Annotated in this window: 90 protein-coding genes, 1 tRNA gene, 1 pseudogene and 1 riboswitch (2 of these 93 cut by a window edge); of the genes and pseudogenes, 41 read left to right on the top strand and 51 right to left on the bottom strand. The window is 55.6% G+C overall.

The window, feature by feature from the left end; all coding sequences use genetic code 11:
• The 3 genes in view from QN370_RS04095 to QN370_RS04085 are tightly spaced (at most 3 nt apart) and all read right to left on the bottom strand, a layout consistent with a single transcriptional unit that may run on beyond the window.
• On the bottom strand, positions 1-242 hold the start of the coding sequence (locus QN370_RS04095) for an EAL domain-containing protein (protein WP_322127295.1). 3,157 nt of this gene lie to the left of the window's left edge; only the first 242 of its 3,399 coding nucleotides appear in the window; it begins with the start codon at positions 240-242; its stop codon lies beyond the left edge, outside the window.
• A complete protein-coding gene (locus QN370_RS04090; protein WP_322127294.1) occupies positions 220-645 on the bottom strand; it encodes a response regulator in 426 nt (141 codons plus the stop codon). Before QN370_RS04090 ends, QN370_RS04095 begins: the two co-directional genes overlap by 23 nt.
• 3 nt (positions 646-648) lie before the next feature.
• Entirely contained in the window at positions 649-2,130 is a 1,482-nt protein-coding gene (locus QN370_RS04085) for a PAS domain S-box protein (protein WP_322127293.1), read from the bottom strand.
• Positions 2,131-2,340: 210 nt separating this feature from the next.
• A riboswitch (TPP riboswitch) is annotated at positions 2,341-2,448 on the top strand.
• Between the two features lie 55 nt (positions 2,449-2,503).
• Between QN370_RS04085 and QN370_RS04080 the strand changes: the two genes are divergently transcribed.
• Together QN370_RS04080 and QN370_RS04075 are read left to right on the top strand one after the other, a co-directional pair.
• Positions 2,504-4,612, top strand: coding sequence for a TonB-dependent siderophore receptor (locus QN370_RS04080; protein ID WP_322127292.1), 2,109 nt, complete (start codon positions 2,504-2,506; stop codon positions 4,610-4,612).
• A 263-nt stretch (positions 4,613-4,875) separates the two neighbouring features.
• Positions 4,876-6,246 (top strand): Fic family protein, encoded by a 1,371-nt coding sequence (locus tag QN370_RS04075; RefSeq protein WP_322127291.1) that lies wholly within the window; start codon positions 4,876-4,878, stop codon positions 6,244-6,246.
• Positions 6,247-6,312: 66 nt separating this feature from the next.
• Here the strand turns inward: QN370_RS04075 and QN370_RS04070 are convergent, their stop codons facing one another.
• The 3 genes from QN370_RS04070 to pnuC all read right to left on the bottom strand — a co-directional run bounded on the left by QN370_RS04070 (position 6,313) and on the right by pnuC (position 9,482).
• The gene (locus QN370_RS04070) at positions 6,313-8,148 is read right to left on the bottom strand and encodes a putative bifunctional diguanylate cyclase/phosphodiesterase (protein WP_322127290.1); all 1,836 of its coding nucleotides are present in this window, start codon (positions 8,146-8,148) and stop codon (positions 6,313-6,315) included.
• Between the two features lie 231 nt (positions 8,149-8,379).
• Positions 8,380-8,898 carry an ATP-binding protein gene (locus QN370_RS04065; protein ID WP_322129127.1) on the bottom strand — a complete coding sequence of 173 codons (519 nt, stop codon included), beginning with the start codon at positions 8,896-8,898 and terminating at the stop codon, positions 8,380-8,382.
• Positions 8,898-9,482: a nicotinamide riboside transporter PnuC gene (gene pnuC, locus QN370_RS04060; protein WP_322127289.1), complete on the bottom strand. Its 585-nt coding sequence runs from the start codon at positions 9,480-9,482 to the stop codon at positions 8,898-8,900. Before pnuC ends, QN370_RS04065 begins: the two co-directional genes overlap by 1 nt.
• A 179-nt stretch (positions 9,483-9,661) precedes the next feature.
• Between pnuC and QN370_RS04055 the strand changes: the two genes are divergently transcribed.
• Complete coding sequence (locus tag QN370_RS04055; protein WP_322127288.1) at positions 9,662-11,764, top strand: DUF1631 family protein; 2,103 nt, start codon at positions 9,662-9,664, stop codon at positions 11,762-11,764.
• On the opposite strand, the gene QN370_RS04050 is transcribed toward QN370_RS04055, so the two are convergent.
• A complete protein-coding gene (locus tag QN370_RS04050; protein WP_322127287.1) occupies positions 11,737-12,603 on the bottom strand; it encodes a transglutaminase family protein in 867 nt (288 codons plus the stop codon). The two genes, QN370_RS04055 and QN370_RS04050, sit on opposite strands and share 28 nt — an antisense overlap.
• 220 nt (positions 12,604-12,823) lie before the next feature.
• Here QN370_RS04050 and QN370_RS04045 point away from each other — a divergent pair, with 220 nt between their 5' ends.
• From QN370_RS04045 to QN370_RS04035, 3 genes are all read left to right on the top strand, one after another.
• Entirely contained in the window at positions 12,824-15,340 is a 2,517-nt protein-coding gene (locus tag QN370_RS04045; RefSeq protein WP_322127286.1) for a circularly permuted type 2 ATP-grasp protein, read from the top strand.
• Positions 15,337-16,224: a transglutaminase family protein gene (locus QN370_RS04040; RefSeq protein WP_322127285.1), complete on the top strand. Its 888-nt coding sequence runs from the start codon at positions 15,337-15,339 to the stop codon at positions 16,222-16,224. Before QN370_RS04045 ends, QN370_RS04040 begins: the two co-directional genes overlap by 4 nt.
• A 237-nt stretch (positions 16,225-16,461) precedes the next feature.
• Complete coding sequence (locus tag QN370_RS04035; protein WP_322127284.1) at positions 16,462-17,772, top strand: serine hydrolase domain-containing protein; 1,311 nt, start codon at positions 16,462-16,464, stop codon at positions 17,770-17,772.
• A 119-nt stretch (positions 17,773-17,891) separates the two neighbouring features.
• Here QN370_RS04035 and QN370_RS04030 read toward each other — a convergent pair whose 3' ends face one another.
• The gene (locus tag QN370_RS04030; protein ID WP_322129126.1) at positions 17,892-18,215 is read right to left on the bottom strand and encodes a PsiF family protein; all 324 of its coding nucleotides are present in this window, start codon (positions 18,213-18,215) and stop codon (positions 17,892-17,894) included.
• A gap of 103 nt (positions 18,216-18,318) precedes the next feature.
• Positions 18,319-21,849, bottom strand: a complete 3,531-nt coding sequence (gene smc / locus QN370_RS04025; protein ID WP_322127283.1) for a chromosome segregation protein SMC — start codon at positions 21,847-21,849, stop codon at positions 18,319-18,321.
• A gap of 201 nt (positions 21,850-22,050) precedes the next feature.
• Here smc and dapC point away from each other — a divergent pair, with 201 nt between their 5' ends.
• The 7 genes from dapC to QN370_RS03990 all read left to right on the top strand — a co-directional run bounded on the left by dapC (position 22,051) and on the right by QN370_RS03990 (position 29,802).
• Positions 22,051-23,250: a succinyldiaminopimelate transaminase gene (dapC, locus tag QN370_RS04020; RefSeq protein ID WP_322127282.1), complete on the top strand. Its 1,200-nt coding sequence runs from the start codon at positions 22,051-22,053 to the stop codon at positions 23,248-23,250.
• A gap of 28 nt (positions 23,251-23,278) precedes the next feature.
• Positions 23,279-24,103: a 2,3,4,5-tetrahydropyridine-2,6-dicarboxylate N-succinyltransferase gene (gene dapD / locus QN370_RS04015; protein ID WP_322127281.1), complete on the top strand. Its 825-nt coding sequence runs from the start codon at positions 23,279-23,281 to the stop codon at positions 24,101-24,103.
• Between the two features lie 30 nt (positions 24,104-24,133).
• Positions 24,134-25,267: a PilT/PilU family type 4a pilus ATPase gene (locus QN370_RS04010; RefSeq protein WP_322127280.1), complete on the top strand. Its 1,134-nt coding sequence runs from the start codon at positions 24,134-24,136 to the stop codon at positions 25,265-25,267.
• Positions 25,264-25,617 carry an ArsC family reductase gene (locus tag QN370_RS04005; RefSeq protein WP_322127279.1) on the top strand — a complete coding sequence of 118 codons (354 nt, stop codon included), beginning with the start codon at positions 25,264-25,266 and terminating at the stop codon, positions 25,615-25,617. The genes QN370_RS04010 and QN370_RS04005 overlap by 4 nt, the downstream gene beginning before the upstream one ends.
• A 4-nt stretch (positions 25,618-25,621) precedes the next feature.
• A complete protein-coding gene (gene dapE, locus QN370_RS04000) occupies positions 25,622-26,749 on the top strand; it encodes a succinyl-diaminopimelate desuccinylase (RefSeq protein WP_322127278.1) in 1,128 nt (375 codons plus the stop codon).
• Between the two features lie 80 nt (positions 26,750-26,829).
• Positions 26,830-27,708 (top strand): 50S ribosomal protein L3 N(5)-glutamine methyltransferase, encoded by an 879-nt coding sequence (gene prmB / locus QN370_RS03995; protein ID WP_322127277.1) that lies wholly within the window; start codon positions 26,830-26,832, stop codon positions 27,706-27,708.
• Between the two features lie 108 nt (positions 27,709-27,816).
• Entirely contained in the window at positions 27,817-29,802 is a 1,986-nt protein-coding gene (locus QN370_RS03990; RefSeq protein ID WP_322127276.1) for an ATP-binding cassette domain-containing protein, read from the top strand.
• 690 nt (positions 29,803-30,492) lie between these two features.
• Here the strand turns inward: QN370_RS03990 and QN370_RS03985 are convergent.
• Positions 30,493-30,741: a hypothetical protein gene (locus QN370_RS03985; RefSeq protein WP_322127275.1), complete on the bottom strand. Its 249-nt coding sequence runs from the start codon at positions 30,739-30,741 to the stop codon at positions 30,493-30,495.
• A gap of 109 nt (positions 30,742-30,850) precedes the next feature.
• Here QN370_RS03985 and QN370_RS03980 point away from each other — a divergent pair, with 109 nt between their 5' ends.
• Complete coding sequence (locus QN370_RS03980; RefSeq protein WP_322127274.1) at positions 30,851-31,054, top strand: hypothetical protein; 204 nt, start codon at positions 30,851-30,853, stop codon at positions 31,052-31,054.
• A gap of 136 nt (positions 31,055-31,190) precedes the next feature.
• Positions 31,191-31,421: a hypothetical protein gene (locus QN370_RS03975; RefSeq protein ID WP_322127273.1), complete on the top strand. Its 231-nt coding sequence runs from the start codon at positions 31,191-31,193 to the stop codon at positions 31,419-31,421.
• A 193-nt stretch (positions 31,422-31,614) separates the two neighbouring features.
• Here the strand turns inward: QN370_RS03975 and QN370_RS03970 are convergent, their stop codons facing one another.
• The gene (locus QN370_RS03970) at positions 31,615-31,929 is read right to left on the bottom strand and encodes a hypothetical protein (protein WP_322127272.1); all 315 of its coding nucleotides are present in this window, start codon (positions 31,927-31,929) and stop codon (positions 31,615-31,617) included.
• A 431-nt stretch (positions 31,930-32,360) separates the two neighbouring features.
• Between QN370_RS03970 and QN370_RS03965 the strand changes: the two genes are divergently transcribed.
• Together QN370_RS03965 and arfB are read left to right on the top strand one after the other, a co-directional pair.
• A complete protein-coding gene (locus QN370_RS03965) occupies positions 32,361-33,194 on the top strand; it encodes a Rossmann-like and DUF2520 domain-containing protein (RefSeq protein WP_322127271.1) in 834 nt (277 codons plus the stop codon).
• Positions 33,195-33,216: 22 nt separating this feature from the next.
• On the top strand, positions 33,217-33,633 hold the full coding sequence (arfB, locus tag QN370_RS03960) for an alternative ribosome rescue aminoacyl-tRNA hydrolase ArfB (RefSeq protein ID WP_322127270.1): 417 nt from the start codon (positions 33,217-33,219) through the stop codon (positions 33,631-33,633).
• A gap of 10 nt (positions 33,634-33,643) precedes the next feature.
• Here the strand turns inward: arfB and QN370_RS03955 are convergent, their stop codons facing one another.
• The 3 genes from QN370_RS03955 to QN370_RS03945 are packed head-to-tail and all read right to left on the bottom strand — an operon-like array spanning position 33,644 to position 36,647.
• Entirely contained in the window at positions 33,644-34,813 is a 1,170-nt protein-coding gene (locus QN370_RS03955; protein WP_322127269.1) for a DUF1501 domain-containing protein, read from the bottom strand.
• A gap of 20 nt (positions 34,814-34,833) precedes the next feature.
• Positions 34,834-36,345: a DUF1800 domain-containing protein gene (locus tag QN370_RS03950; RefSeq protein WP_323581675.1), complete on the bottom strand. Its 1,512-nt coding sequence runs from the start codon at positions 36,343-36,345 to the stop codon at positions 34,834-34,836.
• Positions 36,346-36,359: 14 nt separating this feature from the next.
• Positions 36,360-36,647 (bottom strand): hypothetical protein, encoded by a 288-nt coding sequence (locus QN370_RS03945; RefSeq protein WP_322127266.1) that lies wholly within the window; start codon positions 36,645-36,647, stop codon positions 36,360-36,362.
• Between the two features lie 167 nt (positions 36,648-36,814).
• On the opposite strand from QN370_RS03945, the gene ompR reads away from it, so the two are divergent.
• Genes ompR through QN370_RS03925 form a run of 4 tightly spaced genes read left to right on the top strand, consistent with a single transcriptional unit; the run spans position 36,815 to position 40,761 of the window.
• Entirely contained in the window at positions 36,815-37,570 is a 756-nt protein-coding gene (gene ompR, locus QN370_RS03940; RefSeq protein ID WP_322127265.1) for a two-component system response regulator OmpR, read from the top strand.
• A gap of 7 nt (positions 37,571-37,577) precedes the next feature.
• Complete coding sequence (locus QN370_RS03935) at positions 37,578-38,939, top strand: sensor histidine kinase (RefSeq protein ID WP_322127264.1); 1,362 nt, start codon at positions 37,578-37,580, stop codon at positions 38,937-38,939.
• A gap of 37 nt (positions 38,940-38,976) precedes the next feature.
• On the top strand, positions 38,977-39,546 hold the full coding sequence (locus QN370_RS03930) for an MSMEG_1061 family FMN-dependent PPOX-type flavoprotein (RefSeq protein ID WP_322127263.1): 570 nt from the start codon (positions 38,977-38,979) through the stop codon (positions 39,544-39,546).
• A gap of 57 nt (positions 39,547-39,603) precedes the next feature.
• Positions 39,604-40,761, top strand: coding sequence for an iron-containing alcohol dehydrogenase (locus tag QN370_RS03925; RefSeq protein ID WP_322127262.1), 1,158 nt, complete (start codon positions 39,604-39,606; stop codon positions 40,759-40,761).
• Positions 40,762-40,881: 120 nt separating this feature from the next.
• Here QN370_RS03925 and QN370_RS03920 read toward each other — a convergent pair whose 3' ends face one another.
• Positions 40,882-41,946, bottom strand: coding sequence for an aldo/keto reductase (locus QN370_RS03920; protein ID WP_322127261.1), 1,065 nt, complete (start codon positions 41,944-41,946; stop codon positions 40,882-40,884).
• Positions 41,947-42,118: 172 nt separating this feature from the next.
• Here QN370_RS03920 and QN370_RS03915 point away from each other — a divergent pair, with 172 nt between their 5' ends.
• The 9 genes from QN370_RS03915 (at position 42,119) to QN370_RS03875 (ending at position 55,666) form a co-directional block, all read left to right on the top strand.
• On the top strand, positions 42,119-43,159 hold the full coding sequence (locus tag QN370_RS03915) for a hypothetical protein (protein WP_323581674.1): 1,041 nt from the start codon (positions 42,119-42,121) through the stop codon (positions 43,157-43,159).
• Complete coding sequence (gene recJ / locus QN370_RS03910) at positions 43,156-44,850, top strand: single-stranded-DNA-specific exonuclease RecJ (protein ID WP_322127259.1); 1,695 nt, start codon at positions 43,156-43,158, stop codon at positions 44,848-44,850. The genes QN370_RS03915 and recJ overlap by 4 nt, the downstream gene beginning before the upstream one ends.
• A 121-nt stretch (positions 44,851-44,971) precedes the next feature.
• Positions 44,972-45,226: a hypothetical protein gene (locus tag QN370_RS20685; protein ID WP_416172136.1), complete on the top strand. Its 255-nt coding sequence runs from the start codon at positions 44,972-44,974 to the stop codon at positions 45,224-45,226.
• Between the two features lie 61 nt (positions 45,227-45,287).
• Positions 45,288-46,607: a TAXI family TRAP transporter solute-binding subunit gene (locus QN370_RS03900; protein WP_322127257.1), complete on the top strand. Its 1,320-nt coding sequence runs from the start codon at positions 45,288-45,290 to the stop codon at positions 46,605-46,607.
• Between the two features lie 58 nt (positions 46,608-46,665).
• A protein-coding gene (gene prfB, locus QN370_RS03895) for a peptide chain release factor 2 (RefSeq protein WP_322127256.1) occupies positions 46,666-47,770 on the top strand; the annotation gives its coding sequence in 2 pieces (ribosomal slippage) (positions 46,666-46,746 and positions 46,748-47,770; 1,104 coding nt in all).
• Positions 47,771-47,795: 25 nt separating this feature from the next.
• The gene (lysS, locus tag QN370_RS03890) at positions 47,796-49,328 is read left to right on the top strand and encodes a lysine--tRNA ligase (RefSeq protein WP_322127255.1); all 1,533 of its coding nucleotides are present in this window, start codon (positions 47,796-47,798) and stop codon (positions 49,326-49,328) included.
• Between the two features lie 156 nt (positions 49,329-49,484).
• The gene (locus tag QN370_RS03885; RefSeq protein ID WP_322127254.1) at positions 49,485-50,105 is read left to right on the top strand and encodes a glycine zipper 2TM domain-containing protein; all 621 of its coding nucleotides are present in this window, start codon (positions 49,485-49,487) and stop codon (positions 50,103-50,105) included.
• Positions 50,106-50,366: 261 nt separating this feature from the next.
• Positions 50,367-52,379, top strand: a complete 2,013-nt coding sequence (locus QN370_RS03880; protein WP_323581673.1) for an SGNH/GDSL hydrolase family protein — start codon at positions 50,367-50,369, stop codon at positions 52,377-52,379.
• Positions 52,380-52,873: 494 nt separating this feature from the next.
• A complete protein-coding gene (locus QN370_RS03875) occupies positions 52,874-55,666 on the top strand; it encodes a carboxylesterase family protein (protein ID WP_323581672.1) in 2,793 nt (930 codons plus the stop codon).
• Positions 55,667-56,405: 739 nt separating this feature from the next.
• Here QN370_RS03875 and QN370_RS03870 read toward each other — a convergent pair.
• Positions 56,406-56,534, bottom strand: a complete 129-nt coding sequence (locus QN370_RS03870) for a hypothetical protein (protein WP_323581671.1) — start codon at positions 56,532-56,534, stop codon at positions 56,406-56,408.
• A gap of 76 nt (positions 56,535-56,610) precedes the next feature.
• On the opposite strand from QN370_RS03870, the gene QN370_RS03865 reads away from it, so the two are divergent.
• The 3 genes from QN370_RS03865 to fabI all read left to right on the top strand — a co-directional run bounded on the left by QN370_RS03865 (position 56,611) and on the right by fabI (position 60,955).
• Positions 56,611-59,127, top strand: a complete 2,517-nt coding sequence (locus QN370_RS03865; protein ID WP_323581670.1) for a carboxylesterase family protein — start codon at positions 56,611-56,613, stop codon at positions 59,125-59,127.
• A gap of 535 nt (positions 59,128-59,662) precedes the next feature.
• Positions 59,663-60,100: a universal stress protein gene (locus QN370_RS03860; RefSeq protein WP_322125851.1), complete on the top strand. Its 438-nt coding sequence runs from the start codon at positions 59,663-59,665 to the stop codon at positions 60,098-60,100.
• 69 nt (positions 60,101-60,169) lie between these two features.
• On the top strand, positions 60,170-60,955 hold the full coding sequence (fabI, locus tag QN370_RS03855) for an enoyl-ACP reductase FabI (RefSeq protein WP_322125850.1): 786 nt from the start codon (positions 60,170-60,172) through the stop codon (positions 60,953-60,955).
• Positions 60,956-61,002: 47 nt separating this feature from the next.
• Here fabI and QN370_RS03850 read toward each other — a convergent pair whose 3' ends face one another.
• Complete coding sequence (locus QN370_RS03850; RefSeq protein WP_322125874.1) at positions 61,003-62,184, bottom strand: nitronate monooxygenase family protein; 1,182 nt, start codon at positions 62,182-62,184, stop codon at positions 61,003-61,005.
• Between the two features lie 331 nt (positions 62,185-62,515).
• On the opposite strand from QN370_RS03850, the gene QN370_RS03845 reads away from it, so the two are divergent.
• Entirely contained in the window at positions 62,516-63,841 is a 1,326-nt protein-coding gene (locus QN370_RS03845) for a hypothetical protein (RefSeq protein ID WP_322125849.1), read from the top strand.
• A gap of 320 nt (positions 63,842-64,161) precedes the next feature.
• Positions 64,162-64,410, top strand: a complete 249-nt coding sequence (locus QN370_RS03840) for a hypothetical protein (RefSeq protein ID WP_322125848.1) — start codon at positions 64,162-64,164, stop codon at positions 64,408-64,410.
• Positions 64,411-64,594: 184 nt separating this feature from the next.
• On the opposite strand, the gene iscX is transcribed toward QN370_RS03840, so the two are convergent.
• From iscX to uvrB, 10 genes are all read right to left on the bottom strand, one after another.
• Complete coding sequence (gene iscX / locus QN370_RS03835) at positions 64,595-64,789, bottom strand: Fe-S cluster assembly protein IscX (RefSeq protein ID WP_322125847.1); 195 nt, start codon at positions 64,787-64,789, stop codon at positions 64,595-64,597.
• A 45-nt stretch (positions 64,790-64,834) separates the two neighbouring features.
• A complete protein-coding gene (gene fdx, locus QN370_RS03830) occupies positions 64,835-65,173 on the bottom strand; it encodes an ISC system 2Fe-2S type ferredoxin (RefSeq protein ID WP_322125846.1) in 339 nt (112 codons plus the stop codon).
• A 30-nt stretch (positions 65,174-65,203) separates the two neighbouring features.
• Positions 65,204-67,069, bottom strand: a complete 1,866-nt coding sequence (hscA, locus tag QN370_RS03825) for a Fe-S protein assembly chaperone HscA (RefSeq protein WP_322125845.1) — start codon at positions 67,067-67,069, stop codon at positions 65,204-65,206.
• Between the two features lie 66 nt (positions 67,070-67,135).
• Positions 67,136-67,651 (bottom strand): Fe-S protein assembly co-chaperone HscB, encoded by a 516-nt coding sequence (gene hscB / locus QN370_RS03820; protein ID WP_322125844.1) that lies wholly within the window; start codon positions 67,649-67,651, stop codon positions 67,136-67,138.
• Between the two features lie 85 nt (positions 67,652-67,736).
• Positions 67,737-68,060 (bottom strand): iron-sulfur cluster assembly protein IscA, encoded by a 324-nt coding sequence (gene iscA, locus QN370_RS03815; protein ID WP_322125843.1) that lies wholly within the window; start codon positions 68,058-68,060, stop codon positions 67,737-67,739.
• 25 nt (positions 68,061-68,085) lie between these two features.
• Entirely contained in the window at positions 68,086-68,493 is a 408-nt protein-coding gene (gene iscU, locus QN370_RS03810; RefSeq protein ID WP_322125842.1) for a Fe-S cluster assembly scaffold IscU, read from the bottom strand.
• Positions 68,494-68,548: 55 nt separating this feature from the next.
• Positions 68,549-69,802, bottom strand: coding sequence for an IscS subfamily cysteine desulfurase (locus QN370_RS03805; protein WP_322125841.1), 1,254 nt, complete (start codon positions 69,800-69,802; stop codon positions 68,549-68,551).
• Positions 69,803-69,817: 15 nt separating this feature from the next.
• On the bottom strand, positions 69,818-70,291 hold the full coding sequence (gene iscR, locus QN370_RS03800; RefSeq protein ID WP_322125840.1) for a Fe-S cluster assembly transcriptional regulator IscR: 474 nt from the start codon (positions 70,289-70,291) through the stop codon (positions 69,818-69,820).
• A 99-nt stretch (positions 70,292-70,390) separates the two neighbouring features.
• Complete coding sequence (locus QN370_RS03795) at positions 70,391-71,176, bottom strand: uracil-DNA glycosylase (protein ID WP_322125839.1); 786 nt, start codon at positions 71,174-71,176, stop codon at positions 70,391-70,393.
• A 1-nt stretch (position 71,177) separates the two neighbouring features.
• The gene (gene uvrB, locus QN370_RS03790; protein ID WP_322125838.1) at positions 71,178-73,271 is read right to left on the bottom strand and encodes an excinuclease ABC subunit UvrB; all 2,094 of its coding nucleotides are present in this window, start codon (positions 73,269-73,271) and stop codon (positions 71,178-71,180) included.
• A 117-nt stretch (positions 73,272-73,388) separates the two neighbouring features.
• Between uvrB and QN370_RS03785 the strand changes: the two genes are divergently transcribed.
• Positions 73,389-74,603 carry an amino acid aminotransferase gene (locus tag QN370_RS03785; RefSeq protein ID WP_322125837.1) on the top strand — a complete coding sequence of 405 codons (1,215 nt, stop codon included), beginning with the start codon at positions 73,389-73,391 and terminating at the stop codon, positions 74,601-74,603.
• Positions 74,604-74,724: 121 nt separating this feature from the next.
• Positions 74,725-74,800, top strand: a tRNA-Asn gene (locus QN370_RS03780).
• A 70-nt stretch (positions 74,801-74,870) separates the two neighbouring features.
• On the opposite strand, the gene QN370_RS03775 is transcribed toward QN370_RS03780, so the two are convergent.
• The 3 genes from QN370_RS03775 to QN370_RS03765 all read right to left on the bottom strand — a co-directional run bounded on the left by QN370_RS03775 (position 74,871) and on the right by QN370_RS03765 (position 76,147).
• On the bottom strand, positions 74,871-75,176 hold the full coding sequence (locus tag QN370_RS03775; protein ID WP_416347703.1) for a tyrosine-type recombinase/integrase: 306 nt from the start codon (positions 75,174-75,176) through the stop codon (positions 74,871-74,873).
• A 108-nt stretch (positions 75,177-75,284) separates the two neighbouring features.
• Positions 75,285-75,539, bottom strand: a complete 255-nt coding sequence (locus tag QN370_RS03770; RefSeq protein ID WP_322125836.1) for a hypothetical protein — start codon at positions 75,537-75,539, stop codon at positions 75,285-75,287.
• 122 nt (positions 75,540-75,661) lie between these two features.
• Positions 75,662-76,147 (bottom strand): hypothetical protein, encoded by a 486-nt coding sequence (locus QN370_RS03765; protein WP_322125835.1) that lies wholly within the window; start codon positions 76,145-76,147, stop codon positions 75,662-75,664.
• Positions 76,148-76,386: 239 nt separating this feature from the next.
• Between QN370_RS03765 and QN370_RS03760 the strand changes: the two genes are divergently transcribed.
• Entirely contained in the window at positions 76,387-76,674 is a 288-nt protein-coding gene (locus QN370_RS03760; protein WP_322125834.1) for a type II toxin-antitoxin system ParD family antitoxin, read from the top strand.
• Positions 76,661-76,966, top strand: coding sequence for a type II toxin-antitoxin system RelE/ParE family toxin (locus QN370_RS03755; RefSeq protein WP_322125833.1), 306 nt, complete (start codon positions 76,661-76,663; stop codon positions 76,964-76,966). The genes QN370_RS03760 and QN370_RS03755 overlap by 14 nt, the downstream gene beginning before the upstream one ends.
• 296 nt (positions 76,967-77,262) lie before the next feature.
• On the opposite strand, the gene brxL is transcribed toward QN370_RS03755, so the two are convergent.
• From brxL to QN370_RS20680, 11 genes and pseudogenes are all read right to left on the bottom strand, one after another.
• The gene (brxL, locus tag QN370_RS03750; RefSeq protein ID WP_416172099.1) at positions 77,263-79,323 is read right to left on the bottom strand and encodes a protease Lon-related BREX system protein BrxL; all 2,061 of its coding nucleotides are present in this window, start codon (positions 79,321-79,323) and stop codon (positions 77,263-77,265) included.
• Positions 79,324-79,331: 8 nt separating this feature from the next.
• Positions 79,332-81,947 (bottom strand): BREX-1 system phosphatase PglZ type A, encoded by a 2,616-nt coding sequence (gene pglZ / locus QN370_RS03745; RefSeq protein WP_322125832.1) that lies wholly within the window; start codon positions 81,945-81,947, stop codon positions 79,332-79,334.
• A gap of 188 nt (positions 81,948-82,135) precedes the next feature.
• Positions 82,136-85,756, bottom strand: coding sequence for an AAA family ATPase (locus tag QN370_RS03740; protein ID WP_322125831.1), 3,621 nt, complete (start codon positions 85,754-85,756; stop codon positions 82,136-82,138).
• On the bottom strand, positions 85,740-87,527 hold the full coding sequence (locus QN370_RS03735) for a hypothetical protein (protein ID WP_322125830.1): 1,788 nt from the start codon (positions 87,525-87,527) through the stop codon (positions 85,740-85,742). Before QN370_RS03735 ends, QN370_RS03740 begins: the two co-directional genes overlap by 17 nt.
• A gap of 138 nt (positions 87,528-87,665) precedes the next feature.
• Entirely contained in the window at positions 87,666-90,533 is a 2,868-nt protein-coding gene (locus QN370_RS03730) for a UvrD-helicase domain-containing protein (protein ID WP_322125829.1), read from the bottom strand.
• On the bottom strand, positions 90,530-93,541 hold the full coding sequence (locus QN370_RS03725; protein ID WP_322125828.1) for an RNA-directed DNA polymerase: 3,012 nt from the start codon (positions 93,539-93,541) through the stop codon (positions 90,530-90,532). Before QN370_RS03725 ends, QN370_RS03730 begins: the two co-directional genes overlap by 4 nt.
• A complete protein-coding gene (gene pglX, locus QN370_RS03720) occupies positions 93,534-97,109 on the bottom strand; it encodes a BREX-1 system adenine-specific DNA-methyltransferase PglX (protein ID WP_322125827.1) in 3,576 nt (1,191 codons plus the stop codon). The genes QN370_RS03725 and pglX overlap by 8 nt, the downstream gene beginning before the upstream one ends.
• A 46-nt stretch (positions 97,110-97,155) precedes the next feature.
• On the bottom strand, positions 97,156-100,773 hold the full coding sequence (gene brxC, locus QN370_RS03715; RefSeq protein WP_322125826.1) for a BREX system P-loop protein BrxC: 3,618 nt from the start codon (positions 100,771-100,773) through the stop codon (positions 97,156-97,158).
• A gap of 62 nt (positions 100,774-100,835) precedes the next feature.
• On the bottom strand, positions 100,836-101,423 hold the full coding sequence (locus QN370_RS03710; RefSeq protein WP_322125825.1) for a DUF1788 domain-containing protein: 588 nt from the start codon (positions 101,421-101,423) through the stop codon (positions 100,836-100,838).
• Positions 101,420-102,013 (bottom strand): DUF1819 family protein, encoded by a 594-nt coding sequence (locus QN370_RS03705; protein ID WP_322125824.1) that lies wholly within the window; start codon positions 102,011-102,013, stop codon positions 101,420-101,422. The genes QN370_RS03710 and QN370_RS03705 overlap by 4 nt, the downstream gene beginning before the upstream one ends.
• Positions 102,014-102,665: 652 nt before the next feature.
• Positions 102,666-103,307 (bottom strand): annotated as a pseudogene (locus QN370_RS20680) (transposase).
• Between the two features lie 105 nt (positions 103,308-103,412).
• Here QN370_RS20680 and QN370_RS03695 point away from each other — a divergent pair.
• Positions 103,413-104,813, top strand: coding sequence for a hypothetical protein (locus QN370_RS03695; protein ID WP_322125823.1), 1,401 nt, complete (start codon positions 103,413-103,415; stop codon positions 104,811-104,813).
• Positions 104,814-104,972: 159 nt separating this feature from the next.
• On the opposite strand, the gene QN370_RS03690 is transcribed toward QN370_RS03695, so the two are convergent.
• The 10 genes from QN370_RS03690 to QN370_RS03645 form a co-directional block, all read right to left on the bottom strand.
• The gene (locus tag QN370_RS03690; protein WP_322125872.1) at positions 104,973-105,170 is read right to left on the bottom strand and encodes a DUF3443 family protein; all 198 of its coding nucleotides are present in this window, start codon (positions 105,168-105,170) and stop codon (positions 104,973-104,975) included.
• Positions 105,171-105,539: 369 nt separating this feature from the next.
• Positions 105,540-106,067, bottom strand: a complete 528-nt coding sequence (locus tag QN370_RS03685; RefSeq protein WP_322125822.1) for a glycine zipper 2TM domain-containing protein — start codon at positions 106,065-106,067, stop codon at positions 105,540-105,542.
• A gap of 326 nt (positions 106,068-106,393) precedes the next feature.
• The gene (locus QN370_RS03680) at positions 106,394-107,185 is read right to left on the bottom strand and encodes an SDR family oxidoreductase (protein WP_322125821.1); all 792 of its coding nucleotides are present in this window, start codon (positions 107,183-107,185) and stop codon (positions 106,394-106,396) included.
• A 76-nt stretch (positions 107,186-107,261) separates the two neighbouring features.
• Positions 107,262-107,975 (bottom strand): ABC transporter ATP-binding protein, encoded by a 714-nt coding sequence (locus QN370_RS03675; protein WP_322125820.1) that lies wholly within the window; start codon positions 107,973-107,975, stop codon positions 107,262-107,264.
• On the bottom strand, positions 107,972-108,742 hold the full coding sequence (locus QN370_RS03670) for an ABC transporter ATP-binding protein (RefSeq protein WP_322125819.1): 771 nt from the start codon (positions 108,740-108,742) through the stop codon (positions 107,972-107,974). Before QN370_RS03670 ends, QN370_RS03675 begins: the two co-directional genes overlap by 4 nt.
• The gene (locus QN370_RS03665; RefSeq protein WP_322125818.1) at positions 108,742-109,761 is read right to left on the bottom strand and encodes a branched-chain amino acid ABC transporter permease; all 1,020 of its coding nucleotides are present in this window, start codon (positions 109,759-109,761) and stop codon (positions 108,742-108,744) included. The genes QN370_RS03670 and QN370_RS03665 overlap by 1 nt, the downstream gene beginning before the upstream one ends.
• Positions 109,761-110,666, bottom strand: coding sequence for a branched-chain amino acid ABC transporter permease (locus QN370_RS03660; RefSeq protein WP_323581669.1), 906 nt, complete (start codon positions 110,664-110,666; stop codon positions 109,761-109,763). The genes QN370_RS03665 and QN370_RS03660 overlap by 1 nt, the downstream gene beginning before the upstream one ends.
• Before the next feature lie 101 nt (positions 110,667-110,767).
• The gene (locus tag QN370_RS03655) at positions 110,768-112,018 is read right to left on the bottom strand and encodes an ABC transporter substrate-binding protein (protein WP_322125816.1); all 1,251 of its coding nucleotides are present in this window, start codon (positions 112,016-112,018) and stop codon (positions 110,768-110,770) included.
• A 63-nt stretch (positions 112,019-112,081) separates the two neighbouring features.
• Entirely contained in the window at positions 112,082-113,065 is a 984-nt protein-coding gene (locus QN370_RS03650; protein ID WP_322125815.1) for an alpha/beta hydrolase, read from the bottom strand.
• 84 nt (positions 113,066-113,149) lie between these two features.
• On the bottom strand, positions 113,150-114,787 hold the full coding sequence (locus tag QN370_RS03645; RefSeq protein WP_322125814.1) for an NAD(P)/FAD-dependent oxidoreductase: 1,638 nt from the start codon (positions 114,785-114,787) through the stop codon (positions 113,150-113,152).
• A gap of 209 nt (positions 114,788-114,996) precedes the next feature.
• Between QN370_RS03645 and QN370_RS03640 the strand changes: the two genes are divergently transcribed.
• Positions 114,997-115,343 carry the beginning of a LysR family transcriptional regulator gene (locus QN370_RS03640; RefSeq protein WP_322125813.1) on the top strand. Its footprint extends 595 nt past the window's final position, so 347 of the gene's 942 nt are visible here — the first part of the coding sequence; it begins with the start codon at positions 114,997-114,999; the stop codon falls past the right edge of the window.

The following is a 115,343-nucleotide window of genomic DNA, read 5'->3' as shown; positions in this document are numbered from 1 at the left end:
TAAAAAATGACCGGCGTGAGTGCAATCCCGTACTCGCTTTGCATCTGGATGACGAACTCGTAGCCATTCATGTTGGGCATCAGGACATCGACAATCACGAGGTCGGGATGTTCTGCGCGCATCAACGCCAGACCTTCGATGCCGTCGCGCGCTTCGAGCAGGCGATGGCCGCCGTAACCGAGCAGCGTGGTCAGGAATTCACGGCTCAAAATATGATCGTCAATGATCAGAATGGTCGCCATGCGTCCTCACGGTGGGGTCAATGATGGCATGCAAAACGGCAGGCAGAAAACACTCGAGCTGCGTGACGAACAAGGTCGGTTCAATCGGCTTGGCGAGGTAGCCGTTGAAGCCGGCCCGCAGCAGGTTTTCGCGATCGCCCACCATCGCCAGCGCAGTGACGGCGACAATCGGGATCGGCACCAGAGCAGGTTGCATCATGAGATGACGCAAGACGCCAAAGCCATCCATGCCGGGCAGATGCACATCGCATACGATCAGGTCTGGCCGTTCGCTGGCGGCCAGGGCGATCCCGGCATGGCCGTCCGTGGCCGCCAGCACGGTGTGGCCGTACGCCTGCAGCAGATATCCCATCAATGCCATGTTGGCGGGATTGTCTTCGATGATCAGGATGCGCGCGGGCATCGCTCAGGCCGCCTGCAAGGACAACGTGAACGTACTGCCGATGCCGAACCGACTGGCGACACGCAATTCGCCACCAAGGAGTCCGGTCAGTTTCTGGCTCAGGTACAGGCCCAGGCCGGTGCCTTCAAAACGCCGGGTAGAACCGGCATCAATCTGCGAAAACGCCTGAAACAGTTTGGCTTGCTCGGCCGGACGGATGCCAACCCCGCTATCGACAACGCAAAAATCGATCCAGTGTTGCTGCCCGGTCGTGCGTGCAGACAGGCTGATCACGACCTCGCCGGTCTCGGTAAATTTGATCGCGTTGTTGATCAGGTTGATCAGAATCTGGCACAGCGCACGGCCGTCGGTTTGCACGGTCAGTTCTGCGGTGGGTACCTCGCACCGGAATGCGAGTCCCTTGCAGGTCGCCAGCGGACCCAGCGTTTCGGCCAGTTCGCTGAGGATGTGCTGGCAATGAATTGTTTCCGATGCCAGCTCGACCTTGCCCGACTCGATCTGCGCCAGGTCAAGCAAGCCATTGATGAGCGAGAGCAAATGGCGCGCGCTGATCTGGATCGTGTTGAGCTGCTTGTCCTGGTCAACTGTCAGCGGACCCGGCAAGCGCATGAGCAAGGTGCCGGTAAAACCGATGATGGCATTGAGCGGCGTACGCAATTCATGTGACATGCCAGCGAGGAAGTTATCCTTGGCCAGATTGGCATTTTCCAGCTCGGCGTTTTTTTCTTGCAGTGCCAGTTCGATCTTCTTGCGCGCACTGCCGTCACGAATGGCGCTCATGACCATCATCCCTTCACTGGTTTCCAGCCGGCTCAGACTGATCTCGACCGGGAATTCCGTACCGTCCTTGCGCAAGCCGAACAGCTCCAACTCCGCTCCCATTGCCCGCGAACGCGGCAGGTGCATGTAATGCGAACTATGGCGGGTATGAACATCGGGGAAGCGCGGTGGCAGCAGGCATTCGATCAATTCGCCACAGAGTTCTTTGGCGCGATAACCGAACAGGCGCTCGGCCTCGGTATTGGCCAGCACGATGCGGCCGATGGCATTGACCAGGACAATCCCGTCAGGGGTCGATTCCAGCAGACTGCCAAAGCGGGCATCCAGCGATTTGGCGTCGCGGTGCACTTTGAGGAGCGTGATGTCTTTCTTGCAGAAGAGGATGAATTCGCAAAAGCCCTGCGCATTGCGCACCGCCTTGCCGGTCACGTCGACATACATCAACGACCGGTCTTTTTTATGGCGCAGCGATTCATGGCTGCTGCTGCCGCTGGTGGCGATGAGCTGGCGTATCTGGGATTGTTCCTCGACCTGGTCAGCGGGCACAATCAGGTCTTGCAAGGAGTGCCCGATCGCCTCAACACTGGTGAAGCCAAACATGACCTGCGCACCGGGCGACCAGTGCTGCACCACGCCCTGCAGCGAAGTGATGATGACCGCGTCCGGTGCTTCTTCGCGGGCCATCCTGTCGAAATCTGTAGCCATGCGCTTGTTCGCTCCCAAGACACCCGATCGGAACTGCCCTGTTACCGAGCCACCCTGCCATCAAGGCAAGGAACCGACCCAGTCCTCATCAACGCCCAGAGTATAGAGCGAGTTGCGGTATCGAAAAGGTGATCTTCGGTCACTCTTGAAATGCGCTCATTTTGCTTAATGAACAGGCAGTCACGAACGCCGTTGACACTGTGCTACCATCCGCTGCGCTAGGGGTCCCGTGCGACGAGCTACAACGTCAACGGGTGAGATTGACCCTTCGAACCTGATCTGGATCATGCCAGCGTAGGGAAGCGCAAAGTACCTGACCTCTTTGATTGCTCCTGCATTGGCTCCAGTGTTTTCACACCTGACAGAGCACACTATGCCGGCACCGACTTTTCCCCTGACACGTATTTCCTTCCTGATGGCACAGGCCATCGCCAGCATCACCATGGCGCATGCGCAAACCAGCGAGCAAGTGCTGCCGCAAGTGGTCGTCACCGATACGACACCGAAACGCGATAACGCGTCAGCCATTGGCGGCTTCGGCAATGCGCCGCTGATGCAGACACCCGCCGCCATTAGCGTGATTGGTCAGGAGCAGTTGCAGGACTGGCGCATTCGTCGCATCGCCGATGTCATCAAGCTCGATGCCAGCCTCAATGAAGCCTATAACGCGGTCGGTTATGCCGAACAGTTTTCGTTGCGCGGCTTCCCGCTAGACAATGCATCGAGCTATCGCAAGGATGGCTTGCCGATCGCCTCGGACGCCTCGATCCCGCTTGAAAACAAGGAGCGCATCGATATCCTGAAAGGCTTGAGCGGTTTGCAGGGCGGCGTCTCGACACCGGGTGGCCTGATCGATTTTGTGACCAAGCGCCCTACTGCCACGCCGTTACGTTCCATCCTGTTTGAAGTCAGCGAACGCGGCACTGTGCTCGGCTCGGTCGACCTCGGTGGACGTTTCGAGGACCGCCGTTTCGGCTACCGGATCAATGCCGCAGCCGAGCAATTGCGCTCGTATGTCAAGGGTGCCGATGGTCAGCGTCAGTTCATCTCCGGCGCGTTTGACTGGCAGATTTCGCCGAAGGCATTGCTGCAGATTGATCTCGATAACCAGCACAAATCGCAGATCACCGCGCCCGGTTACCAGCTCATCGGTGGCACCAGCTTGCCGGTCGGCGTGTCGGCCCGCACGCTGCTCAATGACCAGCCGTGGAGCAAGCCGGTGGTGACCGACAGCAGTAATATCGGCCTGCGTTTTGCCTATCAATGGAATGCCGACTGGAGCACGACGGTCGCCGCCAACAGGTACCGCCTCAAGCGCGACGACTTCGCGGCGTTCCCGTTCGGTTGCGGTTTTGCTGCTGGATTCTGTGCCAATGGCGACTATGACGTCTACGATTATCAGAGCACTGGCGAAGTCAAAACCCTGCTATCAACTCAGGCGATGGTGCAAGGAAAATTCGCCACCGGCAACCTGCGCCACCAGCTGACGATGGGCGTCGACACATTGCGCCGGCGGGATGAATACGGCGACTTCGTGTATGACTATCGCGGCACCAGCAACATCTATCAATCAATGGTCGTGTCACCCTCACCGCTGACTACCGGACCGGTGTCCGTGCAACGCAAAGGTAACGAGCAGGCGGTCTTCGTGCAGGACATCATCAGCCTGACCGAACAAGTCCAGCTGCATGCCGGCTTGCGCCGCGCCGAACTGGAACGGGTCCAGCTTGGCAGCACCTTCAATCGCAGCTATGTGCTGCCTTCAATCGCACTGGTCTACAGCCCGTTGGCGAGCCTGAGTGTGTATGGCAGCTATTCGCAGGGGCTGGAGCACGGCGGCATCGCCCCGTTCGGCACCACCAATGTGAATCAGTTGCTTGATCCGGGCACCTCGCGTCAGCAGGAAATCGGCATCAAGACGTCGCTGGTACCGAACTGGCAAATGACGGCTGCGTTGTTCCAGATCAGCAAACCGCTGGAATACACCAATGCCAACTATGACTATGTCCGCAACGGCGATGCAGTCCATCGCGGCCTGGAACTGGCGGCGCAGGGCAAGCTGTCGCGCGACCTGACACTAGGTCTCACCACCATGGCGTTGCAGGCACGTCAGCGCAATACGGGAGACGCGGTGCAAGACAACCAGCGTGTCACGAATGTGCCTGCCTTCAAGTCCGGCGTGACGCTCGATTACGCGGTGCCGCAACTGGCGGGCCTGAAATTGAATGGCGCATGGGTCTATTCCAGCGACAAGATATTCAGCCCTGACAGCGTGGTGCGCGCGACGATTCCGTCTTACCACGTAGTCGATCTCGGGGCACGCTATGTGACCACGGTCAATGGGATCGCCACCACGCTGCGGGCCAATGTCGATAATGTGCTCGACAAGTTCTACTGGCGCGATGCCTCGACGGCGCTGGGCGGCTATTTGCTGGCGGGTGCACCTCGCACGTTCAAACTATCGGCGCAGCTCGATTTCTGACCGATACACTGCGTAAAAAAAGCGTGCCGATGCGGTTCAGGCGTTCAGTTGGTGTGTTGAAATTTTCAAGCGGCAGTTGTTATGGCTGTCCGGTCTCTTGTTTGGAAAACGAACCAAGTTTCTCGCAACATCAGCGCCTGATCGCCTCGAAAATCTCGTCATGAATTCGCTCTTCGTGACGAGATTAGCCTGTAATCTCGTCACCATGACGAGATTCTCGCTATAATCTCGTCAAATGACACGATTGAGAGGCTTTCCGTTCGATGACTATCTCCCCCTTTTCAGCACGCGATGAAGCACTGCTCCGCCATGTCCTTGCGGTCGGGGGACCCACAAGTCCTAATGCATTAGAACAAGTTCTCCACGTCTCCCGGACCACCATCAATCGGGCAGTGCGAGACCTTGTAGCCGCCGGCTTTTTGGACAAGCAGGGAGATGGACGGTCAACGCGCTACGTGGCGTCCGAAGCAGCCCAGATTGCGCTGGCAGCTTCTATTCCGTACGGCTCTATCCCGACAGAGGCAAGTCTGTTCCAGTGGTCGCGGGCTTCCCTGCCGCTGGTTGAATCACTGCGTGCGCCGCTGGGAACGCGTACTCCAGTAGGCTATGACCGAACCTTCGTATCCGATTACATCCCGAACCAATCCAGCTTACTTCCTCTGCAGTTGGCTACTGAACTGTACAGCGCCGGTCGTAGCCTGGACCAGCATCCTGCGGGAACCTATGCCCGCGAGGTTCTGGAGCAGTTACTCATTGATTTGTCCTGGTCGTCGTCACGCCTGGAGGGCAACAATAAGAGCTTGCTCGACACCAAGGAGTTGTTTGAACTCGGGGAAGGCACCGGCCCCATGGACGAAGACACCTTGATGCTGCTCAACCACAAGAACGCCATCGAATTCATGGTCGAGGCCGTCCCGACAGAGGGCATCACCCTGCCCGTCCTCGTCGACCTGCAGGCCAAACTGATGCAGGATCTGTTGAAAGACGCACGAGACATTGGAAGTATCCGCCGGCGTATTGTGAATATTGATGGTTCGGTCTATTCCCCGAGCAACATCCCTACGCTGCTGGAAGTTACGCTGAAGGACATCATCGAGAAGGCCCATCAAATTCGGAACCCTGTGGAGGCCGCCTTCTTTTTATGGGTCAACGTCGCGTACCTTCAGCCATTTGCCGATGGCAACAAGCGCACAAGCCGCCTGAGCGCCAACATGCCACTGCTGCTTTACAACTGCGCCCCGTTGTCCTTTCTGGACGTTGAGCGCACGGACTATGCGACAGCGATGATGGGTGTCTACGAGCAGCGCAACGTTACTGCAGCGGTAGAACTGTTTGAATTTATCTATCGGCGCTCGATTCAAAAGTACAGCGTACTGCGAGCCTCTTTGTCCGTACCTGACCCGCTTCGAGCGCGGTACCGGAAAACCTTGAATGAGCTCATGCAGTTTGTCGTCTTCTACGGCAAAACGTTAAACGACGCGGTCTCGGAGGTGCCCGTCGACGCGGCAGACCTGACGGCATTGCGCGCTATTGCCAATACTGAACTGGACCAGCTTGAACAATACAATTGTGCACGATATAACCTTGCGCGAGGCATGACGCAGCGATGGATTGATGCGGGACGGCCCAGGTAAACGGGCCTGCCGGTTAAGCCTTGGCTAGCGATGCGGACCGTTTTTTTACGATCTCGTCATCACTTTCTACTGAAAAATAAACGGTGCTGACCTGCCATAATCACCGGGTCCGGCGATGGTTCCCGTCGCCGCCGTGCTGCCGGAATTACCCTCCAGCGCGAGCACGAATTCGTTTGGTGCGAGTGGCTCGTAAAACAGGAATCCCTGCGCGCCGTCACAGCCGTCATCGCGGAGTAATTCCAGCTGTTCGGCCGTCTCCACGCCAACCGCTACGACATGCACACCAAGCGCGTGTCCCATCTCGATGGCGGCGCGCGTCACCGAGCGCAAGTTCGACTCATTGGCAATGCCGCCAATAAAACTGCGGTCAACTTTCAATTCGTGGATCGGTAACTTGCGCAGGTAGGCGAGCGACGAATAGCCGGTACCAAAATCGTCAATACTGAAGTGGACGCCGATTTTTTCGAGTTGCAGCAAATGCTCCAGCACCTGATCGATGCGATCCATCAGCGCGTTTTCGGTCAGGTCGATGCTGATGCTGTTTGCCGGCACTTTCGCATTCGTGATCATGGCCGTGATCTTGGTCACAAAATTGACGTCACGCAATTGGTGGACCGAGACATTGATCGCGATGCACGGCACTACCATGCCGCCTTCGCGCCAGCGCGCAATCTGGGCCAGTACCTGCTCGAATACCTGGGTGCCGATGGTGACCATCAATCCGCTACTTTCGGCAATCGGCAGAAAGCAGGAAGGAGGCACCTCGCCCAGAATGAAATCGCTCCAGCGTACCAGGGCCTCCGCGCCGACGATGCGGCCACTGGCAAGATCGACCTTGGGTTGGTATGCCACGCGCAAATGACCGGCCGTGACGGCGGCACGCAAATCGGTTTCCAGCTGGCTGCGCTGGAGTGCTTGTGCTTTTTTTTCGCTGGCGAAAAACTGATACTGATTGCGCCCGTACTGCTTGGCCAGATACATCGCGCTATCGGCGACGCCGAGCAACGTGGCACTGTCATTGCCATCCTCGGGAAAGACGGCGATGCCGACGCTGGCGCTGAGGTTCAGCTTGCTGTTATTGATCGAAAACGCGGTTGCCATCGACGTGACGATCCGGTTGGCAACGCGAATGATGTCTTGTAGAGAAACGTTTTCAAGAACCGCAATGAACTCGTCACCACCCATGCGCGACAGGGTGTCGGCATCACGGACGCAACGCAATAACCGCGCTGCCGCTTGCTTGAGAACACGATCGCCGATCGCGTGGCCATAGGTGTCGTTGATTTCCTTGAAATTATCCAGGTCGATGAAGAGCACGGCAACTTTTTGCTTGGTGCGTCGGGCTTGTGAAATCGCATGTTTGAGCCGGTCGCCCAGCAAATTCCGATTGGGTAATCCAGTCAGATCATCATGCGTGGCGAGAAATTCGATGCGCTGGAGTTCAAGGTTACTAGCGACATCGCCGGCCTCGTCGGCATCGTTATTCCGGACAAGCTCCGTTGCGTTAGGCTGATCCGGCGGCATGGTCCGGAGACCATCGAACACGACCAGCATGATCCCCTGATTTTCACCCTGCGGACCGCGCAGCGCGGTGACCTCGGCGCGGCAACGCTTCCCATCGATGAGCAGCGATAGCACCTCGACGCCGCCATGGGTCATCACGGCATGGAAGACGACGGCCAAGTCATTGAGGCCGCGCGGCAGGGGCAATACACTGAGGTGCAAGTCGGTATGTGCCGACGTCAGGTGAAACGCACGTAACGCTGTTCCGTTGATGTAACGCAAATGCAAATACGGATCGAACACCGCAACCGAAAATCCGAAATGATCGCCGATGTGAGCAATGCTCAGGTTGATGGGGGAGAGAACGGTAACGCAAGACGTGTCGATAGCCTTGATCATTCTTGTTCCCTTTCCCGGTTGATGGTTTTTCCATCGTCTGGCTTGTGCGGACTGAGTTGCCTTAAAGACTAGACGCGGTGCGACCAAGATAACTCAAAGTCACAATTAGTCGCAAACTAAAATGAATGATTTTGAATTTTTCGTGAGGTCTGTTCCATAAGACAACATTGCGCATCAACATGGAAAATGACCCCATGTGCCATGCCCGACCAGTGGCGGGGCCATGTGTCGTTATGCAGGACAGGATGACAAGACCTTGGCAGCTTGCCGCAAGCGCTCAGATAAAGTACCAGTAAGCAACTGATAGTCGCAGCCATGAAGTTCAAGCAGGGCAATCAGACGGGCATGCACCGTCATCCGCACGCTGGCCGATTCGCGTTGCAAGCCATCGGCGACCCACGGCGTATCGGGCGCGGTTACCAGGGTGAGCGCATACCGGCGGTTTGCGGCCACTGCGGCCAATGCCGCATCAACGCGACCGAAATAAAACGCGCTGTAGAGCGCCGTCATCACTGGCGTCGTGTCGCAGAATATCCAGCCGTCGCTGCGTCGGGCGGCATCCTCTTCGCGCTCGATCTGCGTCAGTGCGATGCCGAGTTGCTGCTCCTCGCGCGGGGTTGCCTGATGCACGTCGACAAATTCGCGCAAGTATTCCGGCACCCAGACGGACCCGTACTGGGTGGCGAGCGCCTCCGCCAGCGTGGACTTGCCGGTGGACTCGGCACCGAGAATGGCGACCGTTCTGTTCATCACGCTAACTTGCGCCACGCACGCCAGCCAGCCAACGCCATCAACACGAACACGCCGTACAGGAACGCAGTCAGCGTCAGTCCCTTGTAGAGATACAGACCGACGTACAGCGCATCGACAACAATCCAGACCAGCCAGTTTTCCAGCTTCTTGCGTGACAGCAGCCACTGCCCAAGCAGACTGCCGGCGGTCAGCAACCCGTCCGCATGCGGGACATCGGTATCGGTGTAGCGTTGCAGAAACACGGACAGCACCACCAATCCGGCTAGCCACGCGACTCCCGAGAGCAGCCAGCCGCGCCGCGTCAGTCGACTCACGGCCAGTACCGAATGCGTGCTGCTGCCATGCAGCCACTGGTACCAACCCCACATTGACAGAGCGATGAAGACGAGTTGCAAACCGCTGTCGCCGTAAAGTTTTGCCTCGAAGAATACGACCGCATACGTCGCCGATGAAATCATCGAGAACAACCAGCTCCAGTGACTCTGGCGAATACTCAACGAGACGGTGATCAGTGCCAGGACAAACGAAACCAATTCCAGTGGTGCCGTGGTGAGATCGAATAACTGGACGGGATCATTCATGCAAAGCGCCTCATCGAAAACCCGCGAGTATAGTGCAACAGCCAGCAAGGACAGCGGGCCACATGCGGGATTGACACCGTCAATTATTTCTACATGGCAATACTGGAGGGAGTAATGCATAATGAATTCGTGCGGTTGCGTTATAACCGACTGAAGCATGCACGGCCTGCCGGAATTGCATGACGATGATTTCCCCACCTGACCAGGATATCCCTAAGCCTGCCCCGCAATTTCGGCGGCGACGAAGCGACGTGCTCAAGGAATTGACACGCATTGCGCTGCAACAGGTTGATACCCAGTTTGGCGATTTTTCGACACGGCTCTCGGCAGCGCTACTGCAACTCTCCGAGGGCAGCGGTGATGCCAAAGAGGCCAACCTGAGTTTCAACCTCGGGAATTTGCTGAAAAACCACGGCTATCCATTTCTGTTGCTCGCAACCGAAAAACTGGACCAGGCGCTTGCCCGCGAAATCGAGTTACTGGAACACGGTGCACAGCGACCTGCATCACGGCGCTCCGGCGATCTGACACTGGTGCCGTTTGCCGAGATGGACAACCGGGTCCAGATGGGTTCCAGTGCCCATCTGTTCGACATCGAACAGGCCGACCAGTTGGCAGCCCTCAACAGCCGACTCGCCAACCTGCTGCAGCGCGACACCCTCAACGTCACTCAAAACCCGTTCCGTCCCGAAGTGTTTCTTGCTGCGATACAGACGGCCTGGTGCGCTTTCACGCCGGACGTCGATGCCCACGCCCTGCTCTTGCCGCTGTTACGACCGACCGTGTTCCTGGCGCTTGGTCCGGTCTATCAGGCGATCAATGACGACTTGATTGCTCATGGCATCTTGCCGGAACTGATCAGCACCTACCGCATCCATAAATCCAGCGGCAATCTCAGCGCCGCAACCCGGGAAGCCAGTCAGCAGGCATTGCGCGAGCAATTGCGCCAGCGTTTCGAGGCGTCGGCCCAGACCGACATGCCAGCGCGCGGTAGTTCGGGTTCAGGTTCCGGCTCGGGCTTGCTTGGTCGTGTCGATACGCTGCCAGTCGACTCACCGGCAATCAACCAGCTGTCGCGCCTTCGTTCCGGCATGCCCGAAGGGTCGTTGAGTCGGGTCGACGAAGCGACCATCGACTTGCTGTCGCAAGTCTTTGATGCGGTATTTCAGGACCCGCACATCCCGCAAGAGGTCAAGGAGTTGATCGGTTTTTTGCAGATTCCGGTACTCAAGGCCGCACTGATCGATCAGGAATTTTTTTATAGCGAGAGCCATCCGGCCCGCAAGCTGATCGACCTGATGGCGCGGTCCGGTATCGACTGGGATCGCAACAAGGGAACTGACGACCCGTTGTACCGTACGATGAAACAAGGGATAGAGCGAGTCCGCCAGGACGACGGTAGCGACCAGCGCCAGCACTTTGCCGCCGCGCTGGATGAGCTGGAATCGTATATCCGCAGCGAGGAAAATGCCGCCGCCAGCGCTCTCGCGACGCCGATCACGCAAGCGCTGAAAGTGGAAAAAATTCGCACGGCAGGTCGTTCGGCGCGCAACGATGTGGCCGTACGTATCCGTACTGGCGAAGTCAGTGCCTTTGTCGAAGCGTTTCTGGAAAGTCGCTGGGTCACCGTGTTGACGCTGGCCCACAGTATCAGCGATGAAAGGCCTGAGGTCCTCACCAACGCGATCCGGACCATGGACGATTTACTGTGGAGTATCAAGCCCAAGCTGACCGCCGAGCACCGTCGTGAACTCATTGCGCGCCTGCCAATGATTCTGGCGATGCTCAACAAATGGCTCACGGTCATCAAATGGAATGATGCTGACCGATTGCGTTTTTTTGCCGATCTGGCCGAATGCCACGCGTCGATCGTGCGCGCACCGATCGACCTGTCACCCGAGCGGCAAGTCGAGATCGCCGTCGAAGTCGCCCGCAAGGCAGCCGAGCGCCGTCTTGACCTGCAAGCGCGCGAACCCGAGGAGGCACCTGCGGATCAGTTTATGGTCACGGTCGAACAGTTGCATCGCGGCACGTGGCTGGCTTTTGAACAGGCATCCGGTGAAGCGCGGCAAGTCAGACTGGCCTGGGTCAGCCCGCTACGCACGCTCTATATTTTTACCAACGGCCAGCGCGAAGAAGCGTTTTCAATGCCCGCCGATGAACTGGCTCGCCAGTTTCGCGAAAGTCGCGTGCGCATTCTGGCGCAAGACAACGTGGTCGAACGTGCCCTGGTGCGTGCGCTCGATACCAGCGATCAGACCATCGCCGAAGACAGTGCCTGATCCGTATGAAATGGCATGATCAAACCTTGGGCCGCGTCCTCAACGGCATTGATCCGGATCAGAGGTAACGCCGGACTGACTGCACCGAACACGGTCGCAAACGGAACGTCCACCGCATCGCGTCCGGTACCGATGCGAACCAGACCCATCGGTGGCGAGACGCCGCTCGGATCGAACAGGTACCAGCGCCCGCTCAGCATCACTTCCACATACGCATGAAAATCGAGCGGCCGCATGCTCTGGTCAACGCCGTAATCGATTCCGGTCACGAAGCGCGCCGGCATGTTGACGGCACGGCACAGCGCAATCATCAGGTGGGCATAGTCACGGCAGACACCCACCTGTTCAAGCAGCGTATCGAGTGCGGACGTACTGGCGTTGGTACTGCCCGACTGGAAAACCATGCGTTGACGAATCCATTGCTGAATCGCCAGCACACGCTGATAGCCGCGTGGCCAGCCACCAAATTCCCGGCTGCTCAGGTTGTGCAGGCGATCAGCCTGGCAGTAACGACTGGGATAAATATAGGTGAGCGCGTGCGGTGGCACTTCATCGATCGCCATTTCCTGCAGGTTGGCGGGTGCTTCGACGTGATGGTTGAGTTCGACGGTGGCCTCGTAACGTAGGCATAAAGGACCGTTGTGTGCTTGCAGGCGCAAGTAGCGTGAGCCGGTTTCCGGCATCGTGAACATACTGGATCGCACATCCTGGCTGACATGCAATTGCTCGCGCACGACCTGCTGGTGCGCCGTCGTCGCGGCGTGAATATTAAAAATGAAATCACTCGCACGATCGTAAATATCGTAATTCAGTTCGATGGAAAAATTCAGCCGGATCATTGCGGGTAGCTTCGAAAAAAGTGGGGAGTGGCGCCATGCACGCGGAGGCACGCAGTCTATCAAGTATCCGGCACACCCTGCGGGCAATGTGTTCGTTATCGAACTTATTCACCGCGACGGGTATGATAGATTCCGATTCGCCGTAGTCAGCCACCTCGACTGACCACACCATTTACTCTGCTTTCCTGCACGACCTGGATTGGCAACTGACCACATTACTATGACTAACTCCCTGCTTGACGGGTATCCGGCAGCGCAACAGCGCTACGATGAAATGTTTGAAACCGACGGCAAGCCGCGCCCGCACTGGCGCCGGCTCCTCGATTTCCTCGGCCGCGAACAGCCTGAACAGATGCGTCATCGCATCGAATCACTGCAACGCCAGGTACGTGAAAACGGCGTTACCTACAATATTTATGCTGACCCGAAAGGCATTGCGCGGCCCTGGGATCTGAGCGTGCTGCCCTTCATCCTGCCGCAACAGGAATGGGCCGAGATCGAAGCAGCCGTCATCCAGCGCGCCACCCTGCTCAACCGCATCCTTGGCGATGTGTATGGCGAACAGACGCTGCTCAAAGAAGGCTTGCTGCCCGCCGGACTGATCCATGGTAACGCCGGCTTCCTGCGGCCGTGCCACGGTATCCGCCAGAGCGACGATATCTCGTTGCACCTGTACGCGGTCGACCTTGCACGCGCACCCGACGGCCGCTGGTGGGTCGTCGCTGACCGCACCCAGTCACCGTCCGGTGCCGGCTATGCACTGGAAAACCGGATCGTTATTTCGCGCGCCTTCCCGGAGCTGTTTCGTGATCTGAAGGTGGAACATCTGGCCAGCTTTTTTGCCCGCCTGCGCGATAGCCTGACGCATTGGGGTCGCATCTGTGCCGCCAACCGTGGCGATGGCAACGACGACAGCCCGCCGCTGCGCGATAGCGAGCAACCGCTGATCGTGTTGCTGACACCCGGCGCGTACAACGAAACCTATTACGAACAGACCTATCTCGCCCGCTACCTCGGTTTTCCGCTGGTCGAAGGCGGTGACCTGACAGTGCGTAACGGACTGGTCTGGCTCAAGACACTGGCCGGTCCGCGCCGCGTGCACGTGATCCTGCGCCGCGTCGATGACGAATTTTGCGACCCGCTGGAATTGCGCTCCGACTCGGCGCTGGGTGTCGCCGGCCTGACCGAAGCGGCACGCCGCGGCACCGTGCTGCTGGCCAACGGACTGGGCTCGAACCTGCTTGAGTCCGGTGCCCTGCTCGGCTATCTGCCCGCCATTGCACGCCGCCTGCTCGGCGAAGAATTAAAGATGCCTTCGGTCGGCACCTGGTGGTGCGGCGAACCGGCAGCCCTCAAGCAAGCGATCGATCAGCTCGACCATCTGATCGTCAAGCCAGCTTTCCCGCAACTACGCCAGGAGCCGGTATTTGGCGAAGGTCTGAGTGACGTCGCCCGGGCCGAACTGATTGCTGCCATGCGCGCCCAGCCACACAATTACGTCGCACAGGAATTGGTCAACATTTCCCAGGCACCGGTCTGGCGCGACAATCCCGACCCGGGCTTGAGCGCATCGGCGGTTGGCTTGCGGGTTTTTGTCTGCGCGACACCGGAAGGCTACATCGTCATGCCGGGTGGCCTGACCCGGGTCGCGACCGGCGCGGACGGACGCGTCATCACCATGCAGCGCGGTGGTGCCAGCAAGGATACCTGGGTGCAGGCACGCGGCCGGGTCAACCAGCTCAGCCTGTTGCCCACATCGACTGCTGCGCATGAACTGGTGCGTGGCGACACGCACCTGTCAAGCCGCGTGGTCGAAAACCTGTTCTGGTTCGGCCGGCTGATCGAGCGCTGCGACAACACTACCCGACTGCTGCGCAGTGCGCTCGATTTCCTGCTCAGCGTCTCGCCCGAATACCGCGGTGGCGAATGGCAGACGGTACAGGACCTGTGCCAGTATTTCGGTCTGCTCAATGATGACCTGCAAGACGATGCCGACATCGAGACCGAATTGCTGCAGTCACTGGTCACCCGCAGCGGTGCGGGTCTGACCAATAATTTTCAGCAGCTGTATCAAGTTGCCAGTCACCTGCGCGAACGGCTTTCGCTGGACAACTGGCGCACCCTCAACCAGGTCGTGCAGCAAAACAGCGGGCTGGGTCAGCCACTCAGTCTGGCCGGTGCCATCGCCCGGCTTGACAGCGCCACCGTCTCGCTGATGACCCTGTCGGGTTTTGCGCTCGACGGCATGACACGCGACGACGGCTGGCGCTTCATGTCGATCGGCCGTCGCCTCGAACGCCTGCAATTTCTGAGCACGGTGCTTCAGCACGGCATCAATATGCCGCCCGACAGCAGCCTCGACTGGCTGCTGGAAGTCGCCGACAGCATCGTCACCTACCGCTCGCGCTATGTGGCCCAGCCCGAAATCCTGCCGTTGCTGGACCTGCTGGTACTTGACGAAAGCAACCCGCGTTCGGTCATGTTCCAGCTGCAAGGCCTGATCAGGTATCTTGACAAGCTAGCCACCAGCCATGGCCCCTGCGGTGCCGAACTGTTCATCCCGCTGCTAGTCGAACTGCAGGCCATCCGGACTGACCGCGATCTGCGCTTTGGCAGCGAGCCACTGCTGACGCTGCTGGCCAAGCTCAATGCGGCCAGCATCGCGCTGTCCGATCAGATCGGCCTGCAATTTTTCAGTTACACCGGCGAAGTCAACCGAGGCACATTCGTACCATGAGCATCCGCTACCGCGTTCTGCATGAAACCGTCACCACCTACCATCGCGATGTCACGCTGTCGCAGCAATTCCTGCACATGACGCCGCGCTCGTTTGCCTACCAGACCACCGAGTCGCACGAGCTGAGCATCACGCCGAAACCGCAGGACTGGTCCAATCGGGTCGATTATTTTGGTAACGCCACGCGCTTGCTAACGCTATCAACACCCCATCCGGAACTGACCGTTGTGTCGGATTCGCTCGTCACGATACAGCCGCGACCGGACCGCTCGCGGCTGATCGACTCACCGGCCTGGGAAGACCAGCGCGCGCGTTTGCGCAGCACGCTCGACGCCACCACGCTGGAGCCCTACGCCTTCCTGTTCAACTCGCCGCATATTGCCTGCGGCGACGAACTGGCGGACTACGCTCGTCCCAGTTTCACGCCTGGCCGTCCCGTGCTGGAAGCCTGCATGGAGTTAACCGAACGCATCCACAGTGACTTCAAATACGACCCGGACGCCACCACCATCGCCACGCCGCTGCTCGACGTGCTGCGCGGGCGGCGTGGCGTCTGCCAGGACTTTGCCCACGTCATGATCGGTTGCTTGCGCTCGCTTGGCTTGTCGTGTCGCTATGTCAGCGGCTATATCCTGACCATGCCGCCAGAGGGACAACCACGTCTGGTCGGGGCCGACGCCTCGCATGCATGGGCCTCGGTGTACAGCGAAGGGCTGGGCTGGATCGACTTTGATCCGACCAACCGGTGCCTGGTCCAGCATGAACACATCACGGTCGGATGGGGTCGGGATTTCAGCGATGTCACGCCAATGCGCGGCATCGTGCTCGGCGGTGGCGGGCAGGAGCTCCGGGTTGCCGTGACGGTGACGCCGATTGTGGATTGATCAGCAGCGCAGGTTTCCGGTATTGGCGACGGTAGTTGGTGCATTCGGTGCAATGCCCTTTGGTTATTGCACCGATGCGCGCATGCGCACATGCGCACATCCTGACGTTGATCGGATGCCGCGTGGCCCATTTTTCCGTGACATATTGTGATTGCCGGCAGATAACATATTGCAACAGGAAAGAAGAACTCCCGCTATGATGGAGTTTCTTTTAAAACAACAATGATGGAGACACGGATGAATAACCAGCTACTCAGAAGCGCGGTAGGACTCTTGCTGGTCGCAGCGACCGGTATGGCGATAGGTCAGGGTTTGCCGACTGCACGGCCCGAAGAAGTCGGCATGTCCTCGGTCCGCCTGGCCGCCCTGAAGACCGGCCTGCAAGCTGAGGTCGATAACGGAAAAATCCCGGGGGCTATCGTGATGATTGTCCGCAATGGCAAGCTGGCCTATTCGGAAACTATCGGTTTTCAGGACAAGCCTGCCGGCAAGGCGCTGCGCCAGGACGCCATTTTTCGCATCTACTCGATGACCAAGCCACTGGCATCGGTAGGCGCAATGATGCTGGTCGAAGACGGCAAGATACAGCTGACCGATCCGATCTCGAAATTCCTGCCCGAGTTTGCCAAAATGGGCGTCAGTGTGGCGCAGACCGATGCCAGTGGTGTAGTGAGCTACAGCATCATACCGGCGACCCGCCAGATCACGGTGCAGGATTTGCTGCGCCACACATCGGGCATTGCCTATGGTGAAATCACGCGCAATCCGGTCATTCGCAAGGCCTATATCGAAGCGGGCGTCTACGAGGACAAAGGGACCGACTACGATCATCGGAAGGTCACGCCGGCGCAGGAAGTGACCGGTGTCGCCAAGGCACCGTTATCGACGCAACCCGGCAGCACCTGGGAGTACAGCATGTCGGTCGACATTCTCGGGCGGGTCGTCGAAAGTGCCAGCGGAAAAACGCTGGCCACCTATCTTGACGAACGCCTGTTCAAGCCATTGAAGATGGTCGATACCGGTTTTCAGGTACCTGCCAAGGAAATTGGCCGTATCGCCGAACCCCTTGCCATTGATCCGGCAACCGGCGCACCGAACAAGGTCCTGGACGTGACAATCGCTCCGGCCAACGCATCCGGCGGTGCCGGTGCGGTCTCCACCGCGAGCGACTACATGCGCTTTGCCACCATGCTGCTGCGCGGCGGCGAACTCGATGGACAGCGCATCCTCAGCCCGACGACCATCAGCCTGATGACTTCGGACCACCTTGGCAGCAAGGTCGTCGCATCGCCGGGTCCCGGCGAATTGCTGATGGGCGTGCCGGGCTACACGTTTGGTCTGGGCTTCATGGTGCGTCAGGGTCCGGGCATGGCCGGCGTGCCCGGCTCCGAGGGCGAGTACATGTGGGCGGGTGCCGCGGGTACATTTTTCTGGGTCGATCCGAAACAGAACCTGGCCGTCGTCGCGATGATGCAGGCACCCGGTCCGAGCCGCCCCGGTTATCGCCGGATGATCAAGCAGATGGTCTACGCCGCTATCGAAAAATAGCGATCGGCGTTAACGTCGCCATGATGATGGCGGTTGCTGCAAGATAAAAAAAAGACCGCCCGGTTCATCCGGCGGTCTTTTTTTAGTGGTGTTGTATGAAGCGCTTGTGTGAAGCAGAATCAAGCCGCCTTTTTCAGACACTCTTTCATGAAGGCTTTACGCTCGTCGCCTTTTTTACCAGTGGCGTCGGCGTTACAGCTTTTCATTTTGCTCTGCTGGGTGGCTGCTGCTGCCGGTGCTGCTGCCGGTGCTGCCGCAGCAGTTGCGTCTGCCGCAGGTTTCGCGCTCAGACATTGCTTCATGAAGGCTTTACGCTCATCGCCTTTTTTTCCGGTGGCTTCCTTGTTGCACGTGCCCATCTTGGTTTGCTGAGCCGTGGCGGCCAGCGCGGAATTAAGGCAGAACGGGACGGCCAGCAGTAAGACGGCAAGGATGTGTTTCATGGTTGTTCTCCTCAAGGAAAAGTTGCCGCCAGCGGATCGGGCGGCTGCCGGAATTACAGCATGATTTGAAGAGCAATACGACAAGATGGTCAACATAAAGCGCTCAGGCAGAGCGCGCATCGGTGGCAAAGCCCATCGCTGACTCCATATCGACAGCGACGATGCGCGAAACGCCCTGTTCCTGCATCGTCACCCCAATCAGTTGCTGTGCCATTTCCATCGCGATCTTGTTGTGCGAGATGAACAGAAACTGCGTCTTCACTGCCATGCGCCGGACCAGATTGCACAACCGTTCGGTGTTTGAATCGTCCAGCGGCGCGTCGACTTCATCGAGCAGGCAGAACGGTGCGGGATTGAGCTGGAACATCGAGAACACCAGCGCCGTCGCCGTCAGTGCTTTTTCTCCGCCTGACAGCAAATGGATGGTGGCGTTTTTCTTGCCCGGTGGCTGCGCCATGACCTGCACGCCCGCATCGAGGATTTCATCACCCGTCATCACCAGCCGGGCCTGACCACCGCCGAACAGGATCGGAAACAGCTCGCCGAAATGCTGGTTGACCTTGTCGAAGGTGTCCTGCAGCAGTTCGCGGGTTTCCTTGTCGATGCGGTGGATCGCATCCTGCAGCGTGTCGATGGCTTCGGTCAGGTCGGCGTTTTGCGCATCCAGAAAATTCTTGCGCTCCGAGGCAACCGCCAGTTCATCGAGCGCCGCCAGATTGACCGCACCCAGCGCGATGATGGCATTGCCCAGGCGCGTGACTTCGCCTTGCAGATACGACGGTCGCAAGTCGTCATGCAGCTTGGCCGACAGCGCGACTTCGTCAGCTTGCGCATCGGTCAATTGCTGCGCGAACTGCTCCTGGTTCAGACGCGCCGCCTGCTCTTTCAATTGCAGTTCCACGATGCGATCGCGCTGCGGCTGCAGGCTGCGCTCGGATTGCGTGCGGGCGTCTTCGTGCTGGCGCAAGTGCTGCGAGAGCTGGTCGAGTTCATGGCGGGCATCCGAAAGTGCGCGCTCCTGATTGGTCCGTTGATCCAGCAAACTCTGCAAGCCAGCCTGCGCGGCCTGCTCATCGAGTCCGGTTTGCTCCTGCAGACCTTGCTCCAGACTGGCTGTCAGTTGCGCGACCTGCTGTTGCGCGGTCGCGATGTTGCGACGCCGTTCCTCGATCTTGCTGCGCTGGCTTTTTTCGGCATAGTCGATTTCCTGCGCGGTGCGTTCGAGGTCGCGCAGACGCTGACGGGCATCGTTGAGTTGCTGTTCCTTGTTCAGAAAATCGGTCTGTCCGTCTTCGTGCGCTTCCTGCCGCTCGGCCAGTTCGCCGTCGAGCTGTTCAAACTTGGCTTCCGACTCGGCGCGGGCCTGTTGCTGTTCGGTTTCCTGTTCGGCGATTTCGGCAAGGTCGGTCGCGATCTGGCTGCTGCGCTGATTAAACCGTGCCTGCACTTCGGACATTTTCATCACGTCGATTTGCAGACCATGCATGGCCTGCGTCAATCCGGTCACGCGTTGGCGATACTCCTGCAAACGCTGCACGGCCTGCGTCAGTGCCGCTTCGGCCTGCACCGAGCGATTGCGCGCGGCATCGGCGAGCAGGTACTGGGCACGCACTTGCCGGGTCAGATTGTCGATCTCCTGCTGACGCGCCAGCATGCCGTCCTGCTCGGAATCGGCGGCATAAAACCGGACGCTGGACTTTCCGATCAGGTGGCCCTGACGGGTGACAAAACTTGCCCCGGCCGGCAACTTGTCGCGCGCCGCAAACGCGGTGTCGACATCTTCAACGGCATACAGGTTGCACAACCAGTCTTCCATCAGGTGGCGAATGCCGGGATCATTTTGTAGCAGCAGATTCTGCAACGGTTGCAAACCCTGAATCGCTTCGGTCACCGGCACCGCGCTGGCGGCGCTGGCAGAGAACAAGGCCAGCTTGGCTGGCGGCGCGTCATTGAAAAAGGCCTTGGCCCAATCCAGATTGGACAATTCCAGCGCCGACGACCGTTCGCGCAAGACCGATTCCAGCGCGGTTTCCCAACCTGCCTCGATATGCAATTTTTGCCAGAGCCGCGGCAAGCCGTCGAGCTCGTGCCGGTTCAGCCACGGCTGCACCTTGCCCTGGCTTTGCACACGTTCCTGCAATTGCTTGAGCGCCCCAAGCCGGGCATCGAGGCGCGCATTGCTGGCACTCTCTTCATTGACGGCGGCCTGCGCTGCGCGGCGCTCTTCTTCGATGCGCGGTTGCTGGTCTTGCGCTTCATCGAGCCGCATCGTGGCTTCTTCCAGTTCGGCGCGCTTTTCTTCGAGCTCCAGCGTGGCGTTGACCAGGTGCGCATTGTCGGGCAAATTCAGGCCGGTCTTTTCCTGCAGCAGACGTTCGCGTCGCACGCTCAGGCCATTGAGGATATTGGAGGCATTGCGCTGCTGCGCCGCCTCGAGTTCGATCTGCTGCTGGACGTGCATGATCCCGGCGCGCGATTCGGTGCTGCGCTGCTGGGCGTCGCGCCAGGCTTGTTCTAGCGCGGGCAACTGTTCGCCATGCTGTTGCAGCACTTGCTGCGACTGTTCGACGCGCTCGCCCTGCTCTTCGAGCAGCATTTCGGCTTCGGCCTGCTCGTCGGCAAACTGGGTTTGCTGGCGTTGCCAGTGATCGCGTTGCGTGGTCAACGTATCGAGTTGCGCCTGCAGACGGCTGCGCGATTCGATGACAAATTTGATTTGCGCTTCGAGGCTGCCGATTTCGGTATTGGTCTCGTACAGCGCACCCTGCGCCTGATGCAGCCGGTCGCCAGCCCCGAAATGCGCCTGGCGCATGTGTTCGAGTTCCAGTTCGACATGCCGGAGCTTGGCGGTTTCCTGCTCCAGTTCGGTCTGGGCTTTTTCGATCTCCATGAAGAACTTGTGCTGCTCGGCTTGTGCGTCATTTTTGCGTAACAGCCAGAGCAGTTTTTGCTTTTCTTCCTGATCGGTCTGCATGGTGCGAAAACGCGTGGCGACCGCAGCTTGCGCTTCGAGCTTCTCGAGATTGGCATTGAGTTCGCGCAGGATATCCTCGACCCGCAGCAAGTTTTCGCGCGTGTCGTGCAAACGGTTTTCGGTTTCGCGGCGGCGCTCCTTGTACTTCGACACGCCGGCCGCTTCTTCCAGAAAGATCCGTAATTCTTCGGGCCGCGCTTCGATGATGCGCGAGATCATGCCCTGCCCGATGATCGCGTAAGCGCGCGGACCTAACCCGGTGCCAAGAAAAATATCCTGGATATCGCGCCGCCGCACCGCCTGGTTGTTGATGTAATAGGTCGAGGTGCCATCACGGGTCAAGGTGCGCTTGACGGCGATTTCTGCGTACTGGCCCCATTGTCCGGCCGCCTTGCTATCCGAATTATCGAACAGCAGTTCGACCGAGGCACGACCGGCTGGCTTGCGATGCGTGGTGCCGTTGAAAATCACGTCCTGCATCGACTCGCCGCGCAATTCCGAGGCTTTCGACTCTCCCAGCACCCAGCGCACCGCATCGATGATGTTGGACTTGCCGCACCCGTTCGGCCCGACCACACCGACCAACTGACCCGGTACCTGAAAATTGGTTGGATCGACGAACGATTTAAAGCCGGAAAGTTTGATGGAAGATAAGCGCACGAAGTCAGCAGTCAGTAGACGATCAGGTGAGGAAGCGAATACCGCAGTGGCACCGCAAAAAGGGGCCTCATCATAACATTGGCGATACGCCACCCACCCGGTTTTAGCCATGCCAAACAACAACGGTACATCGGTGACGCGACGTTATAATGATCGCCATTCCACTCCATTTTCAGCCTCGATAACCATCGGCTAGCCTACGTGAATCCACATCTGAACCAGCTGCAACCGTATCCCTTCGAAAAACTCCGCCAGCTGTTCGCGGACGTGACGCCGAACCCGGCCTTTGCGCCCATCAGTCTTGGCATCGGCGAACCGAAGCACCCGACTCCCGCATTCATCAAGCAAGCCATGGCCGAGCATCTCGGCGGACTGGCCAGCTATCCGAGTACCGCTGGCAGTGATGCGTTGCGCGGCACGATTGCCGCCTGGCTGGCACGGCGCTATACCCTCCCAAAGATCGACCCTGCCACGCAAGTGTTGCCGGTCAATGGCTCGCGCGAAGCATTGTTTGCGCTGGCGCAAACGGTGATCGATCCAGCCAGCGATGCGCTGGTGCTGTGCCCGAATCCGTTCTATCAGATTTACGAGGGGGCGACGTATCTGGCCGGTGCCACGCCCTACTTTGTCAATGCCGATCCGGCGCGCAATTTCGCGCCGGACTACGCCACCGTCCCCGTCGAAGTCTGGCAACGCGTGCGCTTGCTGTACCTGTGCACACCGGGCAATCCGACCGGATCCGTCATGACGCTGGAAGACTGGAAACTGCTGTTTGACCTGTCGGACAAATACGGCTTTGTGATCGCAGCTGACGAGTGCTACTCCGAAATCTACTTCAAGCCGGAAGCACCGCTCGGTTCACTGCAAGCAGCCAACCTGCTGGGTCGCGCCGACTTCCACAACCTGATCGCTTTCTCGAGCCTGTCAAAGCGTTCAAACGTACCCGGAATGCGCTCCGGCTTTGTGGCCGGCGATGCCGCGATCCTGAAGAAATTCCTGCTGTATCGGACCTATCAGGGCGGTGCCATGAGCCCGACCGTGCAAGCCGCCTCGATCGCCGCCTGGAACGACGAACAGCATGTGATCGACAACCGTGCCAAATACCTCGACAAGTTCTCGCGCGTGACACCGATGCTGCAAGAAGTTCTCGACGTCGCCTTGCCGGACGCCGGTTTTTACCTGTGGGCCGGGGTTGACCGCTATCCCGGCATCAGCGATATCGAGTTCGCCCGTCGTCTGTATGCCGAATATAATGTGACCGTTTTGCCCGGCAGCTACCTCGGGCGCGAAGCCCATGGCAGCAACCCTGGTCGCAACCGGATCCGCATGGCACTGGTGGCCGAGGCCGATGAATGCCTGGAAGCCGCCGCCCGACTCGTTGCCTTTACCCGCACCCTCTGATTTTTATTTTTATAGATTGTCCAAGACCATGACACAAGCACTCCAGCAAATCATTGACCAGGCATGGGAAGACCGCGCCAGCCTGTCGCCGCAAGCCGCACCCGCCGCCATCCGCGAAGCCGTTGCCCACGTGCTCGAACAACTCAATGACGGCACCTTGCGCGTCGCGCAAAAAGACAGCGGTAGCTGGGTTGTCAACCAGTGGGTCAAGAAAGCCGTGCTGCTGTCATTCCGCCTCGAAGACAATATCGTCATGCCGTCCGGCGATCACATGCAGTTTTACGACAAGGTCCCGACCAAGTTTGCCAATTACACCGCCGAAGATTTCGCCAAGGGCGGCTTTCGCGTCGTGCCTCCTGCCGTCGCCCGCCGTGGCAGCTTCATCGGCAAGAACGTGATCATGATGCCGTCGTTCGTCAACATCGGCGCTTACGTCGATGAAGGCACGATGGTCGATGCGTGGGCGACCGTCGGTTCGTGTGCACAGATCGGCAAGAACGTCCACCTGTCCGGTGGTGTCGGTATCGGTGGCGTGCTCGAACCGATGCAAGCCAACCCGACCATCATCGAAGACAACTGTTTCATCGGCGCCCGCTCGGAAATCGTCGAAGGCGTCATCGTCGAAGAAAACTCGGTCATCTCGATGGGCGTCTATATCGGCCAGTCGACCAAGATTTATGACCGTGCTACTGGCGAAGTGACGTACGGCCGGATTCCGTCCGGCTCCGTCGTCGTTGCCGGCAACCTGCCATCAGCCGATGGCAAATACAGCCTGTATTGCGCGGTCATCGTCAAGCGGGTCGATGCGAAGACGCGTGCCAAGACAGGCATCAACGAGTTGCTGCGCGACTAGTTGCGCAGCTAACCTTTTCGGGAGAGCGGCATGGCGATGGACCGACTGTTTTTATTGATGAAGGAAAAAGGCGCGTCAGACATGTTCCTGACCGTCAACTCCCCGATCCATCTGAAGATCAATGGCAATCTGGTGCCGATCAATCAGCAAAAAATGGATCTTGCCACCATCATGACCCTGATCGGCGAAGTCGTCTCCGCCCCTCGCCTGCAAGAACTGGAACGCGATAACGAACTCAACATCGGTATTCCGGTGTCGGGCGTCGGCAGTTTCCGTCTCTCGGCCTTCCGTCAGCGCAGTAGCATTTCAGCCGTACTGCGCTACATTCCGCACAACATTCCGGACCTCGCGACGCTCAGTGTGCCACCGCTGCTCAGTGAACTGATCATGGCCAAGCGTGGCTTGATGCTGGTGGTCGGATCGACCGGATCGGGCAAATCGACAACAATTGCGTCGATGCTGGATTATCGCAACGAACACATCGCCGGACATATCCTGACGCTGGAAGAACCGATCGAATTCCTGTTCCGGAACAAGCGCTCGATTGTCAACCAGCGCGAAATCGGCGTCGATGCCGAGACCTTGACGGTGGCCCTGAAAAATGCGCTGCGCCAGGCGCCCGACTGCATCATGATCGGGGAAATCCGCGACCGCGAAACGATGGAAGCGGCAATGGCCTATGCGCAATCCGGTCATCTGGTGGTCTCCACACTCCATGCCAACAACAGCTATCGCGCGCTCAACCGCATCATCGGTTTTTTCCCGTTGGAGAATCGTCCGGCGTTGCTGCAGGACTTGTCGTCGACCATCACCGCGATCGTCTCGCAGCGACTTGTGCCAGCCATTGACGGCGGGCGCGTACCTGCCGTCGAAGTCTTGCTCAATACGCGCCATATCGCCGATCTGATCGAGGATGGCGAAATCGGCCAAATTCGTGATGCCATCGAAAAAAGCCTGTCACCGGGATCACAAACCTTTGAACAGGCGCTGTTGCAGTTAATCCGTAACGGTAAAATCACGCAGGAGGCCGCGATGGCCAATGCCGATTCGGCCAGCAACTTGTTCTGGATGATCAACAACACGGCCAGTGGCAACCCGGCCAGCCCTGACCCGGTGACGGTTCCGGATGGCCCGACTTTTACTGAATTCACGCTAAATACATGACAACACGGCTTTACGGCATACCGAATTGCGACACCGTCAAGAAAGCCCGCACCTGGCTCACTGACCGGCAGCATGATGTCCTCTTCCACGACTTCAAGAAAGCCGGCCTCGATCGTCCGACCATCGAGAGCTGGCTCGAACGCGTCGAGTGGGATGTGCTGATCAATCGCAAAGGCACGACCTGGCGCGCGCTCGATGCGGCGCGCAAAGCCAGCATCGTCGATGCCGACAGCGCCATCCTGCTGATGCTGGAAAATCCGTCTATCATCAAGCGCCCCGTCCTCGTGACGACGACACAGACATGCGTCGGTTTTTCCGACGACACCTATCAACAGATTTTCAAGAAATGAACCCATGAGCAAAACGCTGGCGCTGACAGAGCAATTGATCGCCCTCTCTTCCGTGACGCCCGAAGACAACGGATGCCAACAACACCTGATCGACTTGCTGGAACCGCTCGGCTTTCGCTGCGAAGCAATCCGCTCCGGCAATGTCACCAACCTGTGGGCACGCAAAGGAACGACCCAACCGTTGCTGGTATTTGCCGGCCACACCGACGTCGTGCCGACCGGCCCGCTCGACCAGTGGACTTCGCCGCCGTTTGTACCGACCCACCGCGATGGCAAATTGTACGGACGCGGTTCGGCCGATATGAAAACCTCGATTGCCGCGATGGTCGTTGCGGTCGATGAATTCGTCACCGCGCACCCCGGGCACAAGGGCTCGATCGGTTTTCTGATCACCAGCGACGAAGAAGGCCCGGCGACCGATGGCACCATCGTGGTCTGCAACGTGCTCAGGGAACGCGGCGAAGAACTCGACTACTGCATCGTTGGCGAACCGACTGCGACGGACCAACTGGGCGACACGATCAAGAATGGCCGACGTGGTTCGATGTCCGGCCGACTCGTCGTGCACGGCATCCAGGGACATATCGCCTATCCGCAACTGGCGCGCAATCCGATTCATCAGGCGGCGCCGGCGATTGCCGAACTGGTTGCCGAACAGTGGGACGAAGCCAACGAATACTATCTGCCCACTTCATGGCAGGTGTCGAACATCCACGCCGGCGCGGGCGTCTCCAACGTGATCCCGGGCGAGCTGGTGATTGATTTCAATTTCCGTTTTTCGACTGCCAGTACCGTCGAAGGATTGCAGCAACGCGTGCAGGAAATCCTCACGCGTCATGGGTTGGAATACAGCCTGAAATGGACCGTCAGCGGCCTGCCTTTCCTGACACCGCGCGGTCAACTCAGCGATGCCATCCGTGCTGCGATCCTCTCCGAGACCGGACTGGAAACCGAACTGTCGACCACGGGCGGTACCTCGGATGGTCGCTTCATTGCGCGGATCTGCCCGCAAGTCATCGAGGTCGGTCCGCCTAACGGCAGCATCCACAAAATTGATGAGCACATTGAAGTGCGCTACATCGACCCGCTGAAAAACATCTACCGCAAGACGCTGGAAAACCTGCTGACCTGATTGTGCCGGTCGGTGCCGGTCGGTGCCGGTCGCGCCGCCGAGCGCGACTTTTTCTCCTCTTTATTTATCGAACACTTTCCATGACCAATCAATTTTCAACCATCCGCGACCTGCTGCGCTATGCCGTCACCCGCTTCAATGAAGACAAGCTGTTCTTTGGCCATGGCAGCAGTAACGCACTCGACGAAGCGGCTTACCTGATCTTGCATACCTTGCACCTGCCACTCGACAAACTCGAGCCCTTCCTCGATGCGCGTCTGCTGCCCGATGAAATCAATGCACTGCTTGACGTGATCCAGCGCCGCTCCGTCCAACGCCAGCCGGCTGCGTACATCACCCATCAGGCCTGGCTGGGCGACTACCATTTCTACGTGGATGAGCGCGTGCTGGTGCCACGCTCGTTCATCGCCGAACTGATCCCGGATCAGTTTTCTCCGTGGGTCAGTGACCCCGATAGCGTGCTCAATATCCTCGAACTGTGTACCGGTTCCGGCTGCCTGGCGATCATGCTGGCCGATGCGTTTCCGAATGCGCATGTGGACGCCGTCGATATTTCTGCCGATGCACTGGCGGTCGCACGCCGCAATGTTGACGACTACGAATTGCAAGACCGCATCACGCTGATCGAATCGGATTTGTATGCCGCGGTGCCGGACAAGAAATACGACCTGATCATTACCAACCCGCCGTATGTCAATAGCGCCTCGATGGACAAGCTGCCGAAGGAATACCAGATCGAGCCGCGCATCGCGCTCGCTGGTGGCACCGACGGCATGGATCTGGTGCGCCACATCGTCGCCGGTGCGCGCGAACGCTTGACCCGCAATGGCGTGCTGGTGGTTGAAATCGGCAATGAACGGGTTTATGCAGAGCAGGCTTTCCCGACGCTGGAACTGACCTGGATGACAACCAGCGCCGGTGATGACATGGTCTTTCTGGCGACTGCCGACAAGCTTTAATGCTGCCGGCGAAGCGCATCGCGTATACTGCCGTTTCGCCGCATCCAATTTCCCTCCCCCGACCCCAAGAAAGGGGAGCGTTTCCACGCTCCCGCAAGTGCATTAACCATGATTCGTTTCCAGCAAGTTTCCATGATGCGCGGCATCAAGCCGTTGCTCGACAATGTCGACCTCACTCTCAATCCCGGCGACAAGATCGGTCTGATCGGTGCCAATGGTGCCGGCAAGTCCAGCTTGTTCGGCCTGTTGCGCGGCGAACTGCATGCCGATCTCGGCAGCATCGACTACCCGACCAAATGGCGTATGGCCTACGTCGCGCAGGAAACCCCCGCGCTGGACCGCGCGGCGCTGGATTACGCTATTGATGGTGACATCACACTGCGCCGGCTCGAAGACGAATTGGCCTTTCTCGAAAGCGAGCCGGAAAGTTCGGCTAACGGCTTGCTGATCGGCGACCTCTACAGCGCACTGGCCGATGCCGATGCCTATACGGTGCGTTCGCGCGGCGAGCAATTGCTGACCGGCCTGGGATTTTCGATGGCCCAGATGGACCAGCCGGTGGCGAGTTTTTCCGGCGGCTGGCGCATGCGGCTCAATCTGGCGCAAGCGCTGATGTGTCCGTCGGACCTGCTGCTGCTCGATGAACCAACCAACCATCTGGACCTCGACGCCATCATCTGGCTGGAAGACTGGCTCAAGCGTTACGCCGGTACGCTGATCATCATTTCCCATGACCGCGACTTCCTCGACGGCGTGGTCAACGTGATCGTGCATATCGACGAGCGCAAACTGAAGCGCTACTCGGGCAACTACAGTTCGTTCGAGCGCCAGCGCGCCGCGCAAATGATCCTCGCCGCCGGCACGCTCGAAAAGCAGCAGCGCCAGCGCTCGCACCTCGAATCCTTCATCAACCGCTTCAAGGCGCAAGCCAGTAAAGCCCGTCAGGCGCAAAGCCGGATGAAGGCACTGGCCAAGATGGATGAGCTTGCACCGTTGCGCGCCGCTGCTGAATTTTCTTTTGAATTTCGCGAGCCGGCCAGCGCACCGAATCCGTTGCTGACGATGGAAAACGTCGACGCCGGTTACCGCATTGAGAGCCAGACCGATCACACCGTTGAAACAAAAACGATTGTCTCGGACATCAAATTTTCGCTGCAAATCGGCCAGCGTATCGGCTTGCTTGGCGTGAACGGTGCCGGTAAATCAACGCTGATCAAAACCATCGCTGGCGAACTGATGCCGCTCTCCGGCGATGCCCAGTTCGGCAAGGGTTTGGCCATTGGCTACTTTGCGCAGCATCAGGTCGAAATGCTGCGCCACGAAGAATCGCCGCTCTGGCATCTGGCGCACATCGCGCCGACCGTGCGCGAACAGGAACTGCGCAACTTCCTTGGCAGCTTCAACTTCAACGGCCCGATGGTGACCAGCAAGATCGCCCCGTTTTCCGGTGGCGAAAAAGCCCGTCTGGCGCTGGCCCTGATTGTCTGGCAGCGGCCCAACCTGCTGCTGCTCGATGAACCGACCAACCATCTGGATCTGGAAACCCGCGAGGCACTGACGATGGCGCTGGCGCAGTTTGAAGGCACGCTGGTGGTGGTCTCGCATGATCGCCATTTGCTGCGCGCCACGACCGATGAATTCATCATCGTCGCCGAGGGCAAATTACAGCCCTTCGATGGCGACCTTGATGATTACAAGGATTGGCTGTTCAAGACCAAGCTGGCTACCAAGAACAATGCCATCGGCACCGCGCTACCAACCGTAACCACCAAATCGGCCAGCATCATCGCGCCGCCGACCGTGGCCGCGCCAAGCAAGGACCAGAAACGCGCCGAGGCCGAAGATCGCCAGAAACTGGCTGCGCGCAAAAAGCCGATTGAAAACAAGCTGAAAAAACTCGAAGAACAGATCGCCAAACGTACCGCGCAAAAGGCAGGTATTGACGAGCGGCTGGCCAATCCGGAAGTCTACGACAACGCGAACAAGAAAGAGTTGAAAACGCTGCTGACTGATCAGGCGTATTTCAAGAAGGAACTGGCCGAACTGGAAGCGCAGTGGATCGAGCAGCAGGAAGCGCTTGAACAGATTGTTTGAGGATGGCAGTGCCGGGATAATTAGAAAATACACTGGTAGCAATAGCATACGTGCTGGTAGGTATTTGGCTTTCCGGGTATCTAATAGACGGCGGTCTGATTAGACCGGGAAGTGTTGCTTGTGGTGACGTTGGCAGGCCGCGGCGTTGCATGGCCTGACTAGAAAAAAATGGTCACGACTTCGCGTGTCGTGACCGAGATGTACGGCATCCGGATTAAATGGCGTTATGAGAGGCTGGTTTGACTTGAATGGACGACGCTGAAGTATCGCTTGCGCGATCCATACCTCCTTCTTTTTCTCCCCTGAAGTACTGAGATAAAACCTTCCTCAAGGACGCGGTGATCGAGTTGTCAGATGAAGCATCCGACTCGCTGGAGTTCGGAACTGCAGGTTAGACTGCACTGTCATCGTCATCGTCATCGCCATCGCCATCGTCCCCTATCATGTTGCTGAATTGACCACTTGACCCTGGGCTATTTTGCAGCGCGAGTCTCGCCTTCAAGTCGTTTAGCTGATCCGACGAGAGGTCGCCCAATTTCAGACTGCTAGATGGTGTCCTGGCTAGAACGCTACTCCTGTTATTAATATTATTTATACCCATAATCTTCTCCGTTATCGTTTCACATCGATGAAATAGCTCACTTTATTTCTTCTGCGCGGCTTGCTTCAGGCAACCCCTCCACCCGCAGATCACACGACGTTGCCCGATGGGGATTTGCCAAAATTTTGTTCCAAAACACGTGCCGCAATCTCCCGCTTCTCGGTATGCAGGTCCTCGCGCTGAGCCATCATCAACAACTCGGATGAGGGTTGTCTAAGGCAGTGTTGAGCAAACGCGGTGTTGTTCCATTTATTGAAATTCGACACGAAACTCTCGCCACTTTTTGCACTGAAGGTATCAGCCGTATAAGCGGAACCTGACTTCGATGCCACTCTCATAGTGCCCTCCTGAATGGCTGATAAATAACTTTCCTGTTCATTGGTGTTCCCCCGTCAGCGCCAGTTCCATGCTGCTACGCTACACTGAGCGCAAAAAAAGGAGCCCCCATTGAACACACCGCACAGAACGACATTGACCATTCTCGGCGCAGGCCGCAGCGCGTTGCGCACCCGGGTGCGAGCGATTCAGGATATCGGCAATGGTCACGGCTCCTTGCGAATGGAGAGCGCGTGCCAGTGTTTTGACTACACGGTGTTCATCTGCGTGACACGCACGGTGGGCGCATCTAAACAACTCGCGCCGGCGACTTAATTTTTTGCTTGATCCAGAGACTGTTGCAACCCACTGCGGCGGAACATGATGCGCAGTGGAAGGCGATGCAGGAGTTTTGTCGCTAGCGCTTGCTGGCGCTGAACGACCAGCGCATCACGCGTGATGGCGTGCTGATGTGCCCGTCCGGATTGAGAGCAAGCTGAAAAAACTCGAAGGCCAGAACGCCAAACGCACTGCGCAAAAGACTGCGATTGATGAACGACTGGCTAATCCGAAAGTCTATGACAACGCGAACAGGAATGAATTGAAAACGCTGCTGACCGATCAGGCGAATTTCAAGAAAGAACTAGCTGAACTGGAGGTGCAATGGATCGAGCGGCAGAAAGCGCTCGAACAGATCGTCTGACAGCGGCCGTACCCGGTTCAATGAACAAGACGCCAGTAGGGATGGCAGACTAGTCGAGAGGTTCACCGACAGCGATCCAGATTATTTGGCATCGCTGTCGGTGAAGTTTGGGCAGGCCGAGGCGTTGATTCGCCTGACGAGCGAACTAGGGTCACTGCTCTGCGTGTCGTGACCGAAACGAACAAGACCTGAATTAAATGGGGCCGTACGGAAGAGTGATACCGTCGGGCTTCGCCCACCCATCTGCTGGTTTGCTAATATTCGGCACCCTATCTGCTAGATCTTTTTTATTTGAATTCCCGGTCGCAGGTTGATTAGAGGTAGGCACCCCTTCTTTTTGTAACTCAGTCAGCTGAGCCCGCATAGCCTCTTCATACGCCGAGGTATCAATATTTGGCGGATCTGACGGACTTGACGCACCTGGCGGAATTTGCGGCATTTGCGGCATTTGCGGAATTTGCGGAATTTGCGGCATTTTCGGCATTTGCCTATGAAAATTTGTACCCATTATCTTCTCCGTTATCGTTTCACATCGATAAAATATTTCACATTATTACTTCTGCGCAGCTTGCTTCAGGCAACCCGTGACCACGCAGATCAAACCTTGTTGCCTGTTCATTCCTCGCGAATGCGCGCGGCAATGGCGCGTTTGTCGGGACTGAGATCACTGCCCTGCAACAACATCGTGAGCGCAAAATCCGATTTACGCAGACCGCGTTGCAAAAACGACGTGTTGTTCCACGCATTGATATCTGAAACGGGAACCTCGCCAATAGAGATAGTTACTTATGCCGCCTTCCCTTTATGGAAGGTGAATTCGATATCTTTTCACTGACGCACCTCTCAACAGCTGATGAATAACTTTCCTATTTATTAGTGCTCACACGTCAGCGTCAGTTCCATGCTGCTGCGCTACACTAAAGCGAAAAAAGGAACCCGTTGAACACACTACAGACGACGACATTGACCATTCTTGGCGCTGGCCGTGTCGGCAAAACACTGGCACGCGCTCTCCATTCGCAAGGAGCCGTGACCATTGCCGATATCCTGAATCGCTCGCCATCAAGCGCGCAACGCGCTGCGGAGTTCATCGGTGCGGGACGCGCGGTGGACGCATTCGGACAACTCGCTCCGGCGACGGTATTTTTGCTGGCCGTGCCTGACGATCAGATCGCACCCTGCAGCGAACAGCTCGCCGCCACGGGGCGCGCAGGACCCGGCAGCGTGGTCTTTCATTGCAGCGGTGCGCTGGATTCGGGGATATTGAAAGCCGTTACGACAACCGGCGCTGTCGTTGCCAGCATTCATCCCATCCGCAGCTTTGCCGATCCGCAGACCGTGGCAGCGAGTTTTGCCGGAACATGCTGCGGTGTGGAAGGCGATGCCGAGGCGATGGCAATACTCACGCCAATGCTGACGCAGATCGGTGCCCGGTTGATCCCGATCCGCGCCGAATCAAAAACGCTTTACCATGCGGCTGCCGTGTTCGCGTCGAATTATCTGGTCAGCGTGCTCTCCGTGGCACAACAGGCCTATGTCGCAGCCGGTATCCCGGCTGATGTTGCTCTCGCATTGCTGACCCCTTTGGCACGCGAAACCGCCGAAAATGCCTTTCGTCTGGGGCCGGCGACCGCACTGACCGGACCAATCGCGCGCGGGGATACCGCGACGGTCGCACGACATTTGCAGGCAGTCCAGCAATGGGATGAAGCGTACGGCAACCTCTACGAACAACTGGCCGCCGCCACGACAAGGCTGGCGGCATCACGATGACACTGCATACCAACTGCCTTTCATGAACCTGGAAATTACTGATTACCTCAGCTTGCCTTTAAGCGAAATCGAATTGACCGCCATCCGCGCACAGGGACCCGGCGGACAGAACGTGAACAAGGTCGCCACGGCGATTCATTTGCGCTTCAATATCAAGACGTCGTCGCTGCCGGAATATTGTCGCGAGCGCTTGCTGGCGCTCAACGATCACCGCATCACGCGTGATGGCGTGATCATCATCAAGGCACAGAACGGCCGCAGTCAGCCGCAAAGCAAAGCGGAAGCATTGCGCCGGTTGCAGGAATTGATCCAGCAGGCGCTGGTGGTACAGACCTTGCGGCGTGCCACCAAACCGACGCGCAGTTCGCAGCGCAAACGCGTCGATGCGAAAACCGGGCGCGGTGCCATTAAGGCCTTGCGCGGCAAGGTACGGGATTGACCGGGATCGCTCAGGTCCGCACCAGATCGAGCACTCCTGCGCTGGCCATGTCGCTGTCATCAATCGACCAGCATTGCCGCATCAGGCTGGCATAGACCGTCCGAAAATCAATCGCATGGCCGAGATTGCCGTTGCCGTCGAGCCGGTTCAGCTGTGGTGCTGCGCCGAATAGCCCGCCGTTGACGCGTCCACCGAGCACGAAATGGGCGGAGGCCGTGCCGTGATCGGTGCCGCCGGACTGGTTTTCCCGCGGGCGACGACCAAACTCCGAGTAGGTCGAAATGACAGTGCTGTCCCAGCGATTGAGTTCGATCAATGCAGATTTCAATGCGACCAATCCTTCGGCCAGCTGGGTCAGTAATCCGGCTTGCGTGCCGTTCTGGTTCTGATGCGTATCGAAGCTACCCAGCGTCAGGCGCAGCACCGCCACCGGCTTGCCGGTTTGTTCGGCATTACCGATCACCTGCGCGGCAGTCTTGATGACATCACCGAACGCGCCCTTCGGAAACACGGTCTGCAAGACGATCTTGCCCTGCGTCGGCTTCATGCCGTCAGCGGCTTTGACGATATCCGTTTCGACTTTCATCAGGTGCTCCAGCGCAGTATTGCCGTGGACGTTGGCTGGCATGGCGAGGCGGGCGTTGCCGAGGAATTGATCGGTACTCGATAGCGCTACTGCACGGGCACCGCCGGCCAGTGGCCCCAGTTCCTGACTGCCGATGAGGATGCCGTCAGCACTGAACGATGCCGGCGTGGGGTGGCGCGCAAACACGCGTGTCAGCCAGCCCTGCTGCAGGGTTTGATCCGAACGCGATGCGGTATCCCAGATTTCGATCGAACGAAAGTGCGACAGATTTGGCTGCGGGTAACCGACACCCTGCAAGATAGCCAGTTGGCGGTCCTGCCACATCGGCATCAGTGGCAGCAAAGACGGGTGCAGGCCGGTTGTCGCATCGAGTTGCAAGACCTCGTCACGTTTGATCGCGATGCGCGGGCGCAAGGAGTAATAGGCCGGATCGGCGTATGGCACCACCATGTTGAGGCCATCATTGCCGCCCTTGAGTTCGATCAGGATCAGCAGATTGCGGTAAGCAGGCAGGTTGCCCGCTAGCGCCCATGTCGGGGCAAACAGCGCGGCACCCAGCCCGGCAGAAAATTGCAAAAAATCGCGTCGTTGCATCGCCATCTTTCAGAGATTGTTCATTTCAGTTGATAGACCGGATCCATCACGAGACTACGCAAATAGGCAGATCCATGCAAGGCGGCATTGGTCGGTGCACTCGGCTCCCGCGCCAGCACGGCACGCTGGATTGCCAGACGCTGCCGCAGGTCAGGTACGAGCGCATCGTCGCTGCCAAATTCGGCCAGCCACGCATGCGCATCAAAGCCTATCCTTGTCACTGCATTGGCAAACTGGATTTTTCCCTCGCGTCCGAGGGCTTGCTGGCCGGGCAGTTTGGCACCGTCCTGCATCATGACTTGTGCACGCGCAGCGGGCCGTTCGGTGGCGCGAAACAGTCGCTCCAGCACGGCTTCGCGTGCCAGCAGCGTCGTGCTGTTAATCCACGCATCACCGCCCGGCCAGCCCTTCACATTAGGCGGATTAAACAGATTCTGGCCTAGCTGCCCGATCGCAAAAGTGAATGGCAATGGATCGTCATAACTGAAGCGGAACTGACGCAGGGTGCCGACCACCAGTTCGACCGGCGACTTCACGAGCGTGGCCCGGTTGTTCACCTCCCAGAAAGCCGGAGCAAGAAAGAGCTCGCGGAGGGCGGTCTTGATATCGTAGTGACTGTCGCGCAATTGCCCGGCAATGCGCCTGACCTCGCGTGGATCGGGGGTTGGCGAAATGAATTCGCGCCAGAGTTTGGCAACAAGATATTCGGCGCACGCCGGTTGCGCCAGCAGGATGTCGAACATCGCATCGCCATCAAGATTGCCGCTCACCCCGAGGACGGTTTTGCTACCCGTGTCGTGTGCCGCGGGCCGAATCCTGAATTCACCGGTGTCGCGCTCGACGCTCCAGCCCGTCAATGCCCTGGCAGCTTCCTTGACATCCTGCTCCTCGTAATGGCCCTCGCCAAGCGTGAACAACTCCATCACTTCGCGGGCAAAATTTTCGTTCGGTGCGCCTTTGCGATTACTGGAATTGTCGAGGTAGAGCAGCATCGCCGGATCCCGTCCGATTGCATGCAGCAAGGTGCCAAAGTTACCTGACGCTTGCTGGCGAAACAGACTATTTTGGTGGGCCATCAGCTGAATTGAACGGACCTTTTGCTGACTGGACGTAAAGTGGTTATGCCAGAACAAAGTCATGCGCTCGGTCAGCGGCGTTGTTGTCGATAGCATTTCGCGCAACCACCATCCGCGCAATTCAAAGGCGCGGCGCTGCTCCTGTTCGCGCAGCGCTTTTTTTTCGTCGTCGGATTTGTCCTTGCTATTCAGAGAGGAGATGGGCTGCTCGTCAATCCATCCGGGTACTGCCGTGGCGGCGGTGGAGCGCGTCTCGGCCAGTACCTGCTCCACAGCCTGTCGCCGCGACAAGTGGCTGTAACGGGCAACCTCGTCACGATCGGGTGCGAAGCCCGTGCGCATTAGAAAAAACCGGGCATCTGCTTCATCGAGCTGTTGCGCAGACACGGTCCCGGCCATCAGGCAAAGCAGCATTGCAGCCATCATCTTGAACCGATCGGGAGTGAACGCGGGCATGATTGTTTTCCGGATTAACGCTTCTGATCGTGGAGGTTGCTATTGGCCTCGTCAATCGAGCGACGCAGCGCTTTGCGCTCATTCGGACTCATGCGCCCTGCGGGTAGAGGCGACGGGTCTCTTTGTGTGGCAGACTCACGAACATTGAATGAACGATCTTGTGCTGGTGCCCGATCCTGGGGACGTTGTTCGCCACGAATGTCGCGGCGCAGGCGGCTGTCTTCCCGATCATTGGCATGGGCGAAAGTCGCGCCAAGTGCAAGGACGAAGCTGATGATGCAGGTACCGAGGATTGTTTTCATTTGAGTTTCCTTGAAGCGGTCCGGCAAGTCAGTTCGGATCGACTTCCGAGTCTATGCGCCTTTGCAAATGGGTCGCCGGATGATTCCGTAAAGTATGTAATATTTTGTAATGCCCCACAGCAGGTGGTTTTAAAACAGATTTCTGAAGTTACCATACACATATGACTATGATCTCCAACTCCGCCACTCCCACAACGCCCACTGGCCATCAACAAAAAATCCTGGTCGTCGACGACGACATCCGCTTGCGTGACCTGCTGCGACGTTATCTGACCGAGCAAGGCTTCCATGTCATCACGGCAGAGAATGCGCAGACCATGAACAAGCTCTGGCTGCGAGAGCGCTATGACTTGCTGGTACTCGACCTGATGCTGCCAGGTGAAGACGGCCTCTCGATTTGCCGCCGCCTGCGTGGTGCCGGTGACATGACACCGATCATCATGTTAACCGCCAAGGGCGAAGACGTCGACCGTATCGTCGGTCTCGAAATGGGTGCCGACGATTACTTGCCGAAACCATTCAATCCGCGTGAGCTGGTCGCACGCATCAGCGCCGTATTGCGGCGCATCGGACCGGACGAGTTGCCGGGCGCGCCATCGGAACGGCCGCAGTCCTTTGAATTCGGTGAATTCGTACTCGATCTTGGAACCCGGACTCTAAAGAAAAGCGGTGTCAGTGTCGCCCTCACCACCGGTGAATTTTCCGTCCTGAAGGTGTTCGCCCGCCACGCCCGCCAGCCGCTATCACGCGAGAAGCTGATGGAAATGGCCCGTGGCCGCGAATATGAAGTCTATGACCGAAGTCTGGACGTGCAAATTTCGCGACTGCGCAAACTGATCGAGCCAGATCCATCGAGCCCGCTTTACATCCAGACGGTCTGGGGACTCGGCTATGTCTTCATTCCCGAGGGCCAGCCGCGTTGACTCTGCTGTGACTTTTCCCCTGTCTCGACCCGACACCAATACGGACCGGCTTGCCTGGTTTCGCAGCGGACTGTTCTGGCGCACGTTTGTCTTGCTGGCCTTCCTGATCATGGGCAGCATGGCGGCGTGGGTCGCCAGTCTGCGCGTCGTCGAGCGCGAGCCGCGCGCCGAACAACTCGCCAACCAGATCATCTCGGTCGTCACGATCACGCGCGCAGCGCTGACCCATTCAGCGCCCGATATGCGCATCGAACTGTTATTCGATCTGGCCAGCAACGAGGGCATCCGCGTCTACCCTCTCGAAAAAGACGACGTCGTCCTGCCACCGCGCGACAGTACCCTGATGCCCTTGCTGCAAACACGCATCCGCAACAAGCTGGGATCCGATACGCGCTTCGCCCGCAAGGTCAATGACGTGGCCGGGTTCTGGGTCAGTTTCAAGATCGACGGCGATGACTATTGGCTGATGATGGACCGCGACCGTATCGATCGCACCTCCGGTATCCAGTGGCTGGGATGGGCCGCCGTAACGCTGCTGCTGGCACTGCTCGGCGCGGGCTTCATATCACGTCTGATCAACCAGCCGTTGGCCCGTCTGAGTGCTGCGGCGCGCGCGATTGCGAAGGGCCAGCAACCGGAACCGCTCCCGGAACGGGGAACGCTCGAAATCCGCGAAGCCAACCAGAGCTTCAACCACATGGTCGATGACCTGAACCGGATCGAATCTGACCGTGCGGTCATCCTGGCTGGCATCTCGCACGACCTGCGAACGCCGATTTCACGGATGCTACTCGAAGTCGAAATGGCAAAACTGAACGACGAGGCGCGCGCTGGCATGCAATCGGATCTGGCCCAGATGGATGGCATCATCGGCCAGTTCCTCGACTACGCCAAGCCAACCGATACCGCCAGTTTCGAGACGATTGACTTGTCGCAATTACTGGAACTGGCCGCTCAGGAAGCCAGTCGCTTACCCGACGTCCGGGTAACAACACACATCGACACCGGTATCACGATAAAGGGAAACCGGATCGAACTCGAACGCGTGGTGACCAACCTGATAGAAAATGCACGTCGCTATGGCAAGACCGGCGATAGCGCATTGGCCGACATCGATCTGATCTGCTGCATCGAGGGCGGCAAGGTTCTGGTTGAAGTCGGCGATCACGGCAACGGCATTCCCGAATCCGAAATGGACCGGTTGCGCCGACCGTTCACCCGCCTTGATGTTGCTCGCGGTCAGGCAAACGGTTCCGGTCTCGGACTGGCGATTGTCGAGCGCGTCATTCGTCGACACTCAGGCAAGTTACACTTGCGCAACCGTCATGACCACGGTCTGATCATTGAGATCATGTTGCCGGTGGCCTGAACCGCCGTGCTCTCCCCCGCATTCACCCTAAAAGACCATGACCAACACGCACACGATCAACACGATTGCCGAACTCGAAGCGGTGTACGGCATGCCCGGCGAACGGGCCAGTCGCAAACAGATCGATCATCTTGATGCACTCGGCCAGCGCTTCGTCGCCGCTGCGCCATTCCTGCTGGTTGCCACCTGCGGCACGTCCGGCATGGATTGTTCGCCGCGTGGCGACCGTCCCGGCTTCGTCGAAATCGGCGACGCACACACGCTGCTCATACCGGACCGGCGCGGCAACAATCGCATCGACAGCCTGCGCAACCTGGTCGTCAATCCACTGATCGGCTTGCTCTTCCTGATCCCCGGTGTCCATCAGTGTCTGCGCGTCAATGGACGCGCCCGCATCAGTACCGAGCCGGCATTGCTGTCGCGCTTCGTGCTCGACGGCGTGTTGCCAACGAGCGTGCTGGTAGTCAGCGTCGAGCAAGCATTCGTACAGTGTTCACGGGCAATCCTGCGCGGCGGCTTGTGGCCGGTCGATCCCGAACAGGTGCCGGGACTGGCCGCATTGCTGCAGGAGCAAATCGGCAGCAAAGAGTTGTCATCCAGTCTATGATGCCCGCAGTCGCGGCATCGCCATGCCGTGCGGCTCAACCATTCAAAGGAGCTCTGCATGAATAATTTTGACTACGCTAATCCGACCCACATTCTGTTCGGCAAAGGCCGTATCGCCGACCTCGCCAAAGTGGTTCCCGCCGATGCCCGCGTGCTGTTGTTGTTCGGTGGCGGCAGTATCCGCAACAATGGCGTCCTCGACGAAGTCCATGCCGCACTGGCCGGTCGCACCTTCCATGAATTTTCCGGGATCGAGCCGAATCCGAGTTATGAAAACCTGATGCAGGCAGTCGAACTGGTACGCAAGGAAAAGATCGATTTCCTGCTCGCCGTCGGCGGTGGCTCCGTCATCGACGGCACCAAATTCATCGCGGCGGCAGCCAACTTTGACGGTGAGCCGTGGGCCATTCTCGAAAAAGGCGGTCGCAACGTCACCAGCGCCCTGCCCTTCGGTGCCGTGCTGACCCTGCCGGCCACCGGCTCGGAAATGAACAACGGTGGCGTGGTCACGCGCAAGTCGATCAAGGCCAAGATGGCCTTCTCGAGCAAGCATTGCTTCCCGCTGTTTTCCATCCTCGATCCGACCAAGACCTTCACGCTGCCGACACGCCAGATCGGCAACGGTGTCGTTGATGCGTTTGCGCACGTGATGGAACAGTACATGACCTATCCGGCCAACGCGCCGGTGCAGGACCGCTTCGCCGAAGGCATCCTGCAAACGCTGATCGAGGAAGGCCCGAAAGCACTGGCCAATCCGGAAGACTACGACGTCCGTGCCAACATCATGTGGTGTGCGACGCTGGCACTCAATGGCTTGATCGGTGCCGGTGTGCCACAGGACTGGGCCACCCATATGGTCGGTCATGAACTCACCGCGCTGTACGACCTCGACCACGCACAGACGCTGGCCATCGTGATGCCATCGATGCTGCGCGTACGCAAGGAAGGCAAGCGCGCCAAGCTGCTGCAATATGCGGCGCGCGTCTGGCACCTGACTGAAGGCGACGAGGACACCCGCATTGAAGCGGCCATCGTCAAGACCCAGGCGTTTTTCGAGCAGATGGGCGTCAAGACCCGTTTGTCCGATTACGAACTGAACGCCGACGCCGTCGAAGCCGTGCTTGCCCAACTGAGTGCGCACAAGATGACGACGCTGGGAGAGCGTCGCGATGTGACGCTGGAAGTGAGTCGTCAGGTGCTGGAACTGAGTTTGTAAAACACGGCATTCCGCATAAAAAAACCCGCACGACATGCGCTGTCGTGCGGGTTTTTTATTGGTCGTGGCACATTCGTGCCAACGCGCAATGCAGACTCTCCATCAAAGATACTAAACAGTTCAAGTCGACAGCAACGCATTACGCGGCGCTTCATCGCGCAAGGCCAGACGCGGTGCGCCCTGGCGTCCTATCATCCAGCCCGGATATTCGGCCGGTAGCGCGCTGACTTTGTCGAGCATCTCCAGTTCCTCACTCGACAACGCCACCTTGCTTGCAGCGATATTGTCGGTGAGCTGATCCGGGCGATTGGCACCGATGATGACGCTGGTCACGACGGGCTGATGCAGTAGCCAGGCCAGCGCAATTTGCGCTACCGAGACATCCTTGCTGTCAGCAATCTTGCGCATCACGTCAATGACCGCGTAAGCACGGTCACGGTTGACCGGCGGGAAATCAAAATTGGCACGCCGACCAGCGCCGGCACTTTCGTTGGTCCGATCGTATTTTCCCGACAGCAGGCCGCCCGACAAAGGACTCCACACCATCAACCCCACGCCCTCGGAACGCATCATCGGCACCAGCTCGCGTTCCAGATCCCGGCTGGCCACCGTGTAATGCGCCTGTAGCGAAACGAAACGGGCAAGATGGTTGCGTTCGGAAATACCCAATGCCTTGGTGATCTGCCAGGCCGCCCAATTCGACACGCCCACATACCGGACATGGCCGTGCTGGACCAGATTGTCGAGCGCATGCAATTGCTCTTCCATCGGCGTGACGGCATCGAACCCGTGAATTTGATAGAGGTCGATATGATCGATCTGCAGTCGCTGGAGGCTGGCTTTGCAGGCATCGATCAGATGCACGCGCGACGTGCCACCCTGATTTGGCCCTGGCCCCATCGGACCAAATGCCTTGGTGGCAATCACCACTTCGTTGCGTGCGATACCGAGATTGCGCAGCGCCTGGCCAGTAATTTTTTCGGATAAGCCGCCAGCGTAGACATCGGCGGTATCAATGAAATTGATGCCGCCATCGATGGCGGTACGGACCAGTTTGTCGGCATCATCTTGCTGCAACTGGCCGATCTTGCTCCACATATCGTCGCCGGTGCCGCCAAAGGTCATTGTACCGAGACACAATTCGGAAACGAACAAACCTGTATTGCCGAGTGTATTCATGCGCATGGTGCTACTCCTTGGTAATTGGAAAAGGATGTCCGGAGACGGTGGCTGGACTATATCCTCCTCTTTCGATTGTTTCAGGAGCAACGGTTTGACCGATCAATCAGGTCTGCCGCAGATCTGCCCGAACGTAATGCGGCGATGACCATTCGCCGAATTGACCTACAATCCGGCCATGAGCCATCTCGATATCCTTCTGCCTTTTGCCCTTCCTCCTGTCGCCATGGGCCCCGACTTGCTGCGCGCGATGCACACGCCGTCACTGGCCGTACTGCTGGCCCGCAGCAAAACTTCCCCCGCCCAGACCCATGATGCGTTTGCTCACACGCTGCCGCATGAGTCCTGGCTGGCCAGCGCATTCGGGTTATCCCAGGGTGAGGCAACCGACAGCAGCCCTCCGCTCGCCTTGCAGGCAATGCACCGACGCGGCTTTGCGCCCGAATCAGGTAGCTGGTTTGTACTCAATCCGGTCCATATTCATATCGCTCGCGATCATCTGGTGCTGACCGATCCGCGCCGGCTGGAGTTATCCGATGCGCATTCCCGCACCCTGTTCGCACTGGCTGCCCCGCTGTTTGAAGAAATGGGCCAGCAACTGGTGTACGGCGACGCGGCTACCTGGTTTTTACGCGCGGATAGCTGGAGCGATTTGCAGACCGCAACGCCGGACGCAGCCTGCGGCCACAACATCGATATCTGGATGCCGAAAGGCCCGACCGCGCGCGACTGGCGCAAGGTACAAAACGAAATCCAGATGCACTGGCATGACGGTATCGTCAACCAGTCGCGCGAAGACAGTCGGCTCGACCCGGTCAATTCGCTGTGGCTGTGGGGCGGGTCGCCAGCCGAACCGCGCTTGCCGTTGTCGCGCTATACCGATGTCTTCAACCTTGCCGACTGGCGCGGCGAGGCAGTCAGGCATATTGACAGTGCGACCGTCACCGAGGTACTCGCCGCGAAACCTGACCACGGCTTGCTGCTGCTCGACACGCTGATCGAACCGGCGCTGGGCGAAGATTTGTCGGAGTGGCTGCTGCGCATCAATGGTCTTGAGCCGACCTGGTTCGCGCCACTGCTGCAGGCCATGAAAGAGGGTGCGCTTGGCTCGTGTCGCCTGATCCTGACCCATGGCAGCCTGATCACCGAGCATCTCGTCACCCGCACGACGCTGCGCAAATTCTGGCAAAAGCCGTCCTTGAAGGGGTTGCTGCAATGACCCGTCTCGCGACCCGTGCGGCCTCTCCGCGCGATACCGAACGGCTCATTCAGGACGGCATTCATCCGGTGCTGGCGCGTCTGTACGTCGCACGTGGCTTGCTCGATGTGCGTGAGTTGTCGTGTGAACTGTCATCGATGATTGCGCCATCGGGCTTGCTGCATATCGATGCGGCTGCCGTTTTTCTGGCCGATGCGATCGCCGCAAAGAAGCGCCTCGTCATCGTTGCCGATTACGATTGTGATGGCGCGACCGCCTGTGCGGTCGGTTTGCGTGGCTTGCGCATGCTGGGTGCCGATGTCGATTTCATCGTGCCGAACCGGTTCGAGTACGGTTATGGCCTGACACCCGAAATCGTCGCACTGGCGCAAGCCGAAAAATCCCCGGACATCATTGTCACCGTTGACAACGGCATCGCCAGTATCGACGGCGTCGCCGAAGCCAACCGGCGCGGCATCGATGTGGTCGTGACCGATCACCACTTGCCGGCCGATACGCTGCCGGCGGCACGCGTGATCGTCAATCCGAACCAGCCCGAATGCGGTTTCCCGAGCAAAAATCTGGCGGGTGTCGGCGTGATGTTTTATGTGCTGCTGGCCTTGCGTGCGGAGATGCGCCAGCGTGGCCTGTTTGACCAGCAGAGCCAGCCCAAGCTCGATGTCCTGCTCGATCTGGTCGCGCTGGGCACGGTGGCCGACGTCGTCAAGCTCGATGCCAACAACCGTATCCTGGTCGCCCAGGGTTTGAAGCGCATGCGATCCGGACGCATGCATGCCGGGGTCGCTGCGCTGTTTCGTGCCTCGGCCCGTGAAGCACGCAAGGCCAGTCCGTTTGACCTCGGCTTTGCGCTTGGCCCACGCCTCAACGCCGCCGGTCGGCTGGCTGACATGTCGCTCGGTATCGAATGCCTGACCACTGATGACGAAGGCCGCGCCTGGGCCATCGCCCAGCAGCTCGATGCGATCAACCGCGAGCGACGCGATATCGAAGCCGACATGCAAGACACGGCGCTGGAACTGCTCGACAGTTTTGATCCACACGACAAATCAACGATCAGCGTCTTCGACGCCGGCTGGCATCAGGGCGTCATCGGCATCGTGGCATCGCGGTTGAAGGACAAGTTCTATCGGCCGACCATCACTTTCGCACCGGCTGGCGATGGCTGGATCAAAGGTTCCGGCCGCTCGATTCCGGGCTTTCATTTGCGCGATGCCCTTGATCTGGTCTCGAAACACGCACCGACCCTGATCGACAAGTTCGGCGGTCATGCGATGGCCGCCGGCCTGACTTTGCGGGCAGACCATTTCGATGCCTTTGCCACGGCTTTTGAAGCAGTCGGACGCAGCTGGCTGACACAACATCAGCTCGAACGCGTCCTTGAAAATGATGGTTCGCTGGAAGATGCTTTCTTTACGACCCAGTTCATCGATCTACTCGACGGCCAGGTCTGGGGTCAGGGCTTTGCGCCGCCGGTGTTCTGTGACGAGTTCCGCGTCATCAGCCAGCGCATTCTGAAGGAGCGCCATTTGAAGCTGCAACTGGAACGCAATGGCCAGCGCTTCGATGCCATCTGGTTCGGCCACACCGACGATCTCGGTGGCCGCGCGCGGGTCGCGTACCGGCTTGATGCCAATGAATACAACGGTGTGACACGCGTGCAATTGATGGTCGAGTATGCCGAATGCGCCTGATCACGGTGATGGCCCAGCGAGATCATGGTCGCGCCGCGAGCGCAAATAAGACGATTTTTAAAACGGCAGTCGGGCGTTTTCCACGTATACTTTTTCGAACCGAAAATAATGAAAGCCTTGCATGACGTACGAAGAATTTCTTGATGAAGTCACCACCCTCCTCACAGAGCTTTATGATCTGGAGGATGCCGCCGCAATCAAGCTCGTGATGGATGCGCAAGAGGCCGAATTTTTCAGTGTGCACGATGATGTGCCCGCGATGTGCACGCCAGAACAGGCAAAGTTGGATGCGATCAAATTGTTCGAGCAGAAGCAGAACAAGCAGCAAACACACAAGAAACAGCAGCAGCGGGTCCAGCAAAAAAAGAAACTCTGAGTCGCCAGCAACGCTGAACCGCAGACTCCCCCCTTTCGCAACGGTCGATCCGGATTCGCCCATGTCACTCACCGCCATTGCTGCGCTACTGCGACACCGCTGGTGTATTCCGATACTGTGCGTCATCGTCGCCGCGCTGATTCTGATCGGCTGGTTCCGGCTGCAACCGTTGCCGAACAAGACCATCGTCATGAGTGTCGGCAATGACGATGGCATTTACAGCGCCTATGCGAGCAGGTACGCCGAAATACTGGCACGTCAGGGTATTACACTCGAACTGCGCAAATCATCCGGATCGGTAGAAAATTATCAGCGCCTGAAAGATCCGGCCAGCGACATCGATCTGGGACTGGTGCAGTCCGGCATCGGTGAGGCGCGTGACGCACCCGACCTCGAAGTGCTGGCAGCGGTTTCCTATGAACCGATCTGGCTGTTCTACAACGGCCCCGCGACGATCGATCAGATCGCCCAGCTATCCGGAAAACGCCTGGCCGTCGGACTTCCCGGCAGCGGCCTGCGTAACCTCACCATCAATTTGCTGGCGGCGCACGGCATCAATGCCAGCAATACGACGCTCACCGACATGACTGCCCAGCAGGCCGAAACGCAACTGCGTAGCGGCACAATTGATGCCGGATTTTTTATCGGCATTCCCAAAACTCCGTTGGTAGCGAAGCTGCTTGACAGTGAGTTGAAGCTGATGAATTTCAGTCAGGCCGACGCTATCGTGCGCAATTTTCCGTCGCTGTCAAAAATCGTTTTTCCACGTGGTGCCATTGATCTGCGCAGCGACCGGCCCAGTCAGGATGTCACGCTGCTATCGGCCACTGCGATGCTGGTTGCCAGGAACCGACTGCATCCTTCGCTGATTTATGCACTACTCGACAGCGCCGTTGAGGTCCATGCCGAACCTGGATTTTTCGCGGTACGTAATGAATTTCCTAACCTGCATACGGATGACTTCCCGGTTTCCGAGGAAGCCCGTCGCTACTTCCGCTCGGGCCGCCCGTTTCTGCAAAACTACCTGCCATTCTGGCTAGCCAATTTTATCGAGCAGCGCTTTGTGCTGCTGGTACCGCTGCTGGCGCTGTTGTTTGCCTTGCTGCAAACGGTGCCACGTTTGCTCGCCTATCGGGTGCGCACACGTCTGTCGCACTGGTATTGCGAATTGAACGCGCTCGAAGATGCGCTACGCACGACGACCGCGCCCACCGCGGCGCAACGCCATCACTGGCACGACCAGTTGGCCCAGCTTGATGCCGCGGTCCATCAGATCGATTTACCTTCTCGTTACTTCAACCAGCTCTATGCACTGAAGTTGTCGATCCAGATCGTGCGCAACCTGCAGCATCAGCGCGATGAGACAGTACGCGATGGCTGAGGATGTCCCCTGCTCGCGTATAATTTCGCCTTTCACGCACAAGACAAAAGAAGACATCATGGAAGCAGAACAACTTAATTCTCTGGAAGGGCTGCTTGCAGACCTGACCATCCGCGCCAACGAACTTCGGAGGTATCTTTGACTTCGATCTGAAGTCAGAGAAACTGGACCAGGTCAACGCCGAACTCGAAGATCCGAAAGTCTGGGACGACCAGAAGCGCGCGCAAGATCTCGGCAAAGAAAAGAAATCCCTCGAATCGATCGTGCTCACGCTCATCAAGATCGATGCCGAACTCGGTGACGCCAGCGACCTGTTCGCGATGGCGCGCGAAGAAAAGGATTTCGACACGCTGCAAGCCATCGAAGAAGATACCCAGGTCTTGCAAAAGCTGGTCGAGGGCATGGAATTTCGCCGCATGTTCAGCAACCCGATGGACCCGAACAACTGCTTCATCGACATTCAGGCCGGAGCCGGCGGAACCGAAGCACAGGACTGGGCTTCGATGCTAATGCGCCAGTACTTGCGCTATTGCGAACGCAAGGGTTTCACGACCGAAATTCTCGAGCAATCCGATGGCGAGATTGCCGGTATCAAGACCGTCACGATCAAGGTCGAAGGCGATTACGCCTACGGTTTTCTGCGTACCGAAACCGGCGTGCACCGACTCGTGCGCAAGTCGCCGTTCGATTCTGCGAATGGTCGCCACACGTCGTTCTCCAGTCTGTTCGTGTACCCGGAAGTCGATGATTCGCTGGAGATCGACATCAATCCCGCCGATGTGCGCGTCGATACTTATCGTGCATCCGGCGCGGGTGGTCAGCACATTAACAAGACCGATTCCGCCGTGCGTCTGACCCATGGTCCGACCGGCATCGTCGTGCAATGCCAGAACGATCGCAGCCAGCACCGTAACCGGGCCGAGGCATGGGCCATGCTCAAGTCGCGCCTGTACGAGCACGAGATGCGCAAGCGCATGAGTGACCAGCAAAAACTGGAAGACTCCAAGACCGATATCGGTTGGGGTCACCAGATTCGTTCCTACGTGCTGGATCAATCACGCATCAAGGATTTGCGAACCAGCTTCGAGACCGGCAATACCAAGGCGGTGCTTGATGGCGATATCGACGAATTCATTGCAGCCTCGCTCAAGTTAGGCGTGTAGTTCACTTTTTTTGATTGCGCATTCCATGACCACCAACACTGAAGTCGCCACCGACGTACCAGCCCCCGACGAACATTCGATCCTGGCTGAACGACGTGCCAAGCTCGCTGCGATCCGCGCTGCCGGGATCGCCTTCCCGAATGATTTCCGGCCGCAGCACAAAGCCGCCGCACTGCATCTGCAATACGGCGAACTGGACAATCCTGCCCTCGATAGCGCCGCTGCCAGAGTCGTCGTGGCCGGCCGCATGATGCTCAAGCGCGTGATGGGAAAAGCCTCGTTCGCGACGTTGCAGGATGCCTCCGGCGATCGCGCCGATGGCCGCATCCAGCTCTACATCACCAACGATCTCATTGGTGTCGAAGCGCACGACGCCTTCAAGCATTACGACCTGGGCGACATCCTTGGTGCCGAAGGTATCCTGTTCAAGACCAAGACCGGCGAGCTGTCGATCAAGGTCACGGCGCTGCGCCTGATTACCAAATCGCTGCGCCCGTTGCCGGATAAATTCCATGGTCTGGCTGACCAGGAAATGAAATATCGTCAGCGTTACGTCGACCTGATCATGAGCGAAGAGACACGGCGCACATTCAAGGCACGCACGGCGACGATGTCGTCGATTCGACGCTTCATGAACGAGCACGAGTTCATGGAAGTCGAAACACCGATGCTCCACACGATTCCCGGCGGTGCAGCCGCCAAGCCATTCATCACGCATCACAATGCCCTCGACATGCAGATGTTTCTGCGCATCGCTCCCGAGCTGTATTTGAAGCGACTGGTGGTCGGCGGCTTCGAGCGCGTCTTTGAAGTCAATCGTAACTTCCGCAATGAAGGCGTGTCGCCACGTCACAATCCGGAATTCACGATGATGGAATTCTATGCGGCCTATGTCGATTACCACTGGCTGATGGACTTCACCGAAGCCGTGATCCGCCAGGCGGCAATCGATGCGCACGGTACGGCCAACCTGACGTATCAGGGTCGCGCGCTCGACCTGAGCGAGCCGTTCCGGCGCTTCACGATCCTCGGTGCCATCAATCATTACGCGCCGCAATACAGCGCCGAGCAACTGGCCGATGCCGACTTCATCCGGGCCGAACTGAAAAAATTCGGTGTCAAGCCATTCGCCACAGCGGGCCTTGGTGCCTTGCAACTGGCGCTGTTTGAAGAAACCGCCGAAGCGCAATTGTGGGAGCCAACGTACATCGTCGACTACCCGGCTGAAGTGTCGCCACTGGCACGCGCTTCTGACACGGTACCGGGTATCACGGAACGTTTCGAGCTGTTCATTTGCGGCCGTGAACTGGCCAATGGATTCTCGGAATTGAACGATGCCGAAGATCAGGCCGCACGATTCCAGGCGCAGGTCGCGGCCAAGGATGCCGGTGATGAAGAAGCCATGTTCTATGACGCCGATTACATCCGCGCCCTCGAATACGGCATGCCACCCGCCGGTGGTTGCGGTATCGGCATTGACCGGCTGGTCATGCTCATTACCGATTCGCCGAATATCCGCGACGTGATCCTGTTTCCGCATTTGCGTCGGGAAGACTGAGCGATCAGCCCTTCGGCATTCTCCGAGTCCACAGGTCAGGTGTAATGGTTACATCACTTTACGTCTGACACAGGAACTAGCTGGCCTGATCTGCCCTCTACGACCATACTCGCCCCACCGACTGCAGCAAGGTCGTCCGTATTCACAGGAGAAATCATGAAAAAGAACATGTCAGGTCGTATCCATCCGCTCATTGCTGCTGCCGCTGCCGCAGTAATACTCGTCAGTCTGGTTGGCGTCGCAGCGATTACTGGCCTGCTACCAAACTCCAAGGCAGACCAGTCTGCCGAGACCTACAAGACCGCAACGGAACCAGCGCCATCACTGGTTTCCGAAAATAACCAAAAATATAGTCCGCAAGAGCCTGTCAAACATTCCAGCCAGTCCGGGCACTCCTCCCGCCCTGCCCAAGAAAATTATCCGCAGCAAGCTGCCGCACAATGCTACAACTGCGGCCGCGTCGAATCGGTCAAGACGATCCAGTCGACCGCACGGCCTAGTGGCGTCGGCGTTGGCGTCGGTGCCGTTCTTGGCGGCTTGCTCGGCAACCAGGTTGGCGGCGGGAATGGTCGGACGCTAGCTACCGTCGCCGGTGCCGTTGGTGGCGGTTATGCCGGAAACGAAGTTGAAAGGCGCTCAAGCGTCGCAACCAGCTACCAGGTTCGGGTACGCATGGATGACGGCCAGTTACAGACTTTCCCAAGCGACAACGCGACCAACTGGCGCGCGGGTGACGAAGTACGTGTCGTCAATGGCTCGCTGACATCGCGGAACTGATGCCATAGTCGATTAGCGCAGCACCCAAAAAACGGCAGATTTGCCGTTTTTTTTTCGCCTGGAGAGCGCACATTCCTCCACCACTTTTACATCCGTTCCCGGCAAGGTCATGGTGTAGGACAAAATCTGTAACAAAATACATGGTCTGTGCAATCTAGCAAATTTAAAAGCACCCTCTACTCTTAAGAGATAGTAGCAATCGCTACGCAACCATGTATTTTCTGTTCAAGCTGAATAGCATTCACTTAACTGGGGACAAATATGTCGAAGATTGAACAGAACACATTTTTTGAAAAAGACTATTTCATTGCTTCTCATATAGATAAGTCATCGAAATCATTATGTGTGAAGCGATCTTTTTCAAGCAATGTAATTAACGCTCATACGAGTTTATTTTTCTTGCTCACTTTCATCTTGATGTTAAGTCTTTCAACAAGTTGGGCCGCCCCGATCCAAAAAGGCGTAAATTACAAAATCATGCCGATTGGGGATTCCATCACAGAGGGTAAATTCGCCGGATGGGGTGGTTATCGCGCACCTTTGCAGAAAATGTTGAATGACAATGGATACAGTTATACGTTTGTTGGCAAGGAGGATCATAAAGGAAATAGTAGCTTCCCCTATACGGAGGCGGATCAAACTGTAATGTGGAATCTCAGCAGCGACAAGTTTCAGGAAGATCCAGCCTTCGCAATTAGCCATCCATTGATTAATTTCGGCACATATTCCGGAACCTATGTAAATAAAATCAGCGCATATCAAGACTATTTGATTAATGGCAATCTTCCATTCCAGGCAAATCATGAGGGTTATGGATCGTATCGTATCGATCAAATAGCCGATGGTATGTCTAACAATCCTCTTGAAGGACATGCGGCATTGCCAATCGAAACCACCTTGGCAAACTGGAACCCTGATGTGATTTTACTGATGTTAGGTACCAACGACGCACTTCAACCGTACAATCCTACCGGTGGAGATTATGCATCCAATGCGGCATCCCGTATGAAAGCCTTGCTCGATAAAATCTTCGATGCTAAACCTCAGATAATGGTTGTGCTTGCACAAATCACCCCAATCAAAAGAAATGATCCATCGCGTATTGACGCTGACAATAGAGCCCAAGCATACAACTTGGCTATTTCTAAAATTGTCAGCGCGTACCAGACAGCAGGAAAAAACATTGTCATGGTTAATCAACATGATGCATTCGATCCAGCGACGGAAACCAGCGATGGAATACATCCAACCGCTGCTGGATTTCAAAAAATGGCAGCAGTGTGGTACGAGGGTCTTACACGTAATTCTGCTGCACCGACAACAGGCCCAGCGGTCAGTTATTCCGGCGGTAGCTTTCAGGTAAATAGCCAGCATTTCAGTCTTGGTTATACTTTTACCACTGGCGACCAAGGTGTGGTTGTGTCCGAACTCGGGTATTTGAATGATGGTAAAAACAATACCCATCAAGTGCAAATCTACAAGGTAATCACAAGTCCGGATGGTGCTGGTAGTGGCACCGGAACAGCGGTCGCAGGCGCTTATGCCAGTGTGATAACAACAGGATCAGACACAACAACGTTCACCTATGTGCCCATTACTCCTGTGACATTATCTCCAAATACGACCTATCAAATTGTGGCAAACAATAATGGAAACGGGTTTCTGATAAACGCAACCAATGCCGTCTTTAACGGTATTCGGTATGGCACTTCGACATATACCGCAAACACAGATAAGCCTGATTTCAATACCTCTACATATTCAGTAAATAACATTGGAAATATCGGGCCAAATTTCAGAATCAAAGTCCCCGGCGCTGCTCTCAGTTATTCTGGCGGCACCTATGACATAAATCCAACCCATTACAGTCTTGGTTATACCTTCACGACGGGACCGCAAAGTCTGGTCGTATCATCACTCGGTTATGTCAATGATGGGATGAACAATACCCATCAGGTAAAAATCTATAATCAGGCAACTGGTGTCATGGTTCCAGGCGCATCTGCCAATGTAACAACCAGCGGCTTGAATACGAATACTTTTACCTACGTTTCAATTGCACCAGTGACATTAGCTGCGAATACCACCTATCAAATCGTTGCCAACAACAACGGTAACGGGTTCCTCAGGAACGCTGTTAACACGGTATTTAACGGCATTATTTATGGTGTTGCAACCTATAGGGCTTACACCGATACTCCTGATTTTAATGCGAATACTTATTCTCCTAACAATGTAGGCAATATAGGGCCCAATTTCAAAATCTCCCAATAGTAATATTATTTTCGATAATTAAATATATTGTTCAGCATTAAAAAACAATTACTGGCTAACGTCAGTAATTGTTTTTTTGGTTGGTAAGTTATTGTTTCTCTGCATTAAAAAAATTCATAATAAAACTGCTACAGCCATATTATATCCCACATCTTTTTAGTGGCGCGTCCATGGCAATATAAATCTGAGTCTCTTTGGCAAGGTCAATGAGTGGGCGGTCTCTGAACTGAAATTCACCAATGCCAACATTAGCCTCTTTTCAAAGTTGTGGCGCTCCCGCACCGTTCCAGCCTAAAAATAAATCCCGTTTTATCGAAATCCGACGGCACTATATGTCCGCTTTGCACCACAAGTAATATTTTATTTTAAATTATAAGTTACTCTGTATTGAGCAAATGGCTCAAAGCATCACTAAGGCATTGCCGAAATACTACCTAATACCGCGCGCGACGTTATTGACATCGATTTACCTTATCTACCACATGGAGATAAAGATGAAAACTCAATTCAAAAACGAATCCCAGTTGATAATCTCGCGGACGGGGCAGTCCGCGTCAATAGACAAAAGCCTGAAGAGTGGATTACTGGTTTTCATTGCTTGTCTGGGTGTAATTTCTTGCACTGCCGATGCGGGAACTTCCTGGGTCGTCAGTCTTGGCAGCGACAACCCCAACCCCAACACCAACACCAACACCAATAACAAATACATAGCGACCGGGTCTGAACCGGACCCCCTCGGTATTACTCACTTCGTGGCGATCCCGTACGCGATGCCGCCGATAGGCAAGCTGCGATGGGTTGCTCCCAAGCCATGGGCAAACAACTCGGGCACTCGGTCTAACCCGGGTGATCCGGCGTCTCCGACGTTCGACCCAGCATTCCTGGGGAACAGACAAGTCCCCCAATGCATGCAAGCAAACGGGGATAGCGAGGGTGACCATGTCCTTCCTACAACGCCGTTGTTTGTCCCAGGTGCATTATTGCCCCGCATTACTGTTTCTAGCGAAAATTGCCTGTATTTGAACGTTTATGCCAAAAAGCCGAGCCAAACGTCACCCAAAGCACCCGTTTTTGTCTGGATCCACGGAGGTGGCAACAAGAATGGTACCGCAATGACCGGGCTCTACAATCCGACTCCGAAGTTAGATGGTCGGTCCACGGTGCCGCCTTTTATGGAAACAGTGGGTGATGCCGTGGGTGATACCGTGGTCGTGACCATTAATTACCGTCTTGGTGCGTTCGGCTTTCTCGGCCATCCCGAACTGACCAGGGAAGCTAGAACTTCTGGAACATACGGTAACCTGGATCAAATCATGGCGCTCCAATGGGTGCATGACAACATTTCCCAATTTGGCGGTGATCCCGGCAACGTCACGATTTTTGGTGAATCTGCGGGTGCCCTGGACACGAGCATTCTTAACGCATCCCCTCTTGCTGCAGGGCTCTTCAAACAGACAATTCAACAAAGCGGCTACAACCTGCCCGTCTTCTGGACGCTTAACCTGGCACGCGTTTTGTCCAGCAAGGGCTCTGCATTCAACACGGATATTTTCACGGGGGAACGCGCTATCAATCCGTTCGATGACCGAGGCAAGCCAAGGTGGCCCACGCTTGATGATCAGGGGAAAATTGGATCTGGACTCGCTGTCGTACTCAATAAATCATGCCCACGAGGGACAGTGAGTGGACGAGAACCAGGCATTCTCTCCAGATACTGGGGGGCTTGCGGTTACCCGACGATCATGGGCATTGGTGAATTGCGTAATCTCCCCGCCGGTATTATCAGCGCTGCCTATTTAAATTCGGGCATATCGATATCTGATACCGGCATCCTGCCTAGATTTAAACCTGTTGGTTTAGGTATTGCTATAGTCGCACCACCGATAGACGGCCAACTGCTGACTGCGCAACCAGTGGAAGTGCTGAACAATTCGCCTGCAACTGTCGACGCAAGACCCTCGACTATCGGCTCGAACCGCGACGAGTACACTTCATTGCTTGAACCTTACGCTCCCTCTATCATCGACTGTGTCAAAAATAATGCTGTCCGTGATTGCAGCGGGAATGCCGCTGGCGTCAATCTTTTGAGTGCCGACGGATCGGGCTTCAAGGAAATTCTTAAGGCCATTTTCGGGAATGCGAATGGTGAGAAGGCATTTTCTTCCTTGCCGCCCCAGTACACGCCCAAGCACAATGGACGTGTCGACTATACGTATGCCAGCGATGTTCGGGACGCCGTAGTGTCGCTGCTCACCGACGCTGTGTTCACATGCCACAGCCGCAGGCTCACTCAGGTCACCGCGAAAGCGTCCGCCGGAAAAGGATCTAGCTACCGTTATCAATTGACTTATCGTCCAGGCACTCCAGGTAATCAGAATGCGCCGACTGAGCCGGGGAAGCTATTCGCTTCTTATCTCGGATACCCTAATTCGTTGAACCAGATGGGTGCGTTTCATGCTTTGGATGTTGGCTATGTCTTTGGCATGCCATTGCTGTCACAGTTATTCGTTATGAACAACAAGGATACTGATTTAGCCAAAGCATTTCAAACCGCATGGAGAATGTTTGGCCAATCGGGGAGCATGCCTGTATCCGGCGTCTCTTCGAACGCCTGGCAATCAGTCATATGGAAACCGTACCCGATAAGTGGTCTTGGCGGGGGGGGCGATCCGGTATTCAAGTTCGACAGTACGTTCAGTGTTTCAGAAGGTACGTTGAGTTCTGCGTCTGGAAACCAGATCGGATCAGATCCAAAATATTGGTTGTCGTCGGCATGTGACTGGATCGATCCACCACCTGTTGAGGCGCTGAGTGTTTCGGGAGGCAATTTTAGAACCAGTATGGTTTCCCGTAGTATTGGTTATACCTTTACCACTGGAGCAAAAAGTATCGATGTCGTTAAGCTCGGTTATCTGAACGACGGGATGAACTACGCTCATCCGGTACTTATTTATCAAGTCAATGCGGATGGTGTATCTGGTACTCCTGTAGCTGGAGCCTTTGCCATGGTAACCACAACTGGGTCCGATAAAGCATCATTTACTTATGTGCCAATTCCGCGAGTAACGTTGGCTGCGAACACTACCTATCAAATCGTTGCCAACGACCACAGTGACGGGCGTCTAACCCAAGCAACTATAACTGGCATTAACGGGATTATTTATGGTGCCGCTATTAGTGCCACCCTGACCTCTACCTCCACCTCTACTCCCGATTTTAAAATAGACCCCAATTCAATAAATAATGAAGGAAATGTAGGGCCTAATTTCAAAATTCTTCAAGATTAATATCATTATCGCTAATAAAAAGTATTTTTCAGCATTGGTAAAACAACTACTGACTAACATCAGTAGTTGTTTTTTTATTGGTAAGTTAATGTTTTTCTGCTTTAGTGAAAATCTTGAATAAAGCCGCCGCAGCCGTATCGAATCTACACCTTGGTAGTGGCTCGTCCATGGCAATATAAATTTGAGTCGCCTTGGCCAAGTCAGTGAGTGTATTTTTAGTATGAAACTATCTACTCGCCAATGAAGACATAAATACGCAGGGATTGGGGCACTGTTGTTCTCAACTTTGACGTGCAGCAACGCCAGCATTGGCCCCTTTTTAAATTTGCGCTACGCCAGCGTCGCCTCGGTCCTGAAATAAATCACGTTTGACCGAAATCCGATGGAACCATATGCCCGTTCGACACCACATAGAAGAGTTTCCTTAGAATTATAAGTTGCTCTTCCATAAGTAAATAGTTTGAAGAACTGTCAAGGTATTGCTGAAATACCTCCTGATACCGCGCGAGGCGTTATTAAAATCGATTCACGTTATCTACCTCATGGAGATAAAGATGAAAACCCAATTCGAAAGCGAATCTCAGTTGAAAGTCTCGCGGACTGGACAGTTCGCATCAATACACAAAAGCCTCAAAATTGGATTACTGGTTTTCATCGCTAGCCTGTGTGTATTTTTTGGCATCGCCTATGCGGGTGTTTTTACAAATAAGATTAAGAGTATTGTAGGTACTGTAACAACTTACGTTGTTACCGCGCTCTCGCCCTCGTCCTCGCCCTCATCCTCGCCTTCGTCCTCGCCTTCGTCCTCACCTTCGTCCTCGCCTTCGTCCTCGCCATCGTCCTCGCCTTCGTCCTCGCCTTCCTTCAAGACATCGACCTCAAATACGAACCCGGTTATCGACCTACCCAACGGATACAGAGCGACCGGATCCGATCCAGACTCAATGGGTATTACGCACTTCGTAGCGATCCCGTACGCGTTGCCGCCGATAGGCAACCTACGCTGGCAAGCTCCCGTGGCCTGGAAACAAAACATGGGCTGGTCGTCTGACCCTGGTAATCCGAGCAATGTGTTGTTCGACCCAACAGGCCTCGGGCCGGGAGTAGTTCCCAAATGCATGTCCGCAGAAGGAGCTGTCGAGAAGTCTGGTAACGCACTAATATTACCGTTGTCGGTCCCGAAGGTCGTTCTTGGAGTCGTTTGGCATACGACTGTTTTCAGCGAAAATTGCTTGTATTTAAACGTTTATACCAACTTCCATACGAATACAACGACCAATAAACCAGTTTTTGTCTGGATCCACGGCGGTAGCAACAAGACTGGCACCGCAATGACCGACATATATAATCCGACGCCGAAGACACCGGATTCGGAATATTCACCTCCTTTTATGAAAACAGTCGGCGATGCTGTGGTCGTAACCATCAATTACCGTCTTGGTCCGTTTGGCTTTCTCGCCCATACTGAGCTGACCAATGAGGTAGATGAAAGAACTTCGGGAACATACGGAAATCTGGACCAAATCATGGCGCTCAAATGGGTGCAAGACAACATCGCCCAATTTGGCGGTGATCCCGGTAACGTCACGCTCTTCGGTGAATCTGCAGGTGCCCTGGATACGAGCATACTTAACGCGTCTCCTCTTGCTAGAGGGCTCTTCAAGCAGACGATTCAGCAAAGCGGCTACAGTCTGCCCGTCTTCTGGACGACTAGCCAGTCAGGAGTTTTGTCCCGCCAGAGCTCTGCATACAACACGGCAGTTTTCAAGGATGAACTCGCTATCCCTCCGTTCGATGCCCAGGGCAAGCCAAGATGGCCCACGCTTGATGATCAGCAGAAGATCGGCGCAGCGCTCGTTAAAGTACTCCAGGCTCCATGCCCGACTGGCGTCAAGAGTGGACAAGATAAATATGACGGCCTTTTGATACATAAACCGTGGGGAGCTTGCGGTTACTCAGGGAAAATGGACATTGCTGCATTGCGCGCGCTCTCCCCCGGCATCATCGGTGCCGCCTATTCAAATTCAGGCATATCGGTAGACTCAACACCTGTGGGTTTAGGTATTTCCGTTGTCGCGCCGCCGATAGACGGCAAACTGCTGACTGCACAACCAGTGGACATTCTGAACAATGGGCCAACATCTGTCGACGTGAGGCCCTCCATTATCGGCTCGAACCGCGACGAGTACAGTTTATTGCTGTCATACAACGCGCCAACTTTGAACGACTGTGTCGCAAAAAATGTTGTCGGCAATTGCAGCGAGAATGCCGCTAAGGTCAATATTTTGGCTGCCGACGGAGCAGGCTTCAAGGAAATCTTGAAGGCCATTTTCGGGCCCACGAATGGTGAAACCACATTCCAAAACTTGCCGGAACAGTACAGGCCCATGCACTCGGGAAAGGTCGACTATACGTATGCCAGCGATGTCCGGGACGCCGTAGTGTCGTTGCTTACCGACGCCGTGTTCACATGCCACAGCCGCAGGCTCACTCAGGTCACCGCGAAAGCGTCCGCCAAAAAAGGATCTAGCTACCGCTATCAAATGACCTATCGTCCAGGCGTTTCGGAAGAGCCGACTGGTGCGGGCTTAGCGTTCGCTTATAGTCTCGGATACCCTTTTTCGTTGAAACAGATGGGTACGTTTCATATCTTGGATATTGGCTATGTCTTTGGCATGCCATTTCTGTCACGCTTTTTCGATATGAATAAGGATGACACTCAATTAGCCGTGAAATTTCAAAGCGCGTGGGGAGAATTTGGCAAGACTAAAACTATGCGTTCATTCATGGACGGACCAAATCTGGTCTACTGGACAGCTTACCCGACAGGTGGCCCTTTCGGAAACACCGCCGATCCGGTCTTCAAGTTCGACCGCAACTTTAGTGTTTCAGAAGGTACGTTGAGCTCTGCATCTGGAAACCAGATCGGATCAACGCAAAACTACACGTCGGCATGCGACTGGATCGATTATCCAGTCCCTGTTGAGGCAATGAAATTTGCTTCGCCCCCCCAATTCGTGAAGAATACATCCCGCTTAATTCTTGGTAAAACCTTTACCACTGGTGCAAAAAGTGTCTTTGTTACTGATCTCGGTTATCTGAACGACGGGATGAACAACACGCATCAGGTAAATATTTATCAAGTTAGTGGGGATGGTCTATCTGGCACGCTTGTAACTGGAGCCTCTGCCAGCGTAACCACAACTGGATCAGATCACAGTTCATTTACTTATGTGCCGATTACGAAAGTGCAGTTGGCTGCGAACACGACCTATCAAATCGTTGCCAACAATATCACTAACGGGATCTTCAATGGCGAGCCCAGCAATGGAATTGACGCGATAAGTTTAGGTGATGCAATTATTCTTGGGCGCACCTCTACTGTCCAATTTATCTCCTCACCCAATCTTATCCCCGACTTAAAACCTATAGGACCTAATTTAAAAATTTCTCTGTATTAATATTATTTTCGCTTATTAAATATATTTTCCAGTATTAATGAAACAACTACTGACTAACATCGGTAGTTGTTTTTTTGCTTATGAATTATTTTCTTTCTGCGGCAGAGGCGCGCTAATTGAATTTCTTTTATAAAATCCAGTACAAACAAAGTCATTTATTTTACCGATACCGAATTTTACGAAATCGATTACATCAGCAGATCTTTAATAAAAATTTAGAATAAAGCTGAAACAACCGTATTGAATCACACACACTCCGTAGTGGCGCATCCATGGCAATATAAATCTGAATCTCTTTGCTCAAGTCAGTGAGTACATTTTTAATGTGTGGCTAACTACCTGTCAATTTCATTACCTATCACGAAGGTATAGAAATTGGCAGATACTTTGCCTGTACTATGGTCGATTACCTGAGTAATCGAAAATGCGCTGGATAACCAGGTCATTTTTGACCTGCATCAACGAACTGTCGGGCTGCATTCCCTAGCATCACCTGGTCCTCTTCTACGCCACCATCCCCCCGAAAGGAAACATCATGTTCAAGACCATTCTCGTCCCCACTGATGGCTCTGCCCTGTCTGACAAAGCCATCCGTACTGCCATTGAATTTGCCCAGTTGACGGATGCCCGCCTGGTTGGTCTGTCGGTTGCCGAACCGTTTCCTTATTCACCGATGTCCGAAGGGGCGATCACGATTGATGCGAGCGCCTATCAGGAACAGATGCTGGAACTTGCCAGATCCAATGTCAAGAAAATCGCCGACGCCGCCAGTGCTGCCAACGTGCGCTGCGAAACACATGTGCGTCAATCGTTTAGCCCGTACGAAGAAATCATCGATGTCGCCAACCTGCAAGGGTGCGACGTCGTGATCATGGCGTCGCATGGGCGCAAGGGCTTGAACAAACTCTTTCTCGGTAGTGAGACACAGAAAGTGCTGGCGCATTCAACGCTGCCCGTCCTGGTAATTCGCTAATCTGCCGTCGTCTGTCACCGGCAAATTTCTTGCCAAACCGTTCCTTCCCACAACAGAGCAGGCAATACCATGGCTTCACTTCAAGGGAAAAAAATCCTGATTACGGGACTGTTGTCCCACCGTTCGATTGCTTACGGCATTGCAAAGGCATGTCATCGCGAAGGCGCAGAACTGGCGTTCACTTATGTTGGAGCACGCTTTCGTGACCGCCTTGGTGAATTCGCCAAGGAGTTCGGCAGTAAGCTCATCTTTGATTGCGATGTCACCAGCGACGAAAAGATCAACGCCACGTTCGAGCAACTTTCACAGCACTGGGATCAACTGGACGGGCTGGTGCACGCCATCGCTTTTGCCCCCGGCGAAGCCATCACCGGCGACTTTCTTGAGGGCTTGTCGCGTGAAGCCTTCCAGATCGCCCATGACGTGTCTGCGTACAGTTTTCCGGCAATGGTCAAGGCAGCACTGCCGATGATGCGACCGAATGCGGCGGCGCTGACACTGAGCTATCTGGGTGCCGTGCGCATCGCACCGCACTACAACACAATGGGTCTTGCCAAGGCATCGCTCGAAGCCAGCGTGCGCTATCTGGCCGAGTCGCTCGGGCCGAAAGGCATCCGTGTCAATGCCATCTCTGCCGGTCCGATCAAGACGCTGGCGGCCAGTGGCATCAAGGATTTTGGCAAACTGCTCGCCATGGCTGCACGCGGTGCGCCATTGCGACGCAATGTGACGATCGAGGATGTCGGCAATACGGCAGCATTCCTGCTATCGGATCTGGCGGCCGGTATTACCAGTGAAATCATCTATGTTGATGGCGGGTTTTCGCATGTGATGGCTTACGAATTGACCGACTGAGGAAGTGGCGCATCGGCATCCAGGATGCGTCCCTTTAACAAGGCGAGTCAGGCACCCAAGGCCTGACGGAGTTCAGGGAAGCGACCCGTCATCAGATAATCCATCAGATCACGAACCGAACGGATCTCGCAACCGAACGGCAAGCTTTCCGAACCACGAAAAAACAGTCCGCGTTTGACATCGCCGTTCATGGCAAATGCCAGTTGCGTGTCGATGCAAAATTGACCTGCCTTGCCATTGCCATCGCGTAGGCCGCATTGATGCAGGCAATCAAAGCCGACCGTGCATTGTTTGGGACTGGCTTTTGCCATCAGTCTGGATTCCTTGCCGAGATAATTCTCCAGCCACGGTGTGCGCACTGCCCGAGCCGGCAGACCTGCCACGCTCATGAACGTGACGATGTCGTCGGCACTGGCCTCTGTCAGAACTTTTTTGAAGTTGGCATGGGCGTCGCCCTCCTGCGTTACCGCAAAGGGCGTACCGAGCTGTACGGCACTCGCACCCAGTGCAAGCAAGTCACCAATCTGTTCATGGCTGTGGATACCGCCAGCGACGATCAATGGAATTTTTTCACGCTCGATGCCTAGCTGCTTGAACAATGCCAGTGTTTCTTCGAGCACAGTCGGAAAAGCAAAATGCGGATCATCGACGGCATCGAGACTCATCGCACCCAGGTGCCCACCTGCGAAGCGCGGGCTTTCGATGACGATCGCATCCGGCAAACGATTCTTGCGCATCCATTTTTTGATGACCAGCGCAATTCCGCGTGAGTCTGACAAGATAGGAATAAGGGCGACATCGGGATAACCGGCGGTCAGCTCGGGCAAGTCCAGCGGCAAGCCCGCACCTACGACGACTGCATCGGCACCACTTTCGCATGACTGGCGTACGTGGGCAGCGTAATCGGCCACCGCACGCATTGTATTGACGGCGACCATGCCGGCATTACCGGCGATCGCTCGTGCTGCGGTGATTTCGCGATCCAGCGCGATCAGGTTCACCGCGTTAATCAGTTCCTTGTCGCGCGACTTGCCGCTTTGTGCCATCAAGTCGTCGTGATGCCGACGCAAGTCAACACTGGAAATGGTACCGATCGCACCGAGGCTGGCGACGGTGCCGGCCAGCCGATGGGCTGAAATACCGACTCCCATGCCGCCCTGAACAATGGGTAGCAGGGATTTCCCCTTCAGTATGAAACGGGGAAACGGATGGCGTGATTGCAGCAACATGATGAGTTTCCAATAGCGATAAACGATGCGCCAAAGTAGCAAATCAAAGCCATCATTCCCTTGATGTGGATCAATCGACGCAGGATGCCGGGTAAGTCCCCGACCTTTTGGCAGGATCAGCTTACCCTTGGAGGCGTAGCGTGAGAGGGTCGTTGAAGGCTGATTTTGCATGGAATTATTTTGCCGTCAACGTGGAACCTTCGTCACCCCGAAACACTTATCCATCATCAACTTGCTGCGATAAAAAATAGTATCGGGATAGGACAAAGCCACTCCATCCAATAATCAGCAAGCGTCAATGATTCATTGTTAATCCACTGCGAAACAGACTATGCCATTCCTTACATTTCATCGCCCCTCCTTTGTGAAGAACGTCCCTGAACTCAATGCACTCACTACCAAAGGCGCGCGTGAAGCCGATGCGGCGATCAGCGCAAAGCTGCAGAGCGGCACGGGTAACCCTCGCCCTTCCCTTCTTGCCCAATACAGGGCAAGGGTGTCTGTTTTAAGGGCAATTACAGTTCAGCAAATCTCACCAACATCACTAACAACAATCTTACCGGCTGACATTTTGGAGAGAATCATAGGAGATGCCTTGGGAGGTGTTACATCGATCCAGGATGTGACGCGGTTACGGAGCGTGAACAAAGAACTGAACAAGTGTTGTGATAACACCATGCGAAAACCCGAGCAAGTGGTACTAGCCTTGCGAATGACACGTAACAGCATTACCAATTTGGCGCGATCCTCCCGGTTGAACGATGCAAAATTCCGGGTGCAAGTAAATAAACTGATTGACCGCAATACGCATGTTGGAGCTGATCTGTTTGATATTGCCTCCCCGGATCGGCGTCAAATCCTACTGGATTGCCTTGCCGGTGCCACGCATTTGCGCACAGTCGATCTCGATGCGAGTGAGGTACCAGAAAGCTTTGCCGCAGTATTGGATGCGACCAATGCGATGAGTGCGGGGAATCGGCTATTGACCCGGTTTGATCTGAATGTAAGTGGCAACCACATCGGCGATGCAGGAGCGCAGTCACTGGCAGCAAACGAGACCATTACCAATCTGAAGGTTAATTTCAACGGCATCGGCGCTGCAGGGGCACAGGCACTAGCGGCAAACAACACCATCACAAAATTGGAGCTAGACAACAATCGCATCGGTGCCGCAGGTGCGCAGGCACTGGCGACAAACCGCACCCTCACACAGCTGTCTGTGCACAGTAACTTCATCGGCGATGCAGGGGTGCAGGCACTGGCGACAAACACCACCATCACCCATCTGAATGTCAGTTTCAACAACGTCGGTGATACAGCAGCGCAGGCACTGGCGGCAAACACCACCATCACAGAGCTGCAAGTCTTTTTCAACCGCATCGGCGATGCAGGGGCCCAGGCACTGGCGGCGAATACCACCATCACAGAGCTGCACCTGGGTAACAACCACATCGGCGATGCAGGGGCGCAGGCACTTGCAGCAAACACCACCATCACACAGCTGGACCTGGATAACAACCTCATCGGCGATGCAGGGGCGCAGGCACTCGCGGCAAACAACACCATCACAGAGCTGGATGTTGGCTTCAACAACATCAGTGCTGCAGGGAGGTCGCTACTGGAATCAAGCAACACCATCGCACAGCTGAGGATGTAAAACACGATCCTGACCGCTACCATCGTCGTGTTGTACAACATGGCGCGCATAACACGATGTCATCCTCTGGCATCACATCAATGCACCCGAGACACCACCCTAGCCAAAGAGCATCCTCCATCGACACGCTGACGACAGTAGTTCCAATGCAGTGGCGTCCAGCAGTCCATCGATCACGCACTCCTCTGCGATTTCACCCGGAGTGCCGACTCCTGCTACCCTCATCGTCTTTTTACGCAAGTTGATATCGCATCGATCCTGCTTGCGTTCCCCTAGCCTGCATCGACACACCGCAGCACACCACCACCAGAGGAATTCCCATGAAAAAATTAACCGTCACCATTAAACTAGACATGACCATCCCCGAAGACTGGGAACTGGTCCGGACGTCCACTGGCGGACAGGTCATCAAACTGCCAGACGGCCAGTTCCTGGATATTGCCATCGAACCGATGTTCGCTGCCGATCCCGAAGAAACCTGGACCAGCACCCAGAACGACGATGCACTCAATGATTTCCTGGACCTGATCGAGAGCGAAGAAGTCATCTACGAACTGGTGACGCATTAAGTTATTCGCGATGAATTTTTACTGACCGATGCGATGCAGAAGCGTGGTCCGCGCCTCAGCCCGCTTTGGCCCAGCTCTGAAAAAACAAGGCGTCATCGGACATTCGGGCAGTCTTGACAGATGACTGCAACTGACTCGCTGGTGGCGTCAACAAAGAGCCACCGGCGACAGCGGCGTCACATCACTATCGACTTTCATCGATCCAGGCCATCTGGATCGATTCAAGAATTTTCTCACCCGACCGGTCCGGTTCATCGTCGAATCCATCGAGCGCACAGACCCACTGATGCAGGTCCGTGAACCTCACAGTTAGCGGGTCGATGTCAGGATATTTATCGCACAGCTCTTCAGCAATGCGGATGGTGTCAGTCCATTTCATGGCTTTCTCCTTGACGGTGAATCAATCAGTAAATCAACGAGTGAATCAATGATTTTCACTGACCTGATTGATCGTGTATTTCGGGATTTCGATGACCAGATCGACGTCGCCGACCAGTGCCTGGCACGACAAGCGCGAATTGGCTTCGAGTCCCCACGCCATGTCGAGCAAGTCTTCTTCTTTTTCGCTCGGCTCGTCGAGTGAGCGAAAGCCTTCGCGAATCACGATATGGCAAGTCGTGCAGGCACAGGATTTTTCACAGGCGTGCTCGATGTCGATGTCGCTGTCGAGCAGCACGTCGCACAGCGACTTGCCTTTCGGCGCATCAATGACGGCGCCTTCAGGACACAGGACGGGATGCGGGAGAATGACGATTTGTGCCACGGTAATTACCTCGAAAATAAATAGGATGAATCAGGAAACCTGGTCCAGCGTCTTGCCGGACAGTGCGGCGCGTACGCTGCGGTCCATGCGGCGCGCGGCGAATTCATCGGTGCCTTTGGCGAGCGCATCGACACGGAGTTTGATGACATCAGGATCATCGCCAGCAGCGACCACGCGGACAGCGGCTATCAATTGACGTACCTCGACCAGCTCGTCCTCGGACAACAGGACGGCATCAGCCGTGAGGGCCGATTCGGTCGCCAGCACAATGCGCTCCGCATCGACCTGCTGTTCGCGCAAGGCGCGCAATTTCATGTCGGTCTCAGCCGACTGGAACGAGTCCTGCAGCATTTTGGCGACCTGGTCATCGGCCAGACCATAGGACGGTTTGACGGCAATTGATGCTTCAACACCCGAGCGCAATTCGCGTGCGGAGACCGACAGCAAGCCGTCGGCATCAACCTGATACGTGACGCGGATACGTGCCGCACCCGCAGCCATCGGCGGAATCCCGCGCAGTTCAAAGCGCGCCAGCGAGCGACAGTCAGTGACCAGCTCGCGCTCCCCTTGCACGATATGCACGGCCAGCGCAGTCTGACCATCCTTGAAGGTCGTGAATTCTTGCGCACGGGCGCACGGAATCGTCGAGTTACGCGGAATGACTTTTTCGACCAGTCCGCCCATGGTCTCAATGCCCAGCGATAACGGGATCACATCCAGCAGCAGCCAGTCGTCGCCTGATGCCCGGTTACCGGCCAGCAGGTTGGCCTGAATCGCCGCACCGAGTGCAACGACTTTGTCCGGATCGATATTGGCCAGCGGCGTCGACTGAAAAAAATCACCGACGCTCTTGCGTACCTGCGGCATGCGCGTCGCGCCACCGACCAGCACCACGCCGTCGATGTCATCGACCGTCAGGCTGGCATCACGCAATGCCTTGCGGCTCGGCGTGAGGGTCTTCGCGACAAGATGCTGGGTCAGGCGATTGAATTCGGCAGCGGTCAAGGTCAGGTGGACTTCTTCGCCGGATTGAAGCGCGGCGTCGATGCGCGTCTCGGATTTGGTCGACAACAATTCCTTGGCTTCGCGTGACTTGACCATCAGCAGACTGGTGTCTTCGATCGACAGCGGTGACAGTTTGGCCTGCTCGATAATCCAGCAGAACAAACGGTGATCAAAATCGTCGCCGCCCAGTGACGAATCGCCGCCTGTAGACAGTACTTCAAACACCCCTTTGGTCAGCTTGAGAATTGAAATATCGAAGGTGCCGCCACCAAGGTCATACACGGCAAAAATGCCTTCGGAAGCATTGTCGAGTCCATAGGCAATCGCGGCGGCTGTCGGCTCGTTGAGCAAGCGCAGCACGTTCAATCCGGCCAGCGTTGCAGCATCCTTGGTGGCCTGCCGTTGCGCGTCGTCAAAGTATGCCGGCACCGTGATGACGGCACCGACCAATTCATCCCCGAGAGAATCTTCGGCGCGCTGGCGCAAGGTTGCGAGAATCTCCGCAGACACTTCCACCGGACTCTTGACTCCCGCAACGGTTTTCAACTGGACCATGCCCGGCGAATCGACGAATTCGTAAGGCAAATTTTCGGCATGGACGATGTCCTTCAGACCCCGTCCCATCAATCGCTTGACTGACGACACCGTATTGCGTGGATCCTTGACCTGCATGGCCTGAGCGGCGAAGCCAATGTTGGCGTGACCATTCGGCAAGTAACGGACAATCGACGGCAGCAGCGCGCGTCCCTCTTCGTCGGTCAGCACTTCCGGGATGCTGTTGCGGACGGTTGCCACCAGCGAATTAGTGGTGCCAAGGTCGATGCCGACAGCCAGTCGATGCTGGTGCGGCGCGGTCGACATGCCGGGTTCGGAAATCTGAAGTAATGCCATAAAAGTATTTGGTAGTCCTGTTATTGGTTCAAGCGGGATGGTGCGGTCGGCACACAGAGCACGCCATTATTGATCCAGCACTTCGTAATAGTCCGCGATCTCCGCACGAAATTTATCAAGAAACATCAGTTCGCGTACCGACTGGGCGGCTGCAGCATAGTTACTGTCATCGAGCAGAATGGCAATTTCTTTTACTTGTGCGGTCCAGGCTTGGCGCACTTCAGCATCCAGACGCTCAAGAGCAGCAAGCTCATGCGCAGAGCGCACGTCGTCAAGCGACTCGCGCCATTCCATTTGCTGCATCAGAAACGCTACCGGCATGGCTGTGCTGGATTCAACCTGGAGGTCGATGCCATTGAGCTCGCACAAATAAGCAGCCCGCTTGAGCGGATTGCGCAAGGTCTGGTAGGCCTCGTTGGCGCGGGTAGCCCATTGCATGGCAACCCGCTTTTCGGCATCGGACCCGTTGACGAACCGGTCGGGATGCACCTGCCCCTGAACGTCACGATAGGCCTGATCCAGCGCCCCGGCATCAATGCCGAATTGCTGCGGCAAATGGAATAACTGGTAATGGTTTTGCATGAACACTCAAAACAAAAGCCTGTTTAGCTGCAACAGGCTTATTTAACTCAGGCGTGGGCGATCAGTGATCTCTGCCCACGCTACCTCAAATCCGGAAACTTTCGCCGCAGCCGCACGCATCCTTGACGTTCGGATTGTAGAACTTGAACCCTTCGTTCAAGCCTTCACGGCCAAAGTCCAGTTCGGTGCCATCGATATACGGCAGGCTCTTCGGATCGACGAATAATTTCACGCCGTGCGATTCGAAGATACTGTCTTCCGTGGCGCTCTCATCGACGTATTCCAGCTTGTACGCCAACCCTGAACAGCCGGTGGTGCGAACGCCAAAGCGCAATCCGATTCCCTTGCCGCGACGTTCCATGTAGCGGCTGATGTGCTTGGCTGCTTTTTCAGTCAGTGTGATTGCCATGTTTTTTCTCGCAGGTTATGCCGATTCAGACTGCTGCTGCAGTGGCTGTTTCAGCGGCATGCCGTGTCTTGTAATCCAGCACGGCGGCCTTGATCGCATCTTCGGCCAGGATCGAGCAATGGATTTTGACTGGTGGCAGCGCCAGCTCTTCAGCGATCTGGGTGTTCTTGATCGACATGGCTTCGTCGAGCGTCTTGCCCTTGACCCATTCGGTCACCAGCGATGACGAGGCGATCGCCGAACCACAACCGTAGGTCTTGAACTTGGCGTCCTGGATGATGCCGTCGGCACCGACCTTGATCTGCAGTTTCATGACGTCGCCGCAAGCTGGCGCGCCGACCATGCCGGTGCCGATCGTATCGTCACCCTTGTCGAATGCGCCGACGTTGCGTGGATTTTCGTAGTGATCCAGGACTTTTTCTGAGTATGCCATTTTGATGCTCCTTGAAATTACGCCGCTTGCGGGTTGTCCCGCAAGCGATGAATGATTAGTGTGCTGCCCACTGGATCGAACTGATATCGATCCCTTCCTTGTGCATGTCCCACAGCGGCGACAGGTCACGTAGTTTGGCAACTTTTTCCTTGATGAGATTGATCGTGAAATCAATGTCTTCGTCAGTCGTGAAGCGTCCAAACGTAAAGCGAATCGAGCTATGCGCCAACTCATCGCTACGACCCAGTGCACGCAACACATACGACGGCTCCAGACTGGCCGAGGTGCAGGCGGAACCCGACGACACGGCGATATCCTTGATTGCCATGATCAGCGATTCACCTTCGACATAGTTGAAGCTGACATTGAGGTTATGCGGCACGCGATGCGCCATATCACCGTTAATGTAGACCTCTTCCATTTCCGACAGGCCTTTGGCAAGGCGATCGCGCAGTGTCGTGATACGCGCGATTTCCTCGTCCATTTCTTCACGGGCAATCTTGAATGCCTCACCCATGCCGACGATCTGGTGCGTTGGCAAGGTACCCGAACGCATGCCGCGCTCGTGACCGCCACCGTGCATTTGCGGTTCGATGCGAATACGTGGCTTGCGACGAACGTACAGTGCGCCGATGCCTTTTGGACCGTACGATTTGTGGGCGGTGAATGTCATCAGATCGATCTTGGTTTTTTCAAGGTCAATCTTCATCTTGCCAGTGGCTTGCGCCGCATCGCAGTGGAACACGATGCCCTTTGAACGGCACAGTTCGCCAATCTCGTCGACTGGCTGAATCACGCCAATCTCATTATTGACCAGCATGACCGAGACCAGGATCGTGTCAGGACGAATCGCTTCGGCGAGTTGCTCGATCGTGATCAGGCCGTTGTCCTGCGGTTGCAGGTACGTTGCTTCAAAGCCTTCGCGCTCCAGTTCACGCACCGTGTCGAGTACTGCCTTGTGCTCGGTTTTGACGGTGATGATGTGCTTGCCTTTGGTCTTGTAGAAATGGGCAGCACCTTTGATCGCGAGGTTGTTGCTTTCAGTGGCACCCGACGTCCAGACGATTTCACGTGGGTCCGCGTTGACCAGTTTGGCCACTTCGGCACGTGCTTCTTCGACTGCTTTTTCTGCAGTCCAGCCGTACATGTGGCTGCGGGAGGCGGGATTACCGAACTGCTCACGCAGGTATGGAATCATCTTGTCGGCAACGCGCGGGTCGATTGGCGTGGTCGACGAATAGTCGAGATAAACCGGGAAGTGCGGTGCCTTCAAGGTATCAATCAGGCTTTTGCTTAAGGGGGCATTCATTGTCTTACACTCCAATCAAGAAACAACGTGGGACCGATGTAGCACCACTACGTTTTGTTCAATATTTTTTTGTCGCTGCTGATCCACCAGGTCTTTCAGTGAAACAGAATCGAGGTACTCCACCATCTTTGAATTCAAGGTCGACCACAAATCATGTGTCATGCAACGGGTACCGTTTTCGGTCGTCGAACTGCGGCAATTTTCTTTGCCACCGCACTGTGTTGAGTCGAGTGGTTCGTCGACCGCAATAATGATGTCCGCTACCGTCACATCTTCCGCACGCCGTGCCAGATTGTAGCCACCACCTGGACCACGTACCGATTCGACGATTTCATGACGACGCAGCTTGCCGAACAATTGCTCGAGGTACGACAGCGAAATCGCCTGACGCTGGCTGATGCCCGAAAGTGTCACTGGACCACCGCTTTGACGCAGTGCCAGATCTATCATTGCAGTGACCGCGAAACGGCCTTTTGTAGTCAATCTCATGTTTCTTAATCCCCGAAGTCAGCCGAGCTGGAATTCCCTGAGTAGTTGATCAATTTTGTCGAGTATAACAAGGTTGACCGTTTTCGTCAGGTATCCATTCTAACGGTTCGCTGGATTCGGCGCTGAGCACCGCAACAGCTGCATCGGACCGAACAGTTTCTGCATGGATCCATTATCGATGAAGGACAGGTTATAGGGATGCTCGGCCACCAGCTGCGGAAAACGATCCATCCCGGGCAAGCCGTCGAGTTGCGCGGCGATCTTCCCCCACAGCACTAGAGTCGGTGGCACTGGACGATCAACCAACGCCGCGAATATGGTTTCAAGGAAAGGCATCCAGGCGCGCGCATCGCGCACTGGCGGCACATGGGAGCGAAATACCAGTGCGGCGTTGAGCAAGAGGAAACCTTGCCGGCTCAGGTTTTGCTGCAATTGCGGCAAGGTCTGGATGTGGTTTGAACCGGGCTGAAGCGCTTGGGCTCCGGCAACGACCATTGCCTCTCCTGAAGTGTGCCCGGGAGTCAACGTGCCATCGGCTACCAACAGCATCTTCATGAAATTACGCAAGGAGGTAGCGCGATTGACCGACTTCGACAAGCCTTTTTCAGACCACAGCACATCCACTGCGCCATCCATGAAGCACACACCGGTGGCGCTGTCAGCACGCGGATAAGGCCCCTCCCCGACCAGCACGTAGCGCACCGAGTCAATCGGTTGGGCAAAAGCAGCGAGCAAGCGACCTCGGGTAGGCAGGTAATCTTCCTGTACCAGTGCTGAGAGGTAGGCAGGGTCTGCACGATCAACCGCTTGCAGACCTGCCAGCAGAGACGGATGCCAGGAAACATCCGCCCCTTCAATGGTTGCGAGGATTGCGGCAGGGATCATGCTACTTGCCCAGCATCGATGCAATATTGTCCGACCCGCTAGCACCGAACAATTGCTCCTTGAGAATGCGCAACTGGTCGCGTACCTGTGCCGCTTTTTCGAATTCCAGGTTCTTCGCGTGATCGAGCATCAGCTTTTCAAGACGCTTGATTTCCTTGCTGATCTGCTTCTCGCTCATCGATTCGTACTTGGCAGTTTCTTGCGCTACCTGCAATTCTTCGCGCGCTTCCTGCGGACTGTACACACCATCGATCAGGTCCTTGATCTGCTTCTTGATGCCGATCGGCGTGATGTTATTGGCCAGGTTGAATTCAACTTGCTTGTTGCGACGACGCTCTGTCTCATCGATGGCACGACGCATCGAATCGGTGACTTTATCGCCGTAAAGAATAGCCTTGCCATTGAGGTTACGCGCAGCGCGACCGATGGTCTGGATCAGACTACGCTCGGAGCGCAAAAAGCCTTCCTTGTCCGCATCGAGAATGGCCACCAGCGACACCTCGGGCAAGTCAAGTCCTTCGCGTAGTAAATTAATGCCAACCAGTACATCAAACGTACCGAGCCGTAGATCGCGCAATATCTCGACCCGCTCTACCGTATCGATATCGCTGTGCAGGTAGCGGACCTTGACACCATGGTCACTCAGAAATTCCGTCAGTTGTTCCGACATCCGCTTGGTAAGCGTCGTCACCAGCACGCGCTCGTTTTGCGCAACCCGCAGCTGAATTTCGCCCATCAGGTCATCAACTTGGGTACTGGCCGGACGTACTTCGATCGCGGGGTCGACCAGACCGGTCGGCCGCACCACTTGCTCGACGACCTGCCCTGCGTGGGTCTTTTCATATTCAGCCGGCGTGGCCGATACAAAGACGGTCTGCCGCATCTTGCCTTCAAATTCGTCGAACCGCAGTGGCCGGTTATCCAGTGCCGACGGCAGCCGAAATCCGTAATCGACGAGATTGGTCTTGCGCGAGCGGTCGCCGTTGTACATGCCGCTGAGCTGACCAAGCAACACATGCGACTCGTCGAGAAACATCAGCGCATCCGGCGGCAAATAGTCGATCAAGGTTGGTGGCGGCTCACCGGCCTTGGCACCGCTGAGATGGCGCGAATAGTTTTCGATCCCTTTGGTAAAGCCAATTTCCTGCATCATTTCGAGATCGAAGCGGGTGCGTTGCTCGATGCGCTGCTCTTCGATCAGTTTGTTTTCCTTGCGGAAGAACTCAAGACGCTCACGCAATTCATCCTTGATCGTTTCAATTGCACGCAATACAGTTGCACGTGGTGTCACGTAGTGCGAACCTGGATAGACCGTGAAGCGCGGTATTTTTTGCCGGACCCGCCCAGTCAACGGGTCAAACAGCTGGATGCTTTCGATTTCATCATCGAACATCTCCAGCCGCACTGCCAGTTCTGCATGTTCAGCCGGAAAAATATCAATCGTATCGCCACGAACCCGAAACGTACCTCGCCCGAAATCGATTTCATTGCGGGTGTATTGCATCTGGATGAGGCGTGCAATGACGTCACGCTGACTGACTTTGTCCTTGGCGCGCAAGGTCAGAATCATCTGGTGATATTCGTTCGGATTCCCGATACCGTAGATCGCAGAGACCGTGGCGACAATGATCACATCGCGCCGCTCCATCAATGACTTGGTGCACGACAGCCGCATCTGCTCGATGTGTTCGTTGATTGACGAGTCTTTCTCGATAAACAGATCGCGCTGAGGAACGTATGCTTCTGGCTGGTAGTAATCGTAATAGCTGACGAAATACTCCACCGCGTTGCGCGGAAAGAACTCGCGAAATTCACTGTACAGTTGGGCGGCCAACGTTTTGTTTGGAGCAAAAATAATAGCCGGACGTCCCATCCGGGCAATCACATTCGCCATGGTGTAAGTTTTACCGGAACCTGTTACACCGAGCAAAGTCTGATACGACAGGCCATCTTCGATGCCTTCTACCAGCTTGGCAATCGCGGTCGGCTGGTCGCCAGCCGGCTCGAACGGTTGTAGTAACTGGAATGGCGAATCGGGAAAGGAGATGATTTTCGATTCATCGATGGTGCTGGAAACTTGGGATAATTCAGCCATATGGTGGCGACCTTTGTTAAAATTACTCACTGCAAACTGGCGTCAGCAACTTACTGTGACGCTATCTCCAACCCGACTGCAAGCGATCTTGTGCAGCTAACTTTTAATGTTATCACGATGAACGCACCCCTTTCTGCCTCCCTGTTTACCGCCATTGAGATGGCTCCCCGCGACCCGATCCTGGGCATCACGGAAGCATTCAATGCCGACAAAAATCCCGTCAAGATCAATCTTGGCGTTGGCGTCTACTATGACAATAACGGCAAGGTTCCCCTGCTGGAATGCGTCAAAAAAGCCGAAGCCGTCATGATGGAAAAAGCTGCGCCGCGCACTTACCTGCCAATTGATGGTCTGGCTGCGTACGACAAAGCGGTGCAGGAACTTGTCTTCGGCATTGGCAGCGCCGTTATCACCGAAAAGCGCGCAATCACTGCGCAAGCCGTCGGTGGAACCGGTGCCCTGAAACTCGGTGCCGACTTTCTGCAGCGCTTCGCCCCGGACGCGCAAGTGTGGATCAGCGACCCGAGCTGGGAAAACCATCGCGCCTTGTTTGAATCGGCCGGCTTCGTCGTCAACAATTATCCGTACTACGACCCCGCCACCCGAGGCGTGAATTTTTCAGGCATGCTCGATGCGCTGCACACCATGCCAGCCGGATCGATTGTGCTGCTGCACGCTTGCTGCCACAACCCGACCGGTGCTGACCTGACTGATGCGCAATGGCTGGAAGTGATCAAGGTCGTTACAGAGCGCGGTCTGGTGCCGTTTCTCGATATGGCCTATCAGGGCTTTGGCGATGGTATCGAAGCCGATGGCAAAGTCGTGCGCCAGTTCGCTGAAGCAGGCGGTCCGCTGTTCGTCTCGAACTCGTTTTCAAAATCGTTCTCGCTTTACGGCGAACGCGTTGGCGCACTGAGCATCGTTGCTGTCAGCAGCGACGAGGCTGCACGTTTGCTGTCGCAACTCAAACGCGTCATTCGCACCAACTACTCGAACCCGCCGGTACATGGCGGCCAGGTCGTGGCATTGGCTTTGTCGACACCGGAACTGCGCCAGTTGTGGGAAGAAGAACTTGCTGGCATGCGCGTGCGCATCCGTGAAATGCGTCAGCTGTTTGTCTCAAAGCTGAAAGAAAAAGCCCCCGGCCATGACTTCGATTTCGTCATCAAGCAACGCGGCATGTTTTCTTACTCCGGCCTGACCAAAGATCAAGTAGCCCGCCTCGCAAGTGAGCATTCGATCTACGCTGTCGACACCGGTCGCATCTGCGTGGCAGCATTAAATTCCACCAATATCGACAAGGTGGTTGAGGCCATCGCGAAAGTATTGTAGACTTCGGCCTCGCTGTGAGAAGAAGCAGTTTTTGTTCTTGCAGCACTGTCGAAAGTTGGTAGTAAAGCAGTCTTGAAACTTTTGACAGGCAGCATCTGTTCCGCCATAATGCGGCAGCTTTTCCCTGATAGCTCAGTTGGTAGAGCGACGGACTGTTAATCCGCAGGTCCCTGGTTCGAGTCCAGGTCGGGGAGCCAGAATACTGAAGGGCCTACACGCATGTGTTGGCCCTTTTCGTTTTGTCCAACGTGACAAAAACGTGACACGCTAGTCCCCTTCCCTTTTCCCCACGATGCGCGAAGCCGCCACCTGCAAGTGCGCCGTCGCGTATTTGGCGTACCGGTCCACTATCACCCGTGATTTCCAGCCGCCCAGGTCTTTCAGTTCATCGCAGGACGTGCCCGCCTGCCGGTGCCAAGATGCCCACGTATGCCGCAGATCATGAAACCGGAAATCGCTCAACTCCGCTTTCTTGATCGCGTTGTGCCACGCCGTATTCGTCACATCCCACCGGATCGGGTTGCCCTTGTACGTAAAACACGCTTGCGGATGCCGACCAACTTGCTCGCGCAACACCGTCACCGCGTTCGCATTGAGCGGCGCCCGCGCGGGGTTCCGCTTTTTAGCGGGCTTACGAAGTCGATGCCACCAACATTGACAGTCAAGTTCCGCTGCGACGTGTTACTTGGAAGGTACCGATGCCCCTGTCGCCGGTGTGGCAGTCGCCTGACTTGCCGCTGCCGCGCGGTCCTTCTTGTTCGCCTGATGGCGACCAACAATACAGCCAACACCTGCACCAATAACCGCATGCTTGCCAGCGACATGACCGGCCACGCCACAAACAGCGGCACCGGCAAGACACCCCTTGGCACTGGCCTCTCCGGCCAACAATGTCGCACAGGCGAGTACAACCAGGGAAAGTTTAGAAATGTTCATGGACAGCTTTCAAAAGTGATTTCAATGATTGATAGGGTGCATTACGTAGTCTACGCCGCACGTGGACTACGGATGAAGTAACTACGGCGAGTTTCCCTTATAGATCGGTCCCCGCGCCGCTATTAACGAATGTGGCTAGCCGCGACGTTGCGACTGACTACGTCTGCATGACGCTCGTGCCGTTCGTCATTGCGCGCAACGACCGCATCATGTCGGACATGGCGTTCATGCGACAAGGCACGACGGTCCTGATGCAAGTCCTGTTTTTGGCTGTTGATCACGTGCTGTTCCTGCAAACGGGCGTTATTGGCACGCTGTGCACCGGCCAGATTGCCGCGCGACAGGGCAACATTTTCGCGATGCTGGTCAACATTGCGGGCATGGCGGTCAGCCTGTAATGCTTGCTGGTCGTGGTGAATTTCCTGCTTCGTAGTTTGTACTGCCGCCGTGTCCTGGCGAATGGCGTGATTGTCGGCGCGGATCGCGCGGGTCTCCTGACGAATGGCGGCATTGTCTTGCTTGACCTGCGCCACGGGCGCGCCTTGTGCAAAGGCCGAAGCACCGAGGATTGATAAAAGGGTAGTGACTATAAGGGAAGAGGTTTTCATGATGAGCATTCCAGTTCAAGAGAAGGTGCGGTAAGACCGTCGCTGCGGCATTCCTCCAACAACGTGATCTGGTGAATCTCCGAACACGACGAAGCCGTAAGCCGTGTTGCAAATTGTTAATAACCGGGCATCAACCACAAGCTGCTGCGGCTTGAGCAGTAACGGTGAAAAGCCTCGACTCATTGATTAATATCCATGCCATGGATATAGTATGGACAATTCGCTCAAAAGGAACAGCCATGACCATGCACATCAATCTGTCGCCGGAAATGGAAGGATTTATAAAGGGAAAGGTAACGAACGGCTTTTATGGGAATGCCACCGAGGTAATCCGGGATGCAATTCGCCGCATGCAGTCAGAAGAAATCCGTCTTGCAGCATGGCAGTTGGCTATCAGGCAAGGTGATGAACAACTCGACAGGGGCGATGAAATCGTTTACTCGTCCCAGACACGCGATACGATCACAGAACTTGCCATAGCGGCCATGCATGGCACCAAGCCACTGGATCCGGATGTCCTCCCGTAAGCCTTGTCAGCTCGTTCTTTCTGTAAAGGCGATGCAAGATTTCATCGATATCCTGCGATATACCGGCGAGACCTGGGGTGAAAATCAACTAATGATTTATCGCGACAAGCTTGATGGCGCGCTAGAGTCAATTGGCTGCAACCCCGCTCTCGGACATCACCGGGCGGACTTGCCGCCGACACATTGTGCTTATCTGGTAGGATCCCATGTCATTGTCTACCGTCAGCGCAAAGAATCGGTTGCCGTCGTCCGCATCCTGCATCAGCGCATGAGCTTGGGCAGGCACACTTGAAACGGCCAATCCAGTTCCGATAATTGGCCGTATTGGCGGGCGAACGGTACAACGGAAGCGTAGCCTTTGCAATGCGTTGCCTTATCCTCGCGGGATGACTTTCTAGCTGGTCATGTCGCCGTCAAGCGTATGACATGTTCGCCACCAGCGTCAATTCTCCTGCCTTCCGTTGTTTGTCACGCGGCGCGCTTGGATCATGGTCACCACACCATGAATATTTACACGGTGCAAAAACCACGCTTACCCCGTCTGAGAGCGGCCCCTTACCAACGCCCCTGTGGGCCAACATTGCAAGTTCACTCAACACCCAAAGCTTTAAAAACAGCATCCACCGGATCCGAATAAAAACTAGTCTGAAACTTGGCAAACAACTCCCCAGGCACAGTAGCAATGTCAGTCACACTCGACATCGGCAGCAGAATGCGCTTAGCACCAGCATCAAACGCAACCTGCATGCACTCCGCAAGACTCTGCACCTGCACAATCGTTCCGCCCAAGCTCATATCGCCCATCACAGCCAGCTGTGATTGCACCGGCTTACCCAGCGCCGCAGAACAAAGAGCAATAAAGCTCGCCAGCGTGAATGCCTTCGGAGCACCGCTATTTTGCAACTCCACCAGATGGGTATGAAAATCGCGCTCACCCGGCTTGATGGCCGCACTGACGCGAGATGAGTTGGCTTTGAAATAGTCGAACGCGACGCGCACTGCTTCACGCGGTGCCACGCCAGAGACGTTTGCCTTACCCGACCCAGGAATAGATTGAATCTCCAGACGGTAAATGCCAGGCATCTCGGATGTCCCCATGCTGATCGTGTGCAAGGTTCCTGGCGACAGGCGTCCTTCAGGCACAAGCGCACCGCTCGACTGCTCAGGCACGGTCACAAAACGCTCAACGCTGTCCTCCAGGTCGATGTAGCTGAAATGAACGTCATAGAACTCCATGCCACCAATTTTCTTGAGCTGTTCTTTGACGCGACGGCGTGCCTCCAACGCGTATTCCAGGCATTTACGCACCGAGTCCTTGGTGTACTCACCGTTGGGACAGACCAGCTTGAGCAGGCCTGAAGTGGTTCTACGCACCGCGATGGTGTCGCGCTGGTTCAGGTTATTCCCCAGCTTGAACCACTTATCAATCGCATCAGCAAAGCTTTGCTTGCGCATCTCGCGCAGGTATTCAGCCAGGTAATCGACAATCAGGCCGTACTGATTGGTAAAAAACTCCGGCCGCATTTTCGGGATTTCCCAGCCCGGAACATAAGCATGAAAGCGGTCAAAAAATGCCGAATCAATCATCGCTTCCGGAAATGGCGCCAACAGGTGCGAGGTTTTCACCAACGACTCAACGCTCTGATTAATGTTGCCGACAAATACCATCGCCGCACTGGCATTAATAGACTCGCGACCCCGGCTGAACGAGCCGGAAGCCATGTAGTCCTTCATGATTTGTACGCCGTCGGTGTCTTTGAAATTGATGCCGGCCACTTCATCAAACGCGACCACATCCCACAAGCCAACCAGGCCGACCTTGCGCGCACTCATGTTGTAGAAAAGGTTGGCCACCGTAGTCTGGCCGCCGGATACCAGAATGCTGTTCGGGCTGATTTCCTTGTAAATGTGACTCTTGCCAGTGCCACGCGGCCCGAGTTCGCAGAAGTTGTAATTGTTTTCCACCAACGGCACCATCCGTGCCAGCAGATGCCACTTCACACGTTCCTTGAAATGGCTAGGCTCCATGCCAGTCGAGCGAATCAACGCATCAATCCACTGCTCATCGGTGAACGACTTGCGCGCCTCAAACAAGGCAGACATATCCATGTTCGGCATCTGGATAGGCTTGAGTTCCGTGACAGAAAAAGGCGAACCCTTCTGGTCTTCTTCGAAATGGTATTTCAATGTGACGATGCACCAGATACCGCCGACCAGCAATTTCTCGAACTGCCGGACATAGCTATCGGATATCTCGGCGTTCTTCACCCCAAGGTTCGACAGCAGCGCCTCGTACACATCGCGCTTCTCATTGAGCTTGACGGTCACCTTATCGATGACCTTGTAGGTGCCGCTTTCACGCACCTTGGACTTCACCTTCTCGGCCTCGTCCGGCCGCACATAGTTCTCAGTCAGGATGCGTTTGACGTTGACCAATCCGCCCTGGATGACCTCCTCGTCATTACTGGCGCAGTACATACCTAGCAGGTATTCCAGAACATAAACCGGAACGTTCGCGCCCTCTTTAATCAACTTGGTCAGATCTTTTCGCACGACCTTGCCAGCGAAATACGTATTGAGTAACGTGTCCAGGCTGGTATCTGGCAGTGCATTGGCTACTGGGTCGGTTGGTGTCGGAGTCTGCATCATTTCAATTTTCAAAAGTCATTACCAAACGCCAAGTCTACCTTTATGGGCAAGCGCAGCACTTCCACTTTGCTGACCGCGTCGCGCATCACCAGGTCATAGCGTTTGTGCGGGTCATGCGTGCCCGCCTGCACCGTCAAGAAAATGGTGCGTTTGCGCTCATCAAGCAGCTGTGACGTGCTGTCGAATGTGATGGACTGTTCATTGCTGATCGGCTTGCCGTCATCAGAGAAATCGCGCAACGACACCACCACCGACCGCGCCAACACGCGCTCCGATACCGCATCGGTCTGGATAAATTCGAATCGCTGGGTATTGGTCACGACCTTGTTCACGGTGCCCAGCAAGCTGACGCTGACATACTTTGTCTTGGCGTTTTCCGCTTCGCTCACGCGCACCGTAATGACCGGCACCACGACCTCCTGCGGCATGGCGCTGCCATGCACAAAACGGGCACCCCCTGCAAAATGGAAGCGGCTTGCGCCCTTGGGCAGCCAGAAGTCCAGACTTCCCTCCGGGGTAGTGCCCGCAGTTACCGCCGTATTGCCAGACCACGCCTTCGCCGTCGCGCCCAAGTCGCGGCCAATCAGGTAGCGCTTCTTGGCTTTTAAAGTGCCTGCAGGCTTCTCTTCAAGCGTGGATTTATCGGCGTCGTCCAGTGCCGATTCCTGGTACATAAAGCCATGGTCTGCGGTGACCAGCACCGTCGATCCATTGAGGCTGTTGATGACAAAGCCCAGCACATTGGCGAGTTCTTGCACCGTTTGCGCAGCCGCTTCAAAGGTCTTGGTTTCGGACGCCTGCTTGTCGCCAATCATGTCGATTCGGTCGTGATAGATGTAGACCAGCTTCTGGTCGCGTACCAGCTCCCTGCCCTTGTCTTTGCCCAACGCCATCAAGTCTTCCGCTTTAATCGCCAGGCCGCCAAAGCGTTGCAACTGTTCGCACCGCTGCTCCAGCGTAGCCACCAAATGACCATCGACCAGCACATCCAGGTTGGCACTCTCTTTGTACGCCAGTGTCTGATGCGGCAGCAAGGCGGCCATACCCAGTGCGGTGTAACTTGGCAAAACCCCCAGCATGCCCTCCAGCGATGCCTTGAAGCGGCTTTTGCTATTGGTATGCTGCACAAGTTCCTGTGCGACTTCATAGCGGAATGCATCGGAAATCAACACGAACACCCGTTTGACGCCACCGTCAAACAGCGGCAGCACCCGACGTTCATAAAACGCCTGTTGGGACACCACCTCCGGCAGCTTCCAATTGCTAAGCAGACCCTGAGGCCCTTCCAGCACTGTTGACCAGGCGGTACTCAACTGCGGAATAAACCAGCCTGAATACACGCCTTCAATCGTCTCGCGTAACCCATGCAAAACCGCCCAGCCTGTGGGTTCCACTGCGTCGGCCGCCGTGTGGAAATGCCGGTACAACTGGTCAAAGCGATACAGCTCATCACGATATTGAGCGAATGCGGTGCCCGCATCGGCAAAGCTAAAGCCTGCGGCATGCGTCGCCTTCAGACTGAAAAAGTCAGCCGCCGCAGTCAATGCGTCGTAACAGGCAGCCAGTGCACGAGTGCGCTCATTGGCGCTTGCCAAAAGCGGGTTGGCCCAATGGCCATCTCGACGGCGCGCCATCAATGCGCGCACCACATCCATGTTGGCGCCGGCACCGACCACGATGCGCTGCTTGAGGTCTTGCACGACGCGCAGTTCGACATCTTCAAACGTCATGCACTCGACCAACTGCTCTGCGGAGTGTCCCGACAACAAACTCACCAGTTCAAGCTCGTTGGCCACCGCTTGCGCCAAGGCGTTGTAACTTGCGAACTGGGCGATATCGGAACGCCAACGTGCGACAAAGACCGATGCATTTGCCGCGAGGCTCCGGTCAGGTAACACAAAATGCGCCAGCTGACGCGGGGTATCGCCCTGCAGACCACGACAAAAATCGGTCACCAGAATGCGTAGCAACAGATCGCGTAAACTTGGATTCGCATCGGCGTAGCCGAATTGAACCTGCACCAGATCCCAGAACGCCGGCGTCAAATCATTGGCCGCAAATTCTTGCCAGGCTTTGGGCTGCGCCGTCAGATCCCCGAGACCATCAACGACCATCGCGCCATAGAGGCGCTGCAATATGGAAAACAGGTCTGGCTGGTCGGCACGGGCCAGCACCGCCATCATTTTGCGGTCCAGATCCGTTGCGCCGTCGCTAGGCAAAACCAGCCGTTTGAGGCGATCCGAACGGTCTTTGGCGCGGAGGAACTTTGTTCGGTCTTTCAGGTGTTGACGTAGGCCCAGTGTTGTCAGGCCCAAGTCTTCCAGCAGGATGGATGTCGAGTCTGCCCGGAACGACTTGCTGCGCATGCGCACATCGAGCAGCCAGTCTTTTGTCGGTTCCGGCTCTGGCTTGGCACTGTATATAAGCCAACGCTGGTCTGGAGTCCGTTCGATGTTGAGCTTCACCTGCAAGGCTGCAGTGTCATCCAGGTGAACTAATTGCACCCCATCGAGCTGGAGGCCGTCGACGGCGCCGCAAAATTCTGCCTCGATGTCATGCCAGAAAACTACCGGCTGGTCCGAGAACATGGCGGTCAAACTATCAAATAGGCGTTTTTGGCTCATATGAAATTTTCTGTAATCTGTAGTAACTCGAATTCAAACCACCGCTCACCTTGGTCGCCAGAATCTCCTACAAGATTGGATGGTTTGCGGACCTTTCCGTTACAGCTCGGCTTGGCATTCTAATTTTGAGTAGCAATTGGAAGCGCTGCAGCGCCGGCCACATAAATGCTTCATTTTGGAACTTTGCATCAGGCAGGAATCTGGCTCACCATCGGCCCTTCAGCTCCGATGGCCGAGAACCTATAGAACTTCGCCGCAGCGCCCATGTGTCTGAATTTCTGGCGCGCTAACTGCAGTAGTTTCTCGTCGCACGTGGAAATGACGAACTGCCTCTCTCCTTCTGGTGAGCTCTGCAGCCCCAATATCAGGTCCAGTAGTGCGTAAGTATTAAGGTCATCGAAATGCGTCACGGGGTCATCCATCATGATCGACGAAAATCCGGACCATGTCTGAGAACTGCAGGCTGTCAAAAATAGTCCTAGGACGAGCGTCTGCACCTGCGATTGACTGAAATAGTCGGTAGGCCGCAACTCCTGGCCATTTCGGTGCACTCGGATGCCGATGGCGGAATCCTTGCTAGACACTTTAATTTCGCCGAACCCATAGACTGGGCGCAGCCGCTGCTGAATTACTGCAGTCCTAGGCCCGTACTGTTCAATAAAGTGTTCGGTCGCGACCGCCTGCTGGCCACCCAACAACTTCGTGACGTCCTCGAAATAGGTCACCCAAGGCTCAACTTTTCCAGCGCGCTCCTCAGCCTGCTCCACCAGTTTTTCGCTGCCCAGAATTCGGTCGCGCATGTTCTGGAAGGCAGCGGAAGTTGCTGCTGTATCCACGGCTACTTCAATGTCGGCGACGCGGTTACGTAAATGGAGCGCTATCGTTTCCCGTGTGGCTGCATCCTGAACCCGCTGATGTAATTTCTCCTCAGAAATTTCGCTATCAAGTCCTGAAGCGGCAAGCGCTGCGACCAGTGACTGAACATTCGTATTGTAGGTGCTCAATATCTGAGCTGCCTCTTGGTAGCTGGTACGCGCAGCTGCAATAGTTGCCTTCGCAGCTGAATGAACGGCCCTTTGGGCATCCAGCGAGGTGCTTGCATTTTTGACAGACAAACTTGCTTGAACGTATCGCGCATCCATATCTTCCAGCTGCTCGACCAAACCAGGCATGCCCAACGCAAGATCGACTGCACCATGATTCGCTTCGGCAAGAAGTCCGTTCAGCCGTCCCTTCGCTCTCTCCAACGAGGTCGTTGAGGCCAAGCGTTCGCGCTCCAATGCTTGATAGTCATCCTGAGCGGCAGCAAGGGTGGCATCTGCAGCCGCCAGCAGTTGCCGCGCATTGTTGACGGCGCTCGCAGCGCGAATCTTCGCCTCATTCACATTCGTGCTCGTCTGTGAAAGCTGTTGAGTTATATCGTTCGATAGAGATAGCCCAATCGAGCTCAGCGCCGCCGCAAAGGTCGTTCGCTCCCGCTCGAGTTCCTCAAGTTCAGCCTTGCCTTGCCTCAACTGCTGTTCAACTTGGCTCAACTCGTCGGACAGGGCTTGTCTCACAGCCGCCTGCGCCTGAAGCTTTGTCCGCTCGGCAACCAGCGTCTCACTCAATCGAACGACGAATTCACTTTGAGCCATCCGTCCGTCGATTGCAGCCAACAGCGCGACTTGACTACCGTGGTCATGCCCGCAGAGCGAGCACGTCGCGCCATCCACGTGCGTGCGGAGCTCGGCAATCAATTTCTGTAGATTTGTATCGTTGGTCCTGGCTGAACCAAGTTCTCGCTCAACGCGAGCAACAAGATATTCCTGCGCCACGACGGCCTGATGCGCTTCGCCCAGCCGCGCGCGTTTCGCATCGGGCAAGCCCCTCAGCTTTTCCTCGAGGGTTCGTACGAGTACCAATCTTGAATCTACCTGTACCCAGCGACCTGCATGTTCTTTGACTCGTTGCACTTGAGTTACAGCATCTACTGCAATATTTAGGGTGGCATCAAGGCGCTGAAGTGTTGCTGCCGCATCCTGCCGAGCACCCAACGCGTTGAATTGGTTCTCCCTTTTTTCGTTGAGAAGCTGATTGAACGTCGATAAACTTTCAGCGAGCGCCTGACTCTGTGCAACCAACTGCGCATACTCCGGTTGAACCGAGACAGCCCAAGCGAACGAACCGCGCTGGTTCTGTACGATCTGTTCCTTGGCCTTTAACCGAGCAACTTCGGTCATAAGCAAAACGAGGCGCTCCGACACCGCATTGGCGCTCGCGTCAGCTATTTCTACTAGCGCCTTACGTTCATCTAGCTGCGCGCGCATCGGATCGAGTTGCCCATGCAGCGTCTGCAAAGCTGCGACGTGCTCAAGGGCCTTGGACACTGTCGCGCGCGAACTGAGCGCTTCAGTTGCGGCAGACTCCAGCATGGCGCGAAGAGCCCTTGTGTCGCGAGAGCTGATGCCAGACATGTTGAATCCCGCGGCCGAAATTGCTTGCTCTAACTCGGTGAACCTGATGTTAAGAGCGTCCGGTGAAGTATCCGTAGAGGCAAGGCCCTCAAGTCGCTTTAATTCCACCCGTTCTGCGTCAATGGAACCGCGAGCTGTCTGAGCTTGCTTCCGTGCTTCGGCGAGCGTCTGCCGTGCGAGCCTCAGCACGTCCTCGGCCTTTTTCAAGCCGCTCACATAGTCTTCGAATGCGAGCATGCGCGACACGATATCCGCCGGCAATTCGCACTTTTCCGCTACGTCACGGGTGAGCTCTTGGCTATCCTGACTAAACAAGTGGGTGGCTCGAAACAGAGCCACCATGTTTTCCACGCGATCAGCTGCGGCTGGGGCCCCGCCAGTCAGAAGACTCAATACGTCTTTTCTAGATGTCGCCTTCCCATTCACCTGAGCGTTGTTGTGTTCTGCCAAATCGCGGGTGATAACGTGCTGCTTACCTTCACGCTCGAGTGTAAGAGTAACAACGGTCGACTCGTCACCACTGTCTAAGTGCTTCGCCGCTTTTGACAAGCCCCCGCTAGACTTGGCAAGCCGACCGACGCCGCCAGTTACTGCAAAGTCGATTGCATCGAAGAATGACGTCTTACCAAATCCGTTGGGACCGTACAAAACGGTGATGGCAGAGCCCAGCTCGAACTCTTTCTTTATTCGATAGGCTCGGAAGTTCTGGATCGAAATCGACTTAAGTGTGGCCTGTACTCGCTCTTCAGTCGTGGGCTCCGAGTATGCCTCTACGGACGCCCCCGCGACTTTATCAGGCGCACCGTAGATTCCTTCGATACACGCACCAAAAATCGAACTCGCGCTACTCTGCGAGGGTACGACGAGGGCCTTAGCCAGCTCTGCTTTTAAATTATTTTGTCGAAGTAACGTCTGGGCGGATGGAGGGCGCGTCTGTACCCCTAGCGTTACTGGCGATAGCGGCAGGAAGGGCAACCTAGCGAGGCAGCCTGCCAAGTCCTGGCTCAGCTGAATAACGTATTTTCTGCAGAAGTACACGTCGACTTCGACGCGCGAACGGAAAGACTCGCTAACAGTAGTAAGCGCCGGAAAGCAGAACACGAATGACACATCCTTCGTCGACCACTCTGCTGTTCGCTTGAGGTAGTGCTTTTTGAACGCCTCATAAAGCGGTTCGTAATCAGACTCATCACCAACAGCAAATGCCGTGACCGCATGGCTACGTAGCATTACGAGCAATGGCAAACAACCCTCGCAAAGGGTTTCTTCTGTGAAGGTCGCTCCGGCCATAAGCGGCAACAGTGCGGCGCGTAGCTCTGAAGGTAGGCTCAGGACTTCAGGAGATTGCAGCATCAAGTGCCTTTCTTAGTTCCGCTTCGTTGACGGAGTCGTGGTATCCGTTGAGAACGTCACGGTAGCCCACCCGAATGACCGCGCTAGTAGGGTCTGTGAAATTGAGCTCCTTGGTCGGCTCAGCGACTTGGTCAAACAGCGTCCGCATCCTTGGATTCCATGACGTATTGTCTTCGTCGCGACTAACCAGAAGCAACTGACCTCGATGGTCTGGTAGTAGACCTGAGACGTGCCTATCGCACTCCTCGTGGCTTCCGCCAACCACGGCAACTACTTCGATGCTCGCGTCCCCTTTCATGATTGTCGCTTGCGCTCCATTGCCATGGAATGTCACCGAGTACTGCGCCACTTCGAGGATTGAGAAGCTGTGCAGGACATGCTTGATCGCCTTAGACTGTGTGTTCCTCCATTTATCTGGAGCACCACCAATCTCCGGAGTTGCGATCAATACCGTCTTGCTTAGTGCATCCGGCGGTAGCCAGCGAAGTGCATACACAGACCTTCGATGTGCAACTCCAGCAGCCGCAGCCAGCGGCGAATCTGGGTACTTAATCTGTAAAGATTTATTAGAATCGTCGAGCTGGTCGTTGACCCATTTTACGACTGGAGAGACAAGCCCTGAGGGAGTTCGAGGATCCTCTGTTCCTGGATATGGATGCACGGTGGCGTCGGCGATTGCAAATCGTCTACCCGCCGCGCCTGGTGGCAGTGCTAAAGGATTCAGTTGACGGAACGAGTGGATACATGCGCCGCGCTCTCGGAATACCGCATCCTTGAAGTTCTCCAGAGGATTACCAGGTCGCTGGAACTCGCCGCCGGCGCAGACCGTGGGCATATTTTCCGGTTTCATGAACCTGTCTGTTGCAAAAATGAGCGCCGACTGACCGTACTTATCTGCTACTCCCGGAATGACATTCCCTGCCACGTTCGCCATTACTAAGCAGGTGCCATCGCGAAGAACACTGGGGAAAAGTATCGGATTGAAGAATGGCTGAACCTGACTCATGAAGGATGCATGCGACGGTCCCGGGTTGCATTGCGCTACGAACAGCCATGTTAGTGGCAGCTGCGCTTCCTTTGCGGCCGCGGTATGTTCGATATCCTGCAAAAGCCACTCCCATACGCGGCGTTGATCGCGGACTCCAATCCAATCAAAGCAAATGAGGGTCGCAAACCGATATGGCGTGTTGATGTCGGAGTACGTACCCTTAAATAAAAATACAGATTTCCCCTTGAACATGGACTGATTGCTCACTTCAAGTTCAACACCCGCAGGCTCAATTTTGGTCTGGATCCAGCACCGAACCTCTCCAGACTCGAGTTTGGCCCATGTCGCGCAGCAGTTGACCCATTGGTCCGGGCGGATGCTGCCCAACGAACTCCCCACATCGTCATAGCTAGTACCCGGCCGCTGAACTAGTTCGCCGAACTGCTCATGCGAAAGTCCCTCAAATCCTCCAATGATGATCGTGCCCGTCGGCCAACTGGCATCATCCATTGCCGCCGTTATGTGGTCGAAGCCAACAAGGCCAGGCAACGTGCATTCTGGGAAGATAGTGAAATGGGTTATCTTGGCACCATGTGCGCATTCGCGGGCCACAGCGAGCGTGGCGTCGATGCCCGCTAGTGCGGCAGCTCTCACTGCAGGAGTAAGGGAAAACGGCGCTATTTGGATGAAATCAACATATGGCTGGGCAATGACCATTCCGACTTCTCCACGCGGCAAATGCACGCCGAGCCGACCGATGTCAATCTCAATGACCTGAATCAAGAGTATCTCCCTGCAGTTTTTTTCAATTGATTTTGGCTCAAGCTGTTCAATACATTGGCAAATTCACCTTCTACGTCGTGCCAAAACACTACCGGATGGACGATGAACAAGGATGCCAGACTGTCAGAAATTCTTTGATTACTCATGAAATGCATCCTCAAACTCGTCAATTTGATTTTTGATTTTTTGCCCGAACACACCAAGTTCATCTGGCACATTCGATCTACGGCCGTTTGCTTCTTGCCCGACGGGTGCGCGAGCTTCAAGCGAAGACAAATACGGTGACTCAGCACCTTTGTCGGTCAGCACAAAAAGTCTATGCTCAGCCCGGGTTATCGCCACGTAAAACAGACGGCGTTCTTCGTCAAGAACAGCACGCGGCGTCACTCCAAACGGGACAAATAACAAGTTGTCTGGATGAACCTTAGGGAACTGTCTTTGGGTCGCGTCCAATATAATGACCGTATGAGATTCTTGCCCTTTGGAACCATGTGCAGTCATTGTGGAGATCTTTTCCTCCAAGAACGCTTTTGTCGCTTCACTTAGCTTGCACAACGCAGCAACAAGCCGATCTTTGAATTCACTAAGTTCGACCCCGTAGACAAAGCCGCCCCTGGCCAAAATCATGATCTTTTCTTGTGGGAATTCCAGAAACCGTTGTGCGCAAAATTTAAGTGCCTGAGCAAGTCTCAGCATAGAAGGGGATGGTCCCCTGTTGTCTTCACGTTCTGGAAGAAAAAGTAGGTCCTGGTTCCGTTCAACCTGGTGTTGATCACCGCCGCGGAACTCCAGCCAAATGTCACCCAAGTAATAGGTTTTGATTTGTCCGCGGGACAGCCTACTACCTTTGGCAGGTTGCCCCCGCCCGGCCATGAGACGATTTCCTGCAGCGACTACCAATGAATCGCTGCGATAGTTTGTGGTAACACCCACAGCATTCGAATTTGGAAAGAAGCTACCAAAATCATTAAAGAACCTCAAATCCGCGCCAGCAAATGTATTGATGGCTTGCCAGTCATCCCCAACGGCAATTAGACGGATGCTTGGATTCGCCTTCAAAATCGCGTCCAACATCTGAAAGTACAGTTCTGAAAAGTCCTGATATTCATCAAGCAAAATCCATCGCAATTGGCCAAGCGGCATCATTCGCCCTTCGCCCAAGTGAATACATGCTGCGGCACCACGAACGCGAACTTCCTGTGTGGCCTGCATAAGCAAATCGTCGAAGTCCATTGCTGGTACTTCGGCCAGCATGGCCTCGTATTCTCGATAAGCCCTTAACGCTAGTTGATGGAAGAGTCTTGCACGCGGCTGAATGTCAGGCGATATAGCAAGCTGTGCGGCAACAGCATCAACAGACCATGCTCGCCTCTTCGAGCGCTGAATGAATTGCAGGAACAACTCAGCCATTCTGGAAATCGTGAAGTCATTCTCAAAGACACGTCTAATGATTTCAGTCGGGTTCAACCGTATGCATTTGATACCCTGCTTTTCCAGAATCGATTGCAACTTGGCTTCAAAATTTACCCTGCCGTTACGTAAATGCCCTGTGTGAGTTTCCAAAAGATTGATCTGATGGGATTCCCAAAAGCTTCGTTTGGCCTCAATTTGGTTGCGGTATGCCTGTGTGGATGTATCCCAGTGCGCTGGCACTGCGGCTCTCGGATCGTCGGGATCAATCGCCCAATGCTCAAGAATGAAATCACGACCGTTGGCCACAATGGAAAAGTCCGGTTTATAAACCGACCCATCCAGAAAATCTACCTTCCATGCCCATGGCTTTTCATATCGATGTTCAATTCCGTGCTCAAATAAAAAGTCCGCAATAAATTTTTCGCCATTCGACTTGACCCGCTCACCTTTGAGCGTAACGTATTCCAATGAGCGTCGAAAAATCTGATACTCAGCCGGTGACAAATCTCTGCCGATGCTTTCTATTTGCTCCAACTCTTGTCTAAAGAACTCAAGCATGGCCTCCTTAAAGGCGGGATTAAGAATCCTCTCCATCAACCGCTGCGCGAATCGACTCTGTTCACGTGAGGAGGGTGTACCGCCAGCATCAAACAATAATTTTTTATGTGGCTTCACTAACTGATAGGCCAAGCTGTGAAATGTTCGGGCATTGCTGTAGTCGGAAATTTGACCTTCTTTGTGCAATCGTTTCTTCACAGTAACTGCTGCAGCCTTGTTAAAAGCCAAAATCATGACTTGATCAGGATTCAGCTTTTCATCACCTATCGACAAGGCGGCTTTCGCGCATAGAGTCCGCGTCTTGCCTGAACCTGCCCTTGCAGTAATGAGTAACCTTTCTTCCGGACGTGCATTGGCACGAACTTGCTCATCATCAAGATCCATTCCGATCGCCGACAAGCAATTCCGAACTTTGGGCAATTTCAGTGAAATAAAATCCTCAACTGGAAAATCAATATTTACCGGTCGGTCGCGGTACAGCGCGTCCAGCTCGCCAAGCGATGCCGAAAAATAAGCGCCTACAAATTTATGACGATACTTAGTTTCTGCAACCAAAGCCTCAAACTCTGACTTCGGCCACCAGTCTCCACATTTCTCTCTAAAATATTCGTCAGCTTCGCCATATTTTTCACCGTCCAAGAGCTTAGCAATTGCCTCTAAAATAATTTCTCGAGAAAATATTAATGCTTGAGCTTGCTCTTCAGCCAGACGTCTTTCCGCCGCTTCCAGCGCCTCCTTTTTGGTGGTCTCAAAATCGGCTCTATCCCATAGGACCGAATACTTATCATCGTAAATCTGCGTCGCAAGCTCGAACTTCTCCGATTGCAAAAGCCCAAGAATCTCAGCCTTCGCAAGGTTTAACTTTTGCAACTGAAATAGATCTTCTGCGGAAGTCAAATTATCGAGAGAAATCCCAGAATAGACACCGCGCGGGAATACTGCTTTGCAGGTGCCATCGTCATAAATCTCTACCAACTCGCCAATTTCGGAATCTCGCCATAAACTGCGATGGACTACATGGTCCCCGACTCTCATCGGGACGCTTCCTTATCAATCGGCAACGCTCTTCTCTCAAAACCCATCTTAAAGCCATCAGGAACCGGCTTGAATGGTCGGTCTGGCGAGCGATGACTGGATTGAAACTGCCGAAGCGCCAGAATATCAATTTCACCGGTAACGCAGTAGTCTTCAATGCCGCCCTTGACTTTGAGGATATCGCGTCGCCAAGTGTCTTTGTAGGGTGCTCGGATACGACTGTCGCCGTACTGCCGGTCATTGCATTGAATAATGTAGGCGTGCACATCTAATGCCGCTGACTCAACCAGTGAATTGAAAGTTTCGGTGTCCTGATTCCATTCCGGAATAAATAGTGCGTCTACCTCGCCGCGCAATGCTGTGCGATAGCTGATGTTGGTCAACTCACTGCAAACCAACATTGCAAAACGGAAGGTGCCATGCTGAATCACTGGGGGTTTGGTCCAAGGTTTTTCTGGATTCAATTCCAAACCCGCTAGGCGCTTGATCTCCTGCAATTCATGTAATGCGGGCCGCTGCTTATCCTGCCGATACACCAACATTGATGGGAAGCCAAGACCATCATGCGACAAAGCCGCCCAAACTTGATTGCGGACCCTGCTTTTACTCGCATGCAGGTATTCGATGCCGGTAATTAGTGAAATGCCCCGCCCTTGGAGCTTGAGAGCCAAGCGCATGAACCAGTGTGCTGGCAGCGCCAATTCCGGAAGAATGAAGTATTTGGCTCCGTTGGGCTGAGAGATCAGATGTTTCACCAACCTATTTAAACGCGCATATCGGTCAAAGTCAGGATCAGTGTTGCCAGTTACAGCGGCAACCCAACTTTTGTATCGCGTCTCCCAACTAGAAACTGCAATGATGGTTTTGTGTTGCGGCTCCCCATCCGGGATTTGCAATACGTCTTTGCGGTCAAGGCGCGGCATTTTTTCACTCAAGGTGAACCCGCGTGTTGCAAGCACAATGTCTCGCATCGCCTTTTCACTGGCAACCGAAAATGGATTGCGATCCAGTATGAATAGTTCGGCCACACTTGACGGACGTGTTGCGAAAAGCAGTCCGATTGGCAGTGCTTCCAACCTTGTGCACTTTATCCATCTCGCCAGTGCCGCAATTCCATCAGTCACAGAGTCGGACAGTAAATCAATTGCGCCGTCCAGATAGATGATCGTCTTTTTTGCAGGGATACCGCGCTGCGCGATCATTTCTATAGGCAAACCAATGAACCGGAAAGGCATGTGCGCGAGATCATGGGAAAACAACCACGCTTGCTTGGCCTGGATGTTCTTGATTGGCATCTTGCCAATCTCGAAATCAGATTTGGAAAAATGTGTTTCCCAAGCCCGCTTACCGACCTTTGAAAGTCGCGGTGGAAAGGCTGCCACGATGCTTTCATTCACAGCCTTAAAAACCTGCAATTTCCAACGACTAAGAATTTCAGATTCACTCGGTGAATTCCGCCCTGGGCTCGGCTTTATGGAAACTTTACATTGGTCACCCACCGTCTTGCAGATCTGAGAAAGACCATCCATTATTTTTCGAAGATCTTCGAAATCTTCACAGGCAGTCGCAATTTTCACTACCCTTGGGATGTAAATCGACAAATCAAAGAAATGTGGCAAGACCAACACATGCTGGATGACGGCTCTGAAAAACGCACGGCGATGATCCTTCCAAGCGTCGGGATGCAGGTCACGCTCATACGCTTCAAAATCACGGAGTTTGATGGCAAAGCCAGCACGGCGCATGGAAAGCAAGTCGGCTTTGCGCAGATTGTCCGCGATCTGACCATCGCTTTGGGTTGCAGCAACTAGATCGGTGGCCACATGGCCGGCAGAACGGGGCAAATTAGGCAACGCACGCCATTCGCTGGCACGTTCGTGGATCTGACGGGCGATGGATTCAACCAATGTTTTGCCAGTCTCACCTGTCAATACAAAAACCTTGTTTTTATCATTTGCGAATTGTATTTGACTGCCGTGTAAATATTTTGGAGTGAATTCGACAGTTGTGCCTTTTTCGCTAGGCAACCAATTTAACAATTTACCAGAACGCACAAACAGCCAATCCCAAAGCTGTTCAGTCGATTGAATGTTAGATCCATTCTCCATCACCAATATCAGGTCATCAACGTATCGACCGTAATACAGCGGCACAACTTGCCGCTGTATCAATTGATCCAGCTCGATCAAGGCGATATTGGCAACTACGGCTGATGCTGGCAACCCAACTGGCAGCCCCCTTTTTAGGGGTGTAGTTTCAGCCCAAGCTTGCAGTGCGCTTATGAACAGCCTATGAAGTTTCTGCTCATCCAAAGACAAATCAAGTTGAAACAATTCATTAAAGCTATCTTCCAGCATAAAAGCAGGATTGAGCTCATGGTAAAAACCGGTCACATCGGCTGTGAGGGCAACAATTTTCTTGCCTGCTTCTAGCGCCGTGCGCATCGCACCGATTCCGTTGTCACGCCAGTCTCGAAACGGTTTCAAGTACGGTGAAAACGTGCCTAACGACAACGGGTTGATTTCTTTATCAAGGCCTCTGCGCAAACGATTACCATATGCGCAATCCGTCAGTTGTATATCGTACTGGTGACCAACCCTCAATACCCACAAAGTGGACAGAACATGAAAGTCCAAACTGGCTTGCGCCATCAGACGGAATACAGCTTTTGGTTTTTTACCTTCGCCTAATTTACAAAGATGTTTCCACTCATCGGCAGGTGAGGAGAAGAGCACGCCATTTTTGACATCGTTACCCAACTCCGGTGCCTTCAGTGATTTGGGCACCAATGTCCAATCCCCAATAAAGTCTTTTGCTTTGACCCAGTCCTCATCAGCGCCATTTAACTTCGTCAGCAGAGCCTGCAAATTCGCTTCCAGGTCGTCTTCATATTTGGCAATCTCATTAGGCTGAGAATTGGTTGAATAATAGAGATCCACCTTGGCCTTGCGATAGGCCATGCCAAGGTCGAAGAGGTTGAATTCCGGCGGTGGGGTCTTACTACTCATCCCCCGCTCCACCTGTGACCGCCTTCACCTCTGACAACAAATCGCCAAACTTGCCATAGTTGACTTTCACACCATCGTCGAGATCCAGAGTAATGCGCATGTCGGCGTAGTGGCGTAGTTGCTCGTCGTAGGCCAGCAGTTCCACGTGTTTTTTCTTGAGCTTTTCGACTTCCTTGGCCAGCTTGTTGCGGGCGGCGGTGCTGCTGGTGCCTGCGGCATCTTTTTGCAGCATCTCGATACGACTTTGGATTTTGCCGGTGAGGGGCACGACGTATTCGGCGCGCAGGCGGGCGAGCGTGCCTTCGTGGTAGCGGTGCAGATAGACCAAGGCCTGAAAAGCGCCTTGCTTGCCGCTGCTGAAGAGCCAATAGATGGGGCGCTTTTTGTAGGTTTGCAGGTGGTCTTTGAAGAACTTGTCAGCGATGTATCGACGAATGGTCTCGTCTGAGGTTTCAGAAGCTTTAGTGCCCAGGCTCTCGGCCAGCCAGGCCATGTTTTCTTCCAGGGTGTCTAGCCCCCAGACGACGCGCAGGAATTCGCGGATGCGGCTGCAGGCGTCGTCAGCAAACCAGAGTTCGTCGGTGATGGGGACGATGCCGTCGGCATCTGCGGGGAAGGTGACGTAGCGGCCAGGGTCGTAGCCGAAGTTGTCCGCATGGGCATAGATCAGGCCGGGCTCGTCGAGACTGTAACGGCCCATCATGCAACCGATGGCGTAGGAGATCAGGCGCTGGCAATCTTTTTCACGGTCGGCGCGGGCCAGAGTAATTTGATCTTCAGGGACTTCAGAAGAGAGTTCATCCTGAAGCCCGTAGGTATTTATAAAGAGTTGGTTAATGCTTTCTTCAAGTTCAATCGCCTTATTAATCGTTGCTTTTTTTGAGGTGTACCAATTCAGCCAACTTTTCTCAAGGCTTTCAATACTATTGGAACTATTAATTAATGGCAATGAATGAAAATTCCAAGAGCCTTCGTAACTATCCCAATCTTCCTTCGATACTTTCGTTAAACCCGAAATCAGTTCAGAATCCAAAACAACTTTAGAAGGAAATGGAAGCTTTAGAAAATCGCCGCTTGTAAAACTTATTGTTGGAGCCACCAAACTAATTATTTTTCTATACAGATTAGTATTCAATGCAGCAAGTGCTATCAAATGGTGTTCGTTCGTCCGAAAAAATGCTGACAGTCCGACGCCATCAAAAATATGCCCAGAAGGTGTTTCTCGAAAAGAGTTAGCCGAAGAAGTCAGCTTAGGCCATGTTATTGACTTTTTGAAATAATACTTTCGCGCATTAAATCCGAAAGAATTACCATTGGTTTTAGCATAAGCCTCTATGTCCGCCCCATTATTTCCATAGTTAACAATTAAATTTTGATTTCCATACCATTTTCGAAAACTCCCTCCAGATGCACATGGATACCATTTTTTGGTCCTATCAACATCACTGCCAAATGGTAATGCAACGTTTTCTATGCTTACTTCACTCCACTCGCGCATGAATTCAACGTTATTGCCTGTTTTTATTCCAAATCCTGCGTAGCAGACACTTTCTAGCGTTGGTTCTGTCTCAAAAATATTTACAATTTTTTTGCTTGCCCAGTAAGCAATTGGGGATCCCGGTATTTTTTTAAAATCGTCTGGCTTAGATATATAAAACCAACCACAATTTCTATTATTTATTGCTTCAAGTGTTCGCGGAGCTTGATTTTCATGACCTTTGAAGTCAGAAAGCTTTATATAACTCCCCGTGTATTCATTCACATGCGACCTTCCAGTTACGAACGCACAAACTGGAACACAAGCAGGTTCAAAAGCGTTATATTCAAGTTGAATCAGTGTCTGAATAGTAGAATTCTCAACTAGCTGACGTCTTATATTTTCATATGACGAAATAAACATCCAAACATATGGAGTGACGAATCCATTATTTGATGAAGCTTTCCCAAAAAGTTGACATCTTTCAATAAAAACTGAGAATAAGTCAGATTTACTATCAGGAAAATTTGTTTGCGCAAAATCTCGAATTTCGATATTCATCCCTTTGCCGCCCATATACGGCGGATTAGCCACCACCGCATCAAACTGCATCGCCAGTACCCGCGCCTGCTGCACCAGGGGCAGCAAATCATCCGCAGCCGCAGTGGCATACATATCCCCACCCTGCTTCACCAAGGCCAGCACCTGCGGCATTACCGGAAGATACGTCTTGAGCGCATAGGGAATCTGGATCAGCGAGCCAAAGGTTTTGGCATGCTCAAAGGTTTCCACCAACGCGGTGATGGTGGCGCGCTGCACCTTGAACGGAGCCAAGTGGGTGGCAAGTTCGTCCACGTTCAAGCCCTTACTCTCCTGCAGGCTCAGCACGTTGAGCTTGGGCGGCTGCAAGTTGCCAGCATCGTCCATAGCGGTGAACAGGCGGCGGTCGTCGGCACGGGCTTTCATCAACAGGGCAAAACCGGCCATCTGGGCAGCGCGGTCGTCAATATCCAGACCGTAGAGATTCTTTTCCAGTATCAGGCGCGGGATGGCTCTGGGCTGGTATCCACGCTCCAGGTAGATGGCCTTAAGCACGTCATAGGCCACCACCAGAATGTGGCCGCTACCACAGGCCGGGTCCAGCACGGTGATGGCTTCGGGGTTGAGGGTGTCGCCATCCTCCCGCACGCGGGTCTGGATGAGGGCATCAAGCTGGGCTTGCACTTCGGGCGTTTGCTCGGCGGGGGTGATGTAGTAAGGCCACTCCTGGGCCAAGGTGCTTTGCGGATTGGCCATGAGCCACAGACGGCCCACGCTGTTTTGCACCAGGTATTGCACGATCCAGTTGGGCGTGAAGAGCTGGGTGGCGGCGGGGATGTCTTCGCTTTTGACGACCTTGCCAATGACCTGGTCCTTCTTCTCGCTGATATAGAACTGGTACAGCCAGCCGATGATTTCGACCTCTTCCCAGTCTTCTTCCGGGATGGCTTCGACCAGCTTGGCGATGACGGAGTCGCTGCGCAGCAGGTTGTCGGGCAGCAGCAGCTCGGAGTCGTCGTCAATGCGCTCGAACAGAAAGGGCATGGCGTTGCTGAGTGCATTGCATTGCGCTACTAATAATGCGCGGTAAAGCTCGCCATCACGGTTACCAGCCAGCTTCATCTCCAGCACTAGCGGTGTCCTTAAACCCGGCAAACTGCCAGCTTGGGCTAGTTCAGCGGCATAGGCCAGGATGTCTGGCAGTCCACCCGCAGTGCTGGACAGCGCGCGGTGCCCATGGCCCAGGTAGTCGTGCAGTTCCATATACCGCAGTGCCGCAAAACGATTGAACCAGGTGTAGGCCACCGCTTCCATGGTGTGGGCGAAGCCGTCTCGCCGGATGCGGGTAATGAGTTGATTGCGTTGTGCATCGACCTTGGCGGACCAGGCCTGACCGGCGATGAGGGTGACGTCGCCTTGAGTTTGGGCAGCGGCCACTTGCAGCGTGCCGTCCTTGTCCGACAAGCCCAGCAGATTGGCGCGGGCGGTGACGGCGGCAATGAAGTCTTTGCGGGCTTGCGGGGCGTAGGACTTGAGATTTGCTTTGTTCATGGAAATTTATTTTTTCTTATTCAATGCGAATGAAGGCGACTGCTGTTTATTGAATCCGGGCGATCTGTCCAGCGCGAACGGCGGCTAACAGCGCCTGCTTCAATTTGGATAAGAAAGCGTCCACGTCAGCTTCTGTTTCAAGATAGGTCTTGCTGGAAAGGTCCGCGGCGCGGATGACCTGGGTGGTCTTAGGCGCAGGCGTGGGGGCGTTGGGCTGAATGGTTGGCAGTGGCTTTGTGCCGTCGGTCGGCACTACAACGGGCTGCGGGATCTTGCTTACCAGTGCTTCAATGAGATCGATGGAGTCATCCATCGCATCTGCACCGGCCGCTTGTAACAACATAATCTGCGCAATACTGGTTTGGCTGGCGATGCGGATTTTCAGGTCTTGTAGCGCGCGCATGGCCTGATTGCTCAGGTCGGCGGTGGCGGCAACTGTGCCCAGCTTGACCTGGACTTCTGCCAACTTGTTATCGATGGATATCAGTGCTCGTTCGCGTTTTTCTTGTGCCAGTTGCTCGTTGATGGTGGTGACGGAAGCGATCAACGGCTCGATGCGGTTGACCTGGCTGTAGGGCTTGGGGTTGTCACGGATTTTTGCCAGCTCAACCAAGGCGGCGGCCGCTTGCGGCACTTTGTTCAGGGCTTCCCGGTTGTCTGCGAAGGCGCTCAGCCCGTCCAGTAATTTGCGCCAGGCGGTAATCTGGGTCTTGTAGAAGTTGACCAGATCGTGAATGTCGTCGGCGACGTCGAGCCACTCGTCCTTGGTCGTTAACAGCGCTTCGATGAATGCAAAGCTGTCGCGCGTACTCAGTTTCTGGGCAATGCGGGTGAGCGCTGAGTCGATGTCAGACTTGCCGGGGTGATGTGGTGTGGCGGCGGTGAGGACGTAGCTTTTGAGATCGGCTTGCCACTCCGTCATCCGCGCACGGAAGTCGGCGACCAGGCCGTCTTCTTCTTCACGGCCCATCTTTTGGAACAGGTCTTTGTACAAGTCACGGGCACGCTTGATGGCGGTGGCATCGGCGGTCTTGCGCTTGAGGATGGATACCTGCTTGAAGCGGGCAGATTTCGTGAGCGGGTCTGCGGCGGAATTCGGGTCGAGGTCCGAGCCTTCGAACATGAGTTTGATTTCGCCTGCCATGAACAGGCGGGCGATCAGCAATACCGTTTCCCACTCGGGCTTCCAGCCCCAGGGAATTCCGGCAAAGCGTTCCACCACGTCGGAGAGCATCACCTTTTTTTGGCTTGCTGCGAGCTGCAGATAATCCCGCATTTCTTTGATGGCGAGCGCATTGCCTGCTTCGCCATTCAATCCCAAGGCATGCTGGCCGAGGTCGTCCGAGGCTAGCACTGCCTTGATTTCGGCAATGGGGTCGGGCTGGCGAATTTTCAGGTACGGCAGCTTGCTGTAGGTGTTGGTGATGAGGTAGTTCAGCAGCTCATCGAGTACCTTTTCCGGGCTGGCTGATTTGATTTGAACGGGCTGACCTAATGCGTAGAAATCGCCCGCGCTGATGAGCTCCGAGAGCTGGTGCATCAGGCGGGTACGGCGTTCACGGTTTTCGTCTTTGCGGTCGGCGAGGATGCGTTTGAGCGATGGCGTGGCCTGGTCTGCCTTGGGGCTGACGATGTATTTTTCTATTTGCAGGTAGAGCGCCAGTTCGATGTCCAGCCGCTCGCCTTCGTCCAGGCGGATGATGGCGCGTCCGTTACCCTCGCTGCTGCGCAAAATGCAGCGGGCCGGTTGCAGGCGCTCGTATTCATCGCCCAAAGGAGTAAGCAATTCAAAGTTGAGGGCGTTGTTCGCTTGACGCCACGGCGCTCCATCCAGCAGGCGGTTGAATTCGTAGTCGGCCTTGGTGTCACGGTGGCGCACCTTGGTTTGGGCACTCAGGATGTCGTCATAAATCAGCTCTGCCAGGACGCGGGATTTTTCGGAGGCCGAGACATCGACGTGACCAATTTCTCGGGCGACATCGCGCTCTTCGTTGGTCAGGAAGAACCAGAGGTCGCCGTTGCGGCTGACCAGGCGCTGCTGCTCCAGTCGCGCCAGGCTTTCCTGAATCTTGCGCTTCAAGGCGAGCTTGTCGGCGTCAATCTGGTCGATGCACAGGGTTGCCAGATTATCGATAGTGGGCTTGACGATGTCCGGGATGTAGCGGATCAGGAACATCGCTTTGAGCAGCTGGCTGTCATAGGCCTGCAAGCCCGGATTCTCTGGGGCCTGGTCAATGGAGCGCTTTGCCGCGCCGTCGATGAAACTCTCGATAGAGGAATAAAAGTCGTATAGGGGCACCAGCACATCCATGCCCTTGCTGGCATTGCTGACTGCAGCGGCTTGAAATGCATCCAGCAAGGAGCGTTCACCCTGCGAAAGGTGTTTGCCGGTGGCGCCCACCTTGCGGATGGATTCGAAAATCTTTTGCAGTAGCGTGAACTGGTATGGCGCAAACGGATAGGTGGCGACAAACTCGGCCGCATCCTTGTAGCCACGCAGGCTGACGGAATTGCCCACAAAACTTAGCTGGTTATTGATCACGTCGCTTTTGCTGGCAAAGGCATCGCGCAGCAAAACGTGGGCGGGTTCTGTTTTGGTCAGCAGGCGTTCACTGATGACTTCGTCGGTATTGCTGCTGGCCAGCGAAAGCCGCGTGTGAAAACGCCCTTGAATTTTGGAAAAGTCCTGGCTCTTTGCCAGATTGGCGTCGCCAATGGCGGCGTCGATATCGGCTTGACTGGTGACGATGACCCAGGCGCGTCCCTTGCATTGGGTACCCAGCTGCTCGGTGATGGTCTGCAGGCTGAGCATGAGCTGCGAGTTCGCGCCAATGAACTGGCCGACCTCGTCGACCAGAAAGATGACTTTGTGATTTGCCGGACGCGTTGCCAGGTAGTCTTTGACCACCTTGGCAAAGCTTTCGATATTGATGCGGTAATCGTCACGCGCTTTGTCAAACCAGAGGCCGGCTGACTCGGGGGTCATCTTGAGGGCGGGTGCCAATGCTGCGACGACGTCATCGCGCAGGAAGTCAACGGCGTCTCGCTCCTTTTCCCAGGTGCTGCCATTGGATGCGGCGAAGGCTAACTTGAAGGCATCGAATGCGCCCTTGGCGACCAAGTGACGCTCCATGTCGGCGATGTGGGGTGCGTCACCGGAGTAGCCCAGCTTTTCATTAAAGACACGCAAGAACACCTGCAGGATGGCATCGCGGTCGGTCTTGCTGTCGGCTTTGGCATCGATATTGAACAGGATGACATCGGCGGTGCCCTGCACTGCGCGCTGTATATCCGCCAGCAACATGGCGTCTTTGATTTTTTGATGGTCGAAGAATTGCGCGGCGTGGCGCTTCTCACCGTTCTGCGGGTTATGCGCTTCGATGTTTTCCAGCAGGTAGGACAGAATCTTGATGAAGTGCGATTTGCCTGAGCCGAAAAAGCCGGACACCCAAACACCCATGCGGTCGGTCACGACGGCGTCGTTCGGACTATCTATGGCTGCCAGGTAAGCGTCGAAGAACTTGCGCAGGTATTCGCTGATCTGCTTGGTGACAACGTACTCTTCCAGCTCTTGCCAGACACTGGCGGCGTCCATTTGGTCGGCTTTGATGACGCCGTTGATGGGACGGTTGATGGGCTTGAGGAAAAGTTCGCTGATGTTCATATTGTTATCTCGTCCCGATTGGCAAATTGCGGATGTCTGTGCTGGTTGCTGGTTGCTTGTTACTAGGTCGTTTCTGGCACCAGGCGGAAAGCACGGTAGTAGTGGTCTTCGGCCAGCGTGTTGAACAGGCGAAGCGAATGGCCGTCATAGCGGCCGGGGAAGAACATCAGCAGCGGCGTGTTGCCCATGATGGGATGCAGTGCGGACAGCAAGGTATGCGTGCGCAGCATCGGATAGACGGAACCGACACCGGTCAAAATCAACAAGTCGAGATTGGCGATGTCATGCTGGGATGCGATTTTTTGCGCAATCTTGTCTTCCTTGAGGACGGAACGTAACGCGGCCAGTGTGCTGTCGTCGCCTTTAGTGAGCTGCATCGCCATGGCTTTATCAAGCAGATTTCGTCCTTCCAGAATTCCTGTCACTAACTGGAGCAAGTCGATGGTGTCGGCACGTAAGGCTGGCATCTGCTTTGCCAGCGCGGGCAAAACGGTTCCATTAAGAAAGCTGCGCATGTCCAGCTCGCGGTCCGGCGGATAGTCAAAAATCCAGAATCCGATTTCGTTGCCCAAGCCTTTGCTGTCCAGGAAGTCACGCGAGGTCACCCTAGGCAGGATTTGGTTGAGGCGTTCGTCAAAGCTGAGGGTCATTTCACGCGCTCCAGACAGTCAAGGGCATAGGATTCGTCATGCGCGCGCAGGTAGCGCCGCACTTCGGGATGCAACGAGCGCGGGGTCAGCTTCATCGAGCGCGTGCTTTCGAGATATTTGGCTTCGGCAAGAATGCGGACGATGACCTGGAAGAGCTTGGCCCTGGTGGTGTCGGACCACTCCGCTACGGCGGGATCAAAGTGGGCGCATTCGACGAGGAAATCTTCCCAATCGGATGGAGCCAGGGCGGGCTCCAAACGGCGCTGGCGATCTGCGTAGACGCGGAGCATGAAATCGCCTAACAGGTGGCTATGCTTGACGGCGGCGGCCATCAGCAATTGGATGACTACTTCGCTGTCGCGGTCGGCGAGCATGTTCCAGGCTTGCGCGTCCAGGGTTGCCAAGCGACGGCGTAGCAAGGTCGCTTGCCGGCGTGCCGTTGCAGGCGTTTTCTTTTGCAGGATGTTTTCGGTCTCGATGGCGTGATGCCAGGTGGCCTGGTCAGGGCTTGAAAGGAGCAATGTGGCGATGCGTCGACTTTCCAGCGGGAATAGTGAGCCGGCGGAGATTTCTGCGTTGTACCGAGTCATGCGGCAGAAGGCATTTTCATTGTCGTTACCCGCTCCATGAGTGCCAGGATTTCTAGTTTTTGTTAAGCCTGTCAGGCTGAGAACATCCACTCAGTTGCGCCAGCAACTAGCTGGCGCAAACAACTAGTGCCAAGTAATTTAGTAATAGCGATAGTTACTGCGCGCAAAATGTGTCACAGGTTTCAAATTAACAACATCATCTGATGATGCCATTTCGATATCAGGACGACATTTGGCGGCTACCCATTTGGTGCCATTTCGAAATGTGCGTTGCCGGCACGTGGTGATCATCGCGCCCTGAGGCGCATGGCATGAGTCACAGGCAGAATTTTCCTGCTTGGAAATGAGTGTTTTTGAGATCGTTAGTGGCTGTATTTGTATGCAGTTATTGATGGCAGTAAAACGTAAGCTTTTTTCCGTTCCGCTTATGTTTTTTCGGTCTCGACTCTCAATCAATTACCCGTCCTGGCATTCCGGTAGATGGAATCGATCGAACTTAAGCTCATCGCTCATCTATTTTTCGCGGCATTCACCTTGCCTGCGACGGATTGCGCTGATGAAGTTCTAAACAACAACGACTATCTGGTGTGCAACCCGCTGGTGTAGTGGTCAAGTTATTTCGGACACCTCAATGGAAGTTTTTCTGCCATTCTTAGTTCGAAGGCGGCAGGCTGCCCAATAGGGAGTGCAAACACGTGCAATTGTAAAAGTCGACGATGCAGGCAGTAAGGTCCTTGCGGGCCTCTTCCTGGTTGGCATATCGCGTGCGCCAGACGCATTCCATTTTCAGACTCAGATTCAGGAAGAAGCGCTCGGCAACTGCTGCACACCAGGCCGACCCGTTTCAGCAAGGCCTGATATTCGATGCTGGCGTATCGACTTCCACGGTCCGTATGTACGATCAATCCCGGCGGCAGATTGCGACTGGCAATGGCCGCAGTCGATACGACTTCCCTGTGTAACTGTGTCCCGAGCTGGTGGCTCATTTCAGTTCCCGGGCAAAGAAGGCCGACGCTTTTTTAAGGATAGACACGTCGAGTCGTAATTCCCGGTTCTCGCGTTCCAGTGAACGAATGCGCTGCTGGTCCGACGTCAGCGGCTTGCCGATGCCCGGCTTGCCAAGCAGTTGCGAATCGTGTTGCACGACCCAGCGGCGAATCGCGGTCGGTCCGACATCCATGGTTTTACTGACATTGGAAATGCTCAATCCTTGATCTTTGATCATGCGCACGACTTCCAGCTTGAGCTCGATGTCGAAGTTTTCCTGCCGCGACCACAGATAGGTTGTCACTATTACTTACAATATTGACAGGTGGTTGGTATGTAAGTGCGTCCTGCCAAACGTTGGACAAAACGAATCCAACGAACACAGCGTTCACATTTCCACAAAGGACAATCCGTGAAAAAACCTTCATTCGTCATCGCTATGTTGCTGACTGGCTGCGCAGCGACGCCAGTTTATCCACCCCAAGTCTATGTACGTCCAACCACAGAGGCAGTCTATCTGGCACCGGCACCACAACCGGTCGTGAGCGTCTATGTCGAACCGCCGATTTATCAGCCGCCCCCGATTCGCGTGCAATGGGCACCACCACCAATGCTGGTGGAAACAGTGCCCTATCGGCCCTATCCAGATGCGATCTGGACGGGAGGCTACTGGGTCTGGCAGGGCAACTGGGTGTGGGCACACGGTCGCTGGGCCGCGCCGCCACAACCGGGTTACGGATGGGTAAATCCCTATTATGAAAACCGTGGCGGCTCGGTGGTGTTCGTGAATGGATTTTGGGCCGCACCAGGCGTGTCATTCGTCCCACCGGCACCCAATATCAACATCGCTGTTGCTCAAGTAACCGTGGGTGTGGCGGTCGGTATTCGACCTGTCGGGCCAGAAGGCGTGTTTGTGCCGGCACCACCGGGGTCGCGTTTGGGTTTGATTATTCCGGCACCGATCGGCACCGCACCTGCGGTCGTCGTCAGCGCCCCGCCAGTGGTGAATGAAGGGATGCGAATTCACGTCAACAACAATAGCAACAACACTTACAACAATAATTCGGTCACCAACAATGCCATCACCAATAACAATGTCACGAAGAATGTGACGAACATTAGAAACGTGACCAACGTCACCAACGTCACCATCGTCGCGCCGGCAAGTGCCACAGCAAGCGGACAAGCGGTGAACTCTTCCGTCCCTGCACAGGCACATCTGGCCGCATCGCTGCCGCCGGTGGTCAGGGCTGCGGCTCCCGAGCCAATCTCTGCACAGGCAATTCCGTCGTATGTTGCAGGACGGCCCCAGGCTGCGTTGCCACCACCACAAATGGTTCATGCAGAAATGACACAGGTCCATCAACACCCAACAACTCAAGAGCATCCAGCAGCATCCGTTCCACCTGTCGTGCTCAATAAAGCAGCCCCTCCAGTTGCTGCCCTTCCCCATCCGATGACACCGGATAATGAAGCCTTACACGAACACGGTAATACGAGACCTGTCTCGATGGTCCAGCCTCAGTCTTCGCCAAATCCTCTCCCAGTGTCCAGATCAGGCAAGCCAGCCACGCCGCCACAACTTTTCGACGCACAGCCTGCACCCGATCGACCAAGGCCTCCAGCGGCGAAAAATCAACCGGCACCACATCCTTCGAATCCTGTCGAGATGGACAACAAGGAAAAGATGTCGCCCACTTCGAGGCGTGGAGCCGAACGCCAACCGATTCATCGTGCAAAGCCTGGCGACGCAACCAAATCGAACAAGAGCGGTACCACTGCGGACGCTCACTCTCAGCAAAGCTACCGCTGATGCTTGCTGCATCGAGATGCCGCTGGTTGACTGCACCACCAGTAGCTTCAATACTGGAACTGCGTGTCGGTTTTTGGTAGGTGGTGCGGACATCGGCATAAATACGCAATAGGGGCGAGCGCACAAATTGGCAACCGGTCAGGTGATATTTCAAAGTGCTTAATAAGCGACGAATGGACCAACTGAGCCAGAAACACCTTTACTTTCGATGGCCGTGTAGACCGAACGGCCATAGAAAAATGGAAGTCCCCAATCAAAGCTGATCGAATCTGAATTCAGTCCAGCCAAAAATGCAGACACAGAATAAGTCGGGTTATTTGCAAAGAGCGTATGTGCATTTGCCACACCGAGCTTGATCGTATCAACGATTCAGTCGAAGTCGGACAATAAAAGCCGTTGCTGGCCGGGTCCAGGGAAAACGACCAGCGGCTGTCCGACAGCATGATCTACCGTGCCATCAAAACCATGTTTAGATCGGCTCGGGAAGCGGCTGCCGCACAGGCTCGGCGATGTGGCCTCCGCACTGACCAAGGCGTCGACACATTGGTTACAGTACACCTCACTGAGCACCAGATCGATGATGGCGTGCCCTTGTCGACTGTGCGCGACAACGCACAACACGCATGGATCGCCACGACCTGCGCCTACCTGTGGACCGATGACCGGGGTCGTCATGCTAAAACCAATAAAAACTCAATCCAGTGCGGACTTGCCCGTCCCGACTAATCAATACCCGTATTTCTGGCCAGCCATGTTGCCGAGAAAGCCGCCGCCGACGGCTCCGGCCACTGTCGCCAGTGTGCGGCCGCGGCCGCCACCTACCTGATTACCGATCAGGCCACCGACGACAGCGCCGGTGGCAATGCCAATAGGGCTGTTTGCGGCCTGTACCGGCTGCTGGTATGTCGGCTGGCGATTGTCGTTGCGGTAGTTATTGCTGTTCTGGGCATAGGTGGATTGGTGCGACGAGGTACGACGAATCGTCGCGGCAGGTTTTGTGGCTGGCGGCGCAACCGGTTCGACCTGATAGGCAGCGGCCATCGGTGCTGATACGGGTTGCATGTATTGCAGGCCTGCCGGTGTCTGGACCAGCACCGGTGCTGGTGCCGCTTGTGCCAAGGGAGAGGCAGAACTGTTCGAGTTCGGCAGCATGCCGCTGAGAGCTGCAACGCCGAGCAGGCTGACAAGAGTCACCGAGGCGGCAGCGCCTGCCAGCAGTGGGTGGATGCGTGTGGTTGCTTGGGTGGTTTCCATGGTGTGCTCCTGCGTTGCGGGTTAAGGAGCGTCCAGCATAACGACATGAACCCATTTTTAGACCCGTCAACTTGTATCCGCTGTGAAGAGATGTAAGCGACCGCCATTATTGGAAAGTGCAGCTTGGATTAGTTTGACTGAAACTGCCTGATATAAATCAGAGCCTGATTTGATGCGACGATGCTCACACCATGCCAATTTCTCGGTCAACACATAAAAATAGAATTAGAAAAAACACGAGTGCAACGTGAAGTTAAACCAATTATGGTCTCGGCCCTCAAGGAGGAGCGAGACCAGTTGCTTCTTCGACCCCACCTGACGAAACACTATGCGCCTTGCGCCTCGCGTACTCCGCCATAGGTCGTCAAATGGGAGCCAGCGAGCCATCCTGCATCGACTGGCAGGTTGATGCCGGTAATGGCAGACGCATCATCGGATAGCAGAAACGCCACCGTCCGTCCGACTTCTTCGGATTCGACCAGTCGGCCCAGCGCCGAACCGCCAACGAGTAGCCGGAGGTCGCGCTTGCCGCTCTTGATGTTGGCAAGGATGGGAGGCGTTGCGACATAGCCAGGCGAGACGGCATTGACCCGCACGCCTGCCCTGCCCCATTCCGCAGCGAGACATGCTGCCATGTGCACTACCGCGGCCTTGGATGGCGCATAGGCATGCAGTGGAGCCGTACGTGAAGCAGTGACCGAACCGGTGATCACGATGCCGCCACGACCACGCTTGACCATTAACGCGCCAGCACAGACGCACGACACATACACCCCGCGCAGGTTGACCGACATGATCCTGTCGAACTCGGCCAGCGATGAATCCTCGGGCCGACTGCCCGCCTGGATCAGGCCGGCGTTTGCGAAGAGGGCCTCAATCGGCCCGACCTTGGTTTCGATTAACGCAAATGCCGCTCGAGTCGCGACTTCGTCGGTGACGTCGAACGGCTCTGACTGGCCGCCGATCAACGTTGCGGTGTCCTGGCAGGCCTGCGCGTCAAGATCAGAAATCACAACGCGCCAGCCACGATCGGCAAGCACCTGCGCCGTCGCCTTGCCGATTCCGCCCGCACCGCCTGTCACGACCGCAACGCGGCCTTGTCCCTCGTCTCGCTCCATTATCGTCTCCTGTCATCATGATTAAAATCGCCAGCAACGCGCAAGACTTGGCGTGGCTTGGCTTGACGCCGCCCTGCTAGACGGCGAGATAGCGCTGCTTTATTGCATCGTTATTGCGCAGTTCGTCGATCGTCGCGCTGTAGACGATCTGTCCCTTGTCGATGACCGTTGCGTGGGTCGCTACGCCCAGACAAAAATGCATGTTCTGCTCGGCCAGTAGAATCGTGACGCCCATGTCGCGCAGGGTCCTGATCAGCTCACCGATGGCTTGCACGATGATTGGAGCAAGGCCCTCGCTGGGTTCATCCAGAAGAATCAGCTCAGGGTTTCCCATGAGCGTACGGGCAATGGTCAGCATTTGTTGCTCTCCGCCAGAGAGGTAGCCCGCATTGCGACTTTTCATCTTGGCTAGCAGCGGGAAGACCTCGTAGATGCGATCCCGGTTCCAGTAGTCTTTTCCCTGCGCGCCCTTCTTCGCACCGACGATCAGATTGTCGTCAACCGTGTGGTCCGGGAACACTTGCCGGTCCTCCGGAACGAAACCGATCCCTGCGCGGGCGATCCGAAAAGGCAGTCGGCCCGAGACGATCGCACCGGCAAAAAGAACCTTGCCCCGACAGGGCGGCGCAATACCGGCAATCATCTTGAAGGTCGTTGATTTGCCGGCGCCGTTGCGACCGAGCAGCGCGACGGTCTGGCCCTTTTTGACGTCAAGATTGACATCGAAAAGAATCTGGCTCGCGCCATAAAAAACATCCGCACCTTGAATTTGAAGCAGCGAGTCGGTCATCCGTTTTCTCCTGCTGCCTGGGCAAGGCGATGGTCACTTCCGAGATAGGCATCGATGACGTCCTGGTTCTGCCGGATCTCTTCGGCGGTTCCCTGAGCGAGCACCGCTCCGTACTTCAATACGTAGATCTTTTGCGCGATCTTGAAAACAATATCCATGTCATGTTCAATAAATAGGACGGTCATTTTTTTTGCCCGCCACAGATCCTGTACCTTGCCGATCATGCGCCAGCGTTCGTCGGGCCCCATCCCGGCTGTCGGCTCGTCGAGCAACAGCACGGTCGGTTTCATTGCCAGCGACAGGCCAATGTCGAGTAGCTTCTGGTCCCCGTGGGACAGGTTGCGCGACAGCGTGCCGGCCTGTATCTGCAACCCGAGCAACTCGATGATTTCCTCGACCGACTCCTTTGCCTCGGCCAGCGGAAAACGCCTGAGCAGCTTCCACGATTGCCGCTGGCGGGAGATGACGGCTGCAGTCAAGGCTTCTGTGACCGTCAGGCTAGGAAACAGGGCTGCGACCTGGAAGGCGCGTGCCATGCCGTGCCGAACCACTTCGACGCAGGACTTGCCGACGAGGTCCTGGCCGTCGAACATCACCTTGCCGGAATCAGGCCGGTAGGTGCCCGAAATCAGATTGAAGAAGGTCGTCTTGCCGGCACCGTTGGGGCCGATGATCGCGGTCAGCGAGCCGTCCGGGAAATCGATGGAGACGTCGCGCGTCGCATGGACACCGCCGAAGGTCTTGTCGAGATGTTGAATGGAGAGCATCAGCCTGCCCTCGTTTCGGTACTTGTTTCGGCTGGCGTAGCGTCAGGCTTGCCGGACAATTCCGGCCTGCCGTCCTTGCGACGTCGCAGCCAATCGACCACATAATCGCCGATACCTTGGCGAAGTCCGAGGACGATGATCAGAATAACGATACCAAGAACCAGACCGCTGTGTCCCGTGTAAATGGTCGCGAAATGTTCCAGCAGGCGCAGCAGCACCGCACCGACGATCGGCCCGAAGAACAGCTGCGTGCCACCCAGCATGATCATGAAAATTGCCTCGCCCGACGTGGTCCAGAAAGCGAAGTCCGGATAAGCGCCGGAGACGAACAACGCCAGCAGCACGCCTCCCATACTGGCCATGGCACCCGCCAGAACGAAGATGCCGAGCTTCATGCGTACAACGTTGACGCCCAGAAAAACAGCGCGGTTCGGGTTGTCGCGGATCAGGCGCAGCGTGTAGCCGAATGGCGACTGCCAGATCTGCCGCATCACGGCAACACAAACGACGAACACAACCACGCAGAACAGGTACAACGAGGTGCTGTCCTCCAGATCAATACCCAAAAACGGTGGGCGCGGTATGCCCCCGCGCAAGCCTTGGTCACCCCCAGTCAGGCTGACCCAGGTCAGAATGACCGAGTGGATGAACATCTGGAACGCGAGCGTGATGAACGAAAAATAGAGTTCCTTCAGCCGCACGCAGATGGCACCAATGACCAGCGACAGTACCGCTGTGCCAAGCACCGTCACGAGCATTGCCAGCGGAATCGAAAACCGTCCGGACTGCATCAACAGTCCGAACAGGTAGGCACCGGAAGCAAAGAAAGCGGCATGTCCGAATGACACCAGCCCTGTCAGCCCAACCAGAAGGTTAAGCGACATGGCCAGCAGCCCATAGGCCATGACGTACACCAAAAAATCACGCAGGGCCGGTTTCGTAAAGACGAATGGCAATGCAATGAGAATTCCGAGCATCATGAAAACGACGAGGATATCGCGGCGCAGTCCTGCTTGCATCACTGCACCGGCTTTCGTCCAAACAAGCCGGTTGGCTTGATGATCAGCACCAGCGCCATCAGGCCGAACATGATCCCGTCGACGAAGAGCGGAAAGCCGATCGCCCCGAATGCACGGATGAATCCGATCAGCAGCGCCGCCACCAGCGCACCGGTAATGGAACCCATGCCGCCGATGACCGTGACGATGAAGCTTTCGATCAGGATCGACAGGCCCATGCCGGGCGTCAGCGTCCGGGTCGGCGCAGCAAGCGCGCCGGCAACACCGGCAAGCAGGCTGCCAAATCCGAACACGGCTGCGTACAGCAGCGTCGTATTGACACCAAGAGCGCCGACCATTTGCGGATTGACGGCGAGAGCCCTGACGATCTTGCCTAGCCTGGTTTTTTCGATGACGAACCAGAGACAGGCACCAATGCTGAAACTGACGGCAATCATGAACACGTAATACGGCGGAATGAAGCCGCCGGCGAACTCGAATGGCGGTAAGGCAAATACCTCTGGCAACCCCATCATCTTGTACTCCGGTCCTGCAATGATCTTCACCAGATCATCGAAGATCAGGATCGTCGCGTAACAGACCAGCAACTGCATCAACACATCCTTGCCATACACCCGGCTCATGATAAAGCGCTCGAACAGCACACCGATGATGCCCACGCCAATGGCCCCGGCAAGGAAAGCGACCAGAAAACTCGCCGTGAGCTGGTACGCCGCATAGGCAAAATAGGCGCCCGCCATGTAAAAGGCGCCATGCGCAAAGTTGATCACACCAAGCACGCCAAAAATCAGCGACAGGCCCGATGCCACCATGAACAGCAGCATCCCGATGATCAACGCCGTTGACATTTGCGTGACGACACACGATCCGGATGCAACGCAGGAAAAAAGAGCTTCAAAATCCAATGGAACCTCCGGAAGTAAAAGTCAAGGTTTCGCTCAACTGGTAATTTCAATGAGAGAAAAATGTCCGTCGTTGATCCGACGGCCAGCATCCACGGAAAAAATCAGACGTAGCCTTTGCTTTTCTTCCATTGCAGTTCGAGTTCGATGATCTTTGACCATTCGGTATCGACGTGATCAACCACCCAGGGCGACTTGGCAATCGTCTTGCCCCATGCGACCGGATAATTGATGAGCGTGTGGTCGCTCTCGCGCATGGTCATCATGCCGAACAGCGTTTTCAGATTCATGCCGCCGATCTCTTTTGCCAGCGCGCCGGAATCGGTTTTCCCACCAGTACGACGCACCGCTTCGATGATGAAATTTGCCGCGACGAAGTTTTGCCAGCCCCAGTTGGTTGCCTCATGCTGCGCGATCTTCTCGAAGGAATCGGCGAATGCCTTGTTCTCCGGCAGCACCGGGAAGTCCCTGTTGTAGCGGTACGCCGTATGCAAGCCCTGTGGCAGATTCTTGATGGCGGCCAGGATAGGCGGATCACCCAGTCCGCCCGAGAAAAAGGCAGTGTTCTGGAACAACCGGTACATATTCGATTGCTCGATGAAGGCGACGACATCGCCACCCCACAAAGCGGAATAGACCGCCTGCGGCTTGACCTGAAGTATCTTGGTGATGCTCTCGGTGTAGTCCGGCGAAAACAGCTTCGGCCAGACCTGGTCGATCACCTCGATGGACGGGTCGAAGACCTTCGCATACTGCAGGAACTCCGCCGTATTTTCACGCCCATAGGCGTAATCGGGCGAGCAGGTCATCCATCGCTTCAACTTCTTTTCCTTGGAGATCATCGCGGCATAGGAACCGCCTGCGACGGCGTCGTGAATGCCTTGCCGGGCGCAACGAAATGCCGTCTTTACGGCCAGTTTCGGATCGGCGGTCAGCGACGACGTCTCCGAGCAGGTATGCAGACACAAGATGCCGAGGTCGCGGACGACTTCATGCACGGCAAACGATCCGGACGATGGCTCGGCGTCGATGATGATTTCGCAGCCGTCGTTGTTGATCAGGTCGCGCGTAATTTTTGCGGCTTCATCGGGCTTGCCCTTTGAATCACGCACGACCAGTTCAAACTTGCGCCCGCCGATACCACCCATCGCATTGATCTGGTTGAACGCGAGCTGCACGGCAGCCCGGCTAGAGGTGCCCATGATAGCGACACGGCCTGAGAGGATCGTCGACATACCGACCTTGATCACCTTTGCCTGCGCGCTGGCGATATGCGGGAAGCCCGCAACCAATGCTCCGGCGACGGCGCCCCCGATGAACTTGCGACGGTCAATGCCGTTTTTTGTATGGTCCATGATGCTGTCTCCTTGGTAGTTTTTATTACAGGCTATTGAACCTGTTGTGTGATCAAACGACGATCATCGTCGTCTTTCCGACTCCTCCTGCTCTTTCGGTGCCCCTGCGAAGGCCTCACGCAAGGCCATCGCAACGACATCCTGGAGATCCAGTGCCGCACGAACAACCTTTGTCATCGTGATCACGCCGTGAGGCTGATCGGAGAGCGACAGAAGCGTTACCCTGACACCCTGCCGTTCCAGGCATTCGGCATAGGCCAGACCTTCCGCCCTGAGCGGATCGTGACCGCAGACAACGACCAGCGCCGGCGGCGTCCCTGCAAGTGAATCCGCTTTCATGGGGGAGGCGCGCCAGTCGCTTCGGTCTGCAACCTGCACCAGGTAATGGTCACGGAAATACACCATCGTCGCGCCGGTAATGAGCATGCCGGCCGAGTTCGGCCCGTAGTCTTCCAGGCTCTGGTCCATGTCGACGGCGGGGTAAATCAGTGTCTGCTGGATCGGTAACGGGATGCGTCCGTCACGCCCCATCAGCGCCAGCACGGCGGCAAGACTGCCGCCGGCGCTGTCGCCACCAACGGCAATGCAGCAGGGATCGATCTTCAGCGCCACGGCGTCCTCGACAATTGCCATGTAGGCGGCCACGCAATCGTCGAGCGCGGCGGGAAAGGGACTTTCTGGCGCGAGTCGATAATCGATGGCGATGACACAGCAGTGCGCCTGATTGGCCAGGCGGCAGCAAAGTGCGTCATGCGAGTCGAGACTGCCAAGCATCCAGCCGCCGCCGTGCATGAAAAACAGACATGGCAGGACAGCCTCAAGCGACGCTTGCGCCGGCCGGTACAGACGCAGCCGGATGGGTCCGTCCGGACCCGCTACGGTAAGGTCGCGACGCTCGGAAACCGCTTCGGCCGCAAGCTGGTGGGTTGCGCGCCGGGAGGCATGTGCCAGTCGTGCCTCTGCGAGAGTCATGACCTCGAACGGCAGACTGCCGGCAGCCCTGCCCGCAGCAATCAGCGCCGCAATATCTGGATGTACGCTTGTCATCTACCCTCCTGTCATCCAATCGAATGCAACGGCTCACCGCAAACCGGCACCTTGGCCGGTTTGCGTGCAGCCGATCCTTGCCGTTCAGCTTCGTGCGAAGCCGCGGTAATTACTCTTCGTGATGTCGTTGCAGATGTCGGTGTAGCGGGCGAAGCCGCCGGCGTAGGGCATGAAGACCCGCGGTTTTCCTGGCACATTGGCGCCGAGGTACCAGGACGAACTGGCCATGGGCAGCAAGGTCGCGTTGGCTGCGGCGTTGACCTGCTCCACCCATTGTTCGGCGGCTTCCGGTTCGGCCTCGATGCGCGTCAGTCCCTGTGCACGCATGTCGCGGATGCAGGTCGTGATCCAGTCGACATGCTGCTCGATGGCGATCGGCATGTTGCACAGTACGGAAGGGCTGCCAGGCCCCGTGATCGTGAACAGGTTTGGAAATTTCGGCGTCTGCAGACCCAGGTAGGTGCGCGGTCCTGCCGCCCATGCCTCCTTGAGCGCGTAACCGTGACTGCCGGTGAGATTGAGGCGCAGCAGCGGGCCGGTGAACGCATCGAAGCCGGTTGCAAAAACGATGATGTCGAGTTCGTACTCCTGCTTCGTTGTCCGGATGCCCTTCTCGGTCACCTGCACGATCGGTTCGGCTTTCAGGTCGATCAGGGAGACGTTGTCTCGATTGAATGTCTCGAAGTAGCCCGAGTCAATGGGTGGGCGTTTGGTGGCAAAACCGTGGTCACGCGGTGTCAGCTTTTCGAGCAATTCCGGATTCTTGACGATTTCGGCAATTTTTTCGCGAATGAAATCCGATGCGGTCTCGTTAGCCTTGTTATCTGCCAGGATGTCCTTGAAGGATGCCCTGAACCGCAGCCCGCCGCGTTCCCAGGCCTTCTGATAAATCGCGCGGCGCTCTGCGTCAGTGACGGCGATGGCCGACAGCGACGACATGGTGAACGGATGACCGTTGGTGCCGCTGCGCGCACGACGCCAGACATCATCGTAGTTTTTGCGGGTCAGATCGACTTCTTCCGGCGTCACGGAACGATTGCGGGCGGGGATACTGTAGTTTGCAGTGCGCTGGAAAATGGTCAGGTGCTGCGATCGCCCGGCAAGTACCGGTGCCAGCTGGATGCCGGTCGAACCGGTACCAATCTGGCCGACCCGCTTGCCGGCAAAGTCAACGCCTTCAGGCGGCCAGTTGCCGGTGTGATACCAGTCCCCCTTGAAGTTCTCGAGGCCCTCGAACTTCGGCACGTTGGCCGCCGAGAGACAACCGACTGCGGTGATAAGAAACCGTGTCAGGAAGGTCTCGCCACCGACGGTTTCCACTTTCCACATCGTCGAGGCCTCATTGAAGGCGGCAGATTTCACTTCCGTGTCGAGCTGGATGTCGCGCTTGAGGTCGAGCCGGTCGGAGACAAAGTTCAGGTATTTCCGGATTTCCGTGTGTTCGGGATAGCGTTCGGACCAGCTCCACGCCTGTTCGATTTCCTTATTGAACGAGTAGCAGTAATAGTAGCTCTCGGAATCGCAGCGGGCACCCGGATAACGATTCCAGAACCAGGTACCGCCAATGCCGGCGCCCTTTTCCAGGACACGCACGTTCAGTCCCAGTTCGTCGCGAAGTTTGTGCAGTTGGTACAGGCCGGAGAATCCGGCACCGATGATGATTGCGTCAAACTCATGAGGCGGTGCGTTGAGCGTCGGCGTGATGATGGATTGCGTCGTCATTACTTGTCTCCTGTTATTTCTTTGCGGGACTCAGCGATCCCTTGTTAAAACAAGTGTATGACTTGTCAGGCTGCTGGCATACTTCCGTGTCTTCAAACCTTGTGTGAACTTGCGGCACAGGCAGGCTTGCTGGATATATCCCCGAACCAGCTGGCGCAATGCATTTTCAATGTTGCAGTGAACCACCGGCATAGGCAGAGGTAGAGGCAATGAGTCGTTACTTTGAAATGCAGGTTTTCGTTCGCGCCGCGGAAGACGGCAGCTTTTCGGCGGCCGCCCGCAATCTGGCACTGACGCCGTCGGCCGTCAGCAAGCTGATTGCACGCATGGAGGACAGGCTGGGCGTGCTCCTGTTTCGACGCACTTACCGCTCCATTCAGCTGACGCAGGAAGGCGAGGCGTTCTATCAGGCCGCGCTGACAGCGATTGAAGCGGTGGAATCGGCTGATGCAGCCGTTTTTTCCGGGATGGCGGCCCAGCAAACATTGCGCATCCGCTCAATGCCGATCATCGGTCAGACGGTCCTTGCCGCGAAAGTAGCAGAATTCAGCCTGCA

Origin of the sequence: Actimicrobium sp. CCI2.3, from assembly GCF_035019065.1 — a bacterium.
Lineage (GTDB): Bacteria > Pseudomonadota > Gammaproteobacteria > Burkholderiales > Burkholderiaceae_D > Actimicrobium.
This window is presented reverse-complemented; position numbering and strand designations above follow the sequence as displayed.

Bases quoted from the DNA above. Each gene is read 5' to 3' on its own strand.
- QN370_RS03900 (WP_322127257.1), top strand. From the start codon at position 45,288: ATGTCACTCACCGCCATTGCTGCGCTACTGCGACACCGCTGGTGTATT.
- QN370_RS03785 (WP_322125837.1), top strand. From the start codon at position 73,389: ATGAACGCACCCCTTTCTGCCTCCCTGTTTACCGCCATTGAGATGGCT.
- iscX (WP_322125847.1), bottom strand. From the start codon at position 64,789: ATGAAATGGACTGACACCATCCGCATTGCTGAAGAGCTGTGCGATAAA.
- QN370_RS04050 (WP_322127287.1), bottom strand. From the start codon at position 12,603: ATGATCCGGCTGAATTTTTCCATCGAACTGAATTACGATATTTACGAT.
- QN370_RS04090 (WP_322127294.1), bottom strand. From the start codon at position 645: ATGCCCGCGCGCATCCTGATCATCGAAGACAATCCCGCCAACATGGCA.
- uvrB (WP_322125838.1), bottom strand. From the start codon at position 73,271: ATGGCTGAATTATCCCAAGTTTCCAGCACCATCGATGAATCGAAAATC.
- QN370_RS03680 (WP_322125821.1), bottom strand. From the start codon at position 107,185: ATGGAGCGAGACGAGGGACAAGGCCGCGTTGCGGTCGTGACAGGCGGT.
- QN370_RS03650 (WP_322125815.1), bottom strand. From the start codon at position 113,065: ATGACAAGCGTACATCCAGATATTGCGGCGCTGATTGCTGCGGGCAGG.
- QN370_RS03760 (WP_322125834.1), top strand. From the start codon at position 76,387: ATGACCATGCACATCAATCTGTCGCCGGAAATGGAAGGATTTATAAAG.
- QN370_RS03970 (WP_322127272.1), bottom strand. From the start codon at position 31,929: ATGGGTACAAATTTTCATAGGCAAATGCCGAAAATGCCGCAAATTCCG.
- lysS (WP_322127255.1), top strand. From the start codon at position 47,796: ATGACCACCAACACTGAAGTCGCCACCGACGTACCAGCCCCCGACGAA.
- QN370_RS03655 (WP_322125816.1), bottom strand. From the start codon at position 112,018: ATGGACCATACAAAAAACGGCATTGACCGTCGCAAGTTCATCGGGGGC.
- QN370_RS04030 (WP_322129126.1), bottom strand. From the start codon at position 18,215: ATGAAACACATCCTTGCCGTCTTACTGCTGGCCGTCCCGTTCTGCCTT.
- pglX (WP_322125827.1), bottom strand. From the start codon at position 97,109: ATGAACAAAGCAAATCTCAAGTCCTACGCCCCGCAAGCCCGCAAAGAC.
- dapE (WP_322127278.1), top strand. From the start codon at position 25,622: ATGAGCAAAACGCTGGCGCTGACAGAGCAATTGATCGCCCTCTCTTCC.
- QN370_RS04010 (WP_322127280.1), top strand. From the start codon at position 24,134: ATGGCGATGGACCGACTGTTTTTATTGATGAAGGAAAAAGGCGCGTCA.
- dapD (WP_322127281.1), top strand. From the start codon at position 23,279: ATGACACAAGCACTCCAGCAAATCATTGACCAGGCATGGGAAGACCGC.
- QN370_RS03730 (WP_322125829.1), bottom strand. From the start codon at position 90,533: ATGAGAGTCGGGGACCATGTAGTCCATCGCAGTTTATGGCGAGATTCC.
- QN370_RS20685 (WP_416172136.1), top strand. From the start codon at position 44,972: ATGACGTACGAAGAATTTCTTGATGAAGTCACCACCCTCCTCACAGAG.
- QN370_RS03920 (WP_322127261.1), bottom strand. From the start codon at position 41,946: ATGCGCATGAATACACTCGGCAATACAGGTTTGTTCGTTTCCGAATTG.
- iscA (WP_322125843.1), bottom strand. From the start codon at position 68,060: ATGGCAATCACACTGACTGAAAAAGCAGCCAAGCACATCAGCCGCTAC.
- QN370_RS03880 (WP_323581673.1), top strand. From the start codon at position 50,367: ATGTCGAAGATTGAACAGAACACATTTTTTGAAAAAGACTATTTCATT.
- QN370_RS03885 (WP_322127254.1), top strand. From the start codon at position 49,485: ATGAAAAAGAACATGTCAGGTCGTATCCATCCGCTCATTGCTGCTGCC.
- QN370_RS03925 (WP_322127262.1), top strand. From the start codon at position 39,604: ATGAATAATTTTGACTACGCTAATCCGACCCACATTCTGTTCGGCAAA.
- QN370_RS03675 (WP_322125820.1), bottom strand. From the start codon at position 107,975: ATGACCGACTCGCTGCTTCAAATTCAAGGTGCGGATGTTTTTTATGGC.
- QN370_RS03770 (WP_322125836.1), bottom strand. From the start codon at position 75,539: ATGAACATTTCTAAACTTTCCCTGGTTGTACTCGCCTGTGCGACATTG.
- QN370_RS03840 (WP_322125848.1), top strand. From the start codon at position 64,162: ATGAAAAAATTAACCGTCACCATTAAACTAGACATGACCATCCCCGAA.
- QN370_RS04070 (WP_322127290.1), bottom strand. From the start codon at position 8,148: ATGATCAAGGCTATCGACACGTCTTGCGTTACCGTTCTCTCCCCCATC.
- ompR (WP_322127265.1), top strand. From the start codon at position 36,815: ATGATCTCCAACTCCGCCACTCCCACAACGCCCACTGGCCATCAACAA.
- brxL (WP_416172099.1), bottom strand. From the start codon at position 79,323: ATGATGCAGACTCCGACACCAACCGACCCAGTAGCCAATGCACTGCCA.
- QN370_RS04065 (WP_322129127.1), bottom strand. From the start codon at position 8,898: ATGAACAGAACGGTCGCCATTCTCGGTGCCGAGTCCACCGGCAAGTCC.
- pglZ (WP_322125832.1), bottom strand. From the start codon at position 81,947: ATGAGCCAAAAACGCCTATTTGATAGTTTGACCGCCATGTTCTCGGAC.
- QN370_RS04045 (WP_322127286.1), top strand. From the start codon at position 12,824: ATGACTAACTCCCTGCTTGACGGGTATCCGGCAGCGCAACAGCGCTAC.
- iscR (WP_322125840.1), bottom strand. From the start codon at position 70,291: ATGAGATTGACTACAAAAGGCCGTTTCGCGGTCACTGCAATGATAGAT.
- QN370_RS03645 (WP_322125814.1), bottom strand. From the start codon at position 114,787: ATGACGACGCAATCCATCATCACGCCGACGCTCAACGCACCGCCTCAT.
- brxC (WP_322125826.1), bottom strand. From the start codon at position 100,773: ATGAACATCAGCGAACTTTTCCTCAAGCCCATCAACCGTCCCATCAAC.
- QN370_RS04035 (WP_322127284.1), top strand. From the start codon at position 16,462: ATGAATAACCAGCTACTCAGAAGCGCGGTAGGACTCTTGCTGGTCGCA.
- pnuC (WP_322127289.1), bottom strand. From the start codon at position 9,482: ATGAATGATCCCGTCCAGTTATTCGATCTCACCACGGCACCACTGGAA.
- QN370_RS03865 (WP_323581670.1), top strand. From the start codon at position 56,611: ATGGGTATTACGCACTTCGTAGCGATCCCGTACGCGTTGCCGCCGATA.
- QN370_RS03685 (WP_322125822.1), bottom strand. From the start codon at position 106,067: ATGGAAACCACCCAAGCAACCACACGCATCCACCCACTGCTGGCAGGC.
- QN370_RS03950 (WP_323581675.1), bottom strand. From the start codon at position 36,345: ATGCCCGCGTTCACTCCCGATCGGTTCAAGATGATGGCTGCAATGCTG.
- QN370_RS04085 (WP_322127293.1), bottom strand. From the start codon at position 2,130: ATGGCTACAGATTTCGACAGGATGGCCCGCGAAGAAGCACCGGACGCG.
- QN370_RS03765 (WP_322125835.1), bottom strand. From the start codon at position 76,147: ATGAAAACCTCTTCCCTTATAGTCACTACCCTTTTATCAATCCTCGGT.
- QN370_RS03875 (WP_323581672.1), top strand. From the start codon at position 52,874: ATGAAAACTCAATTCAAAAACGAATCCCAGTTGATAATCTCGCGGACG.
- recJ (WP_322127259.1), top strand. From the start codon at position 43,156: ATGACCCGTCTCGCGACCCGTGCGGCCTCTCCGCGCGATACCGAACGG.
- QN370_RS03710 (WP_322125825.1), bottom strand. From the start codon at position 101,423: ATGACCCTCAGCTTTGACGAACGCCTCAACCAAATCCTGCCTAGGGTG.
- iscU (WP_322125842.1), bottom strand. From the start codon at position 68,493: ATGGCATACTCAGAAAAAGTCCTGGATCACTACGAAAATCCACGCAAC.
- QN370_RS04075 (WP_322127291.1), top strand. From the start codon at position 4,876: ATGACTATCTCCCCCTTTTCAGCACGCGATGAAGCACTGCTCCGCCAT.
- QN370_RS03945 (WP_322127266.1), bottom strand. From the start codon at position 36,647: ATGAAAACAATCCTCGGTACCTGCATCATCAGCTTCGTCCTTGCACTT.
- QN370_RS04080 (WP_322127292.1), top strand. From the start codon at position 2,504: ATGCCGGCACCGACTTTTCCCCTGACACGTATTTCCTTCCTGATGGCA.
- prmB (WP_322127277.1), top strand. From the start codon at position 26,830: ATGACCAATCAATTTTCAACCATCCGCGACCTGCTGCGCTATGCCGTC.
- QN370_RS03845 (WP_322125849.1), top strand. From the start codon at position 62,516: ATGCCATTCCTTACATTTCATCGCCCCTCCTTTGTGAAGAACGTCCCT.
- QN370_RS03755 (WP_322125833.1), top strand. From the start codon at position 76,661: ATGTCCTCCCGTAAGCCTTGTCAGCTCGTTCTTTCTGTAAAGGCGATG.
- QN370_RS03725 (WP_322125828.1), bottom strand. From the start codon at position 93,541: ATGAGTAGTAAGACCCCACCGCCGGAATTCAACCTCTTCGACCTTGGC.
- QN370_RS03955 (WP_322127269.1), bottom strand. From the start codon at position 34,813: ATGCAACGACGCGATTTTTTGCAATTTTCTGCCGGGCTGGGTGCCGCG.
- QN370_RS03670 (WP_322125819.1), bottom strand. From the start codon at position 108,742: ATGCTCTCCATTCAACATCTCGACAAGACCTTCGGCGGTGTCCATGCG.
- hscB (WP_322125844.1), bottom strand. From the start codon at position 67,651: ATGCAAAACCATTACCAGTTATTCCATTTGCCGCAGCAATTCGGCATT.
- QN370_RS03850 (WP_322125874.1), bottom strand. From the start codon at position 62,184: ATGTTGCTGCAATCACGCCATCCGTTTCCCCGTTTCATACTGAAGGGG.
- QN370_RS03795 (WP_322125839.1), bottom strand. From the start codon at position 71,176: ATGATCCCTGCCGCAATCCTCGCAACCATTGAAGGGGCGGATGTTTCC.
- QN370_RS03665 (WP_322125818.1), bottom strand. From the start codon at position 109,761: ATGCAAGCAGGACTGCGCCGCGATATCCTCGTCGTTTTCATGATGCTC.
- arfB (WP_322127270.1), top strand. From the start codon at position 33,217: ATGAACCTGGAAATTACTGATTACCTCAGCTTGCCTTTAAGCGAAATC.
- QN370_RS03740 (WP_322125831.1), bottom strand. From the start codon at position 85,756: ATGCTGCAATCTCCTGAAGTCCTGAGCCTACCTTCAGAGCTACGCGCC.
- QN370_RS04005 (WP_322127279.1), top strand. From the start codon at position 25,264: ATGACAACACGGCTTTACGGCATACCGAATTGCGACACCGTCAAGAAA.
- QN370_RS03930 (WP_322127263.1), top strand. From the start codon at position 38,977: ATGACCAACACGCACACGATCAACACGATTGCCGAACTCGAAGCGGTG.
- QN370_RS03915 (WP_323581674.1), top strand. From the start codon at position 42,119: ATGAGCCATCTCGATATCCTTCTGCCTTTTGCCCTTCCTCCTGTCGCC.
- QN370_RS03985 (WP_322127275.1), bottom strand. From the start codon at position 30,741: ATGAGAGTGGCATCGAAGTCAGGTTCCGCTTATACGGCTGATACCTTC.
- hscA (WP_322125845.1), bottom strand. From the start codon at position 67,069: ATGGCATTACTTCAGATTTCCGAACCCGGCATGTCGACCGCGCCGCAC.
- QN370_RS03990 (WP_322127276.1), top strand. From the start codon at position 27,817: ATGATTCGTTTCCAGCAAGTTTCCATGATGCGCGGCATCAAGCCGTTG.
- QN370_RS03805 (WP_322125841.1), bottom strand. From the start codon at position 69,802: ATGAATGCCCCCTTAAGCAAAAGCCTGATTGATACCTTGAAGGCACCG.
- QN370_RS03860 (WP_322125851.1), top strand. From the start codon at position 59,663: ATGTTCAAGACCATTCTCGTCCCCACTGATGGCTCTGCCCTGTCTGAC.
- QN370_RS04055 (WP_322127288.1), top strand. From the start codon at position 9,662: ATGACGATGATTTCCCCACCTGACCAGGATATCCCTAAGCCTGCCCCG.
- QN370_RS03705 (WP_322125824.1), bottom strand. From the start codon at position 102,013: ATGACTCGGTACAACGCAGAAATCTCCGCCGGCTCACTATTCCCGCTG.
- fabI (WP_322125850.1), top strand. From the start codon at position 60,170: ATGGCTTCACTTCAAGGGAAAAAAATCCTGATTACGGGACTGTTGTCC.
- QN370_RS04040 (WP_322127285.1), top strand. From the start codon at position 15,337: ATGAGCATCCGCTACCGCGTTCTGCATGAAACCGTCACCACCTACCAT.